The sequence below is a fragment of the Cytobacillus sp. SAFR-174 genome (assembly GCF_051964675.1).
GTDB lineage: Bacteria > Bacillota > Bacilli > Bacillales > Cytobacillaceae > Cytobacillus.
Window position 1 is genome coordinate 115344 of the sequence record NZ_JBQCMZ010000007.1, and the last position, 91832, is coordinate 207175.

General features: G+C 38.9%; 87 protein-coding genes, 1 tRNA gene, 3 pseudogenes, 1 riboswitch and 2 other annotated features (1 of these 94 only partly in view). Of the genes and pseudogenes, 78 read left to right on the forward strand and 13 right to left on the reverse strand.

Annotated features, from left to right (window positions below):
• Positions 1-1159: the 3' portion of an excinuclease ABC subunit UvrC gene (gene uvrC / locus ACTHRG_RS09655; protein WP_076263469.1), read on the forward strand. The gene continues 635 nt to the left of window position 1, outside the view; 1159 of the gene's 1794 nt are visible here — the last part of the coding sequence; its start codon lies beyond the left edge, outside the window; its stop codon occupies positions 1157-1159.
• 120 nt (positions 1160-1279) lie between these two features.
• A riboswitch (Lysine riboswitch) is annotated at positions 1280-1459 on the forward strand.
• A 192-nt stretch (positions 1460-1651) separates the two neighbouring features.
• Entirely contained in the window at positions 1652-2881 is a 1230-nt protein-coding gene (locus tag ACTHRG_RS09660) for an aspartate kinase (protein ID WP_076263471.1), read from the forward strand.
• A gap of 61 nt (positions 2882-2942) precedes the next feature.
• Here the strand turns inward: ACTHRG_RS09660 and ACTHRG_RS09665 are convergent, their stop codons facing one another.
• Complete coding sequence (locus tag ACTHRG_RS09665) at positions 2943-3392, reverse strand: YslB family protein (protein WP_076263473.1); 450 nt, start codon at positions 3390-3392, stop codon at positions 2943-2945.
• A gap of 349 nt (positions 3393-3741) precedes the next feature.
• Between ACTHRG_RS09665 and ACTHRG_RS09670 the strand changes: the two genes are divergently transcribed.
• From ACTHRG_RS09670 to ACTHRG_RS09705, 8 genes are all read left to right on the forward strand, one after another.
• Positions 3742-4350, forward strand: coding sequence for a succinate dehydrogenase cytochrome b558 subunit (locus tag ACTHRG_RS09670; RefSeq protein ID WP_076263475.1), 609 nt, complete (start codon positions 3742-3744; stop codon positions 4348-4350).
• Between the two features lie 187 nt (positions 4351-4537).
• Positions 4538-6298: a succinate dehydrogenase flavoprotein subunit gene (sdhA, locus tag ACTHRG_RS09675; RefSeq protein ID WP_076263477.1), complete on the forward strand. Its 1761-nt coding sequence runs from the start codon at positions 4538-4540 to the stop codon at positions 6296-6298.
• A gap of 3 nt (positions 6299-6301) precedes the next feature.
• Positions 6302-7069, forward strand: a complete 768-nt coding sequence (sdhB, locus tag ACTHRG_RS09680; RefSeq protein WP_035330246.1) for a succinate dehydrogenase iron-sulfur subunit — start codon at positions 6302-6304, stop codon at positions 7067-7069.
• 419 nt (positions 7070-7488) lie between these two features.
• Positions 7489-7953, forward strand: coding sequence for an acyl-CoA thioesterase (locus ACTHRG_RS09685; RefSeq protein ID WP_076263479.1), 465 nt, complete (start codon positions 7489-7491; stop codon positions 7951-7953).
• Between the two features lie 147 nt (positions 7954-8100).
• Entirely contained in the window at positions 8101-8256 is a 156-nt protein-coding gene (locus tag ACTHRG_RS09690; protein WP_076263481.1) for a helix-turn-helix domain-containing protein, read from the forward strand.
• Between the two features lie 361 nt (positions 8257-8617).
• Entirely contained in the window at positions 8618-9565 is a 948-nt protein-coding gene (locus ACTHRG_RS09695; protein WP_076263484.1) for a hypothetical protein, read from the forward strand.
• 6 nt (positions 9566-9571) lie between these two features.
• The gene (locus ACTHRG_RS09700; RefSeq protein WP_076263486.1) at positions 9572-10042 is read left to right on the forward strand and encodes a hypothetical protein; all 471 of its coding nucleotides are present in this window, start codon (positions 9572-9574) and stop codon (positions 10040-10042) included.
• A complete protein-coding gene (locus ACTHRG_RS09705; protein WP_076263489.1) occupies positions 10042-12054 on the forward strand; it encodes a hypothetical protein in 2013 nt (670 codons plus the stop codon). The genes ACTHRG_RS09700 and ACTHRG_RS09705 overlap by 1 nt, the downstream gene beginning before the upstream one ends.
• Before the next feature lie 98 nt (positions 12055-12152).
• On the opposite strand, the gene ACTHRG_RS09710 is transcribed toward ACTHRG_RS09705, so the two are convergent.
• The 3 genes from ACTHRG_RS09710 to ACTHRG_RS09720 all read right to left on the reverse strand — a co-directional run bounded on the left by ACTHRG_RS09710 (position 12153) and on the right by ACTHRG_RS09720 (position 13834).
• Complete coding sequence (locus ACTHRG_RS09710; protein WP_286149100.1) at positions 12153-12728, reverse strand: HamA C-terminal domain-containing protein; 576 nt, start codon at positions 12726-12728, stop codon at positions 12153-12155.
• Between the two features lie 203 nt (positions 12729-12931).
• Entirely contained in the window at positions 12932-13621 is a 690-nt protein-coding gene (locus tag ACTHRG_RS09715) for a hypothetical protein (RefSeq protein ID WP_440231085.1), read from the reverse strand.
• A 33-nt stretch (positions 13622-13654) separates the two neighbouring features.
• Positions 13655-13834, reverse strand: coding sequence for a hypothetical protein (locus tag ACTHRG_RS09720; RefSeq protein ID WP_076263494.1), 180 nt, complete (start codon positions 13832-13834; stop codon positions 13655-13657).
• A gap of 300 nt (positions 13835-14134) precedes the next feature.
• On the opposite strand from ACTHRG_RS09720, the gene ACTHRG_RS09725 reads away from it, so the two are divergent.
• The 4 genes from ACTHRG_RS09725 to ACTHRG_RS09740 all read left to right on the forward strand — a co-directional run bounded on the left by ACTHRG_RS09725 (position 14135) and on the right by ACTHRG_RS09740 (position 16440).
• Positions 14135-14815, forward strand: coding sequence for a hypothetical protein (locus ACTHRG_RS09725; protein ID WP_440231087.1), 681 nt, complete (start codon positions 14135-14137; stop codon positions 14813-14815).
• A 223-nt stretch (positions 14816-15038) separates the two neighbouring features.
• Positions 15039-15473: a hypothetical protein gene (locus ACTHRG_RS09730; RefSeq protein ID WP_139325657.1), complete on the forward strand. Its 435-nt coding sequence runs from the start codon at positions 15039-15041 to the stop codon at positions 15471-15473.
• Positions 15474-15754: 281 nt separating this feature from the next.
• The gene (locus ACTHRG_RS09735) at positions 15755-15886 is read left to right on the forward strand and encodes a hypothetical protein (protein ID WP_286149101.1); all 132 of its coding nucleotides are present in this window, start codon (positions 15755-15757) and stop codon (positions 15884-15886) included.
• A gap of 242 nt (positions 15887-16128) precedes the next feature.
• Entirely contained in the window at positions 16129-16440 is a 312-nt protein-coding gene (locus ACTHRG_RS09740) for a DUF5516 domain-containing protein (RefSeq protein ID WP_076263500.1), read from the forward strand.
• A gap of 227 nt (positions 16441-16667) precedes the next feature.
• Here the strand turns inward: ACTHRG_RS09740 and ACTHRG_RS09745 are convergent, their stop codons facing one another.
• Together ACTHRG_RS09745 and ACTHRG_RS09750 are read right to left on the reverse strand one after the other, a co-directional pair.
• Positions 16668-16985, reverse strand: coding sequence for a transcriptional regulator (locus ACTHRG_RS09745; protein WP_286149102.1), 318 nt, complete (start codon positions 16983-16985; stop codon positions 16668-16670).
• Between the two features lie 142 nt (positions 16986-17127).
• Complete coding sequence (locus ACTHRG_RS09750) at positions 17128-18012, reverse strand: TIGR01777 family oxidoreductase (RefSeq protein ID WP_076263502.1); 885 nt, start codon at positions 18010-18012, stop codon at positions 17128-17130.
• Positions 18013-18337: 325 nt separating this feature from the next.
• Here ACTHRG_RS09750 and ACTHRG_RS09755 point away from each other — a divergent pair, with 325 nt between their 5' ends.
• The 9 genes and pseudogenes from ACTHRG_RS09755 (at position 18338) to ACTHRG_RS09795 (ending at position 25097) form a co-directional block, all read left to right on the forward strand.
• Positions 18338-18778, forward strand: a complete 441-nt coding sequence (locus ACTHRG_RS09755; RefSeq protein WP_286149103.1) for a GNAT family N-acetyltransferase — start codon at positions 18338-18340, stop codon at positions 18776-18778.
• 140 nt (positions 18779-18918) lie between these two features.
• A complete protein-coding gene (locus ACTHRG_RS09760) occupies positions 18919-19125 on the forward strand; it encodes a hypothetical protein (RefSeq protein WP_076263504.1) in 207 nt (68 codons plus the stop codon).
• 224 nt (positions 19126-19349) lie between these two features.
• Positions 19350-20644, forward strand: a pseudogene (locus ACTHRG_RS09765) (IS110 family transposase).
• 730 nt (positions 20645-21374) lie between these two features.
• Positions 21375-21848, forward strand: a complete 474-nt coding sequence (locus tag ACTHRG_RS09770; protein ID WP_076263507.1) for an Lrp/AsnC family transcriptional regulator — start codon at positions 21375-21377, stop codon at positions 21846-21848.
• A gap of 66 nt (positions 21849-21914) precedes the next feature.
• Positions 21915-22628 carry an azaleucine resistance protein AzlC gene (azlC, locus tag ACTHRG_RS09775; RefSeq protein WP_217695247.1) on the forward strand — a complete coding sequence of 238 codons (714 nt, stop codon included), beginning with the start codon at positions 21915-21917 and terminating at the stop codon, positions 22626-22628.
• Positions 22625-22957: a branched-chain amino acid transporter permease gene (locus tag ACTHRG_RS09780; RefSeq protein WP_076263512.1), complete on the forward strand. Its 333-nt coding sequence runs from the start codon at positions 22625-22627 to the stop codon at positions 22955-22957. The genes azlC and ACTHRG_RS09780 overlap by 4 nt, the downstream gene beginning before the upstream one ends.
• A gap of 35 nt (positions 22958-22992) precedes the next feature.
• The gene (locus ACTHRG_RS09785) at positions 22993-23448 is read left to right on the forward strand and encodes a PaaI family thioesterase (RefSeq protein WP_076263515.1); all 456 of its coding nucleotides are present in this window, start codon (positions 22993-22995) and stop codon (positions 23446-23448) included.
• Positions 23449-23701: 253 nt separating this feature from the next.
• Entirely contained in the window at positions 23702-24286 is a 585-nt protein-coding gene (locus ACTHRG_RS09790) for a hypothetical protein (protein ID WP_076263517.1), read from the forward strand.
• Between the two features lie 259 nt (positions 24287-24545).
• Entirely contained in the window at positions 24546-25097 is a 552-nt protein-coding gene (locus ACTHRG_RS09795) for a hypothetical protein (protein ID WP_139325596.1), read from the forward strand.
• Between the two features lie 134 nt (positions 25098-25231).
• On the opposite strand, the gene ACTHRG_RS09800 is transcribed toward ACTHRG_RS09795, so the two are convergent.
• Positions 25232-25414, reverse strand: a complete 183-nt coding sequence (locus tag ACTHRG_RS09800) for a hypothetical protein (protein WP_048009494.1) — start codon at positions 25412-25414, stop codon at positions 25232-25234.
• A 398-nt stretch (positions 25415-25812) separates the two neighbouring features.
• Here ACTHRG_RS09800 and ACTHRG_RS09805 point away from each other — a divergent pair, with 398 nt between their 5' ends.
• The 3 genes from ACTHRG_RS09805 (at position 25813) to ACTHRG_RS09815 (ending at position 28902) form a co-directional block, all read left to right on the forward strand.
• Positions 25813-27015 (forward strand): IS110 family transposase, encoded by a 1203-nt coding sequence (locus ACTHRG_RS09805; RefSeq protein ID WP_440231088.1) that lies wholly within the window; start codon positions 25813-25815, stop codon positions 27013-27015.
• A gap of 470 nt (positions 27016-27485) precedes the next feature.
• Entirely contained in the window at positions 27486-28400 is a 915-nt protein-coding gene (locus tag ACTHRG_RS09810) for a DUF3231 family protein (protein ID WP_440231089.1), read from the forward strand.
• 43 nt (positions 28401-28443) lie between these two features.
• Positions 28444-28902 carry a hypothetical protein gene (locus ACTHRG_RS09815; protein WP_076257290.1) on the forward strand — a complete coding sequence of 153 codons (459 nt, stop codon included), beginning with the start codon at positions 28444-28446 and terminating at the stop codon, positions 28900-28902.
• Between the two features lie 100 nt (positions 28903-29002).
• Here ACTHRG_RS09815 and ACTHRG_RS09820 read toward each other — a convergent pair whose 3' ends face one another.
• Positions 29003-29842 carry a tyrosine-type recombinase/integrase gene (locus ACTHRG_RS09820; protein WP_076257291.1) on the reverse strand — a complete coding sequence of 280 codons (840 nt, stop codon included), beginning with the start codon at positions 29840-29842 and terminating at the stop codon, positions 29003-29005.
• 189 nt (positions 29843-30031) lie between these two features.
• Between ACTHRG_RS09820 and ACTHRG_RS09825 the strand changes: the two genes are divergently transcribed.
• The 10 genes from ACTHRG_RS09825 to ACTHRG_RS09870 all read left to right on the forward strand — a co-directional run bounded on the left by ACTHRG_RS09825 (position 30032) and on the right by ACTHRG_RS09870 (position 39118).
• Positions 30032-30436 carry a hypothetical protein gene (locus ACTHRG_RS09825; protein WP_076257458.1) on the forward strand — a complete coding sequence of 135 codons (405 nt, stop codon included), beginning with the start codon at positions 30032-30034 and terminating at the stop codon, positions 30434-30436.
• A gap of 98 nt (positions 30437-30534) precedes the next feature.
• Positions 30535-31017 carry a hypothetical protein gene (locus ACTHRG_RS09830; RefSeq protein ID WP_076257292.1) on the forward strand — a complete coding sequence of 161 codons (483 nt, stop codon included), beginning with the start codon at positions 30535-30537 and terminating at the stop codon, positions 31015-31017.
• 194 nt (positions 31018-31211) lie between these two features.
• On the forward strand, positions 31212-31589 hold the full coding sequence (locus tag ACTHRG_RS09835) for a DUF3221 domain-containing protein (protein WP_076257293.1): 378 nt from the start codon (positions 31212-31214) through the stop codon (positions 31587-31589).
• A gap of 270 nt (positions 31590-31859) precedes the next feature.
• Positions 31860-32699 carry a tyrosine-type recombinase/integrase gene (locus tag ACTHRG_RS09840; RefSeq protein WP_440231090.1) on the forward strand — a complete coding sequence of 280 codons (840 nt, stop codon included), beginning with the start codon at positions 31860-31862 and terminating at the stop codon, positions 32697-32699.
• Between the two features lie 126 nt (positions 32700-32825).
• On the forward strand, positions 32826-33191 hold the full coding sequence (locus ACTHRG_RS09845) for a glyoxalase superfamily protein (protein ID WP_286147952.1): 366 nt from the start codon (positions 32826-32828) through the stop codon (positions 33189-33191).
• A gap of 329 nt (positions 33192-33520) precedes the next feature.
• The gene (locus ACTHRG_RS09850) at positions 33521-34210 is read left to right on the forward strand and encodes a hypothetical protein (protein ID WP_076257295.1); all 690 of its coding nucleotides are present in this window, start codon (positions 33521-33523) and stop codon (positions 34208-34210) included.
• A gap of 170 nt (positions 34211-34380) precedes the next feature.
• Positions 34381-35805, forward strand: coding sequence for a tyrosine-type recombinase/integrase (locus ACTHRG_RS09855; protein WP_440231091.1), 1425 nt, complete (start codon positions 34381-34383; stop codon positions 35803-35805).
• An 11-nt stretch (positions 35806-35816) separates the two neighbouring features.
• A complete protein-coding gene (locus tag ACTHRG_RS09860; protein ID WP_440231093.1) occupies positions 35817-36947 on the forward strand; it encodes a tyrosine-type recombinase/integrase in 1131 nt (376 codons plus the stop codon).
• 14 nt (positions 36948-36961) lie between these two features.
• Positions 36962-37918 (forward strand): tyrosine-type recombinase/integrase, encoded by a 957-nt coding sequence (locus tag ACTHRG_RS09865; protein ID WP_440231094.1) that lies wholly within the window; start codon positions 36962-36964, stop codon positions 37916-37918.
• An 849-nt stretch (positions 37919-38767) separates the two neighbouring features.
• A complete protein-coding gene (locus tag ACTHRG_RS09870) occupies positions 38768-39118 on the forward strand; it encodes a hypothetical protein (protein WP_076257302.1) in 351 nt (116 codons plus the stop codon).
• 176 nt (positions 39119-39294) lie between these two features.
• Here the strand turns inward: ACTHRG_RS09870 and ACTHRG_RS09875 are convergent, their stop codons facing one another.
• The 3 genes and pseudogenes from ACTHRG_RS09875 to ACTHRG_RS09885 all read right to left on the reverse strand — a co-directional run.
• Positions 39295-39621, reverse strand: a complete 327-nt coding sequence (locus ACTHRG_RS09875; protein ID WP_139325597.1) for a hypothetical protein — start codon at positions 39619-39621, stop codon at positions 39295-39297.
• Between the two features lie 197 nt (positions 39622-39818).
• Entirely contained in the window at positions 39819-40055 is a 237-nt protein-coding gene (locus ACTHRG_RS09880; protein WP_076257304.1) for a hypothetical protein, read from the reverse strand.
• A 245-nt stretch (positions 40056-40300) separates the two neighbouring features.
• Positions 40301-40421 (reverse strand): annotated as a pseudogene (locus tag ACTHRG_RS09885) (YHYH domain-containing protein); the annotation flags it as partial.
• Between the two features lie 246 nt (positions 40422-40667).
• Between ACTHRG_RS09885 and ACTHRG_RS09890 the strand changes: the two are divergent.
• The 29 genes and pseudogenes from ACTHRG_RS09890 (at position 40668) to ACTHRG_RS10030 (ending at position 72256) form a co-directional block, all read left to right on the forward strand.
• Positions 40668-41615, forward strand: coding sequence for a hypothetical protein (locus tag ACTHRG_RS09890; RefSeq protein ID WP_076257305.1), 948 nt, complete (start codon positions 40668-40670; stop codon positions 41613-41615).
• A gap of 58 nt (positions 41616-41673) precedes the next feature.
• Complete coding sequence (locus ACTHRG_RS09895) at positions 41674-41904, forward strand: hypothetical protein (protein ID WP_076257306.1); 231 nt, start codon at positions 41674-41676, stop codon at positions 41902-41904.
• A gap of 57 nt (positions 41905-41961) precedes the next feature.
• Positions 41962-42156: a hypothetical protein gene (locus ACTHRG_RS09900; RefSeq protein WP_076257307.1), complete on the forward strand. Its 195-nt coding sequence runs from the start codon at positions 41962-41964 to the stop codon at positions 42154-42156.
• A gap of 301 nt (positions 42157-42457) precedes the next feature.
• Positions 42458-44032, forward strand: a complete 1575-nt coding sequence (locus tag ACTHRG_RS09905) for a recombinase family protein (protein WP_076257308.1) — start codon at positions 42458-42460, stop codon at positions 44030-44032.
• Between the two features lie 5 nt (positions 44033-44037).
• Positions 44038-44136 (forward strand): annotated as a pseudogene (locus tag ACTHRG_RS09910) (hypothetical protein); the annotation flags it as partial.
• Between the two features lie 160 nt (positions 44137-44296).
• The gene (locus ACTHRG_RS09915; protein ID WP_076257309.1) at positions 44297-44755 is read left to right on the forward strand and encodes a MarR family winged helix-turn-helix transcriptional regulator; all 459 of its coding nucleotides are present in this window, start codon (positions 44297-44299) and stop codon (positions 44753-44755) included.
• 10 nt (positions 44756-44765) lie between these two features.
• Positions 44766-45560: a glutamate racemase gene (racE, locus tag ACTHRG_RS09920; protein WP_440231096.1), complete on the forward strand. Its 795-nt coding sequence runs from the start codon at positions 44766-44768 to the stop codon at positions 45558-45560.
• Between the two features lie 94 nt (positions 45561-45654).
• Entirely contained in the window at positions 45655-47841 is a 2187-nt protein-coding gene (gene recQ, locus ACTHRG_RS09925) for a DNA helicase RecQ (protein ID WP_440231097.1), read from the forward strand.
• Positions 47842-48002: 161 nt separating this feature from the next.
• Positions 48003-49070: a GerMN domain-containing protein gene (locus ACTHRG_RS09930; RefSeq protein ID WP_076257311.1), complete on the forward strand. Its 1068-nt coding sequence runs from the start codon at positions 48003-48005 to the stop codon at positions 49068-49070.
• Positions 49071-49217: 147 nt separating this feature from the next.
• Entirely contained in the window at positions 49218-49988 is a 771-nt protein-coding gene (rph, locus tag ACTHRG_RS09935) for a ribonuclease PH (protein WP_440231099.1), read from the forward strand.
• 2 nt (positions 49989-49990) lie between these two features.
• Positions 49991-50602 (forward strand): XTP/dITP diphosphatase, encoded by a 612-nt coding sequence (locus ACTHRG_RS09940; RefSeq protein WP_440231100.1) that lies wholly within the window; start codon positions 49991-49993, stop codon positions 50600-50602.
• Positions 50599-51117, forward strand: a complete 519-nt coding sequence (locus ACTHRG_RS09945; RefSeq protein ID WP_440231101.1) for a metallophosphoesterase family protein — start codon at positions 50599-50601, stop codon at positions 51115-51117. Before ACTHRG_RS09940 ends, ACTHRG_RS09945 begins: the two co-directional genes overlap by 4 nt.
• A 144-nt stretch (positions 51118-51261) precedes the next feature.
• Positions 51262-51338, forward strand: a tRNA-Arg gene (locus tag ACTHRG_RS09950).
• 435 nt (positions 51339-51773) lie between these two features.
• Positions 51774-52029 (forward strand) — a binding site (T-box leader).
• Positions 52030-52107: 78 nt separating this feature from the next.
• Positions 52108-53829: an acetolactate synthase large subunit gene (ilvB, locus tag ACTHRG_RS09955; RefSeq protein ID WP_076257315.1), complete on the forward strand. Its 1722-nt coding sequence runs from the start codon at positions 52108-52110 to the stop codon at positions 53827-53829.
• The gene (gene ilvN / locus ACTHRG_RS09960; protein WP_035330237.1) at positions 53826-54344 is read left to right on the forward strand and encodes an acetolactate synthase small subunit; all 519 of its coding nucleotides are present in this window, start codon (positions 53826-53828) and stop codon (positions 54342-54344) included. The genes ilvB and ilvN overlap by 4 nt, the downstream gene beginning before the upstream one ends.
• A 48-nt stretch (positions 54345-54392) precedes the next feature.
• Positions 54393-55415, forward strand: a complete 1023-nt coding sequence (ilvC, locus tag ACTHRG_RS09965; protein WP_440231102.1) for a ketol-acid reductoisomerase — start codon at positions 54393-54395, stop codon at positions 55413-55415.
• Positions 55402-56940 carry a 2-isopropylmalate synthase gene (locus ACTHRG_RS09970; RefSeq protein ID WP_076257317.1) on the forward strand — a complete coding sequence of 513 codons (1539 nt, stop codon included), beginning with the start codon at positions 55402-55404 and terminating at the stop codon, positions 56938-56940. The genes ilvC and ACTHRG_RS09970 overlap by 14 nt, the downstream gene beginning before the upstream one ends.
• 129 nt (positions 56941-57069) lie before the next feature.
• Positions 57070-58182, forward strand: a complete 1113-nt coding sequence (gene leuB / locus ACTHRG_RS09975) for a 3-isopropylmalate dehydrogenase (RefSeq protein ID WP_076257318.1) — start codon at positions 57070-57072, stop codon at positions 58180-58182.
• Positions 58183-58279: 97 nt separating this feature from the next.
• The gene (gene leuC, locus ACTHRG_RS09980) at positions 58280-59695 is read left to right on the forward strand and encodes a 3-isopropylmalate dehydratase large subunit (RefSeq protein WP_440231103.1); all 1416 of its coding nucleotides are present in this window, start codon (positions 58280-58282) and stop codon (positions 59693-59695) included.
• A gap of 15 nt (positions 59696-59710) precedes the next feature.
• Positions 59711-60304 carry a 3-isopropylmalate dehydratase small subunit gene (gene leuD, locus ACTHRG_RS09985; RefSeq protein WP_440231104.1) on the forward strand — a complete coding sequence of 198 codons (594 nt, stop codon included), beginning with the start codon at positions 59711-59713 and terminating at the stop codon, positions 60302-60304.
• Between the two features lie 100 nt (positions 60305-60404).
• Entirely contained in the window at positions 60405-61433 is a 1029-nt protein-coding gene (locus ACTHRG_RS09990) for a tetratricopeptide repeat protein (RefSeq protein WP_440231106.1), read from the forward strand.
• A gap of 162 nt (positions 61434-61595) precedes the next feature.
• Positions 61596-62882 carry a trigger factor gene (gene tig, locus ACTHRG_RS09995; RefSeq protein ID WP_076257322.1) on the forward strand — a complete coding sequence of 429 codons (1287 nt, stop codon included), beginning with the start codon at positions 61596-61598 and terminating at the stop codon, positions 62880-62882.
• Positions 62883-63401: 519 nt separating this feature from the next.
• The gene (gene clpX / locus ACTHRG_RS10000) at positions 63402-64667 is read left to right on the forward strand and encodes an ATP-dependent protease ATP-binding subunit ClpX (RefSeq protein WP_076257323.1); all 1266 of its coding nucleotides are present in this window, start codon (positions 63402-63404) and stop codon (positions 64665-64667) included.
• A gap of 157 nt (positions 64668-64824) precedes the next feature.
• A complete protein-coding gene (gene lonB / locus ACTHRG_RS10005; protein WP_076257324.1) occupies positions 64825-66492 on the forward strand; it encodes an ATP-dependent protease LonB in 1668 nt (555 codons plus the stop codon).
• A 268-nt stretch (positions 66493-66760) separates the two neighbouring features.
• Positions 66761-69088, forward strand: coding sequence for an endopeptidase La (gene lon, locus ACTHRG_RS10010; RefSeq protein ID WP_076257325.1), 2328 nt, complete (start codon positions 66761-66763; stop codon positions 69086-69088).
• Positions 69085-69666 (forward strand): ribosome biogenesis GTP-binding protein YihA/YsxC, encoded by a 582-nt coding sequence (gene yihA, locus ACTHRG_RS10015; protein WP_076257326.1) that lies wholly within the window; start codon positions 69085-69087, stop codon positions 69664-69666. The genes lon and yihA overlap by 4 nt, the downstream gene beginning before the upstream one ends.
• 327 nt (positions 69667-69993) lie before the next feature.
• Positions 69994-70776 (forward strand): transporter substrate-binding domain-containing protein, encoded by a 783-nt coding sequence (locus ACTHRG_RS10020; RefSeq protein WP_440231107.1) that lies wholly within the window; start codon positions 69994-69996, stop codon positions 70774-70776.
• An 81-nt stretch (positions 70777-70857) separates the two neighbouring features.
• Positions 70858-71505 (forward strand): amino acid ABC transporter permease, encoded by a 648-nt coding sequence (locus ACTHRG_RS10025; protein WP_076257328.1) that lies wholly within the window; start codon positions 70858-70860, stop codon positions 71503-71505.
• A gap of 13 nt (positions 71506-71518) precedes the next feature.
• A complete protein-coding gene (locus ACTHRG_RS10030) occupies positions 71519-72256 on the forward strand; it encodes an amino acid ABC transporter ATP-binding protein (RefSeq protein ID WP_440231108.1) in 738 nt (245 codons plus the stop codon).
• 47 nt (positions 72257-72303) lie between these two features.
• On the opposite strand, the gene ACTHRG_RS10035 is transcribed toward ACTHRG_RS10030, so the two are convergent.
• Complete coding sequence (locus ACTHRG_RS10035) at positions 72304-72789, reverse strand: LiaI-LiaF-like domain-containing protein (RefSeq protein WP_440231109.1); 486 nt, start codon at positions 72787-72789, stop codon at positions 72304-72306.
• A 227-nt stretch (positions 72790-73016) separates the two neighbouring features.
• Here ACTHRG_RS10035 and hemA point away from each other — a divergent pair, with 227 nt between their 5' ends.
• From hemA to ysxE, 8 genes are all read left to right on the forward strand, one after another.
• Positions 73017-74366: a glutamyl-tRNA reductase gene (gene hemA / locus ACTHRG_RS10040; RefSeq protein WP_335689724.1), complete on the forward strand. Its 1350-nt coding sequence runs from the start codon at positions 73017-73019 to the stop codon at positions 74364-74366.
• A 14-nt stretch (positions 74367-74380) separates the two neighbouring features.
• Positions 74381-75214 (forward strand): cytochrome c biogenesis protein, encoded by an 834-nt coding sequence (locus tag ACTHRG_RS10045; protein ID WP_076257332.1) that lies wholly within the window; start codon positions 74381-74383, stop codon positions 75212-75214.
• Positions 75215-75381: 167 nt separating this feature from the next.
• The gene (gene hemC, locus ACTHRG_RS10050) at positions 75382-76317 is read left to right on the forward strand and encodes a hydroxymethylbilane synthase (RefSeq protein WP_440231110.1); all 936 of its coding nucleotides are present in this window, start codon (positions 75382-75384) and stop codon (positions 76315-76317) included.
• Positions 76314-77093, forward strand: a complete 780-nt coding sequence (locus tag ACTHRG_RS10055; protein ID WP_440231111.1) for a uroporphyrinogen-III synthase — start codon at positions 76314-76316, stop codon at positions 77091-77093. The genes hemC and ACTHRG_RS10055 overlap by 4 nt, the downstream gene beginning before the upstream one ends.
• Positions 77093-78073 (forward strand): porphobilinogen synthase, encoded by a 981-nt coding sequence (gene hemB / locus ACTHRG_RS10060; protein ID WP_076257335.1) that lies wholly within the window; start codon positions 77093-77095, stop codon positions 78071-78073. The genes ACTHRG_RS10055 and hemB overlap by 1 nt, the downstream gene beginning before the upstream one ends.
• A gap of 54 nt (positions 78074-78127) precedes the next feature.
• Positions 78128-79414: a glutamate-1-semialdehyde 2,1-aminomutase gene (gene hemL / locus ACTHRG_RS10065; RefSeq protein ID WP_076257336.1), complete on the forward strand. Its 1287-nt coding sequence runs from the start codon at positions 78128-78130 to the stop codon at positions 79412-79414.
• A gap of 144 nt (positions 79415-79558) precedes the next feature.
• Positions 79559-80818 carry a stage VI sporulation protein D gene (gene spoVID, locus ACTHRG_RS10070; RefSeq protein WP_440231112.1) on the forward strand — a complete coding sequence of 420 codons (1260 nt, stop codon included), beginning with the start codon at positions 79559-79561 and terminating at the stop codon, positions 80816-80818.
• Positions 80819-80911: 93 nt separating this feature from the next.
• Positions 80912-81970 carry a spore coat protein YsxE gene (ysxE, locus tag ACTHRG_RS10075; RefSeq protein WP_440231113.1) on the forward strand — a complete coding sequence of 353 codons (1059 nt, stop codon included), beginning with the start codon at positions 80912-80914 and terminating at the stop codon, positions 81968-81970.
• A gap of 14 nt (positions 81971-81984) precedes the next feature.
• Here ysxE and ACTHRG_RS10080 read toward each other — a convergent pair whose 3' ends face one another.
• The gene (locus tag ACTHRG_RS10080) at positions 81985-82176 is read right to left on the reverse strand and encodes a hypothetical protein (protein WP_019380294.1); all 192 of its coding nucleotides are present in this window, start codon (positions 82174-82176) and stop codon (positions 81985-81987) included.
• 227 nt (positions 82177-82403) lie between these two features.
• Positions 82404-82659, forward strand: a binding site (T-box leader).
• Between the two features lie 55 nt (positions 82660-82714).
• Here ACTHRG_RS10080 and ACTHRG_RS10085 point away from each other — a divergent pair.
• The 5 genes from ACTHRG_RS10085 to ACTHRG_RS10105 all read left to right on the forward strand — a co-directional run.
• Entirely contained in the window at positions 82715-85360 is a 2646-nt protein-coding gene (locus tag ACTHRG_RS10085) for a valine--tRNA ligase (protein WP_440231114.1), read from the forward strand.
• A 69-nt stretch (positions 85361-85429) separates the two neighbouring features.
• Positions 85430-86743, forward strand: a complete 1314-nt coding sequence (locus tag ACTHRG_RS10090) for a bifunctional folylpolyglutamate synthase/dihydrofolate synthase (protein WP_440231115.1) — start codon at positions 85430-85432, stop codon at positions 86741-86743.
• 150 nt (positions 86744-86893) lie between these two features.
• Positions 86894-88543 carry a sensor domain-containing diguanylate cyclase gene (locus ACTHRG_RS10095; protein ID WP_440231116.1) on the forward strand — a complete coding sequence of 550 codons (1650 nt, stop codon included), beginning with the start codon at positions 86894-86896 and terminating at the stop codon, positions 88541-88543.
• A 132-nt stretch (positions 88544-88675) separates the two neighbouring features.
• Positions 88676-91543 carry a vWA domain-containing protein gene (locus tag ACTHRG_RS10100; RefSeq protein WP_076257341.1) on the forward strand — a complete coding sequence of 956 codons (2868 nt, stop codon included), beginning with the start codon at positions 88676-88678 and terminating at the stop codon, positions 91541-91543.
• 15 nt (positions 91544-91558) lie between these two features.
• Positions 91559-91832, forward strand: a 274-nt coding sequence (locus tag ACTHRG_RS10105) for an HTH domain-containing protein (RefSeq protein ID WP_440231117.1), incomplete at its 3' end; no start/stop codon positions are given.

Here is a 91832-nt window from a genome sequence, read left to right on the forward strand (position 1 = left end):
TTTGGATTTTGAACGAGCAACAGAGCTGAGAGATAAAATTGCCCATATAGATGCAACGATGGAAAAGCAAAAAATGACGATGACAGATTTTACAGATCGGGATGTATTTGGCTATGCGGTTGATAAAGGGTGGATGTGTGTCCAGGTCTTCTTCATCAGGCAGGGCAAGCTGATCGAACGGGATGTATCAATGTTCCCGATTTATAATGAGCCGGAAGAAGAAATTTTAACGTTCCTCGGCCAGTTTTATACTAAAGCAAATCACTTTAAACCCCGTGAAATATTGGCACCCGATTCCGTTGATGCTGTCATGGCAGAACAGCTTCTTGATGTGAAAGTGCTAAAGCCGCAGCGCGGGCAAAAAAAGGACCTGGTGAAGCTTGCCCATAAAAATGCAAAAATTGCTCTCCAGGAGAAGTTTTCTTTAATAGAGCGTGATGAAGAACGGACTATTAAAGCTGTTGAAAATCTGGGTGATCAGCTTGGGATTTATACCCCTCACCGGATTGAAGCATTTGATAATTCAAATATCCAGGGGTCGGATCCCGTTTCTGCCATGATCGTCTTCATTGATGGCAAACCGGAGAAAAGAGAGTACCGAAAATATAAAATAAAGTCCGTCAAAGGTCCTGATGATTATGAATCCATGAGAGAAGTCGTCCGCCGCAGATATACAAGAGTACTGAAAGAAGAACTGCCGCTTCCGGACTTAATCTTGATTGATGGAGGTAAAGGGCATGTTGAGGCTGTAAGGGATGTGCTCGAAAATGAGCTCGGTCTGGATATCCCGATTTCAGGCCTGGTGAAGGATGAGAAGCACAGAACTTCACAGCTTTTATATGGTAATCCGCTTCAAATTATTCCTCTTGCAAGGAACAGCCAGGAATTCTACCTGCTGCAGAGAATTCAGGATGAAGTTCATCGCTTTGCGATTACTTTTCACCGCCAGCTTCGCGGAAAAAGTGCCTTTCAGTCTATTCTGGATGAAATTCCGGGCATAGGCGAAAAGCGAAAGAAACAGCTGCTGAAGGCCTTTGGATCTGTAAAGAAAATGAAAGAGGCATCAATTGAGGAGTATAGAAAAATAGGCATTCCTGCTAATGTTGCTGAGGAGTTAAAGCAGAGGTTTGAGGAACAAAATGGAAACTCTGAGTCTTAAATGGATATAGACATAAAAAGTCAGACATGTTATACTAACTGAAACTTTATATCAATATCACTTTATAGCGATAAAGCACATGTCCATATGTTTAAACAGAACTATTGGACATAATCGTTAAGTGAAGGTAGAGGTGCGAACTTCATCAGTAAAAGCTTGGAGAAGAATGAGCTTCCATGAAAAGCTTTGAAAGGGGATGTTCGCCGAAGTGGAGAAAATCTCATCATTTTTTCTGCTGGTTTTGCATTGAATAAATGCAGGATTGTCAGGACATTGCCGTCCTGGAGAGCTATCTCACTGTGTTTGCTCACTTATACATTTTGGCTGCACAGCAATGGGATAGTTAAACTATTCCATTGCTTTTTTTATTGCCCAAAAGGGGTATTTTAGATTTAAGGCCATTGTCAAATACAGCCGAGTGGACTGTCTTGCTTCACTTACATAGGACGGCAATTCATAAAATTACGAGTTCTTTAGAAAGAAGGGAAAGCTGTGGGAATCATAGTGCAGAAATTCGGAGGCACCTCCGTGGGGACTGTAGACAGAATACAAAATGTCGCTAATCGGGTAATTGAGGAAAAAAACCGTGGAAACGATGTTGTTGTGGTTGTTTCGGCAATGGGCAAAACGACTGATCAGCTGGTTGGCATGGCAAGGGAGATTTCCCCATCACCAGATAAAAGGGAAATGGATATGCTGCTTACAACCGGCGAACAGGTGACCATCTCTTTATTAGCTATGGCATTAAATGCGAAAGGACATCCCGCCGTTTCTTTTACAGGGTGGCAGGCAGGTATTAAAACAGAAGCAGTCCATGGTAATGCGAGGATAGTAAATATTGATCCAGCCACCATTCAGGGGGAATTAAGTCAGGGGAAAATTGTGATTGCAGCAGGCTTTCAGGGGATGACAGAAGATGGTTCAATTACCACACTTGGACGCGGCGGATCTGATACAACTGCTGTTGCACTGGCTGCAGCACTTAAAGCTGATAAATGTGATATTTATACGGATGTTACAGGTGTGTTTACAACCGATCCCCGCTTTATAAAGAATGCCAGAAAGTTACATTCTGTGTCCTATGATGAAATGCTTGAGCTGGCCAATTTGGGGGCTGGAGTGCTCCATCCAAGAGCAGTTGAATTCGCTAAAAACTATGGTCTTCCGCTTGAAGTGCGTTCAAGCCTTGAAAAGGAAGCCGGAACAATCATTGAGGAGGAAGTAAAAATGGAACAAAATTTAGTGGTGCGCGGTGTGGCTTTTGAAGATGACATAACAAGAGTAACAATCATTGGTCTTCCTAATTCACTGACTGGTCTGTCTACTATTTTCTCGGCGCTCGCCAAAAACCACATTAATGTCGATATCATTATTCAGAGCATGACAGAAGCCCAGACAACTAACCTGTCCTTCTCAATTAAGAATGAAGATCTGACGGATACAGTGAAAGTTCTGGAAAAGCATAGAGATCAATTAAATTATGACCGCATTGAGTGGGAATCAGGGCTTGCAAAGGTTTCAATTGTCGGCTCAGGCATGATTTCAAATCCGGGTGTGGCTGCAGAAATGTTCGAAGTGCTTTCAGCGAATGAAATTCAGGTGAAAATGGTAAGCACGTCAGAAATTAAAGTATCAGCGGTTGTGGAAAACAGTAAAATGATCGATGCTGTTGATGCTTTACACGAGGCATTCAAGCTGTCTGTTTCCGCGGTTAAGGCTTAATTCCGAAGCTATAAACAATAAGCTATCAGAAATTGATAGCTTATTGTTTGTAAATTAGATGTTACTCAGCAGGGTCCTTTTTATCCCACTTCACAGTAATAAGGATTTTGCCGGTTTTCTTGCGGGGATGTTCGAAAGCCTCACAAATAACTTCTTTTTGAAATTCAATCTGCTGGGCTATAAAACCAGCCTCGAGCTGAAATGTGCAGTTATTGTTTTTTTGCAAGCGGCCAGCAATCAGCGGGCTTGATAATATCATTTCAAGCTCATGTTTAGATTCGTTTGCGATCGAAAGGCTGCCCCAGCCGGCATTTATAAAAAATTCGGCAATCTGTCCGGCTGTTTCCAGAGGATACATGCGTGCAAGCCTTTTGCCGGCCCAATATAAAATTTCGGGTGCTTCATTTCCTAAAAGGTCATGCAAAAGAACTTCCCGGATCAGTTCATAGCCAAATACCGGTACTGACTGTATGTGATCTTCATTAGATTTCGCAGATGCTAATTCGCTCAATAGTCTCCCCTCTTTCTATGATTCTATTATATACAATATGCTTGGGGAGTTAATATCAATTCGGGAAAAAATAGAACGATTTGCATAGAAATAATTACTATTTCAGTATATTGGAGACCGGTAATTAGGTCATATTGAACCGCAGAATAATATATATTTTTAACCGGTAAATATTTTTTAAAAATTTTATTAATATGGAACATTTTATGTATCCGTTTTCTTGACGCTCTATTATCTTGGGAGTAAAATGGACATGTCACATAATTGTAAGAAAATGAATAACATTTTCGAGATGATGTCCTGAGCGGGGGCTCAGCATCGTTTTTTTAAAATCAGGGGGGGAAAGTTTATGGCAGGTAATCGTGAGTTTTTTAATCGCAGATTGCATTCATTGCTTGGCGTAATACCAGTTGGATTGTTTTTGGTGCAGCACCTTGTAGTGAACCATTTTGCAACAGGGGGAGAGGAATCTTTTAATAATGCAGCGCATTTTATGGAAAGTCTTCCATTTAGAATATTCCTTGAAACATTTGTAATCTATTTACCTTTGCTGTTCCACGCAATCTATGGCCTTTATATTGCTTTTACTGCGAAAAATAACACAACCAGATATGGATATTTCCGCAACTGGATGTTTATGCTTCAGCGTGTTTCAGGTGTTATTACGCTGGTTTTTGTTGCATGGCATGTATGGGAAACACGCGTACAGGCTGCCTTTGGAGCAGAAGTTAACTTTCAGATGATGGAGAACATCCTGTCGAATCCATTTATGTTCTGGTTCTATATTATTGGAGTCATTTCTGCAATTTTCCACTTTGCTAACGGGCTTTGGTCATTCCTTGTCAGCTGGGGACTTACAGTATCTCCTCGTTCACAGGTTATTTCCACTTACGTAACAATCGGAATTTTCATTGCACTATCTATTGTTGGCGTACGTGCTCTGACAGCATTTATTTAATAGACATGAGAGATTATTAGACTTGATCGGATAAAAAGGGAATTGGGCAGCTGCCCGGCTCCGCATTATTGAAAGCGCATAGGTAAAATCAGCACTTTTGGCAGAATAAACGCCATCGGAAGGCCTCAAGGAGACCGGTAAGCGGGTGCTGGCGCTTTTCTTACAAGTATTAAGGGAGTGAGTCACGATGGGTAAAGGAAAAGTTATAGTTGTCGGCGGCGGACTAGCCGGTTTGATGGCGACAATTAAAGTAGCAGAATCTGGGACTCCGGTTGAATTATTTTCTCTGGTACCGGTTAAACGTTCTCACTCTGTTTGTGCCCAGGGCGGCATCAACGGAGCGGTAAATACAAAAGGGGAAGGCGATTCTCCTTGGATTCATTTTGACGATACAATTTATGGCGGGGACTTCCTCGCAAACCAGCCGCCTGTAAAAGCAATGGCAGAGGCTGCACCTGGCATCATTCATTTATTTGACCGTATGGGTGTTATGTTTAACCGTACACCTGAAGGTCTGCTGGACTTCCGCCGCTTCGGTGGAACACAGCATCACCGTACTGCGTTTGCCGGTGCTACAACTGGGCAGCAGCTGCTTTATGCAATGGACGAGCAGGTCCGCCGCCATGAAGTGTCAGGATTAGTGACAAAGTATGAGGGATGGGAATTTCTTGGGGTTGTCATCGATGATGACGGAGCTTGTAAGGGTGTCGTTGCCCAGAACCTGACTACTATGGAAATTAAGTCTTTTGCTGCAGATGCAGTTATTATGGCATCCGGCGGACCGGGAATTATTTTCGGAAAATCCACTAACTCTGTCATAAACACAGGCTCAGCAGCTTCCATCGTTTATCAGCAGGGCGCTTATTACGCAAATGGGGAATTTATTCAGATTCATCCAACCGCCATCCCTGGAGATGATAAGCTTCGCCTAATGAGTGAATCTGCACGCGGTGAAGGCGGACGAGTATGGACATATAAAGATGGTAAACCATGGTACTTCCTTGAGGAGAAATATCCGGCTTACGGAAACCTGGTGCCTCGTGATATTGCAACGCGTGAAATTTTTGACGTTTGTGTTAACCAGAAGCTCGGCATTAATGGGGAGAACATGGTATATCTTGATCTTTCCCATAAAGATCCTAAAGAGCTTGATATTAAGCTTGGCGGAATCATTGAAATCTATGAGAAATTCCAGGGTGAAGACCCTCGTAAAGTGCCAATGAAAATCTTCCCTGCTGTCCACTATTCAATGGGCGGATTATGGGTTGACTATGATCAGATGACAAATATTCCAGGCTTGTTTGCAGCTGGTGAATGTGATTATTCACAGCATGGTGCCAACCGTCTTGGTGCCAACTCACTGCTATCAGCCATTTATGGCGGTATGGTAGCAGGCCCGAATGCAGTCAAGTATATCAGCGGATTAGATAAGAGTGCTGAAGATCTGCCATCATCACTATTTGACCGCCATGTAAAACAGGAAGAAGAAAAATGGAATAATATCATGTCTCTTGATGGCACAGAGAATGCATATGTCCTTCATAAAGAGCTTGGTGAGTGGATGACAGACAATGTAACGGTTGTCCGCCATAATGACAGGCTGTTGAAAACAGATGAAAAAATTGTTGAACTTATGGAGCGCTATAAAAACATTAATATTAATGATACTGCGAAGTGGAGCAATCAGGGTGCAAGCTTTACGCGCCAGCTGCAGAATATGCTTCAATTGGCACGTGTTATTACAATTGGTGCCTATAACCGTAATGAAAGCCGCGGAGCACATTATAAGCCTGATTTCCCTGAACGTAATGATGAGGAATTCATGAAAACAACAATGGCGAAGTTTGTGGATGCAAATTCCGCTCCGGCATTCCATTACGAAGAAATTGATGTAAGCTTAATTCCACCGCGTAAGCGTGACTATTCCAAAAAGAAAGGGGAGAACTAAACCATGCAGGAAACAAAAACTAAAACAGTCCGTTTTGTAATCAGCCGCCAGGATACTCCTGATTCAGCCCCTTATCAGGAAGAGTTTGAAATTGATTACCGTCCGAACATGAACGTTATTTCAGCCCTTATGGAGATTCGCCGTAATCCGGTTAACGTCAAGGGTGAAGATACTACTCCAATCGCATGGGATATGAACTGCCTTGAAGAAGTCTGCGGTGCTTGTTCAATGATTATAAATGGAAAGCCCCGCCAATCATGTACGGCACTTGTAGATCAGCTGGAACAGCCAATCCGTCTTGAGCCGATGCGCACGTTCCCGGTAGTCCGTGACCTGCAAGTCGACAGAAGCCGTATGTTTGATTCCCTGAAAAAGGTTAAAGCATGGATTCCAATCGATGGCACGTATGATTTGGGACCTGGACCGCGTATGCCTGAGAGAAAGCGCCAATGGGCATATGAGCTTTCAAAGTGCATGACATGCGGTGTTTGCCTGGAAGCATGCCCGAATGTTAACAGCAAATCTGACTTTATCGGACCTGCTCCTTTATCACAGGTTCGCTTGTTCAATGCTCACCCAACTGGTGAAATGAATAAAGCTGAACGTCTGGAGCAAATCATGGGTGATGGCGGACTTGCCAATTGCGGAAACTCTCAAAACTGCGTCCAGTCATGCCCGAAAGGCATTCCTTTAACAACATCCATTGCGGCACTAAACCGCGATACAACATTCCAGTCTTTCAAAAACTTCTTTGGGAGCGACCAAATCTAAGTATGATAAAACCCCTTTCCTTTTGGAGAGGGGTTTTATCATACTCGTATAATTTGTTTTTTAAACAGCAATTAAATTTAACCACTGAGCTGATTGGAGTGGAAGGTGGGAGATCCTCGAAAATGCATCCGCATTTTCTTCGTGCGGTGTGGATTCAAGGAAGCTTATTCAACGTCCTACGGGAGTAGCGTACCAAGGGAGACCCCGCAGACGCGGAGCGGTGAGGAGGCTCCCGGCAGCCCCGTGGAAAGCGAGTGCCTGCAATGGAAATTAACGGGTTGGGTTAATTTTCCATAATCAGATTAGAGGCATAATCTTTTATTTAACACATGGTGGGAGGTTTTCAAATAATTCAAAAAACACTATAATGAAATACAACAGAGTGAATGCTCATTCATAAAAAATTGGGAGGGACCAGCATGAAAAAATTGAGCTACATAGACGATTTTAAAAAATGGGAAGAAGAATTCATTTTCTTTCATCCAGTAAAAGTCAGATTTTCTGAAACTGATATGTTTGGACATTTGAACAATACCATTCCATTTACATACTATGAAGAAGCAAGGATAGAATTTTTCAAAAGCAAGGGCTTTATGCAGGACTGGGTAAAGCATGATAGTGAAACCATACCAGTCGTAGCAGACCTCCAATGCGATTTTATCAGCCAGGTTTTCTTTGATGAAGAGATACAAATATACGTAAAAGCTGCTTCAATAGGGAATTCTTCTGTGGATCTTCATTATATGGGCAGGAAATCAGATGGTTCAGTTTGCTTCACCGGCAGGGGGACGATGGTGCAGATATCAAAGGTGACGGGCAAGGGTGTGCCTTGGACCGAAAATATGAAAAAAATGCTAAAAAGCGGGGTTAAAGTCCGAGCCTAGCGGCACAATGGCACATTTCCTGAAAATAACTTTCTCCTTTCACTAAATATAGTCACTTCGGCTGTTTTGCTGACATATGATATGGTGACTAAATATATACCCATCCCGCGGTTCATAGCTGGCGAAAGGCAAGGAGGGTTACAATACTTGAAGGAGAATGAATATACTCACAAGCCGTTACTCACCAAACGAGAAAGAGAAGTATTCGAATTGTTAGTACAAGATAAAACAACAAGGGAAATCGCTGGTGAATTGTTTATAAGTGAAAAAACGGTTCGGAACCACATTTCTAATGTAATGTAGTTTGAAATACAAACTGAATAAACATACCAGAACCGCCATTCGGCGGTTTCTTTGTTGTGTTATTATTTTCTCAACCTCGAACCAATCGATGGAGTTTATCTTTTAGGTGGACCATAATTCCCGTCTTAATAAGGGACATTTCTAATAACGAATAAGCTGCACTTCGACAAAAAAACAGAATTTCTTTATATGTTATTTGTTAAGTACACACGTCCTATGTATTTTGACGAGGGTTAACTTGTTCGCCTTCTTATTATCCTTCTAGTAAAGCGAATGAAAATACGGTACTATAGTATTAAGTTATGGAAATTTTTTCATTAAACAAACTTTTGTAGATGTTTTTGCAAGCTGGAGGAGAAGTATGATTCAAACACGGTATGGAACGTACAACGGTGACAGTTGGGAAGAACATTGTCAATTACTGCTTAAAACTAAATATGGTACGGATGGCTATCAAGAAATGACGGCTCATACAAGTGGCGACCTTGGGATTGAAGGTTATACGCGTACAGGAATTGTCTTTCAATGTTATTGTCCAGACGAGGAATATGATGCGAAAAAGTTATATGAAGCACAAAGGGATAAAGTTACAAAGGATTTAGGTAAACTAAAAAGATCCAAAAAGCAATTAATGGATTTTTTTGGATCTGTTAAAATAAAGAAATGGATTTTCTTAACTCCAATTATTTTAAATAAGGATATTGTTTCCCACTGTCAAACGAAAGCACAGGAATATAAGGGCATGAAAGACATGCAAGATATACTTGATCCAGAATTTGATGTGTTGGTTCATGATGAGGGATATTATGCTGAAGAAATCTTGCTCGTAAAACGCATATTAGAAAGAAAGGTTGAAATGGATATCGTTTCACCTGATAAACGAGAAATAATTGATTGGAAAAACTGTGAATCTGAATCTATAGAAATTTTAAATAGAAAAATTGGTTACTTGTTTGAAAATATTCAAGATCAGCAAACAAAAGATAATAAAACAAATAGATATGTTGATTTAATGGTGAGAAATTATTTAAAAGGACAAAAGGTTCTATCAAGAATGCAAGATACGTATGGATTACTGTACGAGAAGCAAGTCAGAATAAAAAGTTCAATAGCAGAACATTTGGAGGATGAAGTTTTGATTACTGACTTACCTCCAAAACAGTTACTTGATCAAACATTAAGTAAATATAAGGATGCCTTGAAAAGTGAAAAATTCCATGAAATATTTGAGTTTTCCATATATGAGGACTTATGCAAGGAAGCAATATCCGAATGGCTGATAAATTGCCCGTTGGATTTTGGAGGGTAAAATAAAATGGATTTACCACTAGAAAATATACACACGATTAATTTTAAAAGGAAAAAAGTGCCGCTGTCACCAGAATTACGACCATTGTATAAAATTTCGTTAATAATACTTATACTTTACCTTTCATCGAATAAGCAAACGGCATCGTTACTAAAATTACAATTATTTAATTGGGCTTTAAAAAATCCAAAACGTTTCAATAGATTAGATGATATAAAAAAGGGCGGGGACTTCCCTATTATAAGATTTGATCCATCGTTAAACCGAGCATTAAATTTTGCAGTTGCAGAACAACAACTCGAATTCAATGAAAAAAATGGAAAATTCATCTTAACTAATAAAGGTGTAAAATTTGCGGAATCCATTATGGAGCATAATGACGTGTTAGTAGAAGAAAAAGATTTATTAGAGGGTATTAAAAAAGGTATTAGCGATGCTTATGTTATGAAAGTTTTTAAAGAGAGGTATAAAGCCTAATGTCACGTTTAAAAGTGAATGTAGTTAAAATTTCAATTGAAACGGAAGAGGGGTTATTTGGAACAGAAATTCATCTTAAAGAAGGATTAAATGTCCTTAGTGCCAATAATACCAAAGGAAAAAGTTCATGTCTTAATTCGATTTTATATGGATTAGGTATTGAAGAACTATTGGGCGGTACCAATACAAAATCCATGAAACCTGTTTTAAAAGATGTCCTGAAACATCAAGGCAAAACTTTAGTGGTATTAGAGTCAAAGGTTCAGCTTGAAATTTCAAATCAGAATGGTAAGGCCATTACATTAACTAGATGGATTAAGTCAACATCAAAGGATCCCCGATTAATAAAAGTAGATGATGGTCCATCACTATCAGAAGATAAACCTTTTAACTCAAAAGATTATTACGTCCATATGAAAGGGTCGGCAACGGAAGAATCAGGGTTTCATGCTTATTTGGCTGAATTTATTGGATGGGAATTACCTAAGGTTCCTACTTTCGATGGTAATGATCGATTATTATATATCCAATCGTTATGTCCATTGTTTTACATTGAGCAAATAAAAGGGTGGAATAGTTTTTATGCCCCTCTTCCGTCTAATTATGGAATTAGGGATTTATCAAAACGTGCAACTGAGTTTTTATTGGATTTAGATGTGATGAAAAATACTAAAGAGAAAGATGAACTCAAAATTTTAAAATCCATTATTTCTTCTTCATGGCTATCCAGTGTAAGATCGATCAGAGAAGTTGCATCTGATATAAATGGTGTTGTATCCGATCTTCCAGAAAAACCAACCTTATTAATCGACTTCAACATTCATCTATTCAATGAAAAAGAAGAGTTGATTGAAATTGACGAGAAAATAATTGCTTTAGAGAACAGTTTGTCCAAACAAAGTAATTATGTAAGAACAATATCAGAAATTGAAGATGAAAATGAACATAAAATTAATGAAATAGAAACTCTTGTAATGACCCAACAAGATAGTGTTAATTCCCTTAGAAGAGAGATTCAACTAGAATCATCAAATCAAGTTGCTATGCGTGAAAATCTGATGGTATTAGAAGATGATCTAAAAAAAAATCAGGAAGCTCAAAAGTTGTACTCTCTTGGTGCCGCATTTAACTCTGAGTTGTCAAAGGGAATGTGTCCAACTTGCCATCAAGATATTGAGGATACTTTATTGCCGCAGGAAATAACAGTTCGACCATTAGATCTTGCAGAAAATATAAGGTACATAAAAGAGCAAATTAATGCAATCAAGTTTGGGTTATCACAATCAGAATTCATAATAAATAATAAGAAGGCTCAGTTGTCATCAATAGAGGAACATTTGATGCAATCACGCAGGACACTCCGATTAGTTAAGAGCGAATTACGGGAGGATCCAAGGCTCCAAACGAAACAGGATATCGAAAAAATTGTTGATACAAAAATTCAAATTCAAAAATTAAGAGAAGCCAATAATAAATTAGAAAAGCTCAAGAATGACATAAATTCTTTGCAGGACGATTGGAAAAACTATATAGCAAGAAAAGAAAATCATAGTGATGAGTATTTTTCTAAAGCAGATAAAGAGAAATTAAAGAAGTTTGAACAAGATTTTAAACTTTATTTAAAAGAATTTGGCTTTTCGAGTGTTTCAATTGGCGATATAACCATATCGGAGGACAAATATACGCCGATCGTTAAAGGATTTGACATTAAATTTGATTCTTCTGCAAGTGATCATATACGATTAATTTGGGCTTATACGTGTGCATTAGCAAATACTGCTGCTCAATTTAATGGGCATCATCCTAAACTGATAATATTTGATGAACCAGGGCAACAACAAATGGATATGAGCAGTCAGGCATCCTTATTTAAAGTACTTACATCTTTAATTGGACAAACTATTGTTGCATCTTCATTGAAACAAAAAGAAATAGAAGATTTAACAGCTGATTTAAAAATTAATATTATTGATTTAGGTAAAGATTACATTATTAAACCTATAAAAAAATAACACGCACTAGTTGCGTGTATTTTTTGTGGATTCTAATTTTAACATAGCTGTGACCACCCATCGCTTTTTCGTGCTCTTATCCCGCAAGTGGGCCCATCTTATGCTGTCCGATTTGTGAAGTATCGAATGGATTGGTATAATTTAGCTTCTCCCCAGTATAATTGTAATCTTTGAGTAGAAGAGTCGTAGCCCATATGTATAGCATCTGCACCTTGATAATGCAATTGGCTGCTTGTTTTAAAAGACATTTTTGATATCACTTGTGGTAATCTTAATACGCTTTGTATTAATAAATAAAGTAACATCTCGCCACCTTCCCCTGTTTTCTTTAACTGAGTGAATAGCTTTCTTGCTTTTCTAGTTAATTGAGAAGTATGAACGGTTGTATTTTCTTCAAAATCGAGTGCTTTGGCTCGTTCTATCTCGGACCTTGGAATGGCGTAATCTACCATGAAACCTGCAATTCTTAAAACTAAGTCTTCAATACGCGGCATTGCTTGACCGTTTGACGTAACCATGTAACATCTAGTTATAGCTTTTGTCCCAACAACAGTTTGAATTGATTCCACTTGTGCTAAATATGAATCTAACTCTCTCCCATTTCCCCGTAAAAGTGATTCTATATATCGCTCAATAATATCTTCATACTGTGAAGGCTGTGTAGTTGGTGCCAATTTGCCCCCTCCTATTGGAATAATAATGTCTTTTTTGTGATAATTATCCTATTATTATATAAATTATAACAAGATACTTATTTTTCCATAAGAGAACCTTAGTTCGTGAGGTAGGCTGAATGATCTAATTTGATTTATTAAAAAAAAGAGGGTGTCGAAATTTTCGACGCCCTCTTTTTTTTTAGTGAATTTAACAAAGATAGTCAAACTTTTCCGTAATAATGATTTATTCTCATCTTTAAATTACTTCCTGAGACGGCACCTTTATAAATCATGAGCCAATCCATATATCTATAACTTTTTTTACTGTCTTTAGTATGTGTATACTTTATTTTAAAAGTATAACCTGTAGTAGCAAGTGCTATTAAGCCAGCAGCGGCGGATACAAGGGCTGCTGCTTTTTGATTTGGTTTTTTTTCAAGGAACGCTTGTGCTAAGGTAGCAGCGATTGCAACAACCGTTGCTGCAGAGGAAACAGTCAAACTAAAAGTTTTACTATATTTGTATGCATATACTCCTGAACCATTACTTGAATCACCTATATTATATGTTTTATATGAAGCAAATGGTGTAATAGTACCTGAATTATTTTCTTCTATAGCATTTTCTTCTGTTAAGGTAGCTACTAATTCCCCATCAAAAAAAACTTCTCCTGATTCTTTATTGTATTCAGATATACTTGTTGAGCCATCATCATAAGTAACTTCGATAATACCTACACTATCATTATTCTCGATAGTTTCAAACTCAACATCTTCTAGGGATTCATTACTCAGATTACTTTGAAGAGAATCATTAGTTCCATTATTTTCATGTGCATTTGCACTTTTTATTGGTATTAGAGTCGATAAAACAAGTAAAAAAACAATTAATGATGAAATATATTTTTTCATGTAAACCCTCTCCTAAGTTTATAATATTGAATTCTATTTTTCTTTTCTAAAAGCATCAAAAACCATAATCCCGATGAAAAGTAAAAATATGACCATTCCAATGTTATTAATGATATTAAGTGTATTTTCACTAATAGTTTCGGAAGAAAAATTAAACATGAAAGCACCAATGATAATAAAAAAGACAATAGTAAGTTTAGTAGATCTTTTCATAATGTAAACTCCTTATTAATAGTATTTAAATTACACAAAACCCCTTTTTTGTAAATATTTGTAACGTTACAAATATTAGTATAACAAAATTTCCAATTATTGCAAATGGAGAGGGGGATTACTTTTCAACATAATATTTCATCATAATTATTATACCATTATATGGAATTGGGTTTAATCCGACTTATGGATGAGTCTCAACAAACTGATGTTTTTAGTGCCGACCAGGCAGGTTCAAAAAAAACTGTAGGTTTTGATAAAAGGAACTTATGTTAGGAACAATAAAATGAGGTGTTTCTTATGAAAGTATATATTGGATTAATGTTAATAGTTCTTCTTATGATTCCTCCCATCAGTGCAGGAGCAGTGATTAAAGGATATGAAATAGTTAGTAGGAACGACGAAGAGGATATCACCTTATACGCCCAGAAAATGAATGGCTTATATAGAGGTTTTAAAGTTAGTTTCAAGGGTGCAATTTTTTCAAAGCCTTTTTGGATTGGTGTAACAAACCCTTCCTATGCACCACAAATTATTTACAAAGACATAAACAAAGACCAGAAAAAAGAGTTAGTTATTATCTTGACGAGGGGGTATGGTACAGGTGCCTTATGGGAAGATGTTTATGTTTATGAAACACTGAATAATCATTTAAACGTAAATGAAATACTTGTGGATAATCCTTTAGCAATTATTAATAAGAACGTAAAAACTAAGTTAACAGCTAAGAACGCTGAAGTCATAATAAATGACAAGAAGTGCTCAGTTGATATCACCCCTTTAGAAATTCAACCCGAAAACTTATTTGATGACATAGGTTTTGGAAGTATTATTGATTATGAAGTCAACGATGATCAACTAACTGTAAATGTTGCTGGACAGATATCTCCTGCCAGTTTCGTTGGAAGTGTTGTTATCAATTATGAATTTCGAGAAAAAATGTTTCAATCAAAATCGATTGCATTCCAACCTTGTAAATAAATATAAAATTTTTAAAGGAGAAACCACTTAAGTGTATTTTCCCAGTAATTTCGGTTAATTATAAACAATTAAATTATACAGAGATTTATAATAAAGTATCATTACCTTGTGAAAATTGCTGCAATGAATGGAGGAGCAAGAGAACTAACGTACATTTTTTTAGCTCTATGATATAAGCGTTATTTATAAAAATTTGAAATTTTGTAACAAATTGTTAGATTTTTTGGATGCATTAAAAGTTAAACTTACTTTGAAATATAAGGGAGGGATTTATCTGGAAGTATATCAGACTAATGGTGGATATGTTTTAGGTGTTTCTGGGGGGAAGATCTATAATTTACGGAGTGAACCAGCTGCAATCATTTCAACTAAAAGACCAATTCCTACGAAAATGTGGATAGTGCCTAAAATGAAAGATGAGTCTATTATTCAAGGCCAAGAGTGGTTTGTTGATGTTGAATTTCGAGAGTTTTTGTGTGACGATAAAAAAGTACAAGTTCTACAATTTAATTACGAAAGAAATGAACCAGGATATTGCTCTGGAACTGCGGAATTTATCGTCTCAGAAGAGTATGCAAAAGAAAAAATAGAGACTTTACGAAAGACATTACAAATTTCTGAATACTCGTGGGACACCGCTGTCTCCACGTGGAAATAAGACTAGCTAGGTTCAAATGAAGTGAACCCATGGATTATGAGAGGGGAAATGGTGCCCTCTCTATTTTTATATGCCAAACTAACGTTATTCGAGTAATAATATTTATAAATAATCCCCCGAAATTTTAGAACTTACGCCCATCTATTTAATTTCTTCCTATTACAGCATAAAACGGCTGTCCACATTCGGAAAAGCAGCAACTAAAATTTCTCCTTTTGTGAATTTTTATGAAACGTTTTTGTATCCTAAAATGTCTAACGTTTAGAAAAAGAGGTGATTGAATGACCGTTGAAAAAAATCTTAAGAAGGCAATAAGAGGTGACGAAAAAGCATTTGAAGAATTAATTAAAACTGAAAAGAACAAACTTTTTCGTATGGCTTATTTATATGTGAAAAACGAAGATAATCCTTGAAAGAATACTCAACTGTTTATAAATCATCTAATAACATAGTGTGAGTTGTTGAAGAGGATATGCAAACGAATGGGATATATTCAATAGTGATTTTTTAGAAGCAAACGGGTACATAAAACATTAGATATAATTAATCATGGCAATTGTAAGCAATTTACTTTTCTTACTCCTTTCGATAAAATTTTAAGTATTGATAAAGTTTACAGAATTTAATAAATATCTGCTCGAAAAGAGGTAAAAATATGGCTTGGTTGAAAAACGGCAAACTAATATCAGATGCAGAAAGTAGAGAACTTATTTCTAAAGGATATCAATATGTTGAAGGTGTTTTGCTGTCACCCGATGATGTAAATGACTTAATAAAGTCTGGGTACACTAGACCACATTTAGCAGAAGGCTTACGATATACTTTTACTTCTAAAGAAAAGAAAAGTCTTGGAATTTTAGGTGTTGGCTTGGTTTCATGGGGAGCATGGAATGTTGGAAAGTTTGCAAAAATTAAATTTGATCCCACCACTATCCCTTTGCCGAAAAGTTTAGGCGACAAAAAATAGCTTGTCCCTTATGTGCCAAGGCGTTTCACACACTTTTGGGAGAATGAATACACCGTATTCTAATGGTACGGTAATGGGATAGTAACGCTTATGAAGAGTTCGGCACGAGGGTAATAATTCTAGTAATTTTACTAAAGTAAAAAAGACTCTTGAAATGCAATTAAAACAAAAGAATAGAGCGTAAAACGTTCTATTCTTTCTCCTTTAAAAAGTAAACAATGCCATTCTCAAAAGATGAAAGAAGATATTCGGCCACTTCTGGATTTAAGGGTACTAACGAGATATTGCTGCTGAATACTTGAAAAACGATCAGTGAGATGAACATCTTCTTTCTCGGATGACACAACTGGAAAAATGGCAAATTCTTTTTGCAGTGTTTCCAAGAGTGATAAGGGGATGGTTTCTGTTTTTTCTGTTTCTTGATTGCTTAAATAACCAGCAGTTGCCCCAAGTTGCTTGGCATAAGCATTTAATGTCATACCTTTTCTTTCCGCAAATTTCTTATTCTTTGCCCCAAACTCTTTAGCACAGTTTAAAACCTCCATTCTATTATTAATATGAAAACTGTAAATGATTTTAGAATAGAGATGGCAATTATGGAGATGGACAAGCGTACAAGTAGGAGGGCAGTGGCTTTTAGATACTATAAGGTTACCCCTTCACAATCTTAATTAAGAAAACATTTCCTTATTTTAGAATGTCTTGCAAGGTCTTATCAATTGTTTTAAAGGTAAAGTTGTAACCTTCACGTTCTAACCGCTCTGGCAGAACCCATCGACTTTTTAACACCAACTCTGTTTCTGTTTTAATTAGCAATGAACCAATCTCCAGCATCCATTTGGGCGAAGGTAAACCGAATGGAACATTCAGCGTTTTTCTAAGTTCTTTCATTAATTCACGATTACTGACTGGATGTGGTGAAGAACAATTAAAAACACCACTTAGTTCTTCTTTATCTTTCAAAAAGAGAACGATTTGAAACAAATCGTCAATATGTATCCAACTAAACTTTTGGGTTCCAGTTCCCTGAATACCTCCAAGTCCAAACTTCACTAAATTCCGAAAAGGTGTTATAACACCGCCATCCTTACCTAATACAATAGCTATTCGTAAGGCGATTTGTCTTGTTTTTGGTAAGGCAAAAGAAAAGAAGGTTTGTTCCCAGGCTGTTGCCACATTAACCGAGAATCCTGAACCAATCTCTCCTTTTTCTTCAGTCATCGGACGATCTTCTGCGTGCCGATAAATAGTTGCTGTACTGGAATTCATCCAAATTGCAGGTGGATTATTGCACTGCAGTATAGACTCTCCAAGCAATGTTGTTGTCCTTATTCTTGAATTCATTATTTCATTCTTATTTGCTTCATTGTATCGACAATTCACAGATTTCCCAGCAAGATTGATTAGAATTTCAGCATCTTCTAACGCCTCTTGAATACTCAATTTATCCTCCCAAGAAATATGCTGCTTTTGTCTTGATATGATATGTACCTCATATCCTAATTCCTTAAATCTATTCTTGAAATATTCACCAATAAAGCCTGTTCCTCCTGCTAAAACTACTTTTTTCATGTAAAAGCTCCAATCTGCTATATTAATCAGCTTTTATTTAAGATGTCCATCAAAAAAACTTTTTTTCCATAACCCTCCCACCTTTCTTTTAGTATAACGTTTATTTTTAATTGTTTTTAAACTTTAATTATCAACTAAACAGTCCCTTTGACTTAAAAAGAAAAAGCTGCCCGATTAGCAGCTGATCATTAGGTTATCTAAGTTTACGATATATTTTTTTGTTTTTTGTTTGTTCAACTAACGGGGCAGGTTTATTGAAAAAGGAATTATGGAGTTCAAAATTGAATTAAATATTAATAATATAATAATTTTAAGGAGCGTTAATGTGAATAATTCAGAAGTTGAAACAATACAAGAGCTAACAGACAAGAAACAATGGTTAGAAGCCTTTCCGATTATGCATCAGTTACGAACTGATTTGACTGAAAAGGCATATCTGGACTTACTTGAAGAAATGAGGAAAGATGGGTATTTTTTATATGCTCTATATAAAGATAATCGAATTGTATCCTTAGCTGGCTTAAGTTGGAGAGTTAACTTTTATAATAAACGTCACGTATATATATGTGACTTGGTAACAGATAAAGCATACCGATCATATGGATTTGGAGAGAAATTATTAATATTTATACATAATTGGGCAAAGGATAATGGTGCTGAATATGTGGCATTAGAATCTGGTATACAGCGAAACAATGCTCATCGTTTTTACGAAGACAAATTAGATTATGATAAATGGTGCTATTCATTTAGAAAAATGTTGTGATTTAACAAAGGGTAATGCTGCGTCAGGCGGGGTGCCTTTTTCTTATGCAACAAACGGGGCAGGTTAGTGAAAGAAGAAGGAAATATTGTAAACTGTAATTAAAGGCTAAATTATGCAGGTTGAGGTAGGGTTAAATCAAATTGGATAAGACAGTTACTTTTTCATTCAGAAGCACAAAATATGAAGGTACAGTGGCGACAGAAACATTTAATTTTAAAGAATTAGGTATTGATGAGAATTTGGATAATGAAGCATTAAAAATAGAAATAGAAAGAATTTTTCAAGCTTGGGTTTGGGATAAACTCAATATTTCTTTTAGTATAGTTATTAACAAGGACAACCGTTAGTACAGATAACAAACGAGAAAAATATTAATATTGCACTAAAGGGCTAATATTTAAGAACAGCTGCCGAACCAGGCAGCTTTTTTCTTATTGAACAAACGGGGCAGCATTCCTGTAATGAATGAAAATGGAGTTTGAACAAAAAAATAACCTCTTGGTAGAATGAGAGAGTCCTGAAGCCGGCAAGCAAAAAGGACAAAAATCTCAAACACCAGGAGGGCTTTACAATGAATTATAACCAGAATAAGAAGATTGCTCAAATCACTTCTCAAACTCTTATTATAGGAGTCGATATTGCGAAATTCAAACATGTGGCTCGTGCCCAGGATTTCAGGGGAATGGAGTTTGGATCCCCGTGTCAATTTGAAAATACAAAAGATGGATTTGAAAACTTTCTTAAATGGATTTCGGAAATCAAAAAAGAACAGCGTATGAGTAAAGTGATGGTTGGCAGGGCTCCAACAGGCCACTATTGGTTTAATCTGGCCCATATCTTAAAAGAAAATGGGATAAAGTTTGTCGCAGTAAACCCGTTGCACGTCAAGAAAAGCAAAGAGTTGGATGATAACTCACCCACCAAAAATGATGTGAAAGATGCCAAGGTCATAGCCCAGCTGGTCAAGGATGGAAGATACGCCGAACCAACAATACCGCAAGGTGTTTATGCAGAACTCCGTGTGGCAAAGAAAATACGCGATCTTTTAACTGAAGACCTACAAACGGTCCAAGGACAGGTGCACAACTGGATTGACCGGTATTTTCCGAATACCTCAAGGTTTTTAAGAAATGGGAAGGTAAGGCTGCTTTACAATTCTTAAAGCTCTATGCCTTGCCACATGAAATAGCTGTATTCACCGAAGAAGAACTACTCGTCCATTTGAGAAAGTCCGTATCTAGGAGTGTTGGATTAAACAAGATCCGCGAATTAAAACAGGCAGCTAGCCAGTCCATCGGACTTCGACAAGGTGCTGAAATGGCCAGGCTGGAGCTAAAAACCATTCTGGCTAAGTATGAATTAATTCAGTTACAATTCGAAGAATTGGACGCCAAAATAGACAGCCAGCTTGATGAAATACCAGGTGTACAACAAATGTTAGCGATAAAAGGTGTAGGCAGGGATACAATTGCCGGCTTCTTTGCGGAAGTAGGAGATTTAGGTGAATACAATCATCCAAGGCAGATTATCAAGCTGGCCGGCTTAAGCTTAAAAGAAAATACATCCGGCAAGCACAAAGGAAAAACGACCATCACAAAAAGAGGCCGAAAGAAACTCAGGGCACTGTTATTCAGGGTCTGTATGATTCTCGTCGCCAAAAATTCTGCATTTAAAGCATTACATGCTTACTATACTCAACGTCCGGATAATCATTTAAAGAAGATGCAGTCCCTGATTGCTTTGTGTAATAAACTAATTCGGATTTTCTTCAGTATAGGAAAAAAGCAATTTGATTTTAATGAGGAAAAGATGCTAAAGGACATCCCTCATTTGGCAGTAACAAAGAAGACGGAAATGGCAGCTTAACTTTGGTTTAGATTAGATAAGTAGTAGTTCTTGCTTTTATAGTTTTGGAGACATTTGAAGCACGGATTAGTCGGCAAAGCAACTAAATTACGGGCTTGGACCCTGTGGGGCAGCATGGCTGACATCCACCTCATGGAAAGGTTGGACGAAGGAATTTGAGAGCGAAGACTCTGTGAGACATGGGAGGGTTGACCTCCATGAGTAAATGTGGACATCCACCAGTGCGGTTATATTTTTACTCATCCACCATTTTCTTTAAGGGATTGGTTAGTGGGTTCTAACTCTTTTTTCTCACTCTGTCCAAAAATATCCTTTCAAGTGAAGATCCTCCATTTATAAAGTGAGTTACCGAAAGGTAAATAACTATGAAATTCTAAGAAAACAAGAGTAAATAAGTGTTTTCGCTTCTTTTATTGAGGGAGTTTAGTTTAAAAAGTAATAATTGAATATCTAGAATTGTTTCGCCGAATTGATAGGGTTTTTGGTTTTTCCTTAGATCTCATTTAATAGTGAAAAAGATGGTTGCTGCCCTTTATAAGTGTGATTCAAGTTGAGGAGGAAAATAAAACACTTTGTTTATATAATCAGAAAAACAAAATGAACTTTATTCTGAATTACTTAAATTTATAAAAATTTTATTTTATTAATTTGTTGATATTAAAGTAATAATTCTTTAATATGAAATTAAATGAAAATATAATTCAAAAAAGATTAATTGGGAGGATAACCAATGATGAATATTCTTGACGAACATGATAAGGCAATTTTATCTGAATTGCAGGAAGATGCATCAATATCAAATCTTAATTTATCAAAGAAAATTGGGCTATCACCATCTGCTTGTCTTGGAAGAACAAAAAACCTAGTCGAAACAGGTATCATAAAGAAGTTTACTACTATTGTTGATGAGAAAAAATTGGGAATCGAAGTCACAGCAATAGTTCTTATCAACTTATCACCTCTGAATAGGAAAACTATTCATTCATTTTTAGAGGATATAAACAAATATCCGCAGGTTCAAGAGTGCTACACTCTTACAGGTAGCCATGATTATATGCTTAAGATTGTAGCAAAGGACATGGAGAGTTATCGGAATTTTATTATCGATTCCTTAATGCAGAATCCTGCTATAAGTGGAGTTGAAACAAGTATGGTAATGAGTACAGAAAAAAGGACTGTCAGTGTACCAGTTGATGAAGTTTAGGAGGTTACTAAGTTGGTTGAAACAAAGGAATCATTGGATATAGATCCTCTAAGGAAACATAACCAGATCAATCAAAAAAATCAAATTTGGAATGCTCTTCGAACTGCTTTCCCATTTACATTACCTATATTGGCAGGATTTTTGTTCTTAGGAATTGCTTATGGAATCTTTATGAATTCATTAGGTTTTAGTGCAATCTATCCGATTTTAATGAGTCTGCTAATCTTTGCAGGGTCCATGGAGTTTGTGGCAGCTAATTTTTTGCTATTATCTTTCAATCCAATAAATGCACTACTGCTAACATTGATGGTTAATGCTCGGCATTTATTTTACGGTATATCCATGTTGGAAAAGTACAGGGGTGTTGGTAAGAAAAATTTTTACTTAATTTATGGACTTTGTGATGAGTCCTTTGCAATTAACAATACGGTTACGATTCCGAAAAATGTAGACAAAGGCTGGTTTATGTTCTTTGTCACTCTGTTGAATCATTCATATTGGGTTATAGGTTCTACAATTGGCGGTGTTTTTGGTCGCTATCTACAGTTCAATACAGAAGGAATTGAATTTGTAATGACAGCTCTTTTTGTAGTAATTTTCGTTGAACAGTGGATGAAAGAGAAAAAGCACCTTAGTGCTGTTTTAGGTCTTGGCCTATCAGCTTTAAGTCTGCTCATTTTTGGTGGAACCCTTTTTATTATTCCAGCTATGATTGCTATTCTTGGGGTACTTACCCTATGTAGAAAGCAAATGGAGAAAGTTGAGGTTAGCTCCATATGACAATGAGTTTAACGCAGCAGGTAATTACGATTGCAATGGTGGTTTTAGGCACCATGATTACAAGGTTCCTTCCATTCATCTTTTTTCCATCGGGTAAATCTACACCGAAATATGTTCAATTTCTCGGGAAGGTGTTACCCTCAGCGGTAATTGGACTTTTGGTTATTTATTGTTTTAAGGATGTAAGATTACTATCTGGAAGTCATGGTATCCCTGAAATTTTAGGAGTGGTAATTGTTGTACTTCTTCACATTTGGAAGAAGAATATGCTCCTTTCAATTGCAGGTGGAACGATTTGTTACATGTTATTGGTGCAAATAGTTTTTTAATAATATTTCAAATATCCAATAAGGGGTAGATATTAATGAAGAAGAGAATTGATGAGTATGAAATTTATGAGAAACATTATGAACAAATTTATGATCACGTTAAAAATGACCCTTATGCTCATTCGTTAGGTATCCAATTAACAAAATTTGAAGCAGGATTTGCAGAAGCAACAATAAAGGTGCAAAGCTATATGGTAAATGCATATGGTACTGTTCATGGGGCTGTTATGTATGCTTTAGCAGACCATGCTTTTTCCGTAGCATGTAATGCATTTGGGAAAACATCAATGGGGCTATCTACAACAATTCAGTTTATGGAATCAGCTAAACCAGGAGATATTTTAGTTGCCCGTGCAACCGAGGAAAGACGAAACTTTCGAACGGGATTTTATCGAATTGAGATTTTTCATGAGGAAAATTTGATAGCAACCATGGAGGCAGTATCTTACCGAAAGGATAATTATTTTATTGAAATTGATAACCAAGAATAAATTAAGCAATAATCATTAATCAAGCTGTCCATTAGCCAGCTTGATTGTTTTTTTCTAAAGGTCAGCATCCAATTTATCTAGAAAGCACATTATTATGTATAGATTTGTGAAACCTTTCACTTAAACTAACGGGTGCTTATGTTTAAAATCAGCTGCCATAACCAGGCGGCTTTTCTTATTCCAAAAAAGGGGCAGGATAGTTCAACAATTGATTGGGGTAATTTGGTAAAATGAATTTAAAAAGGAGGGTATAATGAAAAAGTTAAAATCTATTTCTATTTTAATTATAACATTTGTCGTACTTCTAATATCTGATGTTTATATCAACAAAGACGACGTTTCTACCAACGATGACGATGATGGTAAGGCTCGAGATGACCGTATTGCATCTGTTATTAACGCTGCATTTGATGAATATGGTTTATTCAACTCTCAAGTAGGTGGTACAGACTCAATAATCCGGATTGAAATGGACGAAGCAAACAGTGAGCAAGAGCTACTGGAATATTTAGAGAAAAACATATCTAAAGCAGATTTAAGCCACTACAATATAAAAATTTTGAAGAGAAATTTAAAAGAAGTACAGACAGAGCACGCTATGCTGTTGCTTGAAGGTATTGCAATGGATTACATAAAGGAAAAAAATTATTATGATGTTCAAGTTTATTATCCTAATGGTAAACCAGGACAAGTATTAAAAGTAATTATTAATGAGACAAGTGAACGATCCAGTGAAGATTTAAAAGCTGAGTTAGAAAATTTCTTAGCTACTAAGGGTGCTGAACTTCCATTAGGACTAAGAGATATTTCATATGAAATTCAGATAATAAAAGTTTGAATGATTTTCCTCAGGAAAGTCGTTATCCTTATTCAACTATACGGGTGCTTTAGTTTAATAAAATAGCTAATAAAAATTAAGCCCCTCTCAATTGAGAAGGGCTTTTTATTCAAAGTACAATCGGGTTATTATGCCATTCAAAAGGTTAAAAATTAACAAATAATTGGTAGTATGTGGAATTTAATGAAACATATTACCTAATTATCATATCTATGATAATATTACTAAGGAAATTATTACATATTCGGGGGAGATAGGATTGAAAAAGTTTTTTAAGTTTGGATGTTTAGGATTTATTGGTTTAATCGTTTTAATCATCGTTATTGCTATGTTCAGTGGAGATGGTGACGAACCTGTTTCTACAGGTACTGATTCTGGTTCAACAGAGAAAGCTAAATCTGATGATAAGCCAATAGATGATGGAAGTAAGAAAGTAGACGCAAGTGATCAATCTACTGATGCAGCAGGTCTAATAGTTGCACTTGGTGAGGTTAAAATTTCTAGTGATAAGATTCAAGTAGGGATTAACGTAGAAAATACTACTGAAAATAAATTATCTTTCTATCCTGATCAAGGTTCTGCAGTTATTGGTGACATACAACTTGATGCAAATATGTTCTTAACTGATGGGGATGTTTCTGGAGAAATTCAAGGTGGAGTTAAAAAAGAAGCTGTTTTAGAGTTCTTAACTCCTGATGGAAAAGAAATTGATGTAAATAGTATAAAAGAGGTTAAACTTATGTTAGGCGATGTATTCAATGATACAACATTTGAGTCTAAACCTGTTAATTTTACTATTCCTATTAAGTAAGGTTTTTTATTAAATTTAAAGCCCCTCTCGAATGAGAAGGGCTTTTGATTTCTTATTAAACTAAAGGGCAGTTTAGCTCAAATTGCTGTTTTATGTATAATAAAAGACGGTGAAAAAACACCGCCTATAATAAGCTATTTATTTTGTGTTATTTCTTTGTAATAAAGGTAATCGACTTTATGTTTGGTAGCCATTAACTGCGAAGCTAAAACAGCAGTATAAAGAGTGGTTAGTACAATTGCTCCAACACCAAGACCTGAAAGGTTTAGTTTATTAGAAGTGCTCATTCCATTATTACTTGTGGTTGCTCCTTCCATTTCATAACCCCCTAATTTGTTATAGGGATATTATCTGTAACCGCATTTAAATTTATACCAACGAATAAAGGACGGACGTATAGAAAGGAAACAGGCAGGTGTCTAATAAGGTCTTAAGTTTGTGAATAAATACACTTAAACTAACGGGTGCTTCGTATTATAGAGTTAACCAGTTTTTACTGGTTGGCTCTTTTTTTTATAGGACCTATTATTTCAGTAGCCAGGGTAGAACGTACGGGTGCGTGGGAATAGATCCCGAGGATTAAACTGTTCACCCCCTACTTGTAGAAAGATGTTTGAGGCTGGTTGGGACAATGTGATCTCGTATAACAAGCGAAGCTATGAAACTACAGGAAGGTATAGGGGTTACTGGTGAGTACAACGAGGGAGAGATGAAATTGAATCCAGTAGTTGGCCTGGATGTGGCCAAGGGAGAAAGTGAGGCCCAAGCCTTCTTAGATAAGGATAGGCCATATGGAAAAAGCTTCAGTGTAAAGCATATCAAGGAGGATTTGGATTCATTTGCTTCCTTTTTAAAAGGAATAGAGAGGAAAACTGGGGTTAGACCAGCGGTGATTCTTGAATCTACAGGACATTACCACACACCAATTATTCAATGTCTAGAGGAAAATCAATATCTATATATCTTGGTAAATCCGATTATTTCTCATCAAGCCAAGAAAACAAGCCTTAGAAAAGTAAAGACGGATGCCGTTGATGCATATCATCTTTGTGTTCTTTATTACAAGGAAGATTTTGAGCCTTATAAAAAAAGAGGATTAAGACTTCTAAATCTAAGAACGTTATCAAGGCAATACGAAACCGTTACGAACCTTTACGTTCAGGCAAAACTTCAATTTCATACTATTCTTGATCAGGTATTTCCGGAATACAGGGGAGTGTTTGGAGATTTGTTTTCAAAAGTCTCTCTTCAGGTATTGAAGGATTTTCCCACATCTCAAGATGTTTTGAGTGCAGGTGAAGGAAAGATAATGGAGCGAATTGAGGAAATGCGTGTAAAACGTTCTGCGAATTGGGCCAGGGAGAGAGTAGCTAAATTAATGGCTTCAGCCAAGCGAAATCCGTTCCAACAATGTATATATCAAAGCCACTTGTACAGTTTAGATATGTATATCTCTATGCTTCTTCAGTACCAGGAGCACCTATCCAACTTGGAGAGGCAGATAGATGTCCTGGCAGAAGAGAGTGAAGAATATAAGATAATCCAATCAATTCCCGGCATAGGAGGAAAAATCGCTGCAACGATTATTTCCGAAATCGGGGAAGTTGACCGGTTTAACCACCCTAAAAAACTTGTAGCTTATGCAGGAATAGATCCTAGTGTCCATTCATCAGGAAAGTTCACAGCTACGATAAATCACATTACTAAACGAGGTTCAAGCCGTTTACGGCACGCTTTGTATATGGCCGTATTATGCGGTATAAGAAGCTCCAGGAATAAAAAGCTAAAAGAGTACTATGATCGGAAACGAAATGAAGGAAAGCCTTCAAAAGTAGCAATGATAGCGTGTGTAAATAAGCTTCTACACTGGATTTATGCAATTCTAAAAAGGAATGAGCCCTTCCTAGATATGGCTTAAACAACAAGAAAAAGCAACTAATGAAAAACCTTCCAAACAGTATTTGGAGGGTTATTTGGCGTGCCTTTAAAAGTATAACACGAGAGAATAAATATTTTTATAAGAAATTCTTGACTCCTATTAGCTGGTTTACTTTAACATCCAGCTGCCAATGGCGGCTTTTTTCTTACTAACGGGGCAGGATAGTGAGAGAAGAAATGTATAGTGTATAGTTTTTTTCAATATGATATAAAATCAGAGAAAGAAGCAGTGAGTTAGTTCATCAATAATATTACGAATTTGAGGCTTAAAAAAACGCACTTAATAAATAAGCCCTTTCCATAGATACTTTTTCTATTTTAGGGGATACTATCCTCAATTGATTATATAGGGGGGTTTTTGGATATGGAAAATAATCATGTACCTATTAAATTAACTACTGCTGAAATCGCAACTCTGTGGAGATCATATATTCAAAACACAGCTGTAAGATGTTTTTACAAATATTTTGTTCAATACCTGAGATAAAGCCAATTATTAAAGAAGCTGAGGTTTTGGTTGAAACAATTATTGGGAAAATCGAAACAATTTTTGAAAAAGAAAACTTCCCAATACCAAAGGGATTTTCGGATAAAGATATTGACTTATCAGCCCCTGCCCTTTATACAGACTTATTTGCATTAAGTTTTCTATATCGTGGAGGACAAGTAATTATTCCTCAGTACGCTAATACTCTTTCTAGAGTGACTCGAATCGATATTTATAATTTTTTTAAGGAGTGTCTAAACAGTGAGACGGAATTACATAAGAAAGCATTAAACCTTATGCTTTCAAAAGGATTAAATGATCGACCTCCAAAGATGGAGTATCCAAAAAATGTTGAGTTTATTAAAGATCAACCCTCATTAATAAATACCTGGTTAGGTGAGAAAAGACCTCTAAATACTTTAGAAATAACAGAACTTTTTATGGAAATCGAAAGAAATGCAATTGGTCTAATCCTTTTGATGGGATTAATACAGGTAACAAAAGACAAGGAAATAAAGAACTATTTATTAAAGGGAAAAAAACTGGCTGAAAAGCAAGTGGATATATTTGATAAGTTATTAAAAGAAAATGATCATTTTATCGGATTCCCAATGACTATGGAGGTAACAAATTCAACAATTTCTCCATTTTCTGAAAGATTAATACTGTTTATTATAGCTACTTCAAACCAAATAGCTATTTCTGCACTTGCAGATGCATTGTCTGTCTCAATGAGAAGAGATTTAGCGTCCCATTATTTCCTTGTTATAGGAGAGGTAATGAAGTACGGTGACGAAGGGCTTAAACTTTTGATTGAACGAGGCTGGATGGAGCAACCGCCACAACCCATTGATAGAAACAAATTTTATAAAAAATAACATTTCTATGAAAAGATCCAAATCATAAGGGGGTTGGGATCATGTGAAAAATGCAATTGAGAAATTATTGTGGAGCATTGCCCTTCCTGGGTTTGGTCAGTTTCTAAACGGAAAAGTAATTAAAGGGATTGTTTTGATAATATTAGAGTTACTTATAAATGTTCAAGCGAATTTCAACGTTGTGATTATTGCAAGTTTTCAAGGAGATATTCAAAATGCGATTGGACAGGCAGATTATCAGTGGTTAATGTTTTATCCATGTTTATATTTTTATGCAATGTGGGATGCCTATAAGGATGCTGGAGGAGCGAAAGAAAGGTACTCTTTTCTTCCCTTTGTGTTTTCTGCCTACTTTGTTACAGTGGGATGTATTTATTCCTCAAATTTTTTATTATTTGGGGTTTTACTCGGACCTATTTGGCTCCCAATGTTGTGTGTAATTCCTGGATTAGTTGTAGGAATCATAATAAAGAAAGGTCTAAACAAGAAATGTGTATTTTAAAATTCACAATAATTGGAACCTTTTAAATAAACTTGTTAAGCTAATGGGTGGCAAGAGTAAAAAGGCAGCGGAATTGTCCGATGCCTTTTGCCATTTATCACTAAAAATATTTTCTATAAAATTCACTTCTAAGGCTGCCACTTAACTGAGCATAAATCCTAGTGGTTTCGCTTTTTTCGTGCCCTAGTAAACTTTGAATAACATCGATAGGAGCTCCGTTGTTCAATAGGTGGGTGGCATAGCTGTGGCGTAGTTGGTGTGGATGTATTTCTTTGTTGATCCCTGCACGGCTTGATATTCGCTTTATGATGTACCTCATCTGACCAATGCTCATCCGGTGCGGATGTCGTTCCGTAACAAAAATAGCTGGGTCATTATCTTGGCGAAGATCTAAATATCGCTTAAGCCAGATTTCACACCGTATATTAAAGTAAACCTCCCTTTCCTTATCACCCTTTCCAAGTACAATTGCAGAGCGATTTGACCAATTAATACTATTTTTATTAAGAGAAACAATTTCTCCTATTCTACAACCTGTTGAAAACATAAATTCAAATAATGCTTTTTCCATTGGAGAAAAACACGCTTCCCTCAAATGTTCAATTTCTCTCTCCGTTAAAAATTTCGGAATCCGTTTTCCTTGTTTAGGTTCTTTAATTTTTGCAGCTGGATTTTTTTGAATATGCCCTTCCTCGTGTGACCAACGAAATAGTGATTTAATAAATCGAATCCGATGAGCTAAACTTGATGGTTTTAAGTGTACACTGGATTTTGCTAGGTATCCTTTCAACTGATCGGTTGTTACTGATCCAATACTTACATCATTAAAGTGATGGATGAGTAACTTAGATTGGAGTCTATATGCTTTTAATGTCTGTGGAGAGAATCCTTCAATCCTCTTATCCGATTCATAAAGTTCCCAGGCTTTTGTTAATTGCAAAATCAATTCCTCCTTAAGGATTGTGTTAGAGGAATTATTGCCTTGAATATAGAAATAAACACGTTGATATTGAAGTAACGGGGCAGGTTAGCTTAAGAGGAATATAAACAAACTCTCTTTTGTTGGGTGGAATCCTAATTGATATTTAGAAAGTTTTTTAAAAAAGATAAACAAGAAGAAATTGATAAAATGTACCTTAGTGTTCCAGAAAGTGAGATGAACGAGAAGTTAAAAAGAAAAATAGCTGAATTAGAAAGCCTAGGGGAACAATTGGGGAAAGTGCTTCAAAGAAAATATGCAAGTGTATTTGAAAGCCAAGGAAAACAAAACCTAGGAATTTGGGTGTGCAGGGACATTGATGGAGATGAAAATGAAATTTCAACTACTGAACAGTGTTTCGAAAAGGAGTATAGGTCACAAATAGTTATTGATTTTGATGGACCTAAATTTGAAGGTGATGATTTTTATGCTTATTACATTGAGTTGTGGTATTACTTCGGTGGGTATATTAGAGGTTCAGGAACATTATATGATTTATCCAATAATGACTTAGAAACGGAAATTGAGGAAGGTTTAAAAATACTCTTAAAATAACTAATACAATCAGCTTACGACTAACGGGCAGGTTAGTTGAAGGAAGGATATTTAAAGCTGACTGAGAATATATTCATAAAAAGAGTGGAGTGGTGTTTATGTATAGAAAAAGTTTTGTTGCAATTATTTCGATTATTGTTATCTTAACTACTGTTGGGTGTACAAATAAGAATAAGGAAACCATAAATACAAATGTGGAAAATAAAAATTCAGCACAAAAATGGAATCAAAGTCCTTTATTCAAATCTGGTAATTACACTATGATTGGTGAAAAAGGGCGTTTAGGTTTCATTTATGATGATAGTGAGGTTGTTAGATTTTATCCAAATAAAACTCAAAAGTATATGTGGCATTTTTGGGGAGAAGACCATGAGTTTAATGGAAAACTTAAAGTAATTGCTATACACGAGAATGATGAAGAGCAAATAACTGTGGTAGAAGGCGGACTAGGTGGTGATAATAACGGAGCAGACCGACACGCCCCATCAAATATGTCATTACCAAAGAGTGGGATGTGGAAATTAGATGCTTATATTGGAGATAAACTATTTGGAAGTGTGTATGTTAAGGTCCATAAGTAAATAAACTATTAGCTTAAAACAGTGTCGTTGTTCTCTTAACAAAGTAAGAGTTTATCTTCAACTAATGGGTGCACTGCTTAAAGAACGGCTGCCTTTACAAATGTCCTTTTTATTCTACAAAAGGGGCAGGTTTGTCTAAGAAGGATGATACACAACTCATAATTTTCTCGTCAGTTTAAATGGAGTGGATTTTTATGTTAAGTAAAAGAACAGTCTCATTAGTGGTAGTTAGCCTTTTAGTAATCATTGTGGGTTGCTTGAACAATGATAACAATAATATTAAAAAGAACGATGATGAAAAGGTAGCCAACAGTGAAGAAATTACTGGTCCTGGTGTTGAGGGATACGTTAAAAAACAAACATCTAACAGGGGCTTTTTACTTGAAGTGACACAGGAACACCAAATATTTAGTACAGATACATTAATACACGTAGGAGTAGATGAGGAAACAATGTTAGACGAATTAGAGGTAGGTCAGAATGTAACAGTTTGGTATGGTGGAACTATTCTTGAATCATATCCACCAAAAATCAAAGGGTTAAAGATTGAAATCAAAGATAGCAAGAATTAAAGTAGAAAGCCCTTGCAAGCAAACGGGTGTTAAACCAGGAAGGATTAACTATCTTTTTGTTAATTTATTATTGATCTAACCCAACTGGAATATTAAGAATTTGCCTTTTTAACTAATGAGACAGCATTCCTGTATTAAAAAAGGGCAGTTTGTGAAGAAATGTCTTAAACAAACGGGTGCAATTACTTAATAGAATTCTATAAAACTAGTATATTTTTTAGTTTTCAGGCGGATAATGTTAATAATAGAACGGTCAGGGAGTTGTTCATTATGCTTGTATCTGAAGCCTGGAATCTTTATAAAGCAGATAAACAAATTCAGGGATATTCTTCTCAAACCTTAAAGGTATATAAAGTGCAAATGTCTTTATTAATCAAGTACTTTGGAGATATTAAAATCACTGATATTACAACAGAATCCATTAAATTATATCTTGGAGAAGTTGCTGCGGAGTTAAAAGCATCTAGTCTCTTTCATCGGATACGTTTTATAAAATCATTGTTTAAATGGGCTCAAGAAGAGAAATACGTTTCGATTAACCCGGTATCTACTATTAAAGAACCTAAGCCAGAGAGTAGAATTCCTAAGTTTCTTACGGAAGAGGAAATTGAATTACTTCGTGAGGCAGGTAAAACAACTTTTGAGAAAGCTTTATTTGAATTTATGTATTCAACAGGCTGTAGGATAGGAGAAGTTGTAAACTTAGATAAGCACTCAATCAATATGGCAGAACAATCCGTTATCGTTTTTGGAAAAGGAAAAAAAGAAAGAGAAGTGTATTTTAATACTCGATGTAGTATTTGGTTAAAAAGATATCTAGAAGAAAGAGCTGATGATCAACAGGCTCTGTTCGTTACGATTCGAGCACCACATCGAATGAGTATTGCACAAATGAGATATGTCATAAAACAGATTTCCAAAAGAGCAGGAATAAATAAGTGCATTCATCCACATCAACTTAGACATAGCTATGCAACTACACTTATTAATAATGGGGCACCATTAGAGGTTATACAAAATTTAATGGGACACGAAAAAAGCGAAACCACTAGAGTCTATGCATACCTGAGTGGACATTTGAGACGTGAGTTATATAAGAAATTTTTTTAGGTGCTGCTGGTGCAGCATTTTTTATTGAACTAAAGGGGAAGTTTGATGGAAGAAGGATTATTTTAAGAATGAGGTCAATTCACAATAGAAGTTGATGATTAAGTCATATAAACTAATGAAAAAGGAGTGTTATTTTACATGATTACACCTATCTTTCGAATTTTCGATATTGAAAAGGCTCACTCATTTTACATAAATTACTTAGGTTTTAAAACGGATTGGAAACATCAGTATTCGGAAAATATGCCTGTTTATTTTCAAGTTTCTTTAAATAATGCAGTTTTACATCTATCCGAGCATCATGGTGATTCAACACCAGGTAGTGCAATTCGGATTAAAACAAATGATTTAGAAAGTTTTCATACCTCATTATCAAAAAAGGAATATCGATACTCTAAACCAACTATTGAAAAAACCCCTTGGAATACCATTGAATTAACAGTTATCGATCCTTTCTCAAACAGAATTACATTTTTCGAAGAAATTGAGTAATAAAAATGATTTAGGAATCAATCATTTATCAAGTTTGTGAAATTATGTACTTAAATTAACGGGTGCTTATCTTCAATAAGGTTTTAAAAACAAGGACCCAATTAGTGGGGTCCTTATTTTATTGTATTTATCATTGTTCGGGAAGATCCTAGAAGAGTAATAGTCCATGTACCAGGACAAACTGTACAAGTTTTTCATATATAGGAAATCCAGAAGAGAAACAAGTAGGAGGAGGGGCCGCCTTCCTTAAACTTATACCTTAATGTAGTTTTAAGTATGAAAATATTTATTACTGATAAAAATGGAAGTAAAAAAGAGAATGGTGATTTATGGAAGACCTGTCTAATAAAAAGGAAAGATTTATACAATTGAGATGTTCTGATTTCTCTAATGAGCAATCAATTTATTTAAATGTCACAAAAAATATATACGATGAGATAGAAAAAAGTATAATGAATAAACAAGATATTGAAATTAATGTCCATACATTTAAACTTAACAAAAGAAAGCATGATGAAAATATCCGCGATTTAATCCAAGTAAAAAACATCGCATCAGTTTACGAAAAAGATAACTTTCCGTTCGAATTTAAAGAAAACAAAACAAGCAGGGGATATAAAGAAACAATTTTAAATAATTTAAGTAAGGCCTTAGAAAAGCGTGGATTTAAAGAAATGTTACAAAGGCTTCAAGAAAAATTTGGCTATAAGAATCCCAATGGCATATATAAGGTGTTAGGCGGGAAAAGTGGAAACATTAAGGCTCAAGATATACTTATGCTTGAGGAGTTGGGAATACATAGGGATGAAATTTTAGGAGATCCAATTGCACCATTCGATTCACTAAAAAATAGAAGGTCCATTCGGCGGCTGGCAAAAATTTATAATACTAATGAAGATGCAAGAAATGAGATTAACAGTGCTTTAAAGGCATTAGTGGACCTGCTAGAGAAGGACTCCTTAGATGAAACAATAATAGCTGCGAATAGAATTAAAGAAACATTAAATAACATTAGTTAGTGGACGAATTGTCCAATGAATATTTTTCCAAAACAAAAACAGTTCCCTATGTTAGGGGACTGTTTTTGTTTTGGAAAGAGCATCGACAGTGTCGTTTTTCCTTTACTATTGTTTTCGAATTATCATTGAAGAAGAGTTAAGAACGATAAATAAGGGGGACAAAAAATCCTATGAAAAATAAAAATGGAAAAGAGGACCAAAACCTTTCGCAGAATGCTAATTCTCCGAAAGAAATTTCGAAAGAAGAATTTCTATACGAAATATTCGGAATTAAATCCCAAGTGACTGGACAACATAAAGGAAACCTTATAAAGGAAGTGATAGAATTGTCCAGCAGTAATTTAGGAATTAAGTTCGAGTTTCCTAATAGGGTTGAACAAATGACCCTAGTGGAGAAGTTAATTGAGTTGAAAGGGAATCACTTTCCACCATTTGTGAAGAAGTTTTTGGTCGGATATAAACATCTCGACTCTGATATTTTTTTCAAAATAATAACGGCGTTAGAGTCAGTGTTAATGAATTGCTGCAAAAAACTTAATAAGCCCATGGGTGATTTAAAAAAAGAAGACCTTCATAATATTGAGTTTTATTTTAATGTAACGAAAAACACAGCGGTTATGTTTTACCTGAATAAGTTCTATTCAAAGATTACCCCTTTTTGTAAAAAGAAAAATTTATTGAATCGTAATGGTAAAAAGGAGAGCTTTAGTCATGAAACAGTAAATGAATGCGAAAAATTCCTAGTTAAAAACGGTTGGATGGAAAGCAGTATTAAGAGCTTTAGGAGCATAATAAAAGTGTTTTTTTCCTGGGTTTGTTCAGTGTATAAGGATTTTGATCAATATACCATAAATACCATTCCTGTTTGGAAAATCACAATTGACTGTTTAAAGGATTATCGTTCTTATTTAATAGGGTTAATAAACAAAGGAGAACTGTCTAGGCTTACTGCAAATAAAAAAATAATAGACCTTAGACATTTTTTTTCAGTCTCTGTTCACTTAGGTTATAGCTTACTAAACATGAAAAAAATTAGTAATATTCAGGCGGATAGCTATGTCTACAGAGATATTCCAAGTTCAAATGAATTACAGAAATTCTTCAATACAGTTATTGAATTTTCCGATAACCAAAGAAAGGATATTCTTATGTATCAATTCATGTTGTACCTTGGTTTAAGAATTGATGAGGTATTGCGGTTAAAATGGGATGATATTAATGAAGAAACCAAAACTCTTGTTTTCAAAGGTAAAGGGGAAGAGTATCATAGATTGCCTTTGCCATCATTAATTCTTTCAACAATTAATGAGCTCCCAATTAAAATAAAAAAAGGTCTTGTTTTTGAGAAACCTTATTTTACTAACCAAAAAGTTTCTGGACGTCATAGAGTTTTTTGTTTACTTGCGGGAACTATGCATTTTAATGGACTTCACATTTTTAGGCATACTTTTATAACAAAATTGTCGGAAATGCAAAAATGTAATCCCAATACGTTAAGGCTTTTAGCGAGACATAAATCGTTAAACACAACATCAAAGTATCTACACCGCAGTGACGAATCGTTAATAAACAGTGTCAATAAAATAAAATATTAAGGAGAAAAATTGTGCCAATACGAAGAGAAGACAGAAGTTCAGATCAGGTTTCAAAGCTATTGGAGGATATATTAAAAGTGCATAAAATAAATGACTTAGAAAAGGCGTTAGCTAATTTTCCTGGGCTTAGCACCTTCAAAGAGTCTAAGCAAGATTCTCCAATTAATATAGAACCAACTATCTCAGATGCTTTAGATAAGTTTTTAACGGTAAGCGAAACCGATTATAAAACTTTTTCAAACAGCACCAGAAAAACCTATAAAACGGAGGCTAAATTATTTTTGTCATACTGCAAAGCGAAACAAGAAAGAGGTGAAAATCAATTAGTAAGTGAAGTTACTACACCAGGATTTCTGGCTGATTATTTGGAGCGTGCTAAAAACGTTAATACAAGAAACAAAAAGGCGGCTTTCCTTAGGAGTTTTATCAAGGACACATGTTTGGAATTTCTTGATAAGAAGAGAATTAATCAAATTTTTGACAAGCGGGGCGTTTTACAAATAAGGTCAACGGAAAATGACCTACCTAAGGCCTTTACTAGGAATCAAATTCTTCATTTGTTGAATGAATGCCGTCAATCCCAAAACGCTATTAGAAATTTCACCATTATAATTACCTTCTTAAGTAGTGGCATACGTCTTGACGAGTTGGTTAATTTGAAAGTTGGAGATGTATTCTTTGATCAAAAAAGATTGAGGGTCAGACCTAAGGGAGACAAAAATGCTTATCACATGAGGTTTATTATGGAGGTAGGACTTATAAGGCTAAAGGATTATATTGATTTTACCTATGGTCATATGTTAAAGAAACTTTCAGTGGGTGAGTATAAAGCTCTTTATTTATTTTCTAATAATGGTGGTCAAAAACCATTGACTGGGAGAGCAATTGAAATAATGGTTGATCAACTAGTTAAAAAATTAAAAGGCCAAGGCGTAATAGAAAAGGATAAGAAGCTAGGTATTCACAGCTTTAGACATTCTTTTGCTATTTATGCTCTTGAGTCTGGTGTTGATATTTATACTATTTCCAAATTGCTGGGACATAAAACTATTACGTCGACGGAAGTATACCTTAATATGTTTGATTACCAAATACAGTCGGCAATTGAAAAACACCCATTGGCTAAACTTAGTTTATTTTAAGGAGGTTTTTAAAGGTGGATAATAATGGGATATTGATTGATTCAGTATATTACAGAAGGTGGCATAACCATTCAAATTTAGCGGATTCCACAAAAAAAGGCTATGAATATCATCTGAAAAGATTTGAAAGGTTTTTATTGATGAGTGGAATGGAAGCACCTCTTGATTTTAATAAATTTTACTTTAATCCTGTTGACAACACTTTTCAGCCAATTGACGAGGTAATTATTGATGAGTACATCCTGGCATTGAAGGAATCTGGATGCTCAAAGGGGGTTTTATATCAAACTATTGAAGTTTTAAGGAGTTTCTTTTCCTTTCTTGCGAACTACGACATGATTGAGTCAAACGTCATGAGTTCTTATCCGAATCCTTATTATGAACGGAAATTATTAAACAGGGCATTAAGTTATAATCAGTGTTTGAATTTATTGAACGGGGCAAAAAAAAAGGATCCGTTTAGCAAACATTATTATCTCTTATTAATGGTTCTATTAACCTGCGGATTAAGAGCTAATGAAATTATTCATCTTCGAAAGGAACATATAAATTTGGAATCGAAAGTAATTTATGTGGAGAAAGGACAAAAAACAAAGGCTGCATCTGTACACTTTCCTGAATCGGTTAGAAATATATTTATTCATTTTTTTAATCACCCGAAATGGCTAATATGGGAGAAATCGGGAAATCATGAGGTCTTTTTTGAAGATAACCAAAAATTAAACCATGGGTCACTTCAGAAAATAATAGATTCCATTGCTTTAAAGTCGAAGATTAAGAAAAAGATTACTGCTCATCAATTTCGACATACGATGGCAACCCTTATGTTTGAATCAGGCATTGAATTATCTTTGATAAGTCGACAATTAAGGCATAGAAAATTGTATACAACTTTGCTGTATGTATGTCCTAATCTGCAATTAGGAGACGATATTGAAAGATTCACTAGTCAGAATAAATATTTTCCATAGAAGGAGAGTGGATATAGTGTTTGCAGGTATCCCAGGTTATGCGAAGTTGTTCAAAGAACAACAAACACTGTTTGAAAACACGTACAAAAAACATATGAAATGCTTTCGCACTGATAAGCTAAAATATTATACTAGCGACCGAATTAAGAGCATTAGATGGTCCGAAGAAGAAAAGGCTGTTAAGGTTTATTTTGAAAACGGAGATTGATGGCATTATACTAATGACTTGAATTGGTACTAGCCTTGATTAGCTCTAAACTCTTCGTACACACTAGAGTATTCGATCGTGAATAGTTTAAGAAATCGAAGTACGTGAATAAAATACTTTTTCTTTCATTTATCTGCCCCGTATCCTTTAAATAGAAAAGCACGAGTAAATCGCGGCTTACTTTGCTTTATTTAACGGCAAATGTTAATATGCTTCACTAATAACATAAATCCATTAAACTTTTATTGTTGGCTTTAACATGGTGTCAAGAAGTTAATATTGTGCAACAGGCGATACCACGGCAGCCTCAATTATATTTCGCCCTTTGCCTACCATAAGCGATTTAAAGAAGTAGGGCTTGAAGAGTCCGTGGTTGTTAATTTGTTAAAAGCAGGGAGCCAGTATTATTATGGCTCTCTTAGTATGTTTGCGGTTAAGTGTAGTTTTGGATTTAATTAACTATACTTATTCAATCGTTGATTATTTTCAGGGGATCAATTTAAAATTCGTCTCGAAAATTTAGATGAATATAAAAAAGTTGAAACTTTTCATACAAGCAGAACGTAAATTCCCTTACAAGAAATAATTTTATGATGTCTAGTCAAAATTCCAAATAATAAAGGGGAAAGGTGAGCTGGAAAATGATTTATAACAAATCAGAGTTTGAAATTGGCGGAAATGCACTCGTTGGGGTTATAGTTTCAGCAGTGACAGCAGCAGGAGCGGCTTTGACATGGAAATACATGGACGATAGGAAAACTTTAGAATTAGTTAAAGCAGATAAGCCAGTAAAAATCAAAAGGGAAGCCGCATTTGAAATAGATCCAAAAACGTGGAAAACTAAATTTAGCAATAAAAATGAGTTTGAGGTTCCAGCAACAAAAATTAAAGAGGTACCTGTAGTGCAAGGTTTTAAGAAAACTAAAAAGGTACGAGTTACGTTGGACAAAAACGGCAATGAGATACCAGGAACAGAAGAGGAAATAGTATGATAAATACCTGAATGAATGACTTTTTGATGAAGTAAGGGTGTTTAATAACTGAAAAAACTCTAAGGCAGTGATGTATCATCCGCTGCTTTAGAGTTTTTATAATCAAGCTAGAAATGCTGAAACACTATTTCGATAAAGTCTTTTATGTTTAGTGAGTCACCCTAAGGATTCCAATCTCAAGCCAATCCGTTGTTATCTCGGTCTAAATAATGAGGACTTTCATATGGTCCTCCATTAGCCTCGTAGGATAATTGAGCGTCTTCTTGAGTGTCAAAGTCCCCACAAACATGATCAATTGAAGTGGCTTCATATGGATTATCATATTCTTCTGAATCAACCGCATCGGAGCCGCCTGTGTGACTTAATAAAAAGGTGCTAACTAAAAAAGTTATAACAACTCCGCTAATAATCCAACGTGCCTTTTTTTCATTCGGTGAACTCACTTTAACTGCTGGATCTTCGGCTGTCTGCTTAGGGTTTTTAAGGGAGTAGTACATGCTCATACTAAACATTATAAATAATAATAAAAAAATAATTATTTCAAAAGGGTATTTTTGAGTTAGATAGTATAGAGACTTTGACCTAAAGAACCTCCTCCGCCTTCAATATATCCCGAAAAGTATCCCTCTTTATATACTATTAATTCATTTTTACTCAAATTGCTATCGTAGTCATCATATGTATAGTCTTCCGTTGCTGCTTAGTAACCATCATCATATCCATCATCATAGATAGATTCCTTATCAATGGAACTCATTTCACTTTTAGAATCATGATCAATGTAATCTGAGGAAGATTCATTTGTTGAAGTGTAAGTAATAGCTTCATCACTTTCCACTTCTTTTGTATTAACTTCACTCTTTGACTTCTGCCCAACCTTCAGCAGAGCCTTTTCCATAGGAACTTTCATCGTAAATGTTAGTTGGGTATTCATCATACACATAATCATCTATGTAATCTGAGTAACCTTGCTTAGTACCTGCTGAATAGCTATCTTCAAAGCAAGCCAACAACCCTTCTTGATGTCCAGCGGCGATTTCTTGCTCATACCCGTCTCCAAATGTTTGCCCTCCTTCCCACCACCATTCATATTCTTTCTCGCATTGAGAAGTGTAACTATAAGCTAGCTCATCCCTTATCATATCCTTCCTCATAGTCAATTACAGATGTGTCAGGTATAGAATCATGATAATGATACTCTCCGTAGTTTAACCCCCCAGTGCTCGCAATTCGTCCGACAGGTATGTCCTCCACTTGAGTCTGTATTTCCAGGATGTGCTGAAACAGGATAAACCGACTCCATCCATAATGTTACTAAAATACTAAGACCCTTTTAAAACATTATTGTCACCCTTATATTTTGGATATAATCGGTTCTCCATTGAGAGCACTCGATTATAAGGGGAAAATTTCTAACTTATAATCCTTTTTTCACACCATTATCAATGGGGATTTTTCCTATAAAAAATATCACTATTCTGTATTTTATATTGTGTATAACTTAACTTTTGTTTAAAATTGGAAGAGTAAAAGGAGGAAAGCCATTGCCATGATACCAAATTATCCATCATTTTTTTGGGGAATATTTGCTGCTCTTTTTCTGTGTATTATTCTCCGTCTCTCAGGACTCTTACATATAGGGTTTAAACAAAAATTTAATAAAGAGACTGTTAAGTATATCCCGCCTACAGTTGTTATGCTTGTCGCGATGGCTATAGTATTTAGCAACTATAAATCATTGCTTGAACCTCCACCCATTGATAAAAAACCTCTTATGAATTATTTGTTAACAAACCCTGCTCATTTACAACTTTTATTGTTTATTTCATTAGTAGGGATTATTGTCTTGGTTTGGCTAGTTATGACCCTACCATTTAATTCTCAGGGACTCTCTAAATTCTCAGGATTTGGTATATCAGCTGAATTTCGAGAAAAAGTAAATGCAGTGGTTGAGAAAAACGCAATCACAAACGAATTAACATCTATTAGGGAAAATATTCTTAGAATTCTTACTTCTGATAAATATTTCGATGAAACATTAAAGTCCTGTGTAGAGGAATATGAAGAGAATGGAACTAAGGGTTTTGAAATCAACCCCAATAAGATGGTTTCTAGTGTATTTGAACTTGTAGAAACATCTTATCAGGCAAGCGAAAGTAATTTTCGCATTCAACACCATATTGAAACAATTAAGGTAGGTGAGAAATCGATCAGCAAAAAAAACGTAGAAGAACTTCCAAAAGAAATGAGAGACGCTTGTCTTCAAGTCATCAATAAAAAGAAACCGTTTGTTTGGAAGGGTGTATTAGCGATGGAAATTAATCCTTTTGCACAAACAGATTCTTATTATGTAATTTGTCTTTATTCTGATGACTTGATTTTCACTGAAACTGACTCTGATTACCTTGGAACGCTTATAAAAGTGGCTGAAAAAATTATAACATTATATTGGTACCAATCAGAGGACGATAATATCGTATTTGAAGAAGCGAATTAATGGACAAGTTGTTTTACAAATATACTGTGTGGTAAAATATAGGTAGGAGGTGTTTCGTATGACTGAAACTTTAACTGTTAGACGTACAAGGAGAGCAAAAGGTGTACCAATGGCCCCTAAAGTGGCAGCTAAAAGAAATATCCTTGATGAAACTTACCCAGAGACAAAAGCTGTAATTCAACAATTGGTTAAAGAAGAAATGAAGAAACACGGCTACTCTAGGCAAAAGGATCCTTTTGTCAAAAAAATGAACAATGTTTTGACCCAATATACTAAAACCAACTTCTAAAACTCATAAGGATTTAATATACATTTGGACAAGATAACCGTTATAGGAGGGATTGTCTTGTCCATTGTTATTTTTCGGAAACGTAACAAACGTGCATTAACTCAAAAGCAGAAAATTCGCTTTGTTGATTCAGGTGAGAGAGCTTTTATCGACCGCGAGTATGTGTTTGATGTGTTCGAAAAGTATGGGTACAAAAGATCTGAAGATCAACTAATAAAAGAACTAAATGAATTATTCGAAAATCGCCGTTGATATATATTATCAATGGCTTTTTCTTTTTACTGGAGTTTCACATCATAGGACAAGTCTTCTCCCGCATAGGTTTACTGTGTAGGAGAGTGATTAGTGTGGGTAATCATAAGACGCAGTTCACCTTCATTTATAAGAAGCCAGTAAACCCGCAAAGAACCCAAGAAGAGGTAGTCCACGAACTCATTCAAACTACGATTCGGAAAGTCGTGGCAAAGTAAGTCTCTATTCGTTATAATGATTGTAGCAACCAAGCCCATAGCGTGATAGCTAGGGCTTTTTTATTACCACAGGAGGAAGCGTAATGAAGAACCAAATAACGGCGAGTTATGTGCGGGTATCATCAACAAAGGTCTCCCAGAAAGAGTCGCCCGAACACCAGCGGATGCTGTGTCAAGAAAAAGCACTAAAAGAAGGCTTTGAAATTGTATATACGTATGAAGACCGTTCATCTGGGACGAGTATAAACGGACGAGAAGATATCAAGAAGATGCTGGAAGATGCGAAGAAGGGAATGTTCAATACCTTACTGTTCGCTTCAATCTCTCGTTTTAGCCGTGATCAGTTGGATGCTATCACATTAAAGAGAACGTTCGTGGACGCCCTGGGAATTCGCTTAATATCCATTGAAGAAAATTATGATTCTGCTGTTGATAAAGATGAATTGAAGTTTACACTTTTTGCGATTATGGCTCAGCAGCAAGCCGAACAAATCAGTTTGGCTTCCAGGAGAGGTAAACGTCAATCTGCTAGAAAAGGAAATTACACAGGCTCCATTGCACCGTTTGGATACAATAAAGTAGTTTTGGAAAATAAGAAAACACTTGTGCCAAATGAATTTGCCGAGGTTGTGAAAAGGATATTTCACTTATATGTTCACGAAAACATGGGTGAACAAAACATCAGACAATATTTAAACGAAGAAGGAGTTCCCTCACCTAGAAATGGATTATGGGGAGTTAGCTCCGTTCAAAGAATATTACAAAACGAAGCCTATACAGGGCGAAATGTATACAACAAATATGAAGTGAAAAAGGTATATGACGACATAAATGATATGAACGACCGCAAAAAGAGACAGGTGCAACGAGAGAAAGAAGAATGGAATCGAAACGAAGAAAAGAATTGGGAAGCCATAATTGAAGATGACATTTTTGAGGAAGCACAGCGGTTACGATTAATAAGAGGAGGCGGGAAGCGAGGAGGAGCTAGACAGAGAGTCAATGTATTTGCTGGTTTTGTATTCTGCGGCCATTGTGGAAGCAGCATGGTGAGCATGAAGTCGAAGAACGGAAAGAACATGAGTGATGGAAGAGAGTATCGGCATTTGGTTTGCTCCAGAAGAAGGAGATTGGGTGAAAAGGGCTGTGAAAACAAGAAATATGTTCCGTATTATGGGTTTAGAGATGCAGTGATAAAAGAAGTCTCACAACGATTGAAGAACAGTATTGATATTGAGAAAGAAATAGAAGGATATCTGACTAGAGAGCAACCAAAGAAGAATGAATTTAACATAAATAAAGAGAAGTTGCATCACGAAAAAAACATTGAAATTAACCGTAAATTATTATTCGAACTTCGTAAACAAAAAATGTTAGACGAGAATATTGATGAAGAGCAATATCAATTCGAAAAAGAGCAGTATGAGAAAGAAATTCAAAAGAGCCAAAAGCGTTTGAAAGAACTGGAAACAAGGATTGAAAAACAGGAAAACAAAGAGGAGTACCACCAGGAAATTCGGGAAGCTCTTGAAGAACTAAGCAACCTTAGGTTTGAAAACTTTGAAGAGCTGCACTTAACATTAAAAAAATTAATTGATAAGCTGATTATTTTTTCTGATAATAAAGTGGAAATTCACACTGTATTGGATGCTGAATAATTTGTATTTCAAAACACATCTCGAATGCCATGCAAAAGCTTGGTGTAAAGGGGCGATCACAAGCTGTTGTAGAGCTCCTTCGAATGGGAGAGCTAGAACTTTAATTTAGACCGGCTATCCCTTCTGGGAGGCCGGTTATCACATTTATATTAGGAATATTTCATTATTGGATTTATTTCTGTCTTGAAATTTGTACGGAAAAAGGTGAAAATAAATGCACAAGGGCAGAAAACATCGTAAAAGCTTAAATGGGAGTGTTTATGAATGAAGCTGGAAGATCCTAAAACAAATGAAATAAATGATGTTGTAGCTGATATTGAAAAAGACTTAAGATACATATCCGGCATTATCAAGCAAAAAGGAAGGGAAATTCTAAGTGATTTTACCATTACCCCTCCTCAGTTTGTGGCTTTGCAATGGCTGTTTGAAGAAGGGGATATGACCATCGGCGAGCTGTCTAATAAAATGTATCTTGCATGCAGCACGACAACCGATCTTGTTGACCGAATGGAGAAAAACAGCCTTGTGAAAAGAGTGAAAGACCCAAATGACCGAAGAGTAGTCCGGATTCATCTGCTTGATGAAGGAGAGCGGATTATTGAAGAAGTTATTAAAAAACGCCAGGAGTACCTAAAAGAGGTCCTTAAAAATTCTTCACATAATGAGGTCTTGTTCTTAAAAGATAACTTAATGAAATTACACCATGATATGCGAGGAGAATGAGGCGGTACTTTTGAAACAACCTATAGGAATAATTGACTCCGGAGTGGGGGGCTTAACGGTTGCAAAAGAAATCATGCGGCAGCTGCCAAATGAAGATATTGTATACCTCGGAGATACAGCACGATGCCCGTACGGCCCGCGGCCTGGTGAAGAGGTGAAATCCTTTACCTGGCAAATGACGGAGTTCCTGCTTAAAGAAAACATTAAAATGCTTGTTATAGCCTGTAATACAGCTACTGCTGTCGCTCTGGAGGAAATACGAAGGGAACTGCCGATACCGGTTATCGGTGTCATTTTCCCAGGCGCAAGAACAGCTATTAAAGTGACGAAAAATCATATAATTGGTGTCATTGGCACAGAGGGCACCGTCAAAAGCAAGGCATATGAAAATGCGCTGATTCAGATATACAGCAGGTCTGCCGTGCATAGTCTGGCATGCCCAAAATTCGTTCCTCTTGTAGAGAGCGGGGAGTACGAAGGTTCAGTTGCCAAAAAAATAGTGGCTGAGACGCTTCAGCCCTTAAAAGGAAAAGGAATGGATACACTCATTCTTGGATGTACTCATTATCCTTTATTAGAACCAATTATTAAGAATGTAATGGGTAAAGAGGTAAAGGTCATCAGCTCAGGTGAGGAAACAGCAAGGGAAGCCAGTACCATACTGCATCACCATGGCCTGCTTAAAGCTGTGGATGAAAATCCGGAATATAAATTCTGTACAACTGGCTCCACGGCCATTTTTTCTAAAATTGCTTCCAAGTGGCTTGGGTTTACTGTCGATGCTGTAGAAAAAATTTCCCTTTAATAAATGCAGACACCTTCTGAACTTTTTCAGAAGGTGTTTTTTAAAGAAATTTGCACGTTATTTTTAGATTACTTTTTTAAAAAGCTCTGGTATCATGAAATTGAAAGAAAAACTATACTTAATTGAGTTGGTGATCAATTTGCTGGCACAAGCCGAAAACTATTTAAAAAAATATTTTGGATATACTTCTTTCCGCCCCGGCCAACAGGAAATTATTCAGAATATCCTCTCACAAACCAATACTCTTGGAATTCTTCCAACTGGAGGCGGAAAGTCAATCTGCTTTCAAATACCCGCTCTTGTACTCCCCGGAACGGCCATTGTGATTTCTCCTTTAATTTCCCTGATGAAAGATCAAGTAGATGCCCTTAGCACTGCAGGCATCCCGGCTGCTTATATAAACAGCACGTTGTCTTCTGCTGAGTATCAGCACATTGTGGCTGGAATACGCAAGGAAGAATATAAGCTCGTGTACGTGGCGCCGGAACGATTTGGGTCCATGGCCTTTTTGCAATTGTTAAACGATATTTCAATCAATTCAATCGTCTTTGATGAAGCACATTGTATTTCTCAATGGGGGCATGATTTCCGCCCAAGTTATCGTTCTGTTGTCTCAGAGCTTAGCAATCTGCACCAGAAACCTGTAATAGCTGCTTTGACTGCAACAGCAACACGGGATGTCGCGGAGGACATCCGCAGGCTTCTGAACATCGGCGAGGAAAATACGTTTATTACTGGTTTTGCAAGGGATAACCTCTCCTTTCACGTATTGAAAGGTGTTAACAAAAGAGATTTTCTATTGCAGACCATAAATAAACATAAAAACGAAGCGGGAATTATTTATACTTCAAGCCGCAGGGAGACAGATCAGCTGTACCAATTCTTAAAAGGCAAGAACTGCTCAGTTGCCAAATATCATGCAGGCTTAAAGGAAGAAGAACGAAAAAAAGCACAGGATGATTTTGTATACGATGAATCAAATATTATGGTCGCAACAAATGCTTTTGGAATGGGGATTGATAAATCCAATGTCAGATATGTCATCCACTATAATCTTCCGCGGAACATTGAAGCTTATTATCAGGAAGCGGGAAGGGCAGGAAGAGATGGAGAGGATAGCATATGTTATTTGCTGTTTGCTCCTCAGGATATCCAGCTGCAGAAATTTTTGATTGAGGAGAGCAGTCTGGATCCACGGAAAATGGAGCAGGAATACAGCAAGCTAAAGGATATGGTTAATTACTGCCACACAGAGAAATGCCTTCAATCCTATATCATTGATTATTTTGATGAGAATGCCGAACCGATCCTCTGCGGCAAATGCAGCAGCTGTCTGGATGAACGGACAAGCATCGATATTACTCAGGAAGCTTTAATGATTTTTTCGTGCATTAAGCGGATGGAAGAAAGATTTGGCGTTACTTTGACTGCACAGGTTTTGAAGGGCTCAAGTAATAAAAGAATCCGTGAGCTTAATTTTAATAAACTTTCCACATTTGGACTGATGAAAAACCGCAAAGAAAAAGAGATTGCCGAGATGATCAACTATCTGCTGGCAGAGGATTATCTGATTTTAACAGATGGAAAATATCCGACTGTTAGGCTGTCAGCAAATGCAATTCCTGTCTTGAAAGGACAGAAGAAACTATCCATGAAAATTAATGTGCCTGTACCTGTTCAGGAAGCAGATGAAAATATTGAACTTTTTGAGATCCTGAGGATGCTCAGGAAAAAGATTGCAGATGAAGAAAATGTTCCTCCTTTTGTTGTGTTTGCTGATACCGCATTAAAAGAAATGTGCCGCTATTTTCCAGTAAGCAAAGACATGATGTTAAATATTAAAGGTGTAGGGCAAATGAAGTTTGATAAGTATGGGGAATACTTTATTGAGGCAATCAAAGAATTTGCCGAAGAACATAATATTTCCCCTATGCCTGCAGCAGATACGCCTTCAATGTCAGAGGAAGTACAAGATGACCGTCCTAGCTACCAGATTTCCTTTGATTATTTTAAGAATGGAAATTCCATAAGGGAAATAGCCAAAAAGCGAAACTTTTCCCCTATAACGATTCAGGAGCACATCTTCCGCTCGATCAAAGAAGGCAATGCGATTGACTGGTCAGATATTTTCGATGAAACGGAAGAAAAGCTTGTTTTACAGGCAGCTGAAAAAGCTGGAAGAGATAAGCTTAAGCCAATTAAAGAAGAACTTCCGGATGAAATAGATTATTTTAAAATCAAAGCTGTCCTGGTAAAAGACGAACTGCAGAAGCAAAATTGAAGCTCCTTATTGGGGCTTCTTTTTATATGTTTGTATGGCAGCCATACTTCAGATTGTCCAAATTTGTCAAAAATCTATTAACACTTTTATCCCAAAAGACGGTCTAAATTACAAATAGGCTCGTATACATGTAGTACAAACTGTCTCAGGGGGGATTATGTATGTCTATAAATAAAAAAACGTCGATAGTGTCAGCTGTGCTGGTTTCATCTGTATTATTATCAGGCTGCGGATTGTTCGGAAGCCAGGGGAAAGAAAAGGTCGATCCGCCAAAAGCAGTATCTTACACTGATGAAGGCGAAAGTGTTGCTGAAGAAACAACAGGAAAAGAAACAGCTGAAAATGAAGAGGGTGTTACGGCAAATCTTAAAACAGAGCTTTACTTGATTGATAAAAATGGGTATGTTGTTCCCCAGACAATCGATCTTCCAAAAACAAATTCAGTTGCTACCCAGGCGTTAGAGTACCTGGTGGAGAACGGTCCTGTTACAGAACTTCTTCCTAATGATTTCAGAGCAGTCCTTCCTGCTGATACAAAAGTTTCTGTAAATATTAAAGATAAAGTGGCAACTGTCGATTTTTCAAAAGAATTTCAGGAATATGCTAAAGAAGATGAAAAGAGAATTCTCCAATCCGTTACCTGGACACTCACGCAATTTGATTCCATTGATAAAGTCAAGCTGACATTAAACGGACATGAACTAAAAGAGATGCCTGTGAATGGCACACCGGTCAGTTCGGCGTTAACGAGAGCCAATGGAATAAACATGGATACAACGGAAGTAGTAGATATCACGAATACGAAGCCGGTGACCGTTTATTATCTGGGCGGGGATGAAGAAAACTATTATTACGTGCCTGTTACCAAGCGTGTAAGCAATGATATGGACAATAAAGTTGAAGCGGTTGTATCCGAACTGATAAAAGGGCCGAACTATGCATCCAATCTGGTGACAGATTTCCTTCCGGATGTAGAGCTGCTTGAATCTCCAAAAATTGAAGAAGGAAAAGTCACATTAAACTTCAATGAAAATGTTTTCAGCAGCTTTGAAGAGAAAATGATCTCCAAGCATTTGCTGAACGCACTTGTCCTTTCCCTAACTGAACAAAAGGGTATCGAAAGCGTGGCTGTTACTGTTGATGGCAAAGCAGAGATTGTTAATGAAGATGGGGAAAAACTATCAGAGCCTGTAACACGCCCTGAAAATGTGAATACAGGAAGTTTTTAATATAGCAGATTTTGTTATACTATATAGTAACGGGAAAAAGAGGTTGGCATATAATGCCGCCTCTTATTTGTTGGTAAAATAGGCATGCCAATATTACTGGGCAAATACCCAGGTTCAATATAAACAAATGAAGGGGGAAATCAGCTTATGCGCGCAGATGGACGTGAACCAAAGCAGCTTAGGCCAATACATATTGAAACTGATTATTTAAAGCATCCTGAGGGCTCTGTACTCATTACGGTGGGAGACACAAAGGTAATTTGTACAGCAAGCATTGACGAAAGGGTCCCGCCTTTTATGAGAGGACAGGGGAAAGGCTGGATAACAGCTGAATATTCCATGCTTCCGAGGGCTACAGAACAGAGAAATATCAGGGAATCAGCAAAAGGAAAAATTTCTGGGAGAACAATGGAAATTCAGCGCCTGATCGGCCGTGCACTCCGCGCAGTAGTGGATCTTGATGCACTTGGCGAAAGAACGGTATGGCTTGATTGCGACGTGATACAGGCTGATGGTGGGACACGGACAGCTTCCATTACAGGAGCCTTTATTGCAATGGCACAGGCAATGGATAAGCTATACAACAGCAAGAAGCTTTCAAGTTATCCGATTAATGATTTCCTTGCGGCCACAAGCGTGGGGATTCTTACTGATAAGCAGGCTGTTGTGGATTTGAATTATATTGAAGATTCCTCTGCTGAAGTGGATATGAATGTCGTCATGACCGGCAGCGGGGAATTTGTAGAACTTCAGGGAACTGGAGAAGAAGCGACTTTTTCTTATGCGCAGCTGCAGGAAATGCTCAGTGCTGCACAGGGAGGGATATCAGAGCTGCTTGAACTTCAGAAGTCAGCACTAGGAGAGAATATCTCAGGAAGCATTCAAAGCAAACGAGAAAAGCTTGAGGGGAGGGTATAATAATGCAGGAAGTCATAATTGCAACTAAAAATGCAGGCAAAGCGAGAGAGTTTGAGAGGATGTTCAAGCCTCTTGGCTATGAAGTCAAAACCCTGCTGGATTATCCCGAATTTCAGGATGTTGAGGAGACTGGAAGCACATTTGAAGAGAATGCCATTCTTAAAGCGGAAGCCGTGTCTAAAGCTTTTGGAAGAATGGTCATTGCAGATGATTCAGGCTTGATCATTGATGCGCTTGGAGGGAAGCCGGGCATCTATTCCGCCCGCTATGCAGGCGAGGAAAAAAACGATCAGAAAAATATGGACAAAGTTCTCGTTGAGCTCGAATGCGTTCCGGATCATAAACGGCAGGCACGCTTCTTTTGCGCTCTTGCCATCGCTGCTCCCGGTAAAACGACTGCAACCGCTGCAGGAACTTGTGAAGGGCATATTTTAAGAGAAAAAAGAGGGACTTATGGATTTGGCTATGATCCTATTTTCTTTGCAGAAGAAAAAAACAAAGCAATGGCTGAATTAATGCCTGAGGAAAAAAGCCAGATCAGTCACAGAGCGAATGCTCTCCAAAAGCTTGAGGAGCTGCTTCCTTCTTTCGTGGCAGGAGCTGAAAACTCATGAAAGTTCTGATTGTCAGCGATAGCCATGGATTAACCTCTGAACTCAGCCAAATTCGTGAAATACATCCTGATATGGATATAATGATTCACTGCGGGGATTCGGAGCTTCAGGCTGATCATGAATCATTAAAAGGCTACGCTGCTGTAAGAGGCAATTGCGATTTTGACGCAGCATTTCCGGAGGATAGGATAGAAGAGGCTGGAGGATTCCGCTTTTTTGTCACACATGGCCATAAATATTCCGTTAAGTCCACTTTAATGAATTTGTCGTACAGGGCACGTGAATTGAAGGCAGATATCGTATGTTTTGGCCATTCACATAGTCTGGGAGCTGAAATGTCTGAGGGGATATTATTTATAAATCCTGGAAGCATAAAGCTTCCAAGAGGAAGAAATGAAAAGACATATGTCATACTGGAAAAACGGGGAAAAGATGTTACACTGGATGTGTATGATGTTTCCAATGGGAAAATTCCTGATCTGACACAAGAATTTTCTCTGGTAAAAAGCGATTAATTTGAATATAATAACTGAGGGAAGCCAGTCTTCCCTCAATAATAAAAAAATATTTTACAAAGTGTTGACTTCTTAACATTTGTTTAATATAATAAATCTTGTCGTTGAGTTAATAAATCTCAATCAGGTAAATAATTTCAAAATGTCCCAGTAGCTCAGCCGGATAGAGCAACGGCCTTCTAAGCCGTCGGTCGGGAGTTCGAATCTCTCCTGGGACGCCATTTACACATCTGGAAACACTACATATCTTACCGAACTTTACTCACCTTTTAGGTGGGTTTTTTTGTTTTATAAATAAAGTTTTAATGGCAGGAACCTGCCAGCTGTTTTTAAATTGCCTCTTACACCTCTTCAGCAGTGTTATCTCCCTCATCAAAAAAATATAAAAATTTTTTTGTCCTATGAAATGTGAATATATCAACAATGTAAGCGGATACACAAAAACAGATTAATCTAAATTATCAAATAATTCATAAAAAGGGTGTTGACGGCTGATAAAAATGGGCGTAAGATAGTCCTCAATATAAGAAATTTACACCAACAACTATAAACTTCATCCAAGTGAAATCTATCTCGTTATATGAAAATTTGGGTTTTTTTTAATCTATCAATTCAATGATTTAAAGCGTTATTGTATTGAGGTTAATCTCAGAATAGGAAAAGCGTAGAAGAGGATAAGTAGTTTTATGACAGGCATTCACAGAGAGCCGGATCTGCTGAAACCCGGTAATGCCCTCTTAAAATGAACTCACCTCTGAGCGCAGTCCTGAAAGTGGATCGACTAGGGGCTGCCGGGTGTTCTTCACCCGTTATCAAAACGAACAGCACATCGCTGTTCATGAGTGCACGCATCATAAGCGTGAATCAGGGTGGTACCGTGGAACAGGTGATCAAAGCCTTTTCATCCCTTATACCTACAATCGTTAGGTTTCTTTAGGGGTGGAAGGGCTTTTTATATTGGAGTTTAAAACATGAGGAGGTTATCAACAAATGCTGCAGGAAGCTGCCTTAACAGAAACAAAAACGGAGACATATCCTGTCACCGGCGCTGATCTGTTATTAAAAGCCTTGGAGAAAGAAAATGTTGAAGTGATTTTTGGTTATCCTGGAGGAGCTGTTCTTCCACTTTACGACAAGCTGTATCATTCAAAGATTCTTCATGTGCTGCCGCGTCATGAACAGGGAGGAATTCATGCTGCTGAAGGGTATGCCCGGATATCTGGAAAGCCTGGTGTCGTAATTGCCACTTCAGGACCAGGAGCCACTAATATTGTTACCGGTCTTGCAGACGCAATGATGGATTCACTTCCGCTGATTGTATTTACAGGCCAGGTAGCAACGGGAGTCATTGGGTCAGACGCCTTTCAGGAGGCAGATATCCTGGGGATAACCACTCCAATTACAAAATACAATTATCAGGTCCGCAGCATTGAAGATATTCCGAGAATCGTTAAAGAAGCTTTTTATATAGCTTCAACCGGCAGGCCAGGACCAGTGCTGATTGATATCCCTAAAGACATCGCTGCAGGAGTTTCAGATCAGCCTGAGAAAGAAACGGAAGTGAATCTGCCGGGGTATCAGCCGACATTAAAACCAAATTACCTTCAAATAAGAAAATTAACTGAAGCAGTCAGCAGATCGAAAAAGCCTGTCATCCTGGCTGGTGCCGGCGTGCTCCATGGAAGAGCATCCAAAGAGTTAAAAGATTACGCAGAACAGCAGCAAATACCTGTTATCCACACACTTCTGGGCCTCGGCGGATTCCCGGCAAATCATCCATTATTCATCGGCATGGCCGGTATGCACGGCTGTTATGCAGCCAATATGGGACTTACAGAATGTGATTTGCTGATAAATATTGGAGCCCGTTTTGATGACAGATTAACAGGGAATTTACAGCATTTTGCACCACATGCAACAGTCGCCCATATTGATATTGACCCTGCTGAAATCGGCAAAAATGTTCCAACGTCCATTCCAATTGTGGCAGATGCAAAAGAAGCTCTTCGGCAGCTGATTCTGCAGGATGGAAAGCCGCCGGCCCATAAAGAATGGATGGAAACCATCTTGAGGTGGCAGGAGGAATATCCATATTACTATGATAAAGAATCCGTACAGCTGAAACCCCAGAAAGTCATGGAAATGCTTCATTCGAAGACGGAAGGGAATGCCATCGTCGTAACAGATGTAGGACAGCATCAAATGTGGGCAGCCCAATACTATCGCTTTAATAAAGCAGACAGATGGGTGACATCAGGAGGACTTGGAACAATGGGATTTGGTTTCCCGGCAAGTATCGGAGCTCAGCTGGCTGACCCGGAAGCATGCGTACTCGCCATTTGCGGAGATGGAGGATTCCAAATGTCAACACAGGAGCTTGCTATCATTCAGGAACTGAATCTGCCGGTGAAAATTATTATTTTTAATAATATGGCCCTTGGCATGGTCCGGCAGTGGCAGGAGATCTTTTATGAATCCCGTTTTTCTCACAGCAAAATCCCGGTACAGCCTTCTTTCGTAAAATTGGCAGAAGCTTACGGGATAAAAGGATATGTCATTCAATCTGAAGCAGAGGCTGAAGAAGTATTGGATGAAGTGCTTCATAACCGAGAACCAGTGCTTATCGATTTCAGGGTGGATCCGGATGAAAACGTGTATCCGATGATCGCACCAGGAAAAGGACTTCATGAAATGGCAGGTGTAAAACCATGAAACGTATCATATGCCTGACTGTTATGAATCGGCCGGGTGTTCTAAACAGAATTACTAATCTATTTTCCAAAAGAAACTTTAATATTGAAAGCATTTCAGTCGGCCTGTCCGAACATGAAGGGATGTCGCGAATCACTTGTGTGGTCCATGTTGAGGACTCCGGTGCCAGCGAACAAATTACGAAACAGCTGAATAAACAAATCGATGTGATAAAAGTAACGGATATCACGGATCAGTCGATTGTCGCCAGAGAGCTTGCCCTTATTAAAGTTCAGGCAGTCCCGTATACAAGAAATGAGATTTACTCTTTAATTGAACCTTTCAGAGCTTCTGTTATAGATGTCAGCAAGGATAGCATGACCGTTCAGATTACAGGTGAATCTGATAAGGTTGAAGCTTTTATTGAACTCATTAAACCATATGGAATCAAAGAACTTGCCAGGACGGGAACAACGGCATTCCCTAGAGGAACACAGCGTACGTCCCAGCAGTCCAAGTCATACTCTATTGTTTAAAAAAAACATTATAAATATTAAAAACTTATTCGGAGAGGGAGATAAAACATGGCGAAAATGTATTATAACGGAGATGCAAATGCAGCGTATTTAAACGGAAAGAAGGTAGCGGTCATCGGATATGGATCCCAGGGACATGCACATGCCTTAAATATGAGGGACAGCGGGGTTGAGGTTGTCATCGGCCTTCGGAAAGGGAAGTCATGGGAAAAAGCAGAAGAAGACGGTTTCCAGGTATATCCGGTCGGTGAGGCAGCAGCGCAGTCTGATGTAGTGATGATCCTCTTGCCGGATGAACTGCAGCCAAAAGTATACAAGGAAGAAATCGAACCCAATTTATCAAACCAGGCATTAATGTTTGCCCATGGATTTAATATTCATTTTAATCAGATCGTGCCTCCAAAAGAGTGTGATGTACTTCTTGTAGCACCGAAAGGACCAGGACATTTAGTCAGAAGAACATATGAACAGGATGCAGGTGTTCCAGCCCTGTTTGCAGTCCATCAGGACGTTACAGGGGAAGCGAAGGAACTGGCTCTTTCTTACGCTAAAGCCATTGGATCTCTTCGTGCAGGTGCCCTGGAAACGACTTTTAAAGAAGAAACCGAGACAGATTTGTTTGGCGAACAGGCAGTGCTGTGCGGAGGGCTGACTTCTTTGGTGAAAGCAGGATTTGAGACTCTGACAGAAGCAGGCTATCAGCCGGAACTGGCATACTTTGAATGTTTACATGAACTAAAACTCATTGTTGACCTTATGTATGAGGGCGGTCTTGAAGGAATGCGCTATTCCATCTCAGATACAGCTCAATGGGGAGATTTTGTCAGCGGTCCGCGGGTAGTTGACGCAAGAGTGAAAGAAGAAATGAAGGCAGTGCTTAAAGATATCCAGGAAGGGAATTTTGCAAAAGGGTGGATTTTGGAGAACCAGGCAAATAGACCGGTATTCAATGCTGTAAATCAGAGAGAGAATGAGCATCCGATCGAGCAGGTGGGAAGAGAACTCCGCAAAATGATGCCGTTTGTAAATAGCAGCAAGAAGAAAGAAGTGGTCGTAAGTGGCAACAATTAAAATATTTGATACTACATTAAGAGATGGCGAACAATCTGCCGGTGTAAACCTTAATTTTTCGGAAAAATTAGAAATCGCCAGGCAGCTGGAGCGTTTGAACGTTGATATTATTGAGGCAGGCTTCCCTGCAGCGTCTAAAGGAGATTTTGCATCCGTACAGAATATTGCCCAGACGATTAAAAATTGCTCGGTCACAGGATTGGCAAGAGCAGTTATCTCTGATATAGATGCTGCATGGGGAGCTTTAAAGGATGGAGCTGAGCCAAGGATACATACATTTCTGGCAACCTCTCCAATCCACAGGCAGTATAAGTTAAGGAAGACGAAAGAAGAAGTGGTTGAAACAGCAGTTGAAACTGTTAAGTATGCTGCTTCCAAATTCCCGATCGTCCAATGGTCTGCAGAGGATGCTACGAGGACAGAACTGCCTTTTCTTGCAGAGATCATTGAAAAGGTCATTCAGGCCGGTGCGGGAATCATCAACATACCGGATACAGTTGGATACACAACACCACAGGAGTACGGCGAAATTTTTCAATATTTAAGAAATCATGTTCCTTCCATTGATAAAGTATCCTTGTCAGCTCATTGCCATGATGACTTGGGCATGGCAATAGCAAATTCGCTGTCAGCTATAGAAAATGGAGCAACACAGATTGAGGGCACGATTAATGGAATTGGTGAAAGAGCCGGGAATGCGGCACTTGAGGAGCTGGCAGTAGCCCTATATATCCGGAATGATCATTATCAGGCTTCAACCCGTCTGAATCTTCAGGAAATCAGCAGAACGAGCAGTTTGATCAGCAAGCTGACAGGTATGGTGGTGCCAGCCAACAAAGCAATTGTTGGCAGGAATGCTTTTGCACATGAATCAGGTATACACCAGGATGGGGTATTGAAGGAAAAAACAACGTATGAAATTATTTCCCCTGACCTGGTCGGATTCCAATCCAATTCCATGGTGCTTGGAAAACATTCCGGACGCCATGCATTTAAAAACCGGCTTATGGAACTGGGGCTTGAAGTAGCAGATGAAGAAGCGAACCGGCTGTTCACAGTTTTTAAAGATTTGGCCGACCGCAAGAAAGAGATGACAGACGATGACCTTGCAGCCATCGTACTTGAAGAAAAGCTCTCCAAGGAGCAGCGGTTCTATGATTTGATCGGAATCCAAATCCAGTATGGAACCAACTCTGTTCCGACGGCAACTGTTACCCTGTCAGGATCAAACAACGAAGTAATCCAGGAAGCCGGTACTGGAGCAGGAAGCATTGAGGCGCTGTATAACACATTGGAAAAGTGCCTGAATGGAACAGCTAACCTTCTGGATTACCGTATCCAATCCGTTGGGGCCGGAAGAGACGCTTTAGCTCAGGTTTATGTAAAGCTGAACTATGAAGGAATGGAAACCAGCGGCCGCGGTTTAGCCCAGGATGTGCTTGAGGCTTCCTCAAAAGCTTACTTGAATGCTGTTAATAGAGTCATATATATGAGAGAAAAAGCGCAGGCGGTAGAGGCAAATTGATCGGGGAAGCGGGAGATTCCGCAGGTGAAGGCGGAAGGTCTCCTGTTCCTTCCCCCGAAAAGCAAATGCGCGGCAGAAATAAAATAAGAAATAATCTATAAAACAATAAATCAGACGGAGGGATTAAAAATGAAAAAACGTATCGCAGTACTTCCAGGAGATGGGATCGGCAAAGAAGTGGTGAAGGGTGCAATTGAAGTCCTGCAGGCTGTTGGTGAACGGTTTGGACATCAATTCCAATTTTCATATGGCAAAATCGGCGGTTCTGCTATAGATGCAGCCGGAACCCCGCTGCCTAATGAAACGCTTGAGCTTTGCAAAGAAAGCGATGCGGTCATGCTGGGAGCGGTTGGCGGGCCTAAATGGGACCGGCAGCCTCCCCACCTTCGTCCGGAAAAGGGTCTCTTAAGAATCCGCAAGGAATTAAATCTATATGCCAATTTGCGGCCAACTCAATATTATTCAAGCCTTTCCGATACGTCTCCATTAAAAAATGAAGTAATTGAAGGCGTGGATATGCTGATGGTCAGAGAATTAACCGGCGGACTTTATTTTGGAAAGCCAAGCGAAAGGACACAGCAAAACGGAAAAGATGCTGTCGTGGACACTTTGTTTTATCAAAAAGAAGAAATGCGCCGTGTCATTAAGCTGGCGTTCGAACTTGCAGGAAAGCGGCGTGGCAAGGTGACTTCTGTTGACAAGGCCAATGTCCTGGAATCCAGCCGAATGTGGAGAGAAGTTGCAGAGGACATTGCAAAGCAATATCCGAATGTGGTTCTTGAACATATGCTTGTTGATAATGCCGCTATGCAAATGATTAAAAACCCGAAAAGATTTGATGTTGTCGTAACAGAGAATATGTTCGGTGATATTCTGAGCGATGAAGCCTCTGTATTGACCGGTTCTCTAGGGATGCTTCCTTCGGCCAGCATTTCGGAAAACGGACCTTACTTATACGAACCAATTCATGGTTCAGCACCGGATATCCAAGGGAAGAATGCAGCTAATCCAATTGCCATGATTTTATCGGCAGCCATGATGCTCCGTTTATCCTTCGGAATGGAAGAGGAAGCTGAAGCGGTTGAAAATGCAGTTAATCAAGTGCTTGAAGCCGGCTATCGTACGAGAGATATTGTTTCATTTGGAAAAAAGGTTGTCACTACTTCTGAAATGATTGAAGAAGTGAAGGCTACCCTTTTGGATAACGAGGCTATTCTTAATATCATGGGGGCTTATGCATAAGAGCTGAGAGATGGCTGCTGGACACTGGTTCAGCTGATTTTAAACTTGAGACACGGCCATCATCGGCCGTGTTTCTTTTAAAAAGGAGTGGAGCAGAATGGGAAAATCAATAATAGATAAGATTTGGGAAAAGCATGTAGTCCACAGGGAAGAAGGAAAGCCGGATTTGATGTACATAGACCTCCACTTAGTGCATGAAGTTACATCCCCTCAGGCATTTTCCGGTCTAAGAATGAAAAGCAGGAAAGTGAGAAGGCCTGATAAAACGTTTGCTACAGTTGACCACAATGTTCCTACTGATAACCGAAAAGTCATCAAAGATTCTGTTGCATTAAACCAGATGACCACTTTGGAAAAAAACTGTCTGGAATTCGGCATCCCTCTTGCAGGGCTGGACAGTCCTGAACAGGGTATAGTTCATGTGATCGGGCCGGAGCTGGGGCTTACTCAGCCAGGCATGACGATTGTTTGCGGGGACAGCCATACATCCACCCATGGAGCTTTTGGATCAATAGCCTTTGGCATCGGCACAAGTGAAGTTGAGCATGTCCTGGCTACCCAGACTTTATGGCAGAGCAAGCCTAAAACATTAAAACTGGAGATAAACGGCGAGCTTAAAAAAGGTGTCACTGCTAAAGATGTCATCCTTTATATTATTGCCAAAAATGGAATTGGTTTTGGTACAGGCCATATTATTGAATATTGCGGGGAGACGATTGCAAAGATGTCAATGGAAGAAAGAATGACAATTTGCAATATGTCCATTGAAGGAGGGGCAAAAGCGGGGCTTGTTGGTCCTGATGAAACAACGTTTGCGTATCTTCAAGGACGAAAGTATGCGCCAAAAGGAGCAGGATTTCAGGATGCAGTCGAGAATTGGAATGAGCTTGTATCTGATTCTGATGCACAATACGATAAAACCATTCAAATTGATGCCGCAGATATTGCGCCCATGGTCAGCTGGGGCACAAATCCATCAATGACTTCCAAGGTGAATGAACAAATTCCAAAACTTGAGGAATGCAAAAACGAGCTTGAACAAAAATCACTATCAAGAGCACTAGAATATATGGGACTGCAGGAAGGCCAAAAAATTGAAGACATTCAAATTCAGCATGTTTTTATAGGGTCCTGCACGAATTCCCGGCTGGAAGACCTGAAACTGGCAGCTGAAATCATTAGAGGGAAGAAGGTTCATCCCCATGTCCGTGCACTTGTTGTACCAGGTTCACAGCAGGTCAAGAAGCAGGCAGAAGCAGATGGACTGGACCTTATCTTTAAGCAGGCAGGATTTGAATGGAGGGAATCAGGCTGCAGCATGTGTTTGAGCATGAATAATGATATTGTGCCAAACGGCGAGCATTGTGCGTCGACATCAAACCGTAATTTTGAAGGACGCCAGGGATCAGGGGCCAGAACACACCTTGTCAGCCCTTTAATGGCGGCCGCGGCAGCTATATACGGACATTTTGTGGACGTAAGTGCTTTGCTAAGTGCAGAGACTGTCCATTAAGAAGGAGGAGAACTAATGAGCGGATTTAAAACACTTCAGGGAAAAGCAGCTGCAATGGATAGGGCCAATGTGGATACTGATCAGATTATCCCCAAGCAATTTCTAAAAAGAATTGAGAAAACAGGATTTGGACAATATCTTTTTTATGACTGGAGATTTACGAAAGAAGGGCTGCCTAACCCGGAGTTTGAGCTGAATAAGACGGAAAATCAGGGTGCTTCCATCCTCATTGCAAATGAAAATTTCGGCTGCGGATCTTCCCGTGAGCATGCGCCATGGGCTTTGAGAGATTATGGCTTCAAAGTAATTATTGCACCTTCGTTTGCGGATATCTTCCATCAAAATTGCTTGAAAAATGGACTTCTGCCAATCACTCTGCCGGCAGAAACAGTCGAATATTTGCTCGAACGAGCTCAAAGCCAGCAGTATGATTTGAAGGTTGATTTGCAGAATGGAATTGTTGAAGATGAATATAATTTTTCAGCATCATTCACAATTAATGAATACTGGAAAAAAATGCTGATAAACGGCTGGGATGAAATAGAGATTACTCTTCAATTGGAAAGCAGCATTTCAAGTTTCGAAGAAAAACGGTTTGCGGTACAGTAGGCATTTATGAAAGATTCATGGCATGAAACCATGAATCTTTTTGTTTTTGTGCTATTTCATGCTACACTAACTTCAAAAATATAGTTGAGGCGGTTTTAGCATGGGAAAGCGGGAACAGAAAAAACAAAAAAATAAAATCATTCTATTTCCCGGCCTTGAGAAACGACTGCTGGAAAAGGGGCTTGAGTCCTTTCAGCAGAAAAGGTATAAAGAATCAATCCGATTCTTTGAAGAAGCGCTGGATATGGAGCCTGAGAATACGGATGTTCATATTGGGCTCGTTTTGGCATATTATGAAGCCGGAGCTTTGGAAAAGGCAAAAGAACTGGCTAATAAAATGCTCCAGACAGGCATAGGGGATTACATACAAGTAATGGATCTTTATTTAATGATCCTGGTGCAGCTGCATCAATACAGTGAGATTAATGCAACGATCGAGGTTTTGCTTGAAGAAAGGGAGATCCCGAAGGAGAAATTTGAGCATTTTAGCAGAATGCTTGAGTTCAGCAGAAAGATGGCTGCTTCACCTTCTGAAACTGAGATTGAAGCACCCGATCTGGAGGAATTTAACAGCAGGAAGCTCAATCTGTTTTCCTTTAAGAATCAGCATGAACAAATGCAGATTGCTGCACAGCTGGCAGAACATAACATCAGGCCTTATCTGGAAGATATTAAAGTCTATTTGGAAGCGAAGGATGGAAATCCTTTTTTTAAAACGATGCTGTTGAATGTACTTTCTGAGCATGGGTATGAAAAATATGTAACGATTCGGAAGTTTGATAAAAGCCTTCGGGTAAATCCTGCTGAACTGCCACCTGTTCATCAGCAGCCGATGCTATTAAAAATAGTCAATAAACTGGAGAATCAGCTCGAGCAGGAAGACCCGGTACTATTTGAAAATACAAAGAGCATTGCAGAAAGGCACTTCTTCCTGCTTTATCCGCATGAAGCTCCGCCGGAGAATGCTGCGTCCTGGGCTGCGGCATACCATATGCTCTCAAATGAGTATCATGGCTTAAACAGTTCGTTAAGCAAGCTTGGTGATATTTATGATGCTCCTGAAGAGGAAATAGAAGAGGCTCTTGCCTTTATCAGAAAGATAGAAGAAATTTCTTATCCCAATATTTAGCCTTCATTGTTGAAAGACAGGGAGTGTGTGTTATAATATAATGGTTGTATTATGTGTATATATACATTTTAATTAAATGGATATGCCTTGAAAAAACAAGAGATATTCATAACATTCTGTCATGAATGAAATGATAATAGATTTTTGGAGGGAAATGATTGTATGTCTGCTAAATTTGAAAAGTTAGAAGGGAACCGCGGGGTTCTTACAATTGAAGTAGATGCAGAGAAAGTAACCGAAGGTTTGGACGCTGCATTCAAAAAAGTAGTTAAGCAGGTAAATGTACCTGGATTCCGTAAAGGTAAAATGCCTCGCGGAATGTTTGAAAAGCGTTTCGGAGTTGAATCTTTATACCAGGATGCAGTGGATTATCTTCTTCCGGAAGCATATGCTAATGCAATTGATGAAACTGGAATTGAGCCTGTTGATCGCCCTGAAATCGATGTTGAGCAAATCGAAAAAGGAAAAAGCCTTATCTTCAAAGCTACAGTAACTGTTAAGCCTGAAGTAAAGCTTGGCGAATACAAAGGTCTTGAAGTGAAGCAGCTTGACACAAACGTTACAGAAGAAGATGTTAACAATGAGTTAACTTCCCTTCAGGAAAGACAAGCTGAGCTGGCTGTTAAAGAAGAAGGCAAAGCAGAGAACGGCGATACAGTTGTTATGGACTTTGAAGGATTCGTTGATGGTGAAGCTTTCGAAGGCGGAAAAGCTGAGAACTACTCTTTAGAACTTGGTTCAGGACAATTCATCCCTGGATTTGAAGAGCAGCTGATTGGTACTGCTGCCGGAGAATCTAAGGATGTTGAAGTTTCTTTCCCAGAGGAATACCATGCAGCTGAGCTAGCTGGCAAGCCTGCAACTTTTAAAGTAACTGTACATGAAATCAAAACAAAACAGCTTCCTGAGCTGAATGATGAGTTTGCTAAAGATGCAGACGAAGAAGTGGAAACTTTGGATGCATTAAAAGAAAAAATTAAAACTCGCTTAGAAGAAAGCAAAAAGCATGAAGCTGAGCACCATGTCCGCGACACTGTTGTTGAAGCAGCAGCTGCTAATGCAGAAATGGAAATCCCGGCTGCAATGGTTGATACTGAAGTTAACCGCATGATGCAGGAGTTCGAACAGCGTCTTCAAATGCAAGGCATGAACCTTGAACTATACTTCCAGTTCTCCGGACAGGATGAAGCAGCACTGCGCGAGCAAATGAAAGAGGAAGCTGAAAAGCGCGTCCGCGTTAACCTGACTCTTGAAGCAATTGCAAAAGCTGAAAACATCGAAGTAAGCGATGAAGAAGTTTCAGAAGAACTTAACAAAATGACAGAAATGTACAACATGTCTGCTGACCAGATCACACAAGCTCTTGGAAGCCTTGAAGGCCTAAAAGCAGATCTTCAAATTAAAAAAGCAGTAGATTTCCTTGTGGAAAATAGCAAGACTGTTGCATAATAGAAGTAGTAGTAAACAAGGCGCGAGTTTATCGTGCCTTGTTTTATACCATCAAGACCATACATAATGAAAATCTCCCTTGTACCTTTTGCCTGGTGAAAAGTTTTACGGCATATTGCACATGGACAGGAATACAAATACATATAAATAGATAATTTAATTATCGGTCCAGAGGGCCGACTTAATTTAGCCATTTTTGGTTAAGCTTATGAAAGTACATATAAAATTCAGCCTGGATTATCTTTGCGAAGTCCCATCACATGCATGCATACATAATTGAAATGTTTTAAGAGTTATCATTTCCTGTCCACTGTAAAAATGTGTTACAATGCAATACATAACTGCCGAAGGTTTTGATTTTTACGAAAGTGTGAATGGATTAAATAGGCCTGTCTGCAAGTGCAATGACACAGCGTCCGCTTTAATTTCCAACCTTTCTATGGCTGAATAAAGAACTAATTGCATGTGATTTCGCAAGCTTTATATATTGTTTAGAAGTTTTTTCAAGGGGTGAAGGATTTGTTTAAATTTAATGACGAAAAAGGGCAATTGAAGTGTTCTTTCTGTGGCAAGACACAGGATCAGGTCCGCAAACTTGTTGCTGGGCCTGGAGTTTATATATGTGATGAATGCATTGAGCTTTGCACTGAAATTGTGGAAGAAGAACTGGGAACAGAAGAAGAAGTGGAGTTCAAAGATGTGCCAAAGCCGGCTGAAATCCGCGATATTCTGGATGAATATGTAATTGGCCAGGAGCAGGCGAAGAAATCGCTGTCTGTTGCAGTTTATAATCACTATAAGCGCATCAATTCCAACAGCAAGATCGATGAAGTTGAACTATCTAAAAGTAATATTGCCATGATTGGTCCGACTGGAAGCGGTAAAACCTTGCTGGCTCAGACATTGGCTCGTATTCTTAATGTTCCATTTGCCATTGCAGATGCGACATCATTAACTGAAGCCGGATATGTCGGGGAAGATGTTGAAAATATCCTCCTAAAGCTTATTCAGGCAGCAGATTATGATGTGGAAAAGGCAGAAAAAGGAATCATTTATATTGATGAGATTGATAAAGTTGCACGTAAGTCGGAAAATCCGTCCATTACTCGTGATGTATCAGGTGAAGGTGTGCAGCAGGCGCTGTTGAAAATTCTTGAAGGAACCGTTGCAAGTGTACCGCCACAAGGCGGCCGCAAGCATCCCCATCAGGAATTTATCCAGATTGACACGACCAATATCCTGTTTATTTGCGGCGGTGCCTTCGATGGCATTGAGCAAATTATTAAACGCCGTTTAGGCCAAAAGGTAATTGGCTTTGGTTCCGACCAGAATCAAAAAGAAATCGAGCCAAAGGATCTTCTTGCAAAAGTGCTTCCTGAAGACCTGCTGAAATTCGGATTAATTCCTGAATTTATTGGACGTCTTCCAGTTATTGCAAGCCTTTCCCAGCTTGATGAAGCGGCCTTAATTGAGATTTTAACTAAACCTAAAAATGCACTTGTCAAACAATACCAGAAAATGCTTGAACTTGATGATGTTGAGCTTGAGTTCGAAGAAGGCGCACTTGAGGAAATTGCTAAAAAAGCAATTGAAAGAAAAACAGGTGCCCGCGGACTGCGCTCCATTATTGAAGGCATTATGCTGGATGTAATGTTTGATCTTCCTTCACGCGAAGATATTAAAAAATGCATTATTACGAAAGAAACGGTTATCGATAACGGTTCTCCTAAGCTTGTTTTGGAGGACGGTACAGTCGTAGAAGAAGAGCGCAAGACTTCAGCGTAATTGAAAAATGGCCAGTCCCTGCGGGGCATGGCCATTTTTTTGCGCCTTTCTGAGCCTTTTTCTTACGTTACTTTTAAATTAATTCCTTGTTTATTCCAACTCAGTCAGGGAGATACTAGCATTATTAACGAGAACAAATAATGCAGGAGGGAACACAATGAGTTGGACGGGGATCGCTTTATTTATCCAATTGTTTTTTGGAATTGTCATTGGGCTTTATTTTTGGAATTTGCTTAGGAGCCAGCGGACACAGAAAGTTTCTATCGACCGTGAATCAAGGAAGGAAATGGATGTATTAAAAAAGATGCGTTCCATTTCATTAACTGAACCGTTATCAGAAAAAGTTCGTCCATCCAGTTTTGCTGACATTGTGGGGCAGGAGGATGGAATTAAATCTCTGAAAGCAGCATTGTGCGGACCCAATCCTCAGCATGTTATTATTTATGGTCCTCCGGGCGTGGGAAAAACGGCTGCGGCCAGATTGGTTCTGGAAGAAGCCAAGAAAAATGCAAAATCACCCTTTAAGGCAGCTTCTGTTTTTATCGAATTGGATGCCACTACGGCGAGATTTGATGAGAGGGGTATTGCGGATCCTCTAATAGGTTCTGTTCATGATCCTATCTATCAGGGGGCAGGGGCAATGGGACAGGCGGGAATTCCGCAGCCAAAACAGGGTGCTGTTACAAATGCACATGGAGGCGTGCTTTTTATTGATGAAATCGGTGAGCTTCACCCCATTCAGATGAACAAGCTTCTGAAAGTACTTGAAGACCGGAAAGTATTTCTGGAAAGCGCTTATTATAATGAAGAAAACACTCAAATACCAACCCATATTCATGATATTTTTAAAAATGGCCTGCCTGCGGACTTCCGCCTGATCGGTGCTACTACCAGAACACCAAATGAAATTCCGCCTGCCATTCGTTCCAGATGCATGGAGGTATTTTTCAGGGAGTTAGCTGAAGAAGAGATAATAGCTGTAGCTGGAAAGGCTGCGGAAAAGGTCAATCTCGCTGTTAGTGAAAAGGGGCTTGGCATTCTTGCTAATTATGCGAGAAATGGACGCGAAGCTGTAAATATGATTCAAATCTCTGCGGGTTTAGCAATTACTGAGGACCGTGATTACATAAAAGATGAAGATATTGAGTGGGTTGTCCAATCGAGTCAGCTTTCACCGAGAATGGAGAGGAAAATCAATTCCCATTCTGCTGTTGGCCTTGTTAACGGGCTGGCGGTATATGGACCAAACACGGGTGCTCTGCTTGATATTGAAGTAACTGTGATTCCTGCAAAGGAGAAGGGCAGCATTAATATTACAGGCATAGTGGAAGAAGAAAGCATTGGCGGCCAAGGAAAGTCAATCCGCAGAAAAAGTATGGCCAGGGGTTCAATTGAAAATGTTATTACAGTTCTGAGGTCAATGGGCGTCCCGGCTGACGAATATGATATTCATGTCAACTTCCCTGGCGGAATTCCAATTGACGGTCCTTCTGCCGGCATTGCCATGGCGACAGGGATTTATTCTGCCATTTATAAACGGCCAGTTGACAATACTGTTGCTATGACCGGGGAAATCAGCATTCATGGGTATGTCAAGCCAATTGGAGGCGTATATCCAAAAGTGAAGGCAGCCAAAAAAGCAGGAGCACAGACAGTAATCATCCCAAAAGAAAATATGCAATCCATCTTAAAGGAGATAACAGGGATTAAGATCATCCCGGTATCTCATTTGAATGAGGTATTTGAGGCAGCACTGCAAAAAGAGTATCTCAAAGAGCAGGCTGTAACTGCTTCAATCGAATTAAAGAAAAAAGAAAGCATATGATGTGCGGCCCGGTTTGCAATTGCTGAAAGCCCGCTGTATAAACGCCTCCGCTAATCGCGGTCAGAAACTTCGGTTTGCAGTTTAGGCTACAAACCGAAGTTTTATTTGCGTAAAGAAGGATAAAGTGTAATTATAAATGAATATCATTGAAATACGGCTTTCCGCTATTTCTCTTTAATAGACACTGCTATTTAAATGCGATAGAATTGTACAAAGAAATTATTAGCAATAATGGGGTTAAAAAGATGCATTTTGGAGGTGCAATGGAATGGCGAAAAAGAAAGAAATCATCGTCCCCCTCCTGCCGCTTCGGGGCTTGCTTGTTTATCCGACCATGGTTCTGCATTTGGATGTAGGCCGTGAGAAATCGGTTCAGGCTCTGGAAAAAGCAATGGTAGATGACCATTTAATTTTCTTAACAACACAAAAGGATATATCTATAGATGAACCATCAGAAGATGATCTATATGGAATGGGCACTCTCACACGTGTCAAGCAGATGCTCAAGCTTCCAAACGGTACAATCCGAGTTCTTGTTGAAGGGCTTAAGAGAGCGGAAATCATTGATTTTCAGGACGAAACTGAACATTATTCCGTTAGTGTGAAGGTTTTTGAGGATCCTGAGACAAAGGACGTAGAAGATCAGGCATTGATGAGAACTATGCTTGAATATTTTGAGCAATACATAAAGGTATCGAAGAAAATATCAGCGGAAACGTACTCTTCAGTAGCAGATATTGAAGAGCCGGGGCGTATGGCAGATATCATTTCTTCCCACTTGCCTTTAAAGCTGAAGGAAAAACAGGAAATACTTGAAACCATTGATGTTAAAGAGCGCATGAATCAGGTTATTGAAATCATCCATAATGAAAAAGAAGTTCTGAACCTTGAGAAAAAGATTGGCCAGCGTGTGAAAAAATCAATGGAACGCACGCAGAAGGAATACTATCTGCGTGAACAGATGAAAGCAATCCAAAAAGAACTTGGGGATAAGGAAGGCAAGACAGGAGAAATCGCTGAGCTGACTGAAAAAATTGAAAACGCCGGCATGCCTGAGCATGTCCAGCTTACCGCTTTAAAAGAACTGGATCGCTACGAAAAGGTTCCATCCAGTTCAGCCGAAAGCGCGGTTATCCGCAATTATATTGAGTGGCTTGTCACATTGCCATGGTCGAAGTCAACAGAAGATGATCTGGATATTCAGAGGGCTGAGAGAATTCTGAATGAAGACCATTACGGCCTTGAAAAAGTAAAGGAGCGGGTTTTGGAATACCTCGCAGTGCAAAAGCTGACGAACTCTCTTAAAGGCCCAATCCTATGCCTTGCAGGGCCTCCGGGTGTCGGTAAAACAAGTCTGGCACGTTCTATTGCAACATCGCTAAACCGTAATTTCGTCCGAGTATCCCTCGGCGGAGTCCGGGATGAGTCTGAGATTCGCGGACATAGACGAACTTATGTTGGTGCCATGCCTGGCCGCATCATTCAGGGTATGAAAAAGGCAGGGACGATTAACCCTGTATTCCTGCTTGATGAAATCGACAAAATGTCCTCTGATTTCCGCGGTGACCCTTCATCAGCGATGCTGGAGGTTTTAGACCCTGAGCAGAACCACAATTTTAGTGATCATTACATTGAAGAAACTTATGATCTTTCAAAGGTCATGTTCATAGCCACAGCCAATAATCTTGGCACGATCCCTGGCCCGCTGCTGGACAGAATGGAAGTTATCACGATTGCAGGCTATACAGAGCAGGAGAAGATTCACATAGCTAAAGACCACCTGCTGCCTAAGCAAATTAAAGAGCATGGTCTATCAAAATCCCAGCTTCAGATTCGTGAGGATGGACTTCAGAAGGTAGTCCGCTATTATACCCGTGAGGCAGGAGTCCGCGGTTTGGAGCGCCAGCTGGCTACTATCTGCAGAAAAACGGCTAAAATTATCGTATCCGGGGAAAAGAAGAAAGTGATTGTCAACACAAAAAATGCTGAAGAGTTTCTTGGAAAGCCAAAATACCGCTATGGTCAGGCTGAGCTTGAAGACCAGGTTGGCGTTGCGACAGGTCTTGCCTATACAACAGTTGGCGGCGATACCCTTCAAATTGAAGTGTCCCTTTCTCCCGGAAAAGGAAAGCTCGTTCTTACAGGCAAACTGGGGGATGTAATGAAAGAGTCTGCTCAAGCGGCATTCAGTTATGTTCGTTCAAAAGCAAAAGAGCTGGGCATTGATGAGAATTTTCATGAAAAGCATGACATTCACATCCATGTTCCAGAAGGTGCTGTCCCGAAAGACGGCCCATCTGCAGGAATAACAATTACAACCGCCCTGGTTTCTGCTCTTTCAGGAAAACCAATCCGTAAAGAAGTGGGAATGACAGGGGAAATTACTTTAAGAGGCCGTGTGCTTCCTATTGGCGGCTTGAAAGAAAAATCTTTGAGCGCCCATCGTGCAGGATTGACGAAGATCATCCTCCCTAAAGATAATGAAAAAGACATTGAAGATATCCCTGAAAGCATCAGGGAAGAACTTGATTTCGTTTTGGTATCACATGTGGACGAAGTCTTGAAACATGCCCTGAATGGCGGTGCACAAGTATGAAAGTAACCAGCTCAGAAATAGTCATCAGTGCTGTTAAGCCTGATCAATATCCTGAAAGTCATTTGCCGGAATTTGCCCTGGCCGGCCGTTCGAACGTCGGCAAATCTTCTTTCATTAATAAAATGCTTAATCGAAGAGGACTTGCCAGAATATCCTCTAAGCCGGGGAAGACACAAACCCTGAATTTTTATCTTATTAACGAAATTCTTCACTTTGTCGATGTTCCGGGCTATGGGTATGCAAAGGTATCCAAAAAGGAACGTGAAGCTTGGGGAAAGATGATAGAAACATACTTAACAAACAGAGAGCAGTTAAAAGCAGTTGTGCTGATTGTTGATTTGCGCCATCCTCCTACAAGTGACGATGTCATGATGTACAACTTTTTAAAGCATTATGATATTCCCTGTGTTGTAATTGCTACAAAAGCGGATAAAATACCGAAATCCAAGTGGCAAAAACATATGAAAATCACGAAAGAAACATTGGATATCGATCCGAATGATCAGATCATTATGTTTTCCTCTGAAACAGGTTATGGGAAAGACCAGGCCTGGTCGGCATTAAAAAGCTATATGTAAATAAAAATCCCGCAGCATTTGCAGCGGGATTTTTTTGTTTTCTCCATTCAGGTCTTTCGTCCTGGAAATGGGTATTTGAGATATCCTGTATTTCACTGCACATTTGGTATTAACTGTATATTAATTTTGTCGAAAGGTAAGGAATCTCAAGGATACGGGAGAATATGGAGTTATGTTGGAGTCTGCATATGATCAGTTAATGAGAACAGCTTATATACTTTTATTTCATAAATTATCACAAAATATGAATTTTGAGAATATTCATAAATAATGATAGAGTTAAAGAGCACATAAAAAAGAGAGATACTGAAGGGGGAATTTAGACTAGTGAGACATTGGTTAAAAGGAATCATGGCAGCTGCTTTTGTATTGGTCCTGGCTGCATGCGGATCAGAGGAAGCGTCTAAAAGCGGAATGGATCTAGTAGACAAAGACAAATTTACATATGCGGCTTCGGGAGAGTTCAAACCTTTTAGTTACACAAATGATGATGGAAGCATGAGCGGCTTTGATATTGATGTAGCAGAAGCTGTAGCAAAAGAACTCGGGCTTGAGCCGGTTCAGAATAAATTTAAGTTCGGCGGTATAGTGGAGGGAGTTAAGTCAGGCCGTTTTGATGCAGCCGTAGCCAGCCACACCATTACCGAAGAACGTTTGAAAGCAGTCAATTTTTCAACTCCATATTACTATTCAGGCCCGCAAATATATGTTCGTCCGGATAGCGCGATTGAGACTCTGTCTGATCTCGAAGGCAAGGAGATTGCAGTATCAAAAGGATCTACATACACTTCAAATGCAGAGGAAGTGACAGATAACATTCAGTTTTATGACAGTGATGTGGTCGCTCTGGAAGCATTAAGCAAGGGAAAACATGATGCTGTTATCACTGATTTTGTTACAGGCAAAGAAGCAATTGGCGCCGGAATGAAAATTGAAGGCAAAGAACTGCTTGGCCGCAGTGAGCAGGCAATTGCAGTTGCAAAGGATAATAAAGAGCTGCTCGAAAAAGTGAATGAAGCTCTTGAAACACTTCGCGAGAATGGAACACTCACAGAAATCAGCAAAAAATATATCGGTGAAGATATAACAGTTGATCCTGAGAAGGAATAACATTGCGGGCGGATGTGTATTAGACATTCGCCTGTTTTGTTTTTTTACACAAAATGAAATTGCCATCTGAGGGGGATTTTTGTGGATTTATTTACAAAGTTTATCGATACATATCCCGTATTTTTAAAGGGAATGCTCTTAACCTTTCAATTAACCATTGTATCGGTGTTTATTGCTATTTTTATCGGGTTGTTTTTTGCATTTTTAAAGATATCAAGAGTAAAAGTTCTGGAATGGATTGCAGACATCTATATTTTTCTTGTGAGGGGAACCCCTCTTGTTGTCCAGATATTCATTTTCTATTTCGGATTGACAGCGCTGGATATTTCACAGTTTTGGTCGGTTGTGCTTGGACTTGCATTTCACAACGGTGCTTATATAGCCGAAATTTTCAGGGGTTCCATTCAATCCATTGATAAAGGACAAATGGAAGCAGGCCGTTCACTGGGTATGACTGCCGGCCTTGCGATGAGAAGGATCATCCTTCCTCAGGCATTCCGCCGTGCTATGCCGCCTCTTGGGAATCAGTTTATCATTGCATTGAAGGATTCCTCACTTGCTTCCTTCATCGGCATGTACGAGCTCTTTAACGTGGCTACAACATATGGTTCCAATGAATATGACTACATGAGCTATTTGCTGATCGTAGCTGTTTACTATTTAGTACTTGTACTTATTTTCTCCATCCTTGTAAATGTGATTGAGAAAAGAATGGCAAGCAGTGATTGAGGAGGAATGAGGAATGAGTGAATCGTACATGATCAAGGTAGAAAAATTAAACAAATCATTCGGGGATCTCCATGTCCTGAAAGACATTGACATAACAGTGAAGGAAAGCGATGTTGTTTGCCTGATTGGTGCCAGCGGGTCCGGAAAAAGCACACTGCTCCGCTGCTTGAACTTTCTTGAATTAAAGGACAGCGGCAATATCATTTTTGAGGGTGAAAAGGTTGGGAAAGAAACACATGACCTAAATAAAGTAAGAGAAAAAGTAGGAATGGTCTTTCAGCATTTTCATTTATTTCCTCATATGACTGTTCTAGAAAATGTGATGGAAGCACCTTTGCATGTGAAGAAGCTACCTAAGGACCAAGTGAGAAAAGATGCCCAGGAACTATTAAAAAAAGTTGGGCTTTCTGACAAGGAGAATGTATACCCATCAAAACTTTCAGGCGGACAAAAGCAGCGTGTCGCCATTGCAAGGGCACTGGCTATGAAACCCGATATCATGCTTTTTGATGAGCCGACATCGGCTCTGGATCCGGAGCTGGTGGGAGAAGTGCTTTCCACAATGAAGGAACTGGCCCTCGAAGGCATGACAATGGTTGTCGTTACGCATGAAATGGGCTTTGCAAGAGAAGTGGCAGACTGGGCTGTTTATATGCATGACGGAAGAATTGTAGAAGTGGGACACCCGGAGGACTTGTTTAATAATCCAAAAGAACAGAGAACCAAAAATTTCTTGGATTCGGTTCTCTAAACAGTTTGAATGGTAAAAGACAGGGAAAAGCTAAATATCCCTGTCTTTTATTTTTTCTTTGATAATAAAAAGTATAATCCAATTAACATTAATAGGATTGGCCAAAACTGCCAAACATCCGAGACGCCATTTTCAAGAAGTCCCATCCACTCAGCTACTTTGTCATAAAACAGGAGCAATGCGGCAAGAATTAAGAATAAGATGCCCTGGAATAATCCTGCACCTGTTTTCTGATGCCGAAGGAGGAAGCCGAGAGCAATTATAAGAATGAATGTACCAATATGATCCGGCCAAATTTCGAGGCGGTTCACCACATGAAAATGCAGGCCAAATCCGGATAAAATGACCCCTGGCAATATGGAGTCATAATCCCTTGCGCCATATCCCTGAACTAAAAAGGCTGCTCCGACGATAATGAGAAGAGTCGGCCAGGAATAAAAAGACTGTAAGGCAGTAAATCCGCTCTGCTGGAGAAAAAAGTAGGCTCCAAATCCGAGTAAAATAATTCCGGGGAAAATACGCTGATTTTTCATGAAAAACACCACTTCCAATAAGGTTCACTTGAATCCGGCAAGTTTTTTTGTTACTGTACATAAGGGAGTATTTGTCTATTTTAAGAGTGCCTTATACAAGGCTCCTGTTTAAAATATAGTATCATATGTGTTCATTATCTGTTCACATTTAAGCATTAATTGAAAAAACAGAAATGATATAATTAATATTAATGAACTAGGCAATAATGCTGGGGGTGTCAATTTCAATGCATATCTTAGTCGTCGGTCTTAACTATAAAACTGCCCCTGTTGAAATCCGTGAACGTTTAACCTTTAATCCTTCACAATTGGGCGAGGCAATGAAGACTTTAAATGACAAAAAAAGCATTTTAGAGAATGTCATTCTGTCTACTTGCAATCGGACCGAAATTTATGCAGTTGTGGACCAGCTTCATACTGGCCGCTATTATATAAAGGAATTTTTGGCAGAACATTTTAATATGGATCAGAATGAATTTTCTCCATTCCTATTCATTTATGAAGGGGATGGGGCCATAGAGCATCTATTCAAAGTAGCTTGCGGCCTAAACTCCATGATCCTTGGGGAGACACAGATTTTAGGACAGGTAAGGTCTAGTTTTCTGGGAGCTCAATCGGAAAATTCAACCGGTACCGTCTTTAACCACTTGTTTAAGCAGGCAGTAACGCTTGCTAAGCGTGCACACTCCGAAACGGAAATAGGGGCAAATGCAGTCTCGGTCAGCTATGCAGCTGTGGAACTGGCTAAGAAGATTTTTGGATCACTTGAAAATAAACATGTTCTAATATTAGGAGCCGGGAAAATGGGTGAGCTGGCAATCCAAAATCTTCATGCCAACGGAGCCAGCAAAGTAACGGTTATTAACCGTACATTTGAAAAAGCGCAGAACCTTGCCAGCCGTTATGCGGGCCAGGCAAAAACGCTGCATGAGCTTCAATGTGCTCTTGTTGAAGCTGATATTTTAATCAGTTCTACAGGGGCCAAAGAATTTGTTGTCACAAAGGATATGATGGCTTACGCAGAAAGAATGCGCAAAGGCAAGCCTCTATTTATGGTTGACATTGCTGTTCCAAGAGACCTGGACCCGAAACTGGCAGACCTGGACAGTGTTTTCCTATATGATATTGATGATCTTGAAGGTATTGTTGAAGCGAACCTTCAGGAGCGTAAAAAGGCAGCCGAAAAGATTCAGCTGATGATTGAAGGAGAGATTGTTGAATTCAAACAATGGCTGAACCTGCTTGGTGTTGTTCCGGTCATTTCCGCCTTGCGTGAGAAAGCACTGGCTATACAGAGTGAAACCATGACAAGCATTGAAAGAAAGCTGCCGCATTTGAGTGATCGTGATAAAAAAGTGCTGAACAAGCATACAAAGAGCATTATCAATCAGCTATTAAAAGATCCTATTTTACAAGCTAAAGAAATGGCTGGACAGAAAGATTCCGAACAGGCATTAGATTTATTTGTAAAAATCTTTAATATAGAAGAACTTGTTTCAGATCAGCAGAACGTGCACGCAGCAGCCAAACCAAAGCACGCATTCGCTCAATCACAGCAGGCTTCCTTTCAATCATAAAAGGGGTTCTGTCCATGTTTGACATCTATATGACACGGCTGCATGAATTCACGGTGGTTCTGTATGCCTTATGTGTCTTATTATATTTTATTGATTTTCTTCATCATAACCGGAAGGCGAATAGAGTTGCCTTCTGGTTACTTGCATTTGTATGGGTGCTTCAAACGGTGTTCCTAATACTTTATATGATTAATACTGGAAGATTTCCCGTATTGACCATTTTTGAAGGCCTGTATTTTTATGCCTGGGTGCTTATCACTCTTTCCTTGGGAATTAACAGGCTGCTCAGAGTTGATTTTATCGTTTTTTTTACAAATGTTCTTGGCTTTATCATAATGGCGATCCATACATTCGCACCTGTGCAAATTGATTCGGCTGTCAAAGCGCAGCAGCTAATATCGGAACTGCTGCTGATTCATATAACAGTTGCGATACTTTCATATGGAGCGTTCTCGCTCTCCTTCGTTTTTTCATTGCTGTATCTTATTCAATATGATTTGCTGAAAAGGAAAAAGTGGGGAACGAGGCTGCTCCGGATAACAGATTTGTCAAAGCTTGAACATATGTCCTATGTATTAAATGTAATCGGTGTACCTATGCTGATGATAAGTTTAATTTTAGGCATCCAGTGGGCATACATTAAGCTGCCGCATATGGTCTGGTATGACTCCAAGGTAATCGGTTCATTCATTGTCCTGGCATTATATAGTATTTATCTCTATATGAAAGTCGGAAAGGGCTTATATGGAAAATCTTTAGCACTCTGGAATTTAGCATCATTTTTAATTGTATTAATTAACTTCTTTTTATTCGGCAAACTTTCATCTTTCCATTTTTGGTATTCATAGAAAAGCGAGGCGACTGCCCGGCCCCGACAAGCATAAGATGGGCTGCGGCGCGGCGCAGTTTGCCGCAGAGCAGAACAGCTTATGACCTCGAGGGGCCAGGAGCCGAAGCTGGACAAAGAAAAGCGGAGGCGGCTGTTCGCTGCCAGACATAATTGCAGGAGGCTGTCATGAGAAAAATAATTGTAGGTTCAAGACGAAGCAAGCTGGCATTAACTCAGACCAACTGGGTGATCAGCCAATTGAAAAACATTGATCCATCCTTTGAGTTTGAAGTGAAGGAAATTGTCACAAAAGGTGATAAAATTCTTGATGTTACCCTTTCAAAGGTCGGAGGAAAAGGTTTATTCGTAAAGGAAATCGAACAGGCCATGCTTGATGAGGAAATTGATATGGCTGTACATAGCATGAAGGATATGCCTGCTGTTCTTCCGGAAGGTCTGACAATTGGAAGCATTCCGGAAAGAGAAGACTATCGGGATGCACTCATTTCAAAAGGGCACATCAAACTGAATGACTTAAAGCCGGGATCTACAATTGGAACAAGCAGCCTGCGCAGAGGGGCACAGCTTCTGGCGCAGCGTCCGGATCTCGAGATTAAGTGGATCAGAGGAAACATAGATACCCGATTATCCAAACTGGAAACGGAAGAATATGATGCGATCATTCTTGCGGCAGCAGGTCTATCCAGGATGGGCTGGGCATCGGATGTTGTTACGGAATTCCTGGAGCCGGAGATCTGTGTGCCGGCTGTTGGCCAGGGAGCACTTTCCATAGAGTGCCGTGAAAGTGATAAGGAGCTTCGGGCATTGCTGGATAAATTCACATGCCCTGAGACGAACCAGACTGTGCGTGCAGAGCGTGCGTTCCTGCATAAGATGGAAGGCGGCTGCCAGGTTCCGATTGCAGGGTTTGCAGCATTTAATGAAACAGGGGAATTGGAGTTAACAGGACTTGTAGGCTCTCCTGATGGTAAAGTGATTTATAAGGAGACGCTAACAGGTTCAAACCCGGAAGAGCTTGGTGTTAAGGTGGCTGTTAAGTTAACCGAACAGGGAGCTAAAGAGCTTATCGACAGGGTAAAAGAGGAGCTTGACGGGCAATGAAAGGGACTTCCCCTTTAGAAGGCATGAATGTTCTGGTGCCAAGAGGGAAAAAACAGGCTCAGGCCTTTTCAGCTCTTATCCGAAGCTATGGGGGGATGCCGGTAGAGATCCCCCTGATTGCATTCGAGCCTTTGCGGGATAAAGCTTTATTTCAGGCACATAAGCAAATTCATACTTATGACTGGGTGATATTCACCAGCAAAACTGCTGTAGATGCTTTTTTTGAAAATTTTAGTCTAAGCAGCCCCTTCCCTAAAATAGCGGTTATTGGTGAGAAAACTAAAAAAGTGCTTGCCGACAAGGGATTAAGGGTGCAGTTTGTGCCCGGAGAATATGTTGCTGAAGGATTTGTTGAGGATTTTTTGCCATTAGTAGAAAAAGGGATGAAGGTATTGATCCCTAAAGGAAATCTGGCACGTGACTATATCGCAGCATCTCTCTCAGAAAAGGGTGCAAATGTTGATGAAATTATTGTTTATAAAACTGTTTTTCCACGTGAAAGCATCAGTCTGTTAAGAGATCAGCTTTCAGGAAAAGGGTTAGACATTCTTCCTTTTACCAGTCCTTCCACAGTGGATCATTTTATGGAGGCTGTTAAGGAGCTTGGATTTCTGACTGCTGTAAAAGACAGTGTGGTGGGCTGCATCGGCCCTGTGACTAAAGAACGCGCAGAGGCGTATGGCCTGCAGGTACATGCAGTTCCGGAAGAATATACAGTACATAGCATGCTTAAGAGCATTATTAGATACTTAGCAGAAACCAGGAGGGAAAATTAATGGATCTTCAATTTAACAGGCATAGACGTCTTCGTAAAAGTCCGAATATGAGAGCGCTTATCCGTGAAAACTTCTTGCGTACAGAGGATTTAATTTATCCGATTTTTGTGGCAGAAGGAGAAGGCATTAAAAGAGAAATACCTTCAATGCCGGGCATCTTCAACTTATCGCTGGATCATCTCGAGGAGGAAATGAACGAAGTCGTTTCTCTTGGAATAAAATCCGTTCTCTTATTTGGAATTCCTAAAGAGAAAGACGCATGCGGGCAGCAGGCTTATCATGATCATGGAATCGTACAGGAAGCTACCAGATTTATTAAAGCTAAATTTCCGGAAGTCATCATTATTGCTGATACTTGCCTTTGCGAGTATACCGACCATGGCCACTGCGGTTTAATTGAAAATGGGGAAGTGCTGAATGATGCATCTCTGGAACTGCTTGTGCAGACGGCTGTAAGCCAGGCTAAAGCAGGAGCAGACATTATTGCCCCATCAAATATGATGGATGGGTTTACAGCAGCCATCCGGGCAGGTCTTGATGAAGCCGGATTTGAAGATATCCCTGTTATGTCTTATGCAGTTAAATATGCATCTGCATTCTATGGTCCTTTCCGGGATGCAGCTGACAGCACACCGCAATTTGGCGACCGGAAAGCGTATCAGATGGATCCTGCCAACCGCATGGAAGCCATGCGCGAAGCAGAATCTGATTTAATGGAAGGGGCAGACTTCCTGATTGTTAAGCCGGGAATGCCTTATTTGGACATTGTACGGGACGTTAAGAATAACATCAATCTGCCAATTGTGATTTATAATGTGAGCGGTGAATATTCAATGGTTAAAGCTGCGGCACAAAACGGCTGGATTGATGAACAGAAAATAGTTATGGAAATGCTTACAGGCATGAAGCGTGCAGGAAGTGATTTAATCATTACTTACCATGCAAAAGATGCGGCAAGGTGGATTAAGGAACAAGGATAAAACTGCAGATCATTAGTTAATGAAACTCCTTATTAAATAGAAAAGAGGGATGACATGCGCTCTTATGAAAAATCTAACAAGGCTTTTAAAGAGGCAAGCGAATTGATGCCTGGAGGAGTAAACTCTCCTGTACGTGCCTTTAAATCGGTTAATATGGATCCCATTTTTATGGAACGCGGACGCGGCTCTAAAATCTACGATATCGATGGCAATGAATATATCGATTATGTATTATCCTGGGGCCCCTTAATTCTGGGTCATACGAACGAACGTGTAGTCGAGGGTATTAAGAAAGTAGCTGAAATGGGGACAAGCTTCGGAGCTCCAACTGAAATTGAAAATGAGCTTGCTAAGCTTGTTATTGAACGCGTCCCTTCCATCGAAGTGGTTCGGATGGTTTCTTCCGGAACAGAAGCTACCATGAGTGCTTTAAGGCTTGCCCGAGGGTACACCGGCCGAAATAAAATCATGAAATTTGAAGGCTGCTATCATGGCCACGGCGATTCCCTTTTAATTAAAGCGGGCTCAGGTGTAGCAACACTAGGGCTGCCTGACAGTCCGGGAGTTCCTGAAGGTGTTGCTAAAAACACGATTACAGTTCCTTATAATGATCTTGAAAGTGTAAGATATGCCTTCGAGCAATTCGGAGATGATATTGCAGGTGTGATTGTGGAGCCGGTAGCTGGAAATATGGGAGTCGTTCCTCCACAGCCGGGCTTCCTTGAAGGCTTAAGAGAAATTACAGAGCAAAACGGATCCCTGCTTATTTTTGATGAAGTAATGACCGGATTCCGCGTCGGCTACAATTGTGCGCAGGGCTATTTTGGCGTGACACCGGACATTACATGTCTTGGAAAAGTTATTGGCGGCGGTCTCCCAGTCGGTGCATATGGCGGAAAAGCTGAAATAATGAAGCAGATTGCACCAAGCGGCCCAATTTACCAGGCAGGAACATTATCAGGAAATCCTCTTGCCATGACAGCCGGTTTCGAGACTTTAAGCCAGCTGACACCGGATTCCTACAAAGAATTTGAAAGAAAAGCAGACAGACTGGAAGAAGGGCTTAAGGCAGCTGCTGAAAAATATGATATCCCGCACACCATCAACCGTGCCGGATCCATGATTGGCATCTTCTTTACAAATGAAGACGTTATTAACTATGAAAAAGCCAAAACATCCAACCTTGAATTCTTTGCGGAATATTATAGGGAAATGGCAAATCAGGGAGTCTTCCTGCCGCCATCCCAATTCGAAGGACTCTTCCTCTCCACTGCACATACAGATGAGGATATCGAAAAAACAATCTTAGCTGCTGAACAGGCATTCTCCAAATTAAAATAAGCAAAACCTGACACTCATCATTTTGATGAGTGTTTTTCATATTCCCTTAAAGCGCTATTTTTCTAATCATAAAGTATCCTCATCCCTCATAGGATTGTTAATGACATAGTGATTAAACGCAAAGATTCGAAGGGAGGAGTCGCTTTGTCTCAGGGGAATCCATCGTGCTTACGATTTTCTTTAGAAGAATCAGTATGGTTTCAAAAAGGACAGGAAGTATCAGACCTGATTTCCATCTCGTTAGACCCCAATATAACAATTCAGGAAAGCGATCAATATGTAACAATCCAGGGAGCACTGGAACTGGCGGGTGAGTATAGACGCAGCGATGAAGAAGCATCCGAAGAAGAACAAGAGGATTTTGCAGTTACCAAGTTCGTTCAGACAATCGAAGAACGGGGAGAAGGAATTTGTGAATTCAAACACTATTTTCCTGTCGATATCACCATTCCGAATAATAGAATCCAAAGCATTTACGATATTGACGTTGCGGTAGAGTCCTTCGATTATGTTCTGCCGGAAAGAAGCTGTATGAAGCTGACAGCTAATTTAACTATTACAGGATTATATGGTGATCAGCAGCATGTGCCTGTTCAAGTATGGGAGGAAGAAACTGAACCTGAAACTGAAGAATTAGAGCCCCTGTACAGATCTCCTGAAGCGGTGGAGGAGACAGAGGAGGAAGAGCTGATTTTGCAGGAATGGCCGTCTTATCAGCAGGAAGAACAGGAGCAGGAGGAAGAAAGGGAGGAACAGGCAACCGCTGAACAGGTATTCGCTGGCGCCGAGGAAGATATACGGGAAGAGGGGCAGCCGGAAGAGCATCTAGAGACAGCTGAGGTATATATCCCATTTGAGGCAGAAGCAAGAAAGCAGCCTGAAACGGAAGAGCAGGAAGTCATCAAACCTGCAGTGCCGGCAGCGCTTGAAGTAACTCAAGAACAGCCACAAGAAGAACAGAAGCAGAAAACTGCCCCGGAAGTATCTTTCTCTTCCCAGCGCAGCGAAGAGGAAAAACCGCCAACTGCACAGGAAATTTATCAAATGACGGAAACATCCGAATCGGATAGCCCCTCTTTTGAAAAGAAACCTGTCCAGGCAGCTGCACCGGAAACTGGTGAGGAAACAGAGGAATCATCATCCTCTTCAGAACAGGAAGCTAAGAAAAAGAAACTCTCCAAAAAGAAAAGCATGTCGTTAACTGAGTTTTTTGCCCGCAAGGAAGAGTCAGAAGAACATGTTAAACTCAAGGTTTGCATTGTGCAGAACGGCGATACAATTGATGCCATTGCTGAAAGGTATGATATACCGTCCCAGCAGCTTTTAAGGGTGAATCATCTGGAAATTAATCAGGATATTTATGAAGGGCAAGTGCTGTACATTCCTGTTGCGGTAGCCCATTAAAAGGTTAAAAGGCTGAGCAGGTATTGATAACCCGCTCAGCTATTTTCGTTTCACCAATATATATTTTTTCATTCTGGAAAGTGAGTGGTTAAGGTGGAAGAAAAAAATCGGCTGCAGAAAGTCTCTCCCATTTTAAAACATTATTCATTAGAGCCGCATTTTGTAGAGGATTTTGGGAGAGTTCAGAAGATTTACAGCAGCAAAGGCGTGTTTGCTTTGAAGAAAATAAAGCCTCAGCGTGGAGCAGATTTTATAAGGCATGTACAAACACTCTTTCAAAAAGGCTATAACAGAATAGTGCCTATTTACCCAACGGTGGACGGAAGATATGCGGTGCTCCATCAAAATGAATTATTTTATTTAATGCCCTGGATGTCCAATGAAGAAAAGGAGGACAGATTTGAGCGGCATCAGCAGATGATTAGGGAATTGGCAAGACTCCACACATTGTCCTCACGGGAAGTTCCTATAAAAAAAGAAGACCGTACCGAACATTATGAAAATACCTTACAGGAATGGGAGAAGGAAAAGGAGTTTTTGGAGGGATTCATCGAGGCCTGCGAAAGAAAAGAGTATATGTCTCCTTTTGAGCTAATGTTTTCCCTATATTACCATGATGTCAGTCAGGCACTAAAATTCTCCACAAACAAATTTAAAGATTGGTATGAAAAAACAAAGGAAAGTGAAAAAGCACGTACGGTCATCATTCATGGAAAAGTTTCAACGGAACATTTTTTATACGATGATAGGGGATATGGCTACTTCACAAATTTCGAAAATGCAAGACAGGGGTCGCCACTCCATGATTTATTGCCGTTTTTATCAAAAACACTGAAAACATATCCAAAAAGATCGGAAGAATGTGTAGAATGGATTTACACTTATATGAAGTACTTTCCCTTCAGGGACGACGAGATGCTGCTGTTTCAAAGCTACTTTGCTCATCCGGGTCCGATTATCAAAGCTTGCGAACAATATTATAAAGGGGAAGGAAAGAGAGGAGAAAGAAAAGCGGTTCAGCATCTGCAAAGGCAGTACTGGCTTTTAAAAAATATTGAATATGCCGTTATGAGAATCGATGAGATTGAGAGGCAAAAGCAGGAAGCAAAAGCGGCAGCAGAAGCTCAGGCACAGGAAGGAGCCCAAAGCTGAAGAATGCGGGCTCCTTAAACCAATTGAAGATGAAAGGCGATAGCGATCAGGATGAACAGCGAGAGCAGCAGTACATCGAAGGTAGTAGGCAATAATATGGTTCTTATGCCTTGAAAAACACAGAACGGGATAATGAATTGTGCACATACATTCCTGAAAGTTCTTAACCAGGGAGGCAGTGTGTATGGATTATATTTTCTTCTCATTTGTGCATACCCCTTTTCCCAATGTTCTTATATATATCCTATGATTCTTTTTTCCGTAAAGTGCCTATTTTCATTTTTTCCCCTATAACGTTCCAGCACCCCGGCAATGAATAAGGGCTGATTTATCAGCACTTCAATGGAGACAGTGAATAATATATAAAAAATTGGGTTATCCTTATTGACTATAACAGTATTTTTTCGGTAGTATATTTTATATATAACTTTATATCGATGCTAAGACAGGGAAGAGTACAATGGCCATTTGCCTTTTAGAGAGGAAAACCAGCAGCTGAAAGGTTATCCAGGCAGAACCGTTGGAAGGTCGCCCCAGAGCATCTTTTGCGAAAGGCTTAAGCCAAGTAGTAAAAGACGGGAAATCCGTTATCTGCATAAGTGTCAATTACTATAAGAATGTCTTTTGGGCTTTTCTATAGTGGTTGAAAAAAAGGTGGTACCGCGAAACAAACTCCATTCGTCCTTTTATGGCGAATGGAGTTTTTTATTTTTGCTGATTGCTTTTAGAAAGGAAGAATGACATATGGATAACAATGAATTAACAATGCCGACGAAATATGATCCGCTGGCGATTGAAAAAGGAAGATATGACTGGTGGCTGGAAGGGAAGTTCTTTGAAGCAAAAGATGACGAAACGAAGCAGCCGTATACAATTGTAATCCCGCCTCCGAACGTAACAGGAAAGCTTCATCTCGGCCATGCATGGGATACGACGCTGCAGGATATCCTCACCCGAATGAAGCGTATGCAGGGTTACGATGTTTTATGGCTTCCTGGAATGGACCATGCAGGTATCGCCACGCAGGCAAAGGTTGAAGAAAAACTTCGCAATGATGGAAAAAGCCGTTATGATCTAGGCCGTGAAAAATTTGTGGAAGAAACATGGAAATGGAAAGAGGAATATGCCAGCCATATCCGCCAGCAATGGTCAAAGCTTGGATTAGGGCTTGATTACAGCCGTGAACGCTTCACCCTTGATGATGGCTTATCAAAAGCTGTTAGAGATGTTTTCATTTCACTTTATAATAAAGGACTGATTTACCGCGGCGAGTACATTATCAACTGGGATCCGTCTACGAAAACAGCCCTTTCTGATATTGAAGTTATATATAAGGATGTTCAAGGCGCTTTCTACCATATGAGATATCCGCTGACAGACGGTTCGGGACATATCGAAATTGCCACTACGCGCCCTGAAACGATGCTTGGCGATACTGCTGTTGCAGTACATCCGGAAGACGAGCGCTATAAGCATTTAATCGGCAAGACAGTTAAATTGCCGATCACAGGACGGGAAATTCCGATTGTTGCGGATGATTATGTAGAAATGGATTTCGGATCAGGTGCAGTAAAAATTACACCGGCTCATGACCCAAATGATTTCGAAATCGGAAACCGCCACAATCTTGAAAGAATCCTTGTAATGAATGAAGACGGCACGATGAACACGCGAGCAGGTATTTACCAGGGGATGGACCGCTTTGAATGCCGCAAGCAGATCGTAAAGGACCTTCAGGAAGAAGGAGTTCTTTTCAAAATTGAAGAGCATATGCATTCTGTGGGCCATTCAGAGCGCAGTGGTGCAGTAGTCGAACCATACCTTTCAACACAATGGTTTGTAAAAATGCAGCCTCTTGCAGATGAAGCCATTGCGCTTCAAAATAAAGAGGAAAAAGTGAACTTTGTTCCGGAGCGATTTGAAAAAACGTATCTGCGCTGGATGGAAAATATCCGCGACTGGTGTATTTCACGCCAGCTTTGGTGGGGACACCGCATCCCGGCCTGGTATCACAAGGAGACTGGTGAGGTTTACGTAGGTCAAGAAGCTCCTGAAGATAGTGAAAACTGGGAACAGGATAAAGATGTATTAGATACATGGTTCAGTTCTGCATTATGGCCGTTTTCAACGATGGGCTGGCCGGATACTGACTCTGCTGACTTTAAGAGATACTATCCGACAGCAGCTCTTGTAACAGGCTATGACATCATTTTCTTCTGGGTATCAAGAATGATTTTCCAGGGTCTCGAATTTACAGGAGAGCGTCCGTTCCAGGATGTATTAATTCATGGTCTTGTTCGTGACTCACAGGGACGCAAGATGAGTAAGTCCCTTGGAAATGGCGTTGATCCAATGGATGTAATCGACCAGTATGGTGCCGATTCACTCCGTTATTTCCTTTCTACAGGAAGCTCGCCGGGACAGGATCTTCGCTTCAGTATGGAAAAGGTAGAGGCAACCTGGAACTTTGCCAATAAAATCTGGAATGCATCCCGCTTTGCCTTAATGAATATGGATGGATTAAAATTCGAAGAAATTGATTTAAGCGGTGAAAAGTCTGTTGCTGATAAGTGGATATTAACCCGTTTGAATGAAACAATCGAGACAGTTACAAGATTGTCTGACCGCTATGAGTTTGGAGAGGTTGGCCGAGTGCTCTACAACTTCATCTGGGATGACTTCTGCGACTGGTATATTGAAATGGCGAAGCTTCCGCTTTATGGAGAAGATGAAGCTGCCAAGAAAACGACGCGCTCCATTCTGGCATATGTTCTGGATAACACAATGCGCCTGCTTCATCCATTTATGCCATTCATTACGGAGGAAATCTGGCAGAACCTTCCTCATTCAGGCGAATCTATCACAGTTGCCCAGTGGCCGGCTGTGAACGATGAATACACAGACAACCAGGCTGCAAATGAAATGAAGCTGCTTGTTGAAATCATCCGTTCTGTCCGCAACAGCCGTGCTGAAGTGAACACGCCAATGAGCAAGAAGATTAAAATGATGGTTAGGGCTAAAGACCAGGAAATTCTTTCTATACTGGAAAATAACCGTGCCTATATTGAACGCTTCTGTAACCCTGAGGAACTGGTGCTGGCTTTAGAGGTTGAAACCCCTGATAAGGCAATGACAGCAGTTGTGACTGGTGCAGAAATTATCCTGCCGCTTGAGGGCCTGATTAATATTGAAGAAGAAGTGGCCAGACTGCAGAAAGAATGGGATAAATTAAATAAAGAAGTAGATCGTGTTCAGAAGAAACTTTCAAACGAAGGCTTTATTAAAAAAGCGCCGGAAAAAGTAATTGAAGAAGAAAAAGCAAAAGAACAAGACTACAGCGAGAAGAGAGCAGCTGTAGAAGCTCGCATTAGAGAGCTAAAAGGAGAATAATTAAAGTTTGGGAAGGCGGGTCCATATCAGGGATTCGTCTTCCTTCCTGTATAACGGAGGTGCATATATATGTTTTCTGCTTATGAGGAAGCACTGGAGTGGATTCATTCAAGGCTGAGGCTGGGGATGAAGCCGGGACTTCAGAGAATGGAATGGATGATGGAAAAACTCGGCCATCCCGAGAGAAGAATTAAGTCTGTTCATATTGGCGGAACGAACGGAAAAGGCTCAACAGTTACATTTTTAAGATCCATTCTTCAAGAGGCGGGTTATTCGGTCGGGACTTTTACATCGCCCTATTTTGAGAATTTTAATGAACGTATTTCCCTAAACGGAACTCCAATTGCAGATGAAGATCTTGTTCAGCTTGCCAATGATATATATCCGCTGGCTGTTGAATTGGAACAGACGGAACTTGGCGGACCAACTGAGTTTGAAATCATTACTGCCATGGCTTTTCAATATTTTGGTCATGTAAGACCGGTGGATCTTGTATTGTTTGAAGTGGGGCTTGGCGGCAGATATGACTCCACTAACATCATTTATCCCGTGTTATCAATCATAACAAGCATCGGGCTCGATCATACAGCCATACTGGGGGATACTTATGAGAAAATCGCTTTTGAAAAAGCGGGAATCATAAAACCTGGAATCAGTGTTATTACCGCTGTCAAACAGGAAGAAGCACTCGCTGTTATCCAAGATAAAGCTTCAGGCTTAAAGTCCCCAGTTTATCAGCTGGGGAAGGAATTTGCTATTTCGGATCATAAACCACTGGTTCAGGGTGAGTTTTTCTCCCTTGAGACAGTCTTTCAGGAGTTCCATGATCTGGAGACAGGGATGAGCGGGAAACACCAGACTGAAAATGCATCCCTGGCTGTAATGGCAGCAGAGTTATTAAATAAGTATTATTCTTTCATTATTGAGGAAAAACACATTAGAGCCGGATTGAAAACTGCCTTCTGGCCCGGCAGATTTGAAATTGTGTCTCCTGACCCGCTGGTGGTAATAGATGGGGCACATAATGAAGAAGGGATATCAGCTTTAACTGCTGAGCTGGAGAAGCGTTTTGGAGATCGAAACAAAAAGATTATATTTGCTGCTCTGGCTGATAAAAAGCTTGATAAAATGATCAATAAGCTTGACTCTGCTGCAGACTCCATCACCTTTACAGAATTTCACTTTCCGAGAGCAGCATCAGCTGAAGATTTATATAATCTCAGTGAAAACAGCAGGAAACAATTTCATACAGATTGGAAAGAGCTATTGAAGACTGAAGTGTGCGAAGCAGGAAAAAACAGCGTCCTTGTCATAACCGGATCCCTTTACTTCCTATCAGAAGTGAAGCCAGCTCTTTTGAAACTTTTGGAAAACAAACAATGAAAATATGACAAAAGTTAGAAAATTTGATAAAATATTTTTATTATCAGACTATTTTCCTGAATAAATTGGAGGAGGGGAAAAAAGATAGTTAGTTCACGAGCCAAAAAAATAATATGGTTATTATGGATACTGTTATTTCCCGCAGGTTCCATGCTAACCTATCATTTTTACCCTCCCGATCTTTCAGGACAGGGAATCAGCTTATTTGCCTTTTTTATTTTAATGTTTCTCGTTTCTTCCATGCCGATGGTTGTCAATAATACACCAATCTTTTTGATTCAATGGGTTTCCATGGCAGTCTTTTTAACCTTTGGTCTTCTTGCCGAAATAATTATGGTTCAGGTGGGTGTCCTGGTACTTCTTATAAGACTTAAAGTACAAAAAGACCAGCTGTTTCGTCTGCCGCTTAACTCACTTTTATTCTTTACGGTCTCTTTATTGAGCGGGCTGGCTTATTTTGCAATGGGAGGCAAAACAGGCATAGATTTGATTGCTGAACCCCAGTATTTCTGGGTTGCGGCCGCCTATCCGGTCATTCATTTTACACTAAATCAGATATTAATCAGTGTAATTCAGGCTGCATTGTATGGCAGGAGAATATCCTTTCTGGAAAAAGACCTGATTTGGGAAACAGTCACTTCACTCATAACATTCCCGATTGGCCTTATCCTTTACATTCTTTATGCTGAAGTGGGGATTATTGCACTCCTGATTGTAGGTGTGCCATTTGTAAGTCTTTCAATCATACTTCATCTTTATTACTCAAGTGAGAAGGTGATTGATTACCTTCAAAAAGCCTCAGAAATAAGTCATAAAATGGCCGAGCACCTTGATGTTAATGAGGTTATGGAGCTTTTCATTTTGAAATTGAGCGAAATGGTTCCTGTTGATTATGCCTGCATCCTTGATATCAAAGACAATGATGAACTTCACTCCATTTACCGGAAAGAGCATGAACTAATAAAGCCGAATGATCTTATGCCAACAAATAAAAATGAGGGAATCAGCGGATTGGTTTTGGAAACCAGAAAATCCGTCCTTTTTCACTCGAAAAATAAATGGAAAAGCATTGCTAAGGAATTTTTGCCTGAAGATGCTGAGAGCATCATTTGTGTTCCAATCATCCGAAATAATGAAATATTGGGGATTCTGCTGCTTTCATCCACGAAAAAAAGGGCATATGAAAAGTCGCAGCTCATGATTGTCGATATATTATGTTCGCATTTTGCAATAGCCATTGAGAATGCCAGGCACTATGAAGAAACAAAAGCCAAAAGCGAGCGCTGTGCGCTAACGAAACTATATAATTACCGCTATATCGAAGCGAAGCTAAATGAAGAGTTTAGCAGATTGCAAAATGGTTCAAGGGATCTCCTCTCGCTTATCATACTCGATATCGATCATTTTAAAAAAGTGAACGATACGTATGGACATCAGAGCGGAAATGAAATCCTCTGCGAACTGGCTGATCGGCTGACAAATCTGATTGATACGGCTGGAATTACTGCCCGATATGGCGGCGAGGAATTTATTGTCTTAATGCCTGATACCAGCAAGGAAGATGCAATAGGCTGGGCCGAGCTTATCAGACAGACTATTGCCAATCGTCCATTCCTGCTCAAACAGACCATCGATGGAAGAAGCAGCAGTACAAAAGTTTATATTACCGCTTCGATTGGGGTAGCTGCTGCACCGGAAGATGCCGATGATTCACTGGCCCTCATACGCCATGCTGACAGAGCGTTATATGTTGGAGCTAAGCAGGCTGGGAGGAATAGGGTTGCGGAATATGTAAAGTAAAATCCTTTTGCCTGTCAAAAGGATTTTTTTATGAAAAAACAAATCTTTGGACCTATTAAATATATGGTTTTTATAGGTGAATTGGTATAATGGGAGTAATGCATAATACTGGTAAAGGAGGGATTTAACTATATGGCAAAGAAAATACTGCTTAGTTTATTAACCGCTCTTATTATATGCTCCCTATCTGTTCAACCTTCAATGGCATCTGGATTAAATGATGCCAAGTTAAACTTCACCGTTCAGCCTTCCCAGAATATAATCGTTAAACCAGCCGGCAAGCCGGCAGCAGCCAATCTGGATTTCAGAGTAAAGCAGAGCGGAACTGCATCTGATAGTAATAGAGAACCAATGGATATTGTCTTTATTATGGATATTTCCGGTTCAATGAATGATGCAGGTAAACTTGACAGCGCTAAAGCCGCAATGAAAAATGCTCTCGACCACTTTTTAGAGACTGCAAATTCCAAAGACCGATACTATTTAATCCCCTTCAATAAAAAAATCAGCGAGCAAGAGGGATTCTTTTACCCAACGGGAAATGCACTAAATGATCTTGGCATGATAAAAGAAAAAGTCAGGACTCTATCAGCAATCAATGGAACAAATTATAAGGATCCGATAAAAAAAGCGGAAGAGCTATTAAAAGGCGGGAATACGAATAATAATATTATCTTCCTGACTGATGGTGTACCTACATATTCGGAGAATAAACAAATAAGAACTTTTAATAAAAAATCCTGTTTTTTAATATTTTGCGAGACAAATAAAGTAACAGAAGAAGTAACGTATATCGAAGAACTTCTAACGAAAGGCTACACAAAAAATGGGACTTTTTATCCTTATATCCCTTATCAATACTTGGCCGATGAATATTTTCTAGATAATAATAATAGGAGTTATTATCTGAAAAATAATAATGAAAACTATGCATCGACTCAAACTTCTATTAGAAAAGCTATTATTGATGAAGTAAGAAAACTTACTGTTAGTAATATAAAACTATATTCGATCGGATTTGGCAGTGATAATGATATCGATATGAACTTTCTAAACGAGATGTCCAACTATACTGGAGAAACAGCCATTCAGGCGGGCACAGGAAATATTGGGGATATACTCGAACGAATTTCAAGCAGTGTCCTGAAACCTTCAATTACTGCAGAGATACAAATTGACTTAAATCGCTTTAATGGAAAGGTTTCTCTGGCAGAAGGCTCGAATGCCATCCAAACTGAAAATAACATTATAACCAAACAGGTCAATTTCAAATATGATATTGGGAAAGAAACAATAAGCGAACTGGATTTCAGTATTCCACTAAATTTTGCGGAAGAGGGAAAGTATCTTTTTAAAGATAATATTAAGTTAAAATACAAGGATTTGAATAATAAAGAACAAGTATTGGTCCATCCTGAACTGCAGATTGAAGTGAAAGATGATGCCCCTGCATCATTTAAAGGAACCATGCTGCTGGAAAAAGTGCAAAATGATTTACGTGAATTAGTCAAGGAAATGAATTCAAATACTCAATCTAATCATTTCAATATAAAGTATAATTTGGAGCCAACAGGCATTCCTGATAGCAGAGTGGAAGGAAGCCTCAGCGATGTAGTGATTAAACAGCCGCTTCCTGATGGGATTCTCATTGCGGATCCTTCTGTGAAAGAAGTGATGATTAATGGACAAAGATATGCAGTCCTTATTCTGGCAAATCAGCAAACCAGCTATAAAAATGGTGCTTTCACACCGGATCATCTTTCTGCAAAACTAGCATTAAAAGCAGATAGAGCTTTCTATGGATTAACAATGCCGCGTGCACAAGTGTTTTACACTGACAGCAGATTCCCGAACAAGCCTCAATCAACCAGCATCGCTGCTTCCAGCCAAGTAATTGATGCAAAGGTGAGATTATATAGTTTTAATAACATTGCTTATGATGGAGATGCATCAGGCATCATTTCAAAAATTGATTTAAATAATCACGGCAGAAAACTGACGCAGACGGAGTTTCCGAATAATTATGATCTGAAGAATAAACCTGTAAAGAATTTGTATTTTCTTACAGAAACTCAAGCATCAGGCATTAAAATTGAGTACAGCGATGATAGTGTGGCAATGCTTTATTTTGAACCGGATTTTGAGATGAAAGGTCAGGTTTCCGGGAAGGTCCTGTCCCATAGGGATGTTGTTTACGAACCGATTGCCTTCAACTTAAGTAAACTGGTTGCAGGTAAAGATGTAAGTTATTACTACAAAGTTGAGAAAGACGGGGAAAAAGAAGAATGGAAGCCTTTTGCCGCTAAGGACAGTGTGCTTTTAAATGCTCCAGGAACTTATATAATTAAGGTTAAAGCAACTGGAGGATTCGCGTTTGGAAATGAAATCTCAAAGACAATTACAGTTAATAGAAGAATTGAAAGGATATCAGTAGCTCCAGATCCAATTGAATTGGATGTCGAAAAGTCAATATCATTTAAAGTGGAAATTTCGCCAGCTGATGCATCCAATAAAGAACTCGAGGTGCTCATTGAAGATACATCTATAGCTGCATTAACCGATGGTTATTCAATTTTTGGAAAATCTGCGGGTGAAACGTATTTAATTGTAAGAACCAAGGACGGCTCGAACATTGAAAAGAAAATAAAAGTGATCGTAACCGATCCTTACATTGCTTTAGATGAAATAAAGTTTAATAAAGCTGTATATAAAATTGCCAGGGGAGACAGTATAGCATTAAAAAGACTGCTGATCTTTAATCCTTTTAATGCCACAGATCAGGAAATTGCTGAAGTACTCTCAGAGATGCCTGATAAAGTCCGTGCTGTTCAGAGGGGGGCTGAATGGTACATTGAGGGTGTGGAAATAGGTTACTCCAAGGTAACTGCAGCTGCTGAAACGCAAAAAGACGGAAAGCAGCCGAAAGCATCAGCTCTTTTTGAAGTAGTGAATGAGGATGAACAAACTGATGATGGTCCCTCTGGGGAGGGTAAATGGTAAAAGAAAAAGGTGCTTATGTCTAAAATGGTACCTGTAGGAAGGACACTCGAAAAAGAGAGTGTTCAACCTACAGGTATTTTTTATATACTTGAATTAAGAATATGGGGATTAGGAGACATTATGAGTAAAATAACTTTTTCAGCTAATGAGATAAAGACACTTCAAAAAAATCCAAATGTACAGCGTGTCAGTGAAAGCTCTATTACCTACACAGATGAATTTAAAAGTAGATTCATAGATGAATACCAAACCGGCAAACTCCCTCGTCAGATCTTTGAGGAGAATGGAT

Bases quoted from the DNA above. Each gene is read 5' to 3' on its own strand.
- ACTHRG_RS09670 (WP_076263475.1), top strand. From the start codon at position 3,742: ATGGCAGGTAATCGTGAGTTTTTTAATCGCAGATTGCATTCATTGCTT.
- sdhA (WP_076263477.1), top strand. From the start codon at position 4,538: ATGGGTAAAGGAAAAGTTATAGTTGTCGGCGGCGGACTAGCCGGTTTG.
- sdhB (WP_035330246.1), top strand. From the start codon at position 6,302: ATGCAGGAAACAAAAACTAAAACAGTCCGTTTTGTAATCAGCCGCCAG.
- ACTHRG_RS09685 (WP_076263479.1), top strand. From the start codon at position 7,489: ATGAAAAAATTGAGCTACATAGACGATTTTAAAAAATGGGAAGAAGAA.
- ACTHRG_RS09695 (WP_076263484.1), top strand. From the start codon at position 8,618: ATGATTCAAACACGGTATGGAACGTACAACGGTGACAGTTGGGAAGAA.
- ACTHRG_RS09700 (WP_076263486.1), top strand. From the start codon at position 9,572: ATGGATTTACCACTAGAAAATATACACACGATTAATTTTAAAAGGAAA.
- ACTHRG_RS09705 (WP_076263489.1), top strand. From the start codon at position 10,042: ATGTCACGTTTAAAAGTGAATGTAGTTAAAATTTCAATTGAAACGGAA.
- ACTHRG_RS09715 (WP_440231085.1), bottom strand. From the start codon at position 13,621: ATGAAAAAATATATTTCATCATTAATTGTTTTTTTACTTGTTTTATCG.
- ACTHRG_RS09720 (WP_076263494.1), bottom strand. From the start codon at position 13,834: ATGAAAAGATCTACTAAACTTACTATTGTCTTTTTTATTATCATTGGT.
- ACTHRG_RS09725 (WP_440231087.1), top strand. From the start codon at position 14,135: ATGAAAGTATATATTGGATTAATGTTAATAGTTCTTCTTATGATTCCT.
- ACTHRG_RS09735 (WP_286149101.1), top strand. From the start codon at position 15,755: ATGACCGTTGAAAAAAATCTTAAGAAGGCAATAAGAGGTGACGAAAAA.
- ACTHRG_RS09740 (WP_076263500.1), top strand. From the start codon at position 16,129: ATGGCTTGGTTGAAAAACGGCAAACTAATATCAGATGCAGAAAGTAGA.
- ACTHRG_RS09745 (WP_286149102.1), bottom strand. From the start codon at position 16,985: ATGGAGGTTTTAAACTGTGCTAAAGAGTTTGGGGCAAAGAATAAGAAA.
- ACTHRG_RS09750 (WP_076263502.1), bottom strand. From the start codon at position 18,012: ATGAAAAAAGTAGTTTTAGCAGGAGGAACAGGCTTTATTGGTGAATAT.
- ACTHRG_RS09770 (WP_076263507.1), top strand. From the start codon at position 21,375: ATGATGAATATTCTTGACGAACATGATAAGGCAATTTTATCTGAATTG.
- ACTHRG_RS09780 (WP_076263512.1), top strand. From the start codon at position 22,625: ATGACAATGAGTTTAACGCAGCAGGTAATTACGATTGCAATGGTGGTT.
- ACTHRG_RS09785 (WP_076263515.1), top strand. From the start codon at position 22,993: ATGAAGAAGAGAATTGATGAGTATGAAATTTATGAGAAACATTATGAA.
- ACTHRG_RS09790 (WP_076263517.1), top strand. From the start codon at position 23,702: ATGAAAAAGTTAAAATCTATTTCTATTTTAATTATAACATTTGTCGTA.
- ACTHRG_RS09800 (WP_048009494.1), bottom strand. From the start codon at position 25,414: ATGGAAGGAGCAACCACAAGTAATAATGGAATGAGCACTTCTAATAAA.
- ACTHRG_RS09810 (WP_440231089.1), top strand. From the start codon at position 27,486: ATGTTTTTACAAATATTTTGTTCAATACCTGAGATAAAGCCAATTATT.
- ACTHRG_RS09825 (WP_076257458.1), top strand. From the start codon at position 30,032: ATGTACCTTAGTGTTCCAGAAAGTGAGATGAACGAGAAGTTAAAAAGA.
- ACTHRG_RS09830 (WP_076257292.1), top strand. From the start codon at position 30,535: ATGTATAGAAAAAGTTTTGTTGCAATTATTTCGATTATTGTTATCTTA.
- ACTHRG_RS09835 (WP_076257293.1), top strand. From the start codon at position 31,212: ATGTTAAGTAAAAGAACAGTCTCATTAGTGGTAGTTAGCCTTTTAGTA.
- ACTHRG_RS09840 (WP_440231090.1), top strand. From the start codon at position 31,860: ATGCTTGTATCTGAAGCCTGGAATCTTTATAAAGCAGATAAACAAATT.
- ACTHRG_RS09850 (WP_076257295.1), top strand. From the start codon at position 33,521: ATGGAAGACCTGTCTAATAAAAAGGAAAGATTTATACAATTGAGATGT.
- ACTHRG_RS09855 (WP_440231091.1), top strand. From the start codon at position 34,381: ATGAAAAATAAAAATGGAAAAGAGGACCAAAACCTTTCGCAGAATGCT.
- ACTHRG_RS09870 (WP_076257302.1), top strand. From the start codon at position 38,768: ATGATTTATAACAAATCAGAGTTTGAAATTGGCGGAAATGCACTCGTT.
- ACTHRG_RS09875 (WP_139325597.1), bottom strand. From the start codon at position 39,621: ATGAGCATGTACTACTCCCTTAAAAACCCTAAGCAGACAGCCGAAGAT.
- ACTHRG_RS09880 (WP_076257304.1), bottom strand. From the start codon at position 40,055: ATGATGAATACCCAACTAACATTTACGATGAAAGTTCCTATGGAAAAG.
- ACTHRG_RS09890 (WP_076257305.1), top strand. From the start codon at position 40,668: ATGATACCAAATTATCCATCATTTTTTTGGGGAATATTTGCTGCTCTT.
- ACTHRG_RS09895 (WP_076257306.1), top strand. From the start codon at position 41,674: ATGACTGAAACTTTAACTGTTAGACGTACAAGGAGAGCAAAAGGTGTA.
- ACTHRG_RS09905 (WP_076257308.1), top strand. From the start codon at position 42,458: ATGAAGAACCAAATAACGGCGAGTTATGTGCGGGTATCATCAACAAAG.
- ACTHRG_RS09915 (WP_076257309.1), top strand. From the start codon at position 44,297: ATGAAGCTGGAAGATCCTAAAACAAATGAAATAAATGATGTTGTAGCT.
- recQ (WP_440231097.1), top strand. From the start codon at position 45,655: ATGAAATTGAAAGAAAAACTATACTTAATTGAGTTGGTGATCAATTTG.
- ACTHRG_RS09930 (WP_076257311.1), top strand. From the start codon at position 48,003: ATGTCTATAAATAAAAAAACGTCGATAGTGTCAGCTGTGCTGGTTTCA.
- rph (WP_440231099.1), top strand. From the start codon at position 49,218: ATGCGCGCAGATGGACGTGAACCAAAGCAGCTTAGGCCAATACATATT.
- ACTHRG_RS09940 (WP_440231100.1), top strand. From the start codon at position 49,991: ATGCAGGAAGTCATAATTGCAACTAAAAATGCAGGCAAAGCGAGAGAG.
- ACTHRG_RS09945 (WP_440231101.1), top strand. From the start codon at position 50,599: ATGAAAGTTCTGATTGTCAGCGATAGCCATGGATTAACCTCTGAACTC.
- ilvB (WP_076257315.1), top strand. From the start codon at position 52,108: ATGCTGCAGGAAGCTGCCTTAACAGAAACAAAAACGGAGACATATCCT.
- ilvN (WP_035330237.1), top strand. From the start codon at position 53,826: ATGAAACGTATCATATGCCTGACTGTTATGAATCGGCCGGGTGTTCTA.
- ilvC (WP_440231102.1), top strand. From the start codon at position 54,393: ATGGCGAAAATGTATTATAACGGAGATGCAAATGCAGCGTATTTAAAC.
- leuB (WP_076257318.1), top strand. From the start codon at position 57,070: ATGAAAAAACGTATCGCAGTACTTCCAGGAGATGGGATCGGCAAAGAA.
- leuC (WP_440231103.1), top strand. From the start codon at position 58,280: ATGGGAAAATCAATAATAGATAAGATTTGGGAAAAGCATGTAGTCCAC.
- leuD (WP_440231104.1), top strand. From the start codon at position 59,711: ATGAGCGGATTTAAAACACTTCAGGGAAAAGCAGCTGCAATGGATAGG.
- ACTHRG_RS09990 (WP_440231106.1), top strand. From the start codon at position 60,405: ATGGGAAAGCGGGAACAGAAAAAACAAAAAAATAAAATCATTCTATTT.
- tig (WP_076257322.1), top strand. From the start codon at position 61,596: ATGTCTGCTAAATTTGAAAAGTTAGAAGGGAACCGCGGGGTTCTTACA.
- lonB (WP_076257324.1), top strand. From the start codon at position 64,825: ATGAGTTGGACGGGGATCGCTTTATTTATCCAATTGTTTTTTGGAATT.
- lon (WP_076257325.1), top strand. From the start codon at position 66,761: ATGGCGAAAAAGAAAGAAATCATCGTCCCCCTCCTGCCGCTTCGGGGC.
- yihA (WP_076257326.1), top strand. From the start codon at position 69,085: ATGAAAGTAACCAGCTCAGAAATAGTCATCAGTGCTGTTAAGCCTGAT.
- ACTHRG_RS10030 (WP_440231108.1), top strand. From the start codon at position 71,519: ATGAGTGAATCGTACATGATCAAGGTAGAAAAATTAAACAAATCATTC.
- ACTHRG_RS10035 (WP_440231109.1), bottom strand. From the start codon at position 72,789: ATGAAAAATCAGCGTATTTTCCCCGGAATTATTTTACTCGGATTTGGA.
- hemA (WP_335689724.1), top strand. From the start codon at position 73,017: ATGCATATCTTAGTCGTCGGTCTTAACTATAAAACTGCCCCTGTTGAA.
- ACTHRG_RS10045 (WP_076257332.1), top strand. From the start codon at position 74,381: ATGTTTGACATCTATATGACACGGCTGCATGAATTCACGGTGGTTCTG.
- hemC (WP_440231110.1), top strand. From the start codon at position 75,382: ATGAGAAAAATAATTGTAGGTTCAAGACGAAGCAAGCTGGCATTAACT.
- ACTHRG_RS10055 (WP_440231111.1), top strand. From the start codon at position 76,314: ATGAAAGGGACTTCCCCTTTAGAAGGCATGAATGTTCTGGTGCCAAGA.
- hemB (WP_076257335.1), top strand. From the start codon at position 77,093: ATGGATCTTCAATTTAACAGGCATAGACGTCTTCGTAAAAGTCCGAAT.
- hemL (WP_076257336.1), top strand. From the start codon at position 78,128: ATGCGCTCTTATGAAAAATCTAACAAGGCTTTTAAAGAGGCAAGCGAA.
- ACTHRG_RS10080 (WP_019380294.1), bottom strand. From the start codon at position 82,176: ATGAGAAGAAAATATAATCCATACACACTGCCTCCCTGGTTAAGAACT.
- ACTHRG_RS10085 (WP_440231114.1), top strand. From the start codon at position 82,715: ATGGATAACAATGAATTAACAATGCCGACGAAATATGATCCGCTGGCG.
- ACTHRG_RS10090 (WP_440231115.1), top strand. From the start codon at position 85,430: ATGTTTTCTGCTTATGAGGAAGCACTGGAGTGGATTCATTCAAGGCTG.
- ACTHRG_RS10095 (WP_440231116.1), top strand. From the start codon at position 86,894: ATGCTAACCTATCATTTTTACCCTCCCGATCTTTCAGGACAGGGAATC.
- ACTHRG_RS10100 (WP_076257341.1), top strand. From the start codon at position 88,676: ATGGCAAAGAAAATACTGCTTAGTTTATTAACCGCTCTTATTATATGC.